This is a genomic window from Parapedobacter brassicae (genome assembly GCF_051400755.1).
GTDB lineage: Bacteria > Bacteroidota > Bacteroidia > Sphingobacteriales > Sphingobacteriaceae > Parapedobacter.
Genome location: NZ_JBLFFL010000002.1, coordinates 539,385 through 654,727 on the forward strand (window position 1 = coordinate 539,385; position 115,343 = coordinate 654,727).

The following is a 115,343-nucleotide window of genomic DNA, read 5'->3' on the forward strand; positions in this document are numbered from 1 at the left end:
ACAACTGGAATCGGTTCGCGTTGCTCCCAATTCCTAGGTTGTCTCTGCAACCGCCTGAATTATCTGTGAGGGTTGGGATGGATTAGGCGATTGCTCCTCAGCTGGATCCGGCTCGCTTCGCTTCCGTCTCCTAGGCTTCGTCTGCAACCGCCTGAATCCGCCCGAATCCCCCATGACGGGTGGCAGGAACCCTCCGTATACCTCAAAATCCCGCCTTAGCCAGCTGCGGCATGCAGTGGGATGCACTACCAACCGTAGCAGCTGGGTACAGCGGGGAGTCTTTGGTTACTTTCTGCGGAAGAAAGTAACATGCCCGGCCGGCATAGAGGCCAACACCCTCGTCGCGGCGAGCGACAAAGAAGCCTCAGCATTTCAACTATTTTAGTTGGACTGATTATAAATAATATGTATCTTAGCCGACGATTCATACGTGGTAAGATAAATGATCTGTCCTTTAGCGAATTTTGAAGAAGTTTATAAAACAGAGCAGGGTGCTGTATATCAATGCAGCAGGCAAAACTGCTATTGGTTGGAATTTGCCGGAGATACCACGGCGTTTAAGCTGCGGGATTTCTTTAGCTTTAAGAAGAAGATTGATACCATAGACGTTTCCGCTATGATCATCGACCCATCGCGGACAGCGGATTTTACCATCGTAATGCCCTTTCGCAGCCCCCGTTGTTTCGTGTTGGATATCAATGCGGTATTGAATCTGCGAGAATTGCTGAACGGCGCCAAGTTTATGATCGAGCTCAACAGCGTGGTCAGGGAATGCCTGAACACCAACCACCGGTCACCGGTCACCAACGATTAATCATTACCCTCCGTCCTTATAATTTAGACTGAATTTGTATTGCTTTTATTTCGAGCGTTTTGCCATTTTCTTTGTGTATTTTTGCATCATGGAACAGGCGAACGATATGCTCCTGTCATTAACATTAAATTGTTGAAATTATGAAAGATTTATTGCGATTGAAAACTTCTTTGAACGAAGAGATCGAGAACATATTGAATGCCCAAATCAAGGTGGAAGCGCATTCTTCATCCATTTACTTGGCCATGTCATCCTGGTGTGATGATCAGGGGTATGACTTCAGCGCCGATTTTTTTGCGAAGCAATCGGAAGAAGAGCGGAAGCATATGATGAAGCTTTTCAACTACGTCAACGATCGGGGCGGCAAGGCCATCTCTCCTGAAATCGTGAATATCCCGGCGGATTTTGAGTCGTTCCGCAGTGTGTTTGAGCAAACGCTTGAGCAGGAGATGTATGTCACGCAGCAGTTCAATAACATGGCTGACAAATGCATCAAGCTGAAAGATTTTGTCACATTCCAATTCATCCAGTGGTTTCTGCAAGAGCAGATCGAGGAGGAGTATGTGGCGCGTCGCATCCTGGAGATGTTTGATGTGATCGGTGAGGAAGGTACAGGGCGTTGGGAAATTGACAAGCATATTTCCAAGGTTAGCTACGACGGATAGGAACTTGGCATCAAGCCATTGGTATCATCGGGTTGTCTTTTTTAAAGGGGCAACCCGATTTTTTTTGCACACATACAGATTAAGTACTATCTTTCGTTATTAATAATAAGGAGCGGATTCAGATACAGATATTAAATTAGAAAACATTCCAAACCGATTCATCATATTCTGACGAAAAGTTGCCATCGATAGCTATACATAGGCTCCTCGTTTTTGTGTTTCTTTTTGTTTCGTTGCAGGCTTTTGCCCAAAACCAACGAAAAGAAGTAAGTGGCGTTGTAATCGATACGGCAGGAACACCGCTGGTAGGGGTGAATGTCCGCCTCACCTCCATACTGGACACGCTGTTATCGGTCACCAATAACAAGGGCGCATACCATTTTTCAAATATTATCGGTCCCGAATTCCGGCTGACATTCAGCATGATCGGGCATAAAATTTTAGAGCGCTCATATCCGGCTACCTTCCCGGGTGTGACGATGCAACTGCTGCCCACGATACTCCCGCCCCAGCAGACGCTGCTCAAAGAGATCCTGATCAACCGCGTGCAACCCATCGTCATGAAGGAAGATACGATACAATATAACATGGATGCTTATCAGGTACGGCCAAACTCGCTATTGGAGGAAGCACTCAAACTGCTTCCAAACGTGCAGGTGCGGCGGGATGGCACGGTGATCGCCCATGGCAAGCAGATCAGTCGGGTACAAGTGGATAGCAAGAATTTTTTTGGTGGCGAAGTACTCACGGCCACCCGCAATCTGCCCGCTGAATTTATCCAGTCCATACAGGTGATCGATTATTATGGCGACATGGCGAATAGCACAGGCATAAAAGATTCGGAACCGGAAAAGATCCTCAATATCGTGCTGAAAGAGGATAAAAAGAAGGTGCTTTTTGGTCAGGTTACCGGCGGTGGGGGTACGGTTGGGCGTTATATCGGAAGCATGGGTATCAATAACTATAACGATGGACAGGAGTTTTCTATGCTGGGGTCTTTCAACAACACGAACACGAGCCTGTTTAGCTATGGGGCGCCGACCGGAGGGGGGATCAGGGAACGCGGCAATGTGGACCTGACCGGTATGACGGATCCGGTGGATGGGGTGAATACCACTAATTCTGCCGGTGTTAGCTATTCGGATGATGTTTCGGAGAAAGTCAGCGTTTACGGAAAGTATACCTTCACCAATCGGAGGAACAGAACGGTGGGGAATTCGGTGCTGGAGAGTGTTTTCGACGGATATAACATTGTTAAACAGGAAGAAAAAGTGGTGGAAACAGATAATATCAACCACTTGATGGCGTGGGACATCGAAGCGCAGCTGAACCCACGGAACTACCTCAAAATAAGTCCGAGTCTTTCATATAGTACAGTCGATGGCGACCACGAGAGCAACGACACGATTAAAAATAGCCGGTATCGGCAAATGATCAGCGAGCGTGTCTACCAAGCTGGCGAGAAGATGTCCTCTCCTAATTTTGATATGGATGTGTTGTATTCAAGGGCGTTCGATAAGCCCGGGCGCAAGTTTGTGGTCAACATGCAGGGCAAGTTCCTGAGCCGGGATAAGCTGGAAGATATCAGCGATTCGTTTGAAAACATAAACGCCAATACGGGACTACCCATACAGGATGGCGCCTATTCCTTTTCGCAATTGGTGGAAAGCGACAACCAAAACCGGGTAGGCCGGGTGAAAGCCGCCTATGTGGAGCCGATCGACAAAAGCAGCATATTGGAAGTCAGCTATGAATATAATTACACCGCCATTGACAGTCGCCGTAGCGTATGGGACAGCAGCCGGGCGCTGCCTGTCGACTCGCTGAGCCTGGATTACACCTATTTTTTTGAAAGCAACCGCATGGGGCTGATCTATCAAATGGAACAAAGTAAGCGATTCCGGTATACGCTGGGGTTTGCCGTGCAACCCTTGTTGCTTCAAGGGCAGACGTTAGGTGTCGATAGCATTACCCAACACCGGAATGTCAACCTGATTCCCAGCGCGGGTTTCCGGTTGCGCATCAATGACGAAAGCGAATTGTCCGTGGAATATTTGGGTACCAACAACCAGCCCAATTTTTCGCAGATACAACCGATACGTGACCTGACCAACTCTCAAAATATCATCATCGGCAACGGGGAGCTGAAAGCGGAGTTCATCAACCGGATCACGACACGCTTCCGCCAGACCAAGATGGGAAGGAACCAGTTTTTCGAAGCGCAACTCGCGCTGAACCAGGTGCAGAATAAAATCGTGACCAACCGGTCGAATCCCACCAGTACGGTACAGGAAACCAGTTTCCGGAACTCGCCTGGCTATTTTGATGCAAGGGGTTATTACATGTTCAGTACGCCGATGTTTCACAATGACCTGCAGCTGAATCTGAACGGTACAACAGACTACGTCAATAATATTTCCTATGTAGACGATAAAAAGAATTTCGGACGGAACTTTATCTATTCGCAGGCGGTTCAGATGCGATACACGCTGGAGGATATGGTTGAAACCGAATTCAACAGTAGCTACACCTTTAACCGTACCCGATATACCCTGAGCGACGACAACGTGATCAATAACGCCAATTCGGTGTTGTTCGGCTTGGCGGGCAAAGGGTATTTTTCGGACAACTGGGCCTTTGGGTTTGATCTGTCACACCGGCTTAATACGGGGTACAGCAGTTTCGTCAACGCAAACCCCACCTTGCTCAATGCCTATGTTGAGTGTACTTTTCTCGCCAATAACATGGCCCTACTCCGGTTGCAGGGGTTTGACTTGTTCAACCAGAATACGGGGGTGACCCGTGAAGTGATGGGCACGGATGTGCTGGACATGCGTAACAACCGGTTGGCCCGGTATTTCATGCTGTCGTTGAATATCCGCTTGCAAAAATACCCGAACAAATGATGATGCAGGCGGTAGTCATCACCGAATATGGCGATGCCGAGGGCCTGAAGCTCCGGCAGCGCCCTCGACCGGAGCCGGGTGTGGATGAGGTGCTCATCAAGGTGCATGCCGCCGGGATAAACCGTCCGGATGTGTTCCAACGCACGGGCAACTATCCGGCCCCTGCGGGCGTGGTGCAGGACATTCCGGGATTGGAGGTGGCTGGGGTAGTGGACGCCTGTGGAGATCAGGTGTCGCGGTGGAAACCGGGAGATAAGGTATGCGCCTTGGTGCCGGGGGGAGGGTATGCCGAATATGCGGCGGTGAACGCGTCGCACTGCCTACCCGTACCCGATGGCCTTGATTTCTTGGAGGCGGCTTGTCTTCCCGAAACGGTGTTTACCGTCTGGCATAATGTGTTCCAGCGGGGGAGGTTGCAGCGGGGGGAAACCTTGCTGGTGCATGGAGGGAGTGGCGGAATCGGGACGACTGCAATCCAGTTAGCCACCGGTTTCGGTGCGCAGGTGTATGCCACGGCGGGATCGCCCGAAAAATGTACCTTCTGCGAGCAATTGGGTGCGGAGACCTGCATCAACTATCAGGAAGATGATTTTGCCGAACGGTTGGCGGGGAAACGCATCGACGTCATTCTGGATAGCATCGGTGCGCCGTATTTTGAAAGGCATCTCTCCTTGTTGGCCGATGAGGGCAGGTTGGTGTTTATCAATGCCGTCGGCGGACGGCTGGCGCAGGTGAACATCACGGCACTGATGCAGCGTCGGATCACGCTGACTGGCAGTACGCTGCGGAGCAGGGATGCCGCTTTTAAGGGCGCCTTGCGGGAGGCCGTGGAAACGCAGGTATGGCCGCTGATCGCGGCCGGGAAATTTAAGCCGGTAGTCCACCGGGTTTTTCCGTTAGCGGAAGCTGCGAAAGCGCATCAATTGATGGAGTCGGGTGATTTTATTGGGAAGCTGGTGCTGGAAGTTTAGTACCTCCGGCTTCATAGCCTTCCCGCATTGGCTCCTGTGGCCTTGGGGTTTAGCCACAGTCACTTCAAATAAGCCTTTCGGTAATTCAGCGGACTTTTTCCGGTTAGCAGCTTGAAGTATTTGTGGAATCCGGCGAAATTATGGAACCCGCTTTCGTAGCAGATCTGTTTGACATTCATGTTGTTTTCGATGAGTAGCTTGCACGCGTGGCCCACCCGCAGCTCAATAAGAAACTGCGAAAAGGTTTTGCCCGTGCGCGACCTGAAATAACGACAAAAGGCATTGCTGCTCATGCCAGCCACTTCGGCTACTTCATCGAGCATGATTTTTCGTTTGAAGTGCCGCAGCGCAAAATCATAGGTGTTATTGATCCGATCCTTTTCATGATGTTGGAAATGCGGAGTGAAATTGACGGAAGACAGTAATTGAATTTCTTTCGTATGGGCGATTGCCGTGAGCGCCTCGATCAGCAGTATAATGCGCTTGGCGCCTTCGGCTTGAAGCAATTCCTCCAGTAGCTTTTGTACGTGCGAGCGAACCGCTCCATATACGGCAATGCCATGTTTAGCGCTGTTGAGCAGTTGTTTGATGCTGGTGTTTTCAGGCAGATCGACGAACGCCGATCCCCAAAAGTCCTCGTTGAAATGGACCACGCGGACGTCCGCCGCTTCCTGCTGGTGCCCGTCTATATAGCTGCTATCAAAGCTCCAATAGTGGGGCAGGTTAGACCCCACGAGCACGACATCGCCCGCATGGAAATTGCGGATGCTGTCGCCAATGAATTGCGTGCCCTGACCCTTTTGAAAATGGATAAGTTCGATTTCCCGGTGGTAATGCCAGCGGTTATTGGCGTATGGCACAGTATCGCGGCGCGCACTGAACGAATGGGCGGGTCCGGTGCTTACTTTCAGTAACTGCGGTCTCATTGGTAATCAATTAAATAAACACAGCATGTTGCAATGATAAGAAAAACATGCTAATATAATTGAATATATCGTTAATCTAGGGGTAGCTTTTGTTTGCTTTCTTTTTTTAATTTGCATAACTTTTTAAATGCCGACCAAGCGGATAGACCATATGGCTAAGCGATACACATTGGCGCTGGACTTAAAGGACGATGAGCAGCTGATTGCCGAATACGAGCGGTTGCATAGGAATGTACCTCCGGAGATCAGGCAATCTATCTTGGATGCCGGTGTCACCCGGATGGATATCTACCGGTTTGCGAACCGGCTGTTGATGGTGATGGAGACGGTTGATGATTTTTCCTTTGAACGGAAGGCTGCTGCCGACGCGGCGGATCCGCGTGTTCAGGAATGGGAAGCATTGGTGGGGACTTACCAGCAACCGATTCCGGGCACTAAAATGGGCGAAAAGTGGGTAGTTATGGGTCAAATTTTCGAACTTTAGCGTTATTGATAGAACAGATGGAAAATAGGCAACTTTTTTTGCAGATACACCCCGACGATAATGTGTTGGTGGCATTGCAGGACCTGCCGCCCGGTATGGAGGTTCGTTTTGGGGGCCGGGAGTTCCGCTTGTTGAGCGGCGTGAAAGCCAAGCATAAGTTTACCATTGATCCGCTGAATGCGGGCGATGATGTACGCATGTACGGGGTGCTGGTCGGGAAAACGAACGTGGCGTTGCCATCCGGGGAAACGATCACTACGCAGAACATCCATCATGCTGCGAGTCCGTTTGAGTTGGGTGAGCGCAGGCTGAATTGGCACCGGCCCGACATCTCGGCGTTTGAAGGACGCACGTTCATGGGCTATCACCGATCCAACGGCACCGTCGGCACGGCCAATTACTGGCTGGTCATTCCCTTGGTCTTTTGCGAAAACCGCAACATACTGGTGATGAAACAAGCGCTGGAAGAACAACTGGGATACGGCAAGCGCACACGCGACTATGAACCTGAGGTAGGTCAATTGATCCAGCTTTATCGGTCGGGCACTGCGGTGGAAGAGATCCTGAATGCCGATATCACGGCCGGTGCGGACCTGGAAAGCACGCAACGCCTCTTTGAGCATGTCGATGGTGTCAAATTTCTCAACCATGAGATGGGGTGCGGGGGCACGCGCATCGATTCGGATGCCTTATGCGGATTGCTGGCCGGATACATCACGCATCCCAACGTCGCCGGGGCCACCGTGTTGAGCTTGGGATGCCAGCATGCACAAGCTTCGATCTTGCGGGAGGAAATCGCGAAGCGCGATCCGCAGTTTGATCGGCCACTGTATATCTTTGAGCAACAATTATTGGGTACGGAGACCAACCTGATCCAGCAGGCACTGAAGCATACGTTTGTCGGCTTGATGCAAGCCAACCAGCAACGGCGTCAGCCCGCGCCGCTAAGCAAGCTTTGTATCGGCTTGGAGTGTGGCGGTTCCGATGGTTTTTCGGGTATCTCGGCCAATCCGGCATTGGGGTACGTGTCTGATATGCTGGTGACCGCGGGCGGGTCGGTGATTTTATCGGAATTTCCGGAGTTATGCGGTGTGGAACAGGAGTTGAGTGACCGATGTGCGGACGAGCCTACCGCCCTGCGATTTATGGAACTGATGAAGACCTATAACGCGAAGGCCGAGGCCGATGGCTCGGGATTTTATGCCAATCCATCGCCCGGAAATATACGGGATGGCCTGATTACCGATGCCATCAAGTCGGCCGGGGCGGCCAAAAAAGGAGGGACATCACCGGTAATGGCGGTGGTGGATTACCCGGGCATAGCCAACAGCCCCGGACTGAACCTGCTGTGTACACCGGGAAACGATGTGGAAAGTACCACGGCTGAGGTAGGGGCTGGGGCCAATGTCGTGCTGTTTACGACCGGACTGGGCACGCCTACCGGCAATCCGATTGCGCCGGTGATCAAGTTGTCTACCAATACGAAACTTTTTGAACGCATGCCGGATATCATCGACATCAATTGCGGCACCATCATCGAAGGAACGGAAACCATCCAGCAAGCCGCACACCGGATATTGGACTATGTGATCAAGGTGGCCAGCGGTGAGGAGCAGCCCAAAGCGGTGCAGTTGGGACAGGATGATTTCATCCCGTGGCGCAGGGGAGTGTCTTTGTGATGCTAGATATTAGATTTTGAATTTTAGATTGATATTGGATTTAGCATATTTTTAAAATGTCGGATAGAAAATTAGCTGGAAAAGTAGCGCTGATCACAGGAGGCGGAAGCGGTATCGGTCGGGCCATCAGTCTGCTTTTCGCGAAAGAGGGTGCGTTTGTACACATCCTCGAATTGAATGCGGCTGCTGCTGCCGCAGTGGTTGACGAGATCCAAGCCGCTGGGGGATCGGTAGATGTACATGCCTGCGATGTAAGCCAGCAAGCGGAGGTACTGGCGGCAATCAGTCATATCGGTGCGATCGATATCCTGGTAAATAATGCGGGTATCGCCCATGTGGGCAATGTGGAAAATACGAATGAAGAAGATTTTGACCGGATCATGCGGGTGAATGTAAAAGGTGCCTACAACGTGTTGCATGGGGTGGTGCCGGTGATGAAGCAACAGGGCGGCGGAATGATTGTCAACATGGCGTCCATCGCGGCGTTGGTCGGGATCACGGACCGGTTTGTGTACTCCGCCAGCAAAGGGGCCATCCATGCGATGACGTTGTCCATCGCGCGCGATTACCTGCACCACGGCATCCGGTGCAACAGCATTTCGCCGGCGCGGGTGCACACCCCCTTTGTGGATGGTTTCATCGCTAAAAATTATCCCGGTAAAGAAGACCAAATGTTTGAAACGCTTTCGAAAAGCCAGCCCATCGGTCGCATGGCCCGACCCGAGGAAATCGCGGCGCTGGCGTTGTACCTCAGTTCGGATGATGCGGGCTTTATCACCGGAAATGACTATCCGATAGATGGGGGATTTGTTAAGTTGAATAATTGATAGACGTTAGACAAGAGACACTAGACACTAGACAAGAGACGTTAGACAAGAGACACTAGATAATAGACACTAGACAAGAGACGTTAGACAAGAGACACTAGATAATAGACATTAGACATGAAACTAATCCGATATGGCAACCCTGGCCGGGAGAAAGTAGGGGTACAAATTGAAGGTGTCAATTATGATGTTTCCGCATTGGGGGGCGATTATAATGAGGAGTTTTTCGCAAATAACGGACTTGTCCGCTTGGACGAGTTTGTGAAGGCGAATGCGGGCAAATTAATTGCCCTACCCGAGGGTACGCGATTGGGAAGCCCGATTGCCCGTCCCTCGAAAATCCTCTGCATCGGCCTCAATTACCGCGACCATGCTGCAGAGACGGGCGCTAAGATACCGGAAGAACCCATCCTGTTCATGAAGTCTACCACGTCATTAAGCGGACCGTATGACGATATTGTCATTCCTAAAAACTCCACGAAAACGGATTGGGAGGTGGAGTTTGGTATTGTCATCGGCAAACGGGCGTCTTATGTGGCGGAATCGGAGGCCTTTGATTATGTGGCGGGGTATGTGCTGCATAACGACGTGTCCGAACGGGCATTCCAGCTGGAACGCGGTGGCACATGGGATAAGGGCAAAGGCTGCGATACGTTTGCGCCGATGGGTCCGTTTGTGGCCACGCGGGATGAAATCGCGGACATCAACAACGTGCGGCTATGGCTCAAGGTGAATGGCAAGATGTATCAGGATGGGAGTACGCGGGACCTGATTTTCGATGTGCCGTTCATCATCAGCTATGTCAGCCAGTTCATGACGCTGCTGCCGGGCGATGTGATCTCCACCGGTACGCCAGCGGGCGTGGGACTGGGCCTCGTGCCGCCGGTATACCTCCAGCCGGGTGATGTGGTGGAGCTGGGTGCCGATGGGTTGGGTACGTCCCGCCAGGTGGTAAAAGCATACGAAGGTTGATGGCATGGAGTTAAACCTCAAAGACAAGGTCATCGTGGTGACCGGCGGGGCCAAGGGAATCGGTCGGGGCATCGTGTTGGCGCTGGCTGCTGAAGGGGCCATACCGGTGATCGTGGGACGCCGGCAGGTCGACAATGAACGGGTGCAGCGGGAGGTGGAGTCGGCGGGCGGGCAGGCGTTTTGTGTTGCCGCCGAGCTGACCCGTCCGGATGACTGTGAGCGGGCTGTCGGGGAAACACTGGCTACATTCGGACGGATTGATGGGTTGGTGAATAATGCCGGTGTAAATGACAGCGTGGGACTGGAGCGCGGCAATTACCAGCAATTTGTTGACAGTCTCCATAAAACACTGATCCACTATTACCTGATGGCGCATCATGCCTTGCCCGCATTGAAAGCCAGTAAGGGATCCATTGTGAATATCGGCTCGAAAACAGCGGAAACCGGACAAGGGGGTACCTCGGGTTATGCGGCATCCAACGGCGGACGCAACGCCTTGACGCGTGAATGGGCGGTGGAACTGCTGAAATATGGTATCCGTGTAAATGCCGTGATTGTAGCGGAATGCTATACACCCCTGTACGAAACGTGGATCAATACATTGCCCAATCCCGAAGACACGTTGCGCAAGATCAATGAGCGGATCCCCTTGGGCAACCGGATGACCACCACGGCTGAAATTGCCGATATGGCGGTGTTTCTGCTATCGGAACGGTCCAGCCACACGACCGGACAGTTGATACACGTAGATGGCGGATACGTGCATTTGGACCGTGCGATTGACTAAAAAGACAGGGGGGCATTATTCGACTACCACGCCCATGCTGCTGAATTTCGCGATGCGATCGGCAATGAGTTGCGCGGTTGACTTGCTTTGCAGCACCGCTAAATCGGCCAGCAGCTGTTGTTTTATCGTTTCGGCAACGAGCTGTGGGTTGTGGTGAGCGCCTCCTAATGGTTCGGGGATGATGCCATCGATAAGGCGGTTTTTCAACATGTCGTCGGCGGTCAATTTTAGTACTTCCGCGGCCCTTTCTTTGTAATCCCAGCTGCGCCATAAAATGGACGAACAGGATTCGGGCGAAATGACCGAATACCAGGTGTGCTCCAGCATGTAAACCTGATCGCCCACGCCGATACCTAAAGCCCCGCCGGAGGCGCCTTCGCCGATAATGATGCAGATGATCGGCACTTTCAATACCGACATTTCCATTAAGTTGCGGGCGATGGCTTCGCCTTGCCCCCGTTCTTCCGCTTCAATTCCGGGGTAGGCCCCCATGGTATCAATCAAGGTAACGACGGGCTTATTGAACTTTTCAGCCAGTTTCATTAAGCGCAGGGCCTTGCGATAACCTTCCGGATTGGCCATGCCGAAGTTGCGAAATTGCCTTTCTTTGGTATTTTTGCCTTTTTGGTGGCCGATGATCATCAGCGATTGGCCGTCGATGTTTGCAAATCCGCCTACGATCGCTTTGTCGTCCTTTACGGTTCTGTCGCCATGCAGCTCGATGAACTGCTCGCAGATGAGGCCAATATAATCAAGCGTTTGCGGCCTATCGGGATGGCGAGACATCTGTACTTTCTGCCATCCGGTCATATTGCCGTATATCTCGTGTTTGGTTTTCTCCAACTTATCCTGCAATTCCGTCAACGTAGCGCTCATGTCCACTTTCGTCTTCTCCGCTACTTGACGCACTTTTTCAACCTGCATTTGCAGGTCGGCAATTGGTTTCTCAAAATCAAATGTTGTCTCCATAAAAGCGATGTTGCGAAATCAGGGTGCTAAGTTAGGGAATTGTATTGACTATTTAAAGGGCAGTGGTTGGTAATGGGCGGCCGGTGGTTGGTGATTGGTGGCGGGTGATTGGTGATTGGTGGGGGATAGATGGCTTGGTTTTTGCGTGAACTTGCCCGGTCAACAATATTAACACCATCGATTAGCTTATGGTTAGAGCAATTACCTTATCTGTTTTGTTGTTTATCTTCGCGATTTCGCAGGCCGCTGCGGAGACCTATCCGGAGGTGTTATTTGAAAACAGCCTGTTGTCGGGCAATTATACCTATAGTCAGGTGCAGTATGAAGGCGCAAGTTGGGTGGAAAACGTGCGGGGCAAGCTGCCGGTATCCGATTCCTTATTCTTCACACCGGGCAATGCCTTGTCGTTGAAATACGCGTCTGAAGGAAACGGAAATTGGTCTGCTCAAATCCACTATCCCGATACCTTGAATCGGTACCATCCCAAGGCTGGCGATGTGCTGACGTTTAAACTATTTGTGGCGTCGAATACCCCCCGGGAGGCGTTGCCCAAACTGGCGGTATCTCAACAGGATACCCTGACCACCCCGATTGATATATCAAAATACATAGCTGATTTTCAGCCGAATATGTGGATTAACGTGCGCATTCCTTTGCAAGATATCCAGCGCCTTAATCTGGAGAAACCCATAAGCGGTGTACAGCTATCCCAAAATGGTGCGGGCGGTGGAATACATCGCCTGTATATTGACCAGATCGAATTTCTACCGGCCAATCCCCCGCGCGCTAAATTGTCGTCGCCTGCGGTATTGTCCGCCGCAAAGGCGTATGACCGCCATGTCGAATTGACCTGGCAATTGCCGCTGACGCCGAGCATTCGGTATATCAAGATCTATCGATCGGAAGACAATGAGCATTTTGAGCCGGTGGCTATCCGGCCTGTTTTTATACAGAAGTGCACGGATGTTGTCCCGTATTCGAACAGGACGTACCAGTATAAAGTGGCGTGGGTAGATTACGATTACCTGGAGTCGCCTTTTTCAGATGTCATTGACGCGAAGACGCAGACGGCCGATGACGACGCCTTCTTGGATTTCATCCAGGCGGCGCATTTTAACTACTTTGTGGAGCGGGCGGAAGTGAACAGCGGCATGCATGCGGTGCGCTTAGGTACAGACAATGCCACGGTTTCGGTAAAGGAAACAGGCTTGAGCATCCTGTCTCATGTGGTGGGCGCCGAGCGCGGTTTCATCTCGCGTTCAGCGGCGATCAGCCGATTGGCACGTATCGTGGATTTTTTGGCAAAAGCTGAGCGTTTTCAGGGCGCATTCCCTGCCCTCCTGGATGGACGCACCGGAAAGGGTGTCTATCTGGTTGATACCGTGCCGGAGGCTGATTTGCGGGCAACGGCATTTTTGATGCAGGGATTGCTTACTGCCCGGCAATATTTTCAGGCAGACAGCAGTGAAGCAAAATCGCTGATCGAAAAAATAGACCTGCTGTGGAACGATGTTGCTTGGAGCCGATTCGTTATTGAGGGCCAGGAGTCTATTTTGCTGGATCGCTGGTCGCCCGCGGCCGGTTTCGGGAACGCCCGTCCTTTGGGTGGTTTTGGGGTGGACTTCATTTGTTATGTGCTTGCGCTGGCTTCGCCTCAACACGCATTGCCGGCCGATGCATACATCGATGGGCTAGGGACACCCCGGGAATTGGTTGATACGACCCATGCCATGGAACTGGCAGATAATGCCGCATTTTCGGTGAAGCTCCAAGAGGGTAAATCCCTCACCCCGCGCTATCGGACGCTTCCCTATACACGGGATACGACGCTGTACGGCCTGCCGGTTGTTGTCGGATCCGTGGACACCTCATTGCTGGAGGCCTACACGCCTTTTCTGGCGTTCGATCCCCGAGGGAAACAAGATACGTTTGCCAATTATTTTGACAACAACATCAACCTCACTAAGGTGTACCAACGACGGGATAACGAAACCCGCTATGGCAGTTTTTCGCGTGATATCTGGGGCATCGAGACGGCGTCGGACTCATCCCGCATGATTAATCCGGCCATTGCTTGTGCAAGCTATGCCTATATACCTGACGATGCGCTCCAGTCCATGCGCGCGTTTTACCATCAATATGGGGAGGCGCTGTTTACGGAATATGGATTCCGCCGCCGGATTGCCATCGATGATAATGCATCGGCAGACGAGTATGATGCATTGAATCAGGCCGCAGTGGTGGTGATGATCGAAAACGGGCGCAGTGGATTGATCTGGGAATTGTTTTCCAACCACCCGGCGATAAAAAAGGTGATCGAAAATCACTTCACCATGGAATAGTTTTTTTATTTTTACGCCATTTGATTTTATCCTTAGCATGTATATGAAACAGCATATTCTCTTTTTGCTTATCGTGGTTTTTTCAGGCGTTCTTTTTTCCTGCAAGAATAAGAAAATGGCCGTCAATCCCGGTGCACAGGTATCCATCGACGGCACGAAGGACGGTCTGCAACATGTGCAACGGGATTTTGAGGATGCCGAGATCACCGACCGCGGCATCACGGTGACGTTTGATTCGGACGTGTTGTTTCCGCTGAATTCCTCGTACTTGACCGACCGGGCTAAAACGGAGATCGACAAGCTGGTCAACCTGCTGGCCGATTACCCCGGTGCGTCCCTCATTGTAGACGGGCATACCGATGCGACGGGTACGGAAGAGTACAATCAGTGGCTGTCCGAAAAAAGGGCTGAAGCGGTAAAAAAATACGCGGTGGAAAAGGGGATCGATGAAAGCCGGATCACGACGCACGGACTCGGGCTGACCAAACCGATCGCGCCCAACAATACCGCGGAGGGCCGCCAGCAGAATCGCCGGGTAGAGGTAACCATTGTAACGGATAAGCCGTAAACTAGCCCGGTATCTTCAACTCGGCTGCTTCAATGGGGCGGCCATAAAAAGTTTTCGCTTTTGTTTCGAAATCCGATGCATCATCGGTGGTGAAAAACCGTTTTTCGCTTCCTTTGGTACATAGCTTCTCCACTTCGGGGTGGCGATGGAGGTAATCGGCGAGGCTGTTGGCCACTAATTCTCCTTGGGCAAGTAGCTGGATGTGCGCGGGTGTGAAACGCCTGATCAACGGCAATAGCAACGGATAATGTGTACAGGCCAATACGATCACATCAATTTTCGGGGATTGCTCCAGCAACCGGTGGATATCCCGCTCTACGAAATACGCCGCTCCGGGAGTGTCCCATTCGCCGCTTTCGACCAGTGGTACCCAAAGGGGACACGCATGTTGGTGCACCTCGATATCGGGAAAAAACTTCTGGATTTCAATCGGATAGGAGGCAGACTTCACCGTGCCCGGCGTGGCTAAGATGCCCACCTGCCTGGAGTGGGTATAATCGCCGATGACTTCGGTGGTTGGGCGTATCACACCCAGCACCTTGTGCAAATCGGGGTAATGGGGCAGGTCGTGCTGCTGAATGGTACGCAGGGCTTTGGCGGACGCCGTATTGCAGGCTAAAATAACCAATCGGCAACCCATGTCAAATAATTGCTCCACGCATTCTTTCGTGTAGGCATACACCGTTTCGAACGATCGCGTACCATAGGGTACACGGGCATTGTCGCCTAAATAAATATAATCGTATTGGGGCAACTTTTTTACGATTTCGCGAAAAACCGTCAATCCCCCATACCCGGAATCGAAAATACCTATTGGACCCATTTTGATTGGATGTCAGACATGAGAGTGAGACGTGAGACAGGAGACTCGAGATATGAGATATGAGACGTGAGATATGAGACAAGTACGTGTCTGATGTCTAATGTCTCTTGTCTAATGTCTCACGTCTCAATTTCATTTTAACAAAGATGGTTTTTCCTGATAAGTTTTCCATAAAAATTCGCCAAATAATGTATTGGCCCAGGCAAACCACTTACGGGTGAATTTCTTGGGGTCGTCTTTGTGAAAAGATTCGTGCATAAAACCGGTATCTCCGTGGGTTTTCCGCAGTAATTCGATGCAGGTGGCGATTTCCTGGTCATCCGTGGAGGTGAGTCCCCGCATGGTGATGGCCATCGGCCAAATCATATCACGCCCGATATGGGGTCCGCCGATGCCCTCGGCTACCGCGCCCTTGAAGAAAAAGGGATTGTTTTCGGAAAGGACGTAAGCGCGTGTGCGCTGATACACGGCGTCGTCGACATCCACCGCATGGAGGTATGGAAGCGATAGCAGGCTGGGAATATTGGCGTCATCCATCATCAGGTAGCTGCCGAATCCGTCCACTTCGTAGGCATACACCCGGCCGTGCAGGGGATGATCTACGATGCCGTGTTCGTTTATCGCTTTTTCCACTTCATCGGCAAGGTTGCGCATTTCCGTGGCCAATGCCTGTTCGTTGGCAACCTTGGCGAGCAGCTCGGCCGACTGGCGTAAACTGACGACGGCAAACAGATTGGATGGGATGAGAAACGAGAATACGCTGGAATCGTCACTTGGCCGGAAGCTCGAGCAGATCAATCCCACCGGTTTGACCGGGTAACCATATCCGTCTACTTGCAGCGTGTCAGAACCCCGGGCGGTGGTGCGCTCAAAGCGGTAGGGACCGAGGTTTTCCTTGCGTTGCTGTTCTTTGAATGTTTTGAGGATGTTGCGCTGTGCGGCCACCCATTCCGCATCGAAAGGTGTCGTATCCCCCGTGGTTTTCCAGTACCCGTGCGCCAGGCGTATGGTATAGCAGAGCGAGTCGATCTCCCATTTGCGCTCATGGATACCGGGTTTCATGTCGGTATGGTCGGTTCCCCATTCGCCCACTTTGGTCGGGTCGTTATAGAACGCGTTGGCATAGGGATCGATGTTGACGCACTGGCTCTGTTTGTTGACCAAACCGGCGATGAGCCGTTGCAGCTTTTTGTCCGCCGCCATGAACGGCAGGTATGGCCATACCTGCGCACAGCTGTCGCGCAACCACATGGCGTCGATATCGCCCGTGATGACGTAGGTATAAGGCTTCCCGTTCTTTTCTTCGGGAAAGACCGTCGTATCCAACGTGTTGGGGAAGCAGTTGCCAAACAGCCAGCCGAGTTCTTGGTTTCCTACCTTGCCTTGAAATTCGCGGATGGCACGTTCAATGGCGCCGCTTGAAAAATGCCGCTGGTTTTCGGCGACCCGTACGGTCGGGAAATCCTGAGCGGCGGCGGCCGTGGGGAATTTGCCTGCCCATATTCCGGCGCTAAGCATTGCGGTGTTCTGGATGAATGTTCGTCGTTTCATTTCCAACTGGTTTGTTATCGATATAGGGTTTCTTTTGGTACTCGCTTTTAGCAGTGCAATATGCGAAAAATTAGCTAATCTCACAGCGCAAATTCGTTTTAGCATTTAAAATCTTGCATTCGTGTGCATTAATGGCTTAATTGTTGGAAGGCAATGTTATCTTTGCTGACTGATTTTTTTCGCTATGATTAAACATTTATGCGATCGTTGCTGCTGGGTGATGCTATTCGCTGTCATGTTGAGCAGTCAAGCTTTTGTGGCCAATGCCCAGTCGACTTACCAACCTTATTCTTATCATTTTTATCAGAAACTCAATAATGTCCTGTACGATGCAGATACGCGCCTGCACACCTCGGTGAAACCCATGATCATCGACGAGGCGCTGCAGCCGCGTTATGATTCGCTGATGGAGCTGGGTGTGGCGGAGCGGCATTCGTGGTGGGGTCGCAAGCTGTACAATGAGCACCTGATCGACATCAAAAAAGACGACCATACATTTTATGCGGATTTCCTACCGGATTTTCAGCTCGGGCGTGATTTCGCCGGGGGCGGCCGGACGACTTGGCTGAATACGAGGGGGGCCCAGGCCGGGGTGACGATCGAAGATAACTTTTCGCTTTATGTGAACTTCTTCGAGAATCAAGGCGTATTTCCGGAATACTTGGATCGGTATATCTTCGAGCATACAGTTACACCCGGACAAGGGTATGGGAAGACCATGACATCCAGCCCCCGAAAAAAGGACTGGATGTATGGGTCGGCTACGATGTCCTATACGGTAAACAAGTACTTGAATGTGACGCTGGCCTACGATAAGCAGTTTATCGGGGATGGGTACCGCTCCATGCTGCTTTCGGACATTTCGTCGAATTACACCGCCTTGAAACTGACCGGCAAATTGGGAAATGTGCAGTATATGAGCATGTGGACCTATATGCTGGACCCGATGCATCCCCGTTCGCTGGATTCGACACGGCGGGCGGGCGATAATTGGAAATGGGGAGCCTTTCAGTACCTGGACTGGAACGTGAATAACCGGTTTTCGGTGGGGCTTTTCCAGTCGGTGGTGTGGGGGGCCAAAAATGCCGCCGGCCGCCGGGGGTTTGATTTCAACTATTTCAATCCGATCATTTTCATGCGACCAGTTGAGCTGACCAATACGTCTTCTCCAGATAAAATGCATTTGGGGTTGAATACGAAGTATAAGGCGCTGAAGAATTTGACCGTTTATGGACAGTTTCTATTGGGGGAATTTGTGGCCAGTGAATTTTTCAGCGGACGAGGACATGTGAATAATAAGTGGGCGGCCCAATTGGGTTTCCGGGGGTTCGATGCGTTTGGTGTCAAGGATTTGAATTTCCTGGCGGAGTACAACACCGCTCGTCCGTATACGTATGCGCATTTCGATCCGGTGAGCAATTACAGCAACTATGGCCAGCCACTGGCCCATCCGTTGGGGAGCAATTTCCGAGAACTGGTCGGCATCCTGAATTATTCATACAAGCGGTTTGACTTTTCTTTGCAGGGCACTTGGGGGCAGTTCGGTTCGGATCCGGACTCCCTGACGAACTATGGGGGGGATATTTTCAAAACATACGCTACCCATATACAGGTTTACGACAACCGTATCGCACAAGGTGTTAAAAACAACCTGTTATACGCCGATGGTCGGATATCCTACTTGTTTAACCCGAAATACAACCTGCGGGTGGAAGTCGGTGCCGTATATCGGCGGCACGGGATACCCGAGCAGGGGAGACACCCGCAGACCGGCATGTTAACACTTGGATTGCGTGGATCGTTCCGTAATTTCTATTATGATTTTTAGCCTGTCGGAATTTTTTGTGATATTGCAACGGTATGAGCAAAATCATCATCATTAATGGTCCGAACCTAAACCTCTTAGGCGTAAGGGAAACGGGCATTTACGGCGACCAAGATTTCCTGAGCTACTTCGAAACGTTGCGGGCATCGTACGGCGAGGTGGAATTGTCTTATTTCCAGAGTAACCACGAAGGTGCCATCATCGATAAGATCCATGAAGTGGGGTTTTCTGTTGACGGTATCGTCCTCAATGCAGGTGCTTATACCCATACTTCATTGGCTATAGCTGATGCCATCGCAGCGGTGACCGCTCCGGTGGTGGAAGTTCACATTTCCAATGTGTATGCGCGGGAATCTTACCGGCATCATTCGTACCTGGCTAAAAACTGCAAAGGGGTGATCTGCGGCTTCGGCCTTGAAGGCTACCGGCTCGCGGTGACGGCGTTGCTGAGATCGTTATAGCGGTAGCGCACGCTGCCCATTGGTTTCGCGCGGCCGGAATACGAGGAGGATGAACAGGCTCAGGCAAGCACAGCCAGCCATCATGCCTGCCATGGGGATGGTCGTCCCGTTATGAAAATAGCTCACCAATCCGGATGAAAGCGCCCCGATGGCCATCTGTAAGCTGCCCAACAATGCCGAAGCACTGCCCGCCAACCGGCTGAACGGTCCGAGGGCCAATGCGGAAGTATTCGGGAAGACAAATCCCTGCGAACCGAGGAACAGAAAGATCAGGGCCACCATCGTATACAGGTTGATGGTATCGGTGACACACAGCGCGGTCAGTATCAACCCGACGGACGACTGTACGATCAATGCTATTTTCGCCACCTTTTCGCTGCTGTAGCGATTGAGCAGAAAACTGTTCAGTTGGCTTGCCGTGATCAGCGCGGAGGCGATCAGCGCAAAGACCAATCCATATTGCTTTTCATTCAACCCGTAAAGCGTGATCATCACAAAGGGCGATCCCGCGAGGTAAGCGTATAATCCCGACGACGCCAGACCGCCGGCAAATGCATAGGTAAAAAACTGCCGATTTTTAAATACTTGCCAATACGACTGCGTGATGGGTCGGGGCATGAGGGACATTTCGGGGTTTGGTCCCTTGCTTTCCGGAAGGAAAAAGACGACTGCCAGCAGGATCAGGGTGGTGATCACCGCCAGGACAAGGAATATGCCATGCCAATTCCAATGCGCGATGACAAAGCTGCCCACCGTGGGGGCCAGTATCGGCGAAATGCCGATAACCAGCATGAGCAGGGAAAAAACCTTTGCGCTTTCCGACGGACCGAAGAAGTCCCTCACCATGGCCCGTGAGGCGACCATACCGCCGCAACTGCCCAACGCTTGGATAAAGCGGTAAATGATCAAATTATCGGCCGAATTGGTCAACGCACAGCCGATGGATGCGGCAATATAGATGATCAATCCGACGATCAGCGGAATTTTGCGCCCATAGCGATCGAGCAGCGGACCGTAAACGATCTGGCCTGACGCAATACCCACGAAAAAGGAAGTGAGCGACAGCTGGATGTGTGCCACCGTGGTGTCCAGACTGGCTGCGATCGAATCGAAGCCCGGCAGGTACATATCGATGGAAAATGGCCCGATAGCCGACAATAAGCCGAGCGTAAGGAAGATGAAAAAGCGGCGTCTCTTTGCAGCTGTCATGAAGCGACAAAGTTACTATTTTGTTTCCGCCTCGGGAGTTTATTTTTTTGCGGGTGCCTTCTTTTTGTAAGGTCTAACCAGCAGGTAAACCCCTATGGCGATAAACGGAAGACTCAGCAGCTGTCCCATGTTATACGTCATTCCCTCCTCAAATGCTTCCTGATTCTCCTTCGCAAATTCCAAGACAAACCGCGCACCGAAGAGCAGGATCAGGAACAGGCCGAAGAGGAATCCCGGTTTCAGGAGCGGTTTTCGGTGATAGATATTCCACAGCAGGATAAAGATGAGCACGTAACAAACGGCCTCATACAGTTGCGCCGGATGCCTGGGTACCGTATCGATCTGCTCAAAGACTACCGCCCATGGCAGATCGGAGGGCAGGCCAATGATCTCGGAGTTGAAAAAATTGCCGATGCGGACGAAAGCGCCTGCCAGGGGAATGACGATCACCAGCCGGTCGGTGATCCATAGAAAATCAGTTTTCGTTTTGCGGCAGAAAAGAAAGATGCCTGCCAAGATACCAATGGCACCACCGTGACTGGCCAGTCCATGGAATCCGGTGAGGGTAAACTTGCCATTGACGTACGTATAAGGCAAAATCATCTCCAGTGGATGGTCCTTATAATAATCAAATTCATAAAATAGGCAATGGCCCAGGCGCGCGCCCAGCAAGGTGCCGATGAAAATGTAGATGCTCAGCTGATCCAGCAATTCCTGCGGCTTGTGCTCACGCTTGAAAATATGCAGCATAAGGACATAGCTGCTGATAAACGCCAGCAGGAAACATAAGGTGTAATACCGCAGCTCAAAACTACCGATACTGAATATTTCGGGTTTAATATTCCACTGGATGGCACTCCATATACTGCTTATCATGGTTATGATCTGTTTAGGCTGGTAAATATAGCGTTATCCGTAGATATTACCGCGCCGATCTTCAAATTTAGAGTTTCGGTCCGGCCTTGACCTTACGCTCTTTTTTGGTCTGCTGTTTCATGATATACCGTTTTTCAAGGAAGGCGATGACTTCGCCGGCGATGTCCTTGTGGGTCGCTTTTTCAATGCCTTCAAGTCCGGGGGATGAATTGACCTCGAGCACCAGCGGTCCCCGATCGGACGGCAACAAGTCAACACCGCATACGGTAAGTCCCAACTCACGTGCTGCCCGGATGGCGGTTTCGCGCTCGGCCTTATTCAGTTTGATCACTTCGGCCGTGCCGCCGCGGTGCAGGTTTGACCGAAATTCGCCCTCTTTAGCCGTGCGCTTCATGGCACCGACCACTTTGCCGTCCACCACGAATGCACGGATATCCGTACCCCGGGATTCTTTGATATATTCCTGGATCAAGATATTATTGCCCAGCCCATAGAATGCCTCGATCACGGATGAGGCGGCTTTTTTTGTTTCGGCCAGCACCACGCCGATCCCCTGGGTGCCTTCCAGCAATTTGATCACCAGCGGCGGTCCCCCCACCATCTTGATCAGGTCGTCCACGTCGCGGGTCCGCCGCGCAAAACCGGTGGTAGGCATGCCGATCCCCGCGCCGGAGAGGATCTGCATACAGCGCAGCTTATCGCGGGAGCGGGTGATGGATTGGCTGGGATTGGCCGATATGACGCCCATCACTTCAAACTGGCGTACGATAGCCGACCCATAGAAGGTGACTGATGCGCCGATGCGGGGGATGATGGCATCGATATCGGAGATATCCTGCCCCTTATAGTGTATACTCGGTTTGCCCTGCCGGATGCCCACATAGCATTGGCTATGGTCAATCACGATGCACTCGTGTCCGCGCAACTTGGCGGCTTCCACCAGTCTGCGTGTCGAGTAAAGGCTTTTGATTGTTGATAATACGGCGATCTTCATGTGTGCTGTGCTGTTTAGGTATTACTTGCGGCCTTTGACTGATTTTTTGGATAGGTTTGTTCGCGAAACATCAACGAGGAATTTTTTGCGAATGAAAGACCGACCCAATAGTATCGGAAACTCCATGCCCGAACGGTCACGCAGCGACAGCTCGATGGGATGCAATTCGCCAAACAAAAGGACGAAGGTATTGATGATGTAGCGGTTTTCTTCTTGTCCGAACGAATTTCTTACTTTTCGTTCGCTGTGGAAGGGAAAGGTATACGTGTTGGCCTGATGTCCCGATCGTTCATCCAATGGACGAAATTCGACATACTGCTTGCGACCTCTTTTGACCAACCGCACGAGACTGCAATGCAGCACGGAAGTGCGCGCGCCGGTATCGATTTTTGCCGGGATGCCCCGGAGGCCTAAATCCGGCAAGTCTACGACATCCTTCCAGCCGATCGTCTTCAACTTTGGAGAAACCTGCATACGTTTTTGCTGAGCGCGGCTGATCGGTCAATCAATAATAGATATACGTCCCACTGGGCGATTCAATCGTCACCTGTTTCACCTCCGCCGTTTCCACATGGCCGATCACCTGTGCGGCGATACCGAACTCTTGCGAGATGCGAATGATATCGGCCGAAATGGACTCGGGCACATATAACTCCATCCGGTGTCCCATATTGAATACTTTGTACATCTCTTGCCAACTGGTGCCGGATTCCGCTTGGATCAGTTGGAATAACGGTGGTATGTCAAAGAGGTTGTTTTTGATAATATGGAGGTCATCGATAAAATGCAACACCTTGGTCTGCGCTCCGCCACTGCAATGGACCATGCCCTTGATCTGTTGGCGGTATTCATCGAGCACCCGCTTGATGACGGGGGCGTAGGTACGGGTAGGGGATAGGACCAGCTTGCCGACGGTAATAGGCCCGTGGCTGGGGATATCGATCGTCTCGGTCAATCCCCTGGTTCCAGCAAAAACCAACTCCTGGGGCACCGCAGGGTCGTAGCTCTCGGGAAAATTGGCAGCGACGGTTTTATCAAACACGTCATGCCGCGCCGAGGTAAGCCCGTTAGACCCCATGCCCCCATTGTACTCCCGCTCATAGCCTGCCTGGCCGTACGATGCCAGCCCCACAATGACATCACCCGCTTGTATGCGATGATTGGACACCACATCATCGCGTTTCATCCGGCAGGTGACGGTGCTATCGACGATGATGGTGCGCACCAGGTCGCCCACATCCGCCGTCTCGCCGCCGGTGGAATAAATGCCGATGCCGAGGTCACGGAGTTCGGCCAGGATCTCCTCCGTACCGTTGATGATCTCCGCGATGACCGATCCGGGAATCAGGTGCTTGTTGCGCCCGATGGTGGATGACAATAAGATATTATCCGTGGCCCCTACGCAGAGCAGGTCATCGAGGTTCATGACCACGGCATCCTGCGCGATGCCCCGCCACACGGAAGCATCGCCGGTCTCTTTCCAGTAGACGTAGGCCAAGGAAGACTTAGTACCGGCCCCATCGGCATGCATAATATTACACCAGGCCGTATCTCCGCCCAATATATCGGGGATGATCTTGCAAAAAGCCTTCGGGAATAACCCCTTATCGAGGTTTTTGATGGCATTGTGCACATCCTCCTTACCTGCAGATACCCCCCGTTGGCTGTACTTCAAGTCGACCATCTCGCTAGTTAGTCTACATGCTTGATTTCTACGCGCCGGTTGGTTGCCCTGCCGGACTCCGAATCGTTGGATGCCACGGGTTTGGTAGCGCCAAAGCCATTGACTGTCAGGTTATCGGCGTTGATGCCCGAATTGACCAGGTACAGCTTAACGGCATTTGCCCGGTCAATGGACAGCTCCATGTTGTACTCCGCCGTACCTTCGATAGAGGCATGGCCGTCGATCAGAAATTTGGCATTCGGATCTTTCTGCATTTCCCGGCCGATGTGATCGAGGATCGCATAGGATTCGGTTTTCAGCACGTGCGAGTCATATTCAAATAGAATGTTTTTGAACGTGTAGTTCGGCGGAGCCACCGGTGCCGGATCTGGCTTAGTCGGCGCCTGTTCAGGCGCCTTCTGGGTCGGCTCTGCAACGACACGTTCCTCGGGCATTTCCCGTTCAACGACTTCGGCAGCCGGCTGGAGCACCACCTGTTTGGGCTTACAAGCTTGGTAAGAAATGGCTGAAGACCCAATGAAGGCCATTAATATACAACGATTTACGGTTTTCATATACGATAACTTTTCTGCTGTAAACATAGGAAATATATGTTAATTATTATTGGACAAGATGGGATATGACTTTCGATTTTTTTGCATATACTTGATTCCAAATCCATTTTTGATATTGAATCAATTGATTGTTTGAAGATGATTACAATGATAATGCCAACTCATCGTGCTGCGAAACTGTTTTTCGCACTCATGCTCTTGTTTGTTAGCGATGCACTCGCCCAAGATCGCTTAAAAGTGGCGATTGCCGGATTGAGCCATGATCATGTCCACCCGTTGCTCAGTGCGTATCAACGCAGGGAAATTGATATCCTGGGGATCGCCGAATCCGACAGTGGCCTAGTACGCCACATGCAGGGCCGGTATAAGCTCCCCGACTCGCTATTCTTCACGACGGTTGATGAGCTATTGCAAGCGGTGCGGCCCGATGTCGTGCTGGCGTATAACGCCATTTCGGAACACGTAACGGTCGCCGAAGCCTGCCTGCCCTTGAAGATACCGCTGATGGTGGAGAAGCCCTTGGCGATCAATAATAAGCAGGCAACGCGCATCGCCGAGCTGGCCGATCGCTACGACACACCGGTATTCACCAACTACGAAACCACCTGGTATGCCAGCAACCAGACCCTGAAGCAACAGATTGACGAGGGCGCGGTCGGCCAGGTGAAAAAAGTAATCGTCAAAGACGGACATCAGGGGCCAAGGGAGATCGGGTGCAGTGAAGCCTTTCTCAGCTGGCTCACCGACCCCAAGAAAAATGGGGGAGGGGCGTTGATCGATTTCGGGTGCTACGGCGCCAACCTGATGACCTGGCTGATGAAAGGAGCGCGGCCCGTAGCGGTGACCGCCGTGACCCGCCAGCTGAAACCGGCGGTATATCCCCACGTGGATGACGATGCGACCATCATACTCGAATACGCGGGCGGCGTAACCGGCGTTATACAGGCCTCGTGGGACTGGCCGTACAGCATTAAAGATATGCAGGTGTACGGCGATCATGCATCCCTGCACGCGGTAGATGGGAATACACTGGTGCGTTATGCGAATCCCAAAAAGCAGGAAGAGGTACCGCTCATGAAAGGATATTTCGATGATCACCTGGCCTATTTGCAGGCGGCATTGAAGGGAACTGTCGATACCACTGCTGATCTATCTTCCTTGGCGAATAACCTCATCGTCGTGGAGATCTTGCAGGCGGCCAGGGAATCAGCCGAACGGGGTAAGCGGGTCGTCCTGTGACGCCCGCCCGTGGCTATTCGATGCGGCTTTGCAATAAGGCATGATACCATTGCTGGGATACCGATGGCGTGAAGTGCTGCGTCGGAATGGCTAATTCAACCGTATGGAATGCGGTAGGACCTTCCGCCACGTAGGTCAGCAATACCGTTGACCCGCATTCGCCGTCGGCTGATCGGGTGGATTTGATGGCATAGAGGATGGCCGTACGGCCGTCTGTGACCTTCCGGTCTATTACCTCCAGCGTGGCCTCCGGGCAGCCTGCCTTTTCATATTCCCACTTTTCCTGGGGCGATCCTTCGGCCTTCATCGGGTAGTAGCGCCGGTCGATGGTGGTGATGGTGACGGTTTGTACCGGGGCATTTTCGGTATTTTTTCCGCTGACCGTGTACAGCGTACTGCGTATGCCTTTCGTATCCTTGGGAATGGCCTTGCTCTTCCAGCGGTATTCCGGCGGGAAAGGCACCTCGATGGTTTCTTTTCCAGGCTTGGGCTGTGCGTTGGCTAAAAACACCAGCAACATGCCAGCAACGAGCAGGCATCCTGATTGATAGCGTAACATCGTAAACTTCATAATCGTTTTATCTCCGCATGTCCGAGTTCGAAGGTAAAAATAATCTAACAAAAACATGGAAGCTGAACTTCACTTTTGTTATGCTTATCTTTGGGTATAATAAACCGAGTTATGGATCATATTTCGCGTAAAGCATTCCTTGAGCATGCGGCTACCCTGGCTGCAACAACCCTGCTTGCCCCATTGGCGGCGTACGCACAGCAACGGGGTGTCCCCGACAAGAAAATCAACGTCGGCGTAATCGGCTGCGGAAGTGTCTCCAACATGTACCTGCCGCACCTGTCGGCTTCTTCCTTTGTCACGCTGGTGGCGGTTTGTGATATCAAACCGGCACGCGCGAAAGCTGCGGCCGAGAAGTACGGCATCCCGTTTCATTATCCGCATATTGACGACATGTTGCGTGGCGAGCCCTTCGATTTATTGGTTAATCTCACCGATATGCAGGAGCACGGTCGCCTGAATAGGCAGGCCCTGTTGGCAGGCAAGCACGTATGGAGTGAAAAACCCATGGCAAATACCTATCGTGAAGGCAAGGCATTGCTTGATCTGGCGCGACAAAAAGGAATGCATATTTGGAGTGCCCCCGCAGTAGTAAACAGCCCGCAGTTTGCCTTTATGGCAAAGGCCATCCGTGAAGGTAAGCTGGGCAAGGTTTCTTCCGCCCATGGGCACTACGGCCACCTTGGTCCCACGTGGTCGGCGTTTTTCTATGAGAAACTCGGCGGCAGCCTGCCCGATCTCGGCGTATATAACATCGCCACACTCACGGGATTGCTCGGTCCGGCAAAGTACGTAACGGCAATGACCAGCATCGTCACACCTGAGCGCACCGTCGATGATAAGGGAACAATACCGGTGCAAGCAGAAGACAATGCAATGGTATTGATGGACCATGGCAACGGTGTGCTCTCACATGTGCAATGCGGGTTCAATTATTTCGATCCGTATGGGCACGAAGGCGTGGGGCAGGAAAAGCATACCATAACGATTTGGGGGACACATGGCAACATGGGGCTGGTTGGCTATGATTGGGCGCCTTTCGGTGTCGATTTGGCCACTTATGACGGGGAAAACCCGCAGCGTTTCGTGCCAGACGCGGGGGATTATGTATGGCAGCAGGGTGCAAGCGTCGTATCGGAATCGCTGGTCACCGGAACGGCGCCGCTAATCGCCGTGGAGCATGCCCTCCATGTACTGGAGATCATTGAGGCAGCAAGAATTTCGGGCAGGAACGGGAAAAGACAGCGCCTTCGGTCGGGTTTCAACTGGCCGTTGATGTGATCCGCTTAAATCAAGGGGTCCAACCGCATCGCGAACTTATCCCGATATGCCTTTGGCGTCATTCCCGTATTGTCCTTGAAAAGTTGCCTGAAATTCTTCATGTCGTTATATCCGGCTGAAAGCATGATCTCAAATAAGCCTTTTTCGGTGTTTTCCAACAGTTTCTTGGCGGCTTCGATCTTTGTTTTTTGCAAGTATCGGATCGGGGTGAGGCCGGTGGCCTGCTTGAACCGGCGGACAAAATTCCGTCTGCTGGCCGGGATGTCGGCAATGGCTTCTTCAATGCTCTTAATCGCCGGAAACTGGTTCTTGATCTTGTGCTGCACACGCATCACCAACTCGTCGTCGTGTGTCTCCACGGGCGAGAAGTGACCGAAATGCGCCTGGTTTTCGCGGTCCATGTCGATGGAAAACGTCTTGGCAATGCGGATAGCCATCTCGCGGCCGCAATATTTCTGTATCAGCGCCAGTTTAAGGTGAAAGCCGTTGGTGGCCCCGCCGCTGGTGTAGATATTGGCATCATGCGTCACCACGGCATCCTGCTGCAGCTTGATTTTAGGGAAGTCGGCAGCCAGTTTATCTGCGGCATCTACATGGGTGGTGGCCCGCCGATTGTTGAGCAATCCCGATGCAGCGAGCAGGAACGCTCCCGTGCAGTTGCTCGCCAACGTCGCCCCCTGGGCATACTGCTCGCGCAGCCAGGGAATGAAACAGCTGTTTTCATGAACGGTCTGCGCCAAGTCAACCGGTCCAAAGGCCGGCACAAAAATGACATCGTATGACCGATCGGCGGAGAGCATCGCATAAGGCAGGTGGCGGATGCTGTCAGGGATCACCGGGTCGGCGCTCGCACCCACCAATGAAATCTGGAACAATTCGGGCCGATGATCCCCCTTGAGGAAACGGTTAGTGGTTTCGAACACATCCACAATGGCGGCAAGGCTCAATAATCGGTATTTACTCGTCAACACGATGGATAGTTGCATGGCAATCGTTCCGTTGTTTACATCAAAGATACAAACCTTTGGCATATTTATCCCGCCAAAAAATTATCTTTGCCGTTTGAAGTCGATTGGTATGAAACAGATCCGCAATTTTTGCATTATTGCACACATAGATCATGGTAAAAGCACGCTGGCGGACAGGCTGTTGGAGTATACCAAGACCATTACCCAGCGGGAAGCGCAGGCCCAGCTCTTGGATAACATGGATCTGGAACGGGAGCGCGGCATCACGATCAAGAGCCATGCCATCCAGATGAATTACCTGAAAGACGGGCAGGAATACATATTGAACCTCATTGACACGCCCGGACACGTGGATTTTTCCTATGAAGTATCGCGCTCTATTGCGGCTTGCGAAGGCGCGCTGCTCATTGTAGACGCTGCGCAGGGCATTCAGGCCCAGACCATTTCCAACCTATACCTTGCATTGGAGCATGATCTGGAAATCATTCCCGTACTGAATAAGATGGATCTGCCCGGTGCGATGCCGGAGGAGGTGAAAGACCAGATCGTCGAGCTCATCGGCGGGAAACGCGAAGACATCATCCCGGCATCCGGCAAGACGGGACTTGGCGTCAGCGACATATTGGAGGCCATCGTAGATCGGATCCCTCATCCGGTGGGCGACGCGGATGCACCGCTTCAAGCCCTGATCTTCGATTCGGTGTATAATTCATTCCGGGGCATCATGGCTTACTTCAAGGTGGAGAACGGTGAGATTCGTAAAGGCGACCGCGTGAAGTTCATTGCTACGGGCAAGGAATACATCGCGGAGGAAATCGGAACGTTGAAGCTTAATCAGCTACCCAAGGACGTCATTCGTACTGGCGACGTGGGGTACATCATATCCGGTATCAAAGAGGCCCGTGAGGTGAAAGTGGGCGATACCATTACGCAGGTGGCCCGTCCGAGCAGGGAGGCGATCCAGGGATTTGAAGAGGTGAAACCCATGGTGTTTGCAGGCATCTATCCCGTGGATACCGAAGATTATGAGGAATTGCGCGAGAGCATGCACCGCCTGCAGCTCAATGATGCCTCGCTGGTGTTCGAGCCCGAGTCTTCCGCCGCGCTGGGATTCGGTTTCCGGTGCGGATTCCTCGGTATGCTCCACATGGAGATCATACAGGAGCGACTGGAACGGGAGTTTGACATGACGGTCATCACGACTGTGCCTAACGTGTCGTACAAAGCGTACCTCACCAAAGGCCGTGAGGAAATCATGGTGCACAACCCGTCTGACCTGCCCGACCCCAGCAAGCTGGAGTACGTGGAAGAACCCTATATCAAAGCCAGCATCATTACCAAGGCTGAATTTGTCGGACCCGTCATGTCGCTTTGTATCCAAAAACGGGGCATTCTCATCAACCAATCGTACCTCACGGCAGATCGGGTGGAACTGGCCTTTGAAATGCCGATGGGGGAGATCGTCTTCGATTTTTATGACAAGCTGAAAACGATATCCAAAGGATACGCCTCATTCGATTACCATCAGATCGGCTACCGGCAGTCGGATCTGGTCAAGCTCGATATCCGGTTGAACGGCGAACCCGTGGATGCGCTTTCGTCGCTCATCCACCGGAGCAATTCCTATGACTTCGGGAAGAAAATTTGCGAAAAGTTGAAGGAGTTATTGCCCCGGCAGCAATTTGAAATCGCCATCCAAGCATCCATCGGCGCCAAGATCATCGCCCGGGAAAACATCCGCGCCCTGCGTAAAGATGTGACCGCCAAGTGTTACGGTGGTGACATCTCCCGGAAACGTAAGCTGTTGGAAAAGCAGAAGAAAGGAAAAAAACGCATGCGCCAGGTAGGCAATGTGGAAATACCACAGTCGGCTTTCATGGCGGTGCTGAAATTGGATTAGATGTTAGATACGAGACATTAGACATTAGACACTAGACATCAGACACGAGACATTAGACATGAGACAACAGACATTAGACATTGGACGAAGGTTATCTGTTGTCTATAATCTCAGAAGAATATGCAATTACTTGACGGAAAACTGGTTTCAGCGAAAATAAAGGAAGACATCAAGCAAGAGGCTGCTGCTTTTTTTGCGGCGACGGGCAGAAAGCCACACTTGGTAGCCATTCTCGTCGGCAACGACGGCGCAAGCGAGACCTATGTAGCCAGTAAGATGCGCAACTGCGAGCTGGTCGGCTTTGAGTCCACCAACATTCACTACGAGGACGATATTTCGGAAGACACGCTGATCAGTAAAATTAAGGAGCTGAATGCAGACCCCTTGGTAGACGGACTTATTGTGCAGCTTCCGTTGCCGAAACACATCGATCCCGAGCGCGTTACCGAAGCCATCGACCACCGGAAGGACGTAGACGGTTTCCATCCTGTCAATCTGGGCCGGATGCAGCGCAACCTGCCCTGTTTCATCCCGGCTACGCCGTATGGTATCCTGCTGATGCTCGAATACTATGAGATCGACACTTCGGGCATGCATGCCGTGGTGGTGGGGCGGAGCAACATCGTCGGGAGCCCGATGAGCATCCTGCTCGCCCGCAATAACCGTCCCGGCAATTGCACCGTAACGCTCACCCACAGCCGCACCAAAAACATCAAGGAAGAAGTACTGCGGGCCGATATCGTCGTCGCTGCCATCGGAAAGAAGCACTTCATCACCGCCGACATGGTCAAGGCAGGCGCCATCGTGATCGATGTCGGCATCAATCGGGAGGTCAGCAGCGAAACCAAGTCGGGGTACAAACTGTATGGAGATGTCGATTTTGAGCAGGTCGCGCCGAAGGCGTCCTGGATCACACCCGTACCCGGGGGCGTCGGGCTGATGACCATCATCGGGCTGCTGAAAAACACGTTAGAAGCAGCGAAGGGGAGCGTGTATCCATAACGATAACCGGAATGAAGCTGCTCATCATCGAAGACGAACAAGGATTGCGGGATAACATCACCCAATTCCTGCAAAAAGAGCAATACATCGTGGAGGCCGCGGTTGATTTTCATTCGGCCATGGAGAAAGTTTCGCTCTACGATTACGATTGCATTATACTGGACGTGGGGCTGCCCGATGGGAATGGACTGGGAGTACTCAAAGCGCTCAAATCAAAACAGAAGCGCGATAACGTCATTATCATTTCGGCAAAAGATTCGCTGGACGACAAACTGGAAGGCCTAGAGCTCGGTGCCGACGACTACCTGACCAAGCCATTCCACCTCGCCGAGTTAAATGCACGTATCAAAGCCGTGTTGCGAAGAAAAGCATTAGGCGGGCGCAATGTAGTGATACTGAATAATATGGAATTGGATTTCGACGGGCGGACGTTGCGCATAGACGATGTGGATATTCACCTCAACCGCAAAGAATTCGATATTTTGGCTTTTTTTGTCGTCAACAAAAACCGGTTGATCTATAAATCGGCCTTGGCTGAACACGTGTGGGGGGATCACATGGACAATGCGGATAATTTTGACTTCATTTATTCCCAAATCAAAAACCTGCGCAAAAAAATGAAAGACCACGGCGCCAGCCTGGAAATCCAAGCCGTATATGGGGTAGGTTATAAATTAACCGTATAGATGAAGCTGCTCAACCACACGCTGCGTTACCTATCGGCCTCGTTGGTCTTCATCTTGGGTATCTGGGCGGTTGTTTTTTACTTCACCATGATGGATGAGGTGTATGATAGCATAGACGATGGGTTGGAAAACTATAAACTGCTGATCATCAAAAAGGCAAATCAAGACACTTCGTTATTGAACAAGCGGCACTTTGGCGAGAGCAACTATGCGATCCGGCCCGTTGAGCAGGAAGTGGCATTGCACGCTACCGAAGTATTCAAAGATACCGCCATGTATATGGAGTATGAAGAAGACTTCGAGATCCTGCGCATGCTCACCACCTATTTTTCTACACAAGATGGCCGGTATTACGAGCTGCGCATTATCGCCTCCATGGTAGAAGAAGACGATTTAGTAGCCGATTTCCTGCATGCATTGCTTTGGCTGTACCTGGTCGTCATCGCCAGCGCGTTTATCATCAATAATTGGGTGCTTAAAAAAATATGGAGCCCCTTCTACCAATTGCAGCATGAATTGGGGCGCTTTAAATTGGGAGAAGATAAAACGTTCAACCCACCGCAAACCAAGGTAAGGGAGTTCCAGGGCATGAACGACACCGTTGAAGCATTGCTCAAAGCCAATATTGCCGTATTCCAAAACCAGAAGCAATTTATCGAAAACGCATCGCACGAATTACAGACACCGTTGGCCATCGCGATCAACAAGCTCGAGCTGTTGCTCGAGCAATCACAGGGAGGCGAAGTGGAGCCTCAGTTGGTGGCCAATGCCATTCAATATTTAGAGCGGATGACCAGGCTCAATAAATCACTGCTCTTGCTATCCAAGATCGAAAATAAGCAATTTTCAAAGGAGGAAGAAGTTGATTTTAATCGGTGCATACGGCAGCATATGGAGGATTTCGAAGAACTGCTGCACTATAAGCACATTAAACTGGAGTTTATCGAGCAGGCACAACTGAAACGGCTTTTCAATGCCGACCTGGCAGATGTGCTGATCGCCAACCTACTGAAAAATGCCATCGTCCATAACCATGAAGAGGGATATATCCGCATAACGGTGAGCGAAAACCGATTCGAAATAGCCAACACCGGTCAAAAACAAGCATTGGATGCCGACCGGATTTTCACCCGTTTTTATCGGTCGGGAGATCATACCTCGTCAACGGGACTTGGATTGGCCATTGTAAAAACGATCGCGCAGCTGCATCAGGCCCAGGTCACCTATCGGTATGCGGCAGATATGCATCATATGGTGTTTGAACTGCCTAACTGAGATAATCCTCGTCCGCTTGGTCTAACGGCCTTTTTACCTCAAATGGAGGATCTGTCGACGGGACATCCTTATCGCGCAGCTTCTTTTTGGGCCGACCGAGTAAGAAACCGACCACCACGCCGATGAAAAACATGGTTCCCAGCACCGCCAACTTGGGGACTGTTCGTGTGCCGAAAATCCAAAAATTGACCTCGTCCATATTTTTCATGAGAATAATGGTAACCAATACGGTGACCACAATAATGAAGATGGTTTTTGCACGCATGTTATACTCAACGTAATTACTAACGAAAGTAATGAATTTACAGCTGATTCACCAGTCGATTGACATTTTTTAATAAAAGCGGCTTATCCATACAATTACATTTAACTTTATTTAACTTTTTTTATTAAATTTTTGTCAATAAAATATTATGTTGTAATTTTGACGCAGCGATAGAACTAGCACATATACAAACGTTAAGCACAAGTTAGCACACTTATTTGGGTATTTTTACATTTCAACAGATTTTTTTGATCGTCTACCTAGTTGAATGGAGCAAATCGGCTCATTGAGTATTGATACATTCCAATGTCAGTGACTAACCTGTGCCTGCATTAGCGTGTAAAGAGATGTTTTGAAGACAGCAAGAAAGGGGTATTGTGGCAATTGTTGAATCATTTTTCCAGCTTGGCCGGTTCCGGCTCGTGATCAAACCACACGAATAGTCGTGGTTTGATCAGTCTAATCCAAGTCGATTACATTCGAACATATAACTAACTCAACTTTTTATTATTTTTTTTAACCAAATTTAAAACACATGAAACAAAAACTACTATGTTTCCTGACGTTGGGGATACTGCTGATCGGATCGGCATATGCACAAGACAGGACGATCAGTGGGAAGGTGACATCTGCTGAAGACGGGAGTCCGATTACGGGCGTATCCGTTTCGGCGGTGGGGACTACCGCTGGCACACAAACCAACGAACAGGGTGAATACGTGCTGACCGTTCCTAGTAGCGCCGCCGCGCTTCAATTTATGTATCTGGGCTACACCACGCAAACCGTCGACATCGGGAGCAGTAATGTGATCAATGCGGTGCTGGAATCCGATGAACAAGCCTTGGATGAAGTGGTGGTAACAGCATTGGGTATTCAGCGGAAGCGGAACGAACTGCCGTATGCTGCCCAGACCATCCGGAGCGAGGAAGTGACGCGTACGCGCGACCCCAACTTTACCAATGCCCTTTCTGGAAAGATTGCTGGATTGGACATTAAGCAACCCAATACGATGGGAGGGTCTACAAACGTCATCATCCGGGGTTATAAATCTATCACCGGCAATAACCAGGCCTTATTCGTAGTGGACGGTACACCGATTAGTAATGTGACCACCAACACAACAGATCAAACGACCGGTCGGGGCGGATTTGATTACGGTAATGCCGCAGCAGACATCAATCCTGACGACATCGCGTCAATTAACGTCTTGAAAGGACCTGCGGCGACTGCCTTGTACGGATCCCGCGCAGCCAATGGCGTGATCATGATCACGACAAAAAAAGGTACAAAGGGTACACTGGACATCACGCTGAACAGTGGGGTCACCTTTGGGCATATCGATAAGAGCACATTTGCCAAATACCAGAAGGAATACGGTGCTGGTTACGTAAATGAGTATACCAAACGCTATTTGGGTGATGATGCAGCGTATGGGTCGCCCGACGGGAATTTCTGGTACGAGGATGTCTTTGGCCAGGGTGAGAGCTTGGTAACACCCTTTACGGAAGACGCCAGCTATGGTGCGGCTTTCGACCCCAACCTGCTCGTGTATCAATGGAATGCTTTTGATACCACCTCATCCGTATACGGACAGCCTACGCCATGGGTGGCAGGAGCGAATGACCCCTCTACATTTTACAAGGGTTCGGTCAACTCCACACACAGTTTGAGCATCACCGGAGGTTCGGAGAAAACGGTGTTCAAGGCTGGTTATACCCGGGTAGACGAAACGGGCGTATTGCCCAATAGCAAGATCACCCGGAATCAGTTTGGCTTCTCTGGTGGTCATGAGATCTCCGATAAACTGAAGGTCAGCGCCGATGCTAACTTCACGAAAATCAATGGTTTGGGTCGGTATGGTACTGGATATGACGGGGCTAACCCGAACCAACAGTTTCGTCAATGGTGGCAGACCAACGTAGACATCAAGGAACAGAAAGCAGCCTTCGAGCGGCAGCAACTGAACCAGACCTGGAACTGGGCCGATATGGACATCGCCGGACCGATCTATTCGAACAACCCTTATTGGAATCGATATAAGAGCTTCAACAATGATTCAAGGGATCGCTATTTTGGCAATGCTACGCTTACCTACTCACCGCTGGATTGGCTGGAAGTTGTGGGCCGCGTAACATTCGATGGCTCCAACGAATTCCAAGAGGAGCGTATCGCCATCGGCGGCGCGGACGTGCCCGCATATTCCCGGTTCGATCGTACATACAGCGAAACCAATGTGGATTTGCTGTTAAATTTTACTCATGATATCACTTCGGATATCAGCTTCCGGGGATTGTTGGGTACTAATATGCGCCGGAACTACCTGTCGTCTATCGATGCGACCACTAATGGTGGTTTGATTGTCGAAGACCTGTTTTCGCTGTCAAATTCCATAAATCCGATCAATGCTCCCATCGAACGCTTTGAACGGGTAGGGGTGGATGGCGTATTCGCAAGCGTTACGTTTGGATATAAGGAATTGTTCTTGTTGGATGGGACCCTCCGGAGAGATCAATCAACTACCTTACCGGCGGGCAATAATATCTACTGGTATCCATCGGTTGCAGGAACCTTTATCTTCTCTAATCTTATGCCGGAGTCGACTTGGCTGTCCTACGGTAAGCTCCGGTTAAACTACGCGCAGGTGGGCGCCGATGCGCCAGCGCTGGCCTTGGCGGATACCTATGTGATGAACCCCTTGTTTGACGGCAGGTTGCTGGGCTCCGTTGCGCTTAGTAGAGCCAATAGTGATATCCGCCCGGAACAGACCAAGAGTGTGGAAGCAGGGTTGGATATGAGTTTTTGGAATGCACGTACGGGTTTTGAGTTGACCTTTTATCGGTCGACCACTTTTGATCAGATCATGCCCATCGATGTGTCTAATACGACAGGTTACGGCAGACGCTGGATAAATGCTGGCGATATCCAAAACCAAGGGATGGAGGTTGCAGCGTTTGTGGTGCCGGTGCGCAGGCCAGACTTCTCCTGGACATTGAACCTCAATTTGGCACGTAACCAAAATAAGGTGGTTGATTTGTATGAGGACAGTGAGAATCTGCAACTGGCTACTTTCCAAGGCGGGATCACGCTCAATGCGACAAAAGGGGAACCTTTCGGAACCCTGCGTGGCGTGGATTATGTGTTCGACAATGGACAGAAGGTGGTCGGTGAAGACGGATATTACCTAACTTCTCCTGCCAACCAGGTAATTGGCGATATCAACCCCGATTGGACCGGCGGGGTCCAGAATCTCTTTAAGTATAAGGATTTTGGTCTGAGCTTCTCGGTTGACGGGAAAATCGGCGGCGATGTATTCTCGCTCGACCAATATTATGGCATGGCCACAGGCCTATATCCTGAAACCGCTGGCCTGAATGATTTGGGCAATCCCAAGCGGGTGCCTATCGAAGATGGTGGTGGAGTGATCCTGCCAGGTGTGAAAGAGGATGGTACCCCGAATGATATCCGCGTTGAGGCCTATGACAACGGTACGACACCCTATGGTTACTCCAACAATCCGCAGGCTGGATTTGTATACGATGCCAGCTTTATCAAGCTACGTGAAGTATCGCTGACCTATTCGCTTCCTGCGGTATGGATGGCGGCCTCTAGGGCATTCAAGGGAATCGATGTATCGCTGATCGGTCGTAACCTGTGGATCATTCACAAGAATGTACCTTACTCGGATCCGGAGGAAGGGTTGAGTGCGGGTAATTTTCAGGGCGTACAGAGTGGAGCGTACCCAGCTGTTAGAAGTTTGGGCTTCAATGTGCGTTTCAGATTTTAATTGAGGGGCAATCAAATAGAGAATAGACATGAAAAAACTACTAGTATATATATTACCCGTGATGCTGTTAGCATCATGCGTAGAGGGGTTAGACGATTATAATATCGATCGGAAAAACCCAAGTGATGTTCCAGCCGGATCGCTTTTTGCCAATGCCACGAAGACTCTGGTCGACAATCAGACGTCTCCTAGCGTGAACTTAAACGTGTTCAGGTTCTTCGTACAGCAATGGACGACGACGACCTACACAGACGAACCCCAGTATGACATTATTACCCGAAACATCCCATTGAATTATTGGGGGCCATTTTACCGGGAGGTGTTAATCGATCTGAAAGAAGCCCGGGAGCTTGTGGAGGCAGACCAAAATTTGGATGGGGACGTTAAGAATAATTCGATTGCGGTTACCGAGATCCTGTCCGTTTATGCTTGGTCGGTATTGGTAAACACATGGGGTGACGTGCCATACAGCGAAGCGTTGACAGATATACCCCAACCTAAATACGATGATGCGGCGACGATCTATGCTGACTTGCTGGTGCGTTTGGACAATGCCATCAGCCTGATTACCCCCAGTGCGGGCAACTTCGGCCAATATGACCTCTTATACAGCGACGATTCAGAAGCTTGGTTGAAATTTGCGCACAGCCTGAAACTACGGTTGGGTATCACGCTCGCCGATGTGGATGAAGCGACCGCACGTGCAGCCATTGAGTCATCTGCGTCCGAGGCCTTTACGAGCAACGATGACAATGCTGCCTTCGCCTATCAAACATCAACACCGAATAATAATCCGGTGTCCGGAAATTTAAACCCGGCATTTACGGCGCGTCAGGATTTTATCGCGGGTAAAACGATGGTTGATGCAATGGTTAACCTTGACGATCCTCGTTTACCATTCTACTTCACGACGGTGAATGGACAATATCGAGGCGGCACACAGGGCACCTCAAATAATTATGCGGCCAATTCGCACGCCAGTGACAAAGTTATCGCTCCGGATTTCGAGGGACTGCTGATTGACTATTCTGAAGTGGAGTTTATCCTTGCAGAAGCCGCTGCACGTTGGGGCATTCTGGGCAGCCCGGCGGAGCATTATAACAATGCGATTACGGCTTCTATTCTGTATTGGGGGGGCACCCAGGGCGATGCCTCCGCTTACCTGCTGAGTCCCGCAGTGAATTACCTGACTGCGGCGGGCAATTACAAGCAAAAAATAGGTACGCAGAAATGGTTGGCTTTCTACAACCGTGGCTACGATGCCTGGATCGAGTGGAAACGATTGGATTATCCAGCGCTTCAGCCAGCTGTAGGTGCGGTTTCAGCCATACCGGTACGGTTTCCTTACGTGACCAACGAGTATACCTTGAACCAAACCAACGTGGAGGCAGCTGCCAGTGCGATTGGCGGGGACGATGTGGAAACCAAAATATTCTGGGACGTGAATTAAAGGGCTGGGACCTTAACTTTCACGATGAAATGGAAAGGTGGCGTTCATGAAGGGGCGCCACCTTTTTTAATGGGCATCACTTTACAAACAAAAAATCCCCGGTGCGTTGCCGCCCGGGGATTGATTCTTTATGCTTTGCGCTACTTACTCCGCTACCACTTCAAAAGGTACTTGTACCTTTACTTCCTTGTGCAGGTTGAGGTTGGCTAAGTATTCGCCCACCACCTTGGGGTCCTGCTCAAAGGTGATGCGGCGGCGATCTACATCAAACCCTGCTTTTTTCAGCGCGTCAGCCAATTGGATGCTGTTGACCGATCCGAAGATTTTTCCGGATTCGCCAGCTTTGGCACCGATGGTCAATTTAACGCCTTCGAGCTTCGCTGCCAATTCGGTAGCATCCTTCTTGATTTTATCTTGCTTGAACTGTGCCTGGCGGATATTCTCGGCCAACACTTTCTTAGCTGATTCGGTCGCCAGCGTGGCAAACCCTTGAGGGATCAGGTAGTTGCGTCCGTAGCCGGGTTTCACGGTTACGATATCGTCCTTCTCACCCAGTTTTTTGATGTCTTGCTTCAAAATTACTTCCATGTCGTTTCCCTCCTTATTTTAATGAATCAGCAACATAAGGCAATAAACCGATGTGGCGAGCACGTTTCACGGCTTGTGCCACTTTGCGTTGGAACTTCAATGAGGTGCCCGTAAGCCGACGAGGCAATACCTTGCCCTGGTCGTTGACGAACTTCAAGAGGAAGTTGGCGTCTTTGTAATCGATGTACTTGATGCCATTCTTCTTGAAACGGCAGTACTTTTTACGATTGTCCTCCACCTTGGGAGCGGTTACGTATTGGATTTGCTCGTTTGCCATTAGTTTGCTACCTCCTCTGTTTTCGGCGCGGTGACCTTTTTGTTGAAAGCACCACTGCGTTTCTTTTCATTGTAGGCAATGGCGTATTTGTCTAATTTGATCGTCAGGAAACGCATTACTCGCTCATCACGTTTGTATTCAATTTCCAGTTTACTGATCAATTCACCCGGAGCCTTGAATTCGATGAGGTGATAAAATCCGGTTGTCTTTTTGGCAATCGGATAAGCAAGTTTTTTCAAACCCCAATTGTCCTCATGGACAATTTCGGCTCCGCCTTCGGTAAGGATGGTTCTAAATTTGGCAATCGCCTCCTTTGAAATCTCCTCAGAAAGCAACGGGGTAAGAACGATAACGGTTTCGTACTGTTGCATACTTTCGTTTAATAATAAATAAAGTTAATTAATCACTCCGTCTTGAAACGGGTTGCAAATTTATGCATAAAGTTTTTGATATCAAAATAAAACCATTACCTTTGCGCTTCGAATTTTAAGGACAAAATTTATTTATTAATTCATTAACAATGTACGCAATAGTAAATATAGCCGGACAGCAATTCAAAGTTGCAAAAGACCAACAGCTCTTTGTACACCGTTTACAAGGGGATGAGGGCGCTAGTATTGAATTTGACAATGTGTTGTTAGCTGAAGATGGTGGCCAATTCACCATCGGTGCCCCTACGGTACAGGGAGCTAAGGTTTCGGCTAAGATCTTGTCACATTTAAAGGGCGATAAGGTCATCGTTTTCAAGAAAAAACGCCGCAAGGGGTATAAAAAGAAAAACGGGCACCGTCAGCAATTCACCAAGATTGAGATTACGGGTATCTCGTTGTAAGATTAGATGGTTTAACTGGGCTTTTTTGCCTTAACTAATACGAATTAAGACATGGCACATAAAAAGGGTGCGGGTAGTTCAAAAAACGGCCGCGAGTCACATAGCAAACGTTTGGGAGTAAAAATATTCGGTGGCCAGCAAGCCATCGCCGGCAATATCATCGTGCGTCAACGGGGCACGAAACATCATCCGGATGTAAACGTAGGTATCGGTAAAGATCATACCTTGTTTGCACTGATCGATGGTAAGGTGGTATTTCGCAAAAAAGCAAATAACCGGTCTTTTGTTTCGGTTATTCCGGTTGAACAGGAAGTAGCGGTAGCCGAGCAACCCAAAGCGGTAGCCGAGAAACCCAAAGCAGCGGCTAAGGTTGAAGCTGCAGCCGAAGTCAAGGCGGAGACTCCTAAGAAAGCAAAAGCTGCCAAGGGGGATGACCTGACGATCATCGAAGGTATCGGCCCTAAAATCGCCGAGGTGCTGGGCGCAGCAGGGGTAAAGGGTTTTGCTGACCTGGCCGCCAAATCAGCTGAGGATATTAAAGCGCTGCTGGTAGAAGGAGGGATAAACACGGGTGTCACCGACACTTGGCCGGAACAGGCTAAGCTTGCTGCCGAAGGGAAGTTTGATGAACTGAAAGCATGGCAAGATAAGCTTGACGGCGGTAAGGAAGTAGAATAAATCTTACGTCATCAAGATAACATAAGAGCCATCAGCCGATTAGCGGTTGATGGCTTTTTTATTGGATAAGTTTAGCAGGGCAGCTATGCTTCCTCCTCTTCGAGCAATTGCTTTTCATGCAATTCAAAATAGCTGCCTTGCTGGGCCAGCAGCTCCTCGTGTGTGCCTTCTTCGATGATACGGCCGTCATCCAATACCAGGATATGGTCGGCATTCTTAATGGTGGATATCCGATGGGCGATAAAAATGGTGCTCTTGCCACGCATGGCGTTGCTGAGGTTGCGGAGAATGGCTTCTTCTGTCCGGGTATCTACCGCTGAAAGGCAATCATCGAAAATCAAGATCTGCGGATTTTTGATCAGTGCCCGGGCAATGGATACCCGTTGTTTCTGGCCACCGGAAAGGGTGATCCCGCGTTCGCCGATGGTGGTTTCAAATCCATGTTCAAACGCGGTGATGTTGTCGTACACCGCAGCTCGCTTAGCCGCTTCTTCGACCTGGTCCATGCGGGTTTCATCTAATCCGAACGCGATATTGTTGGCAATGGTGTCGGAAAAAAGGAATACGTCCTGGGGGACAAAGCCGACCTGCGTGCGGAAGGATTGCAACGGCAATTGCCTGATGTCTTTGCCATCGATGTTGACCGAACCGGTATGAACATCATACATGCGCATCAGAAGGTTGGCCAAGGTCGATTTGCCTGAGCCGGTTTTGCCGACGATGGCGAGCACCTCTCCCGGCATCACTTCGAACGATACGTTTTTGACGGCTTGGATCCCGGTATCGGGATAGGTGAAGCTCACATTTTCAAAGCGGATATGGCCGTTGGCCTCCCACGGCCCCTGAACGGTCGATTGGATCTCGGGCTGGGTGCGCAGAAATTCATTGATGCGTTTTTGGGAGGCCGCTGCCCGCTGGATGAGGGAGGTGACCCACGCCAGGGCCATGGCGGGGAAGGTCAGCTGGTTTACGTAAATGATAAATTCAGCAATGTTGCCCGAAGTGATGGTGCCCTTGGCCACTTCTAAACCACCTACATAAACGGTGATGACGGTGCTTAGTCCGATCAATAAAAGGATCAGTGGAAAAAAGACCGCCTCCGTTTTGACCAATGCCAGCGAGGCTTGGCGGTAGTGGTTGCTCTCGTCGGTGAAGCGGTCTTGCTTATCTGCTTCCCGATTGAATGTTTTGATCACGCGTATCCCGGAGAAGGTTTCCTGCACGAAGGATGAAAGCGTGGAAAGCTGCTCTTGGATGTGTTCGCTGCGACGGTTGATGATCCGATTGACGAATAGCAGGACCACCGATAATACCGGAATAGGCAGCAACGCATAGAAGGCCAATGTGGGATTTACATTGATCATGGCGGCGATGACCATGATGGAGAGCACCACCGTATTGATGGAATACATGACGGCCGGTCCGAGATATGAGCGCACGCGATTGACATCTTCGGTCACGCGGTTCATCAAATCGCCGGTATTATTCCGGCGATAGAAGGCCATGCTCAGCTGTTGGTAGTGATTGTAGATCTCATTTTTGAGGTCATATTCGATATGCCTGGAGGTGAGAATGATCGTTTGGCGCATCAAGAAGAGGAAGATGCCGCGGATAAGGGAGAGCACGAGGACCAGTATGCCGAATAACAACAGGCTGTAGCCGAATACCTCGTAGACCAATTGCTGCCGCTCGAATCCTTCGAACAGCCGGTACATGCTGATGTTTTCCTTGACGAGATCAAAGGCGATGCGGATGACCTGGGCCGGCAATACGCCGAAATAGTTGGAAACGATGACAAAAATAACGCCGGGGATCATTCGCCAGCGGTATTTGTAGAAATATTTATTGAGGTGTGCGAGGTGTTTCATGTTGTCATCAGCGTTGCACACAAAAATAGGAAATGTTTATTACTTTATTTTCGCTGGCAAGGGGCTTCCACAAATTGCAATTATAAAATTGCATTATAACGGCAATTTGTCTAAGTTTGCCCCATATTGCAGATTATCCATTAGCATTATCGTTTTGTATGTCCGTATCTACCAAAGACAATTCATCCTTTAAGTTGATGGCGCAGTTTGGCCATCAAAAGCTTGTTTTCTGTAATGACGGGACGGTCGGGCTGCATGCAGTCATCGCCATCCATGATACGACACTCGGCCCTGCAATAGGGGGGGTGAGGATGCTGCCTTACCAAAGCACCGATGAGGCCATAGATGACGTATTGCGGCTTTCAAGGGGAATGACGTACAAGGCCGCCGTGGCGGGTGTGAACCTGGGTGGCGGCAATGCCGCAATCATCGGTGACCACCGCACGCAGAAGACCGAAGTGCTGCTGCGTAGGTTCGGCCAGTTCGTTGAAGAGTTGAGCGGCACCTTTATTGCCTCTTTGGATATCGGCACCACGCCGAAAGACATGGAATACCTTCGGATGGAGACTCACCATGTGGTGGGGTTACCCAAATCACTCGGGGGTAGCGGGGATTCGTCACCGTTTACCGCAAAAGGGGTGTATTTTGGCATCAAGGCATCGCTGAAAGAGCTCTATGGCAACGATAGCCTGGCCGGCCGTACGGTAGCCGTGCAAGGCGCCGGTAATGTGGGCGAACAGTTGGTTGCCCTGTTGCGTGAAGAGAATGCCAAAGTATACGTGAGTGACATCGATGAGGAACGCATGGCGGAGGTGGCAAATCGGTACAAAGCCGTGGCGGTTTCCAACAACAATGTCTACGAACTGGATGTCGATGTCTATTCGCCCTGTGCGCTGGGCGGAACGGTCAATAAAGAGACCATCTCCAAGATGAGGTGCCGCATCATCGCGGGCTCTGCGAATAACCAGCTGCGCCATGAGGAAGAAGACGGGCAGCTGCTGATGGATAAAAAGATCTTATATGCGCCAGACTACCTGATCAATGCCGGCGGATTGATCAGCGCTTATTCGGAAATCGCCGGATACAGCGCATCGCGCACGTCAGCATTGACGGAGAATATTTATGAGGCGACCCGTTCGGTATTGCGTAAATCAATAGCCGAAAACGTGGCCTCTTACAAGGCGGCTAACCAGATCGCCGAAACCAGGATTGCAGATATGCGTAAAATTAAGCAGTAAGCACATACGATATATTGGCAGGTTCATCCAAATCGTTCTTTACATCATTATGTTGAATAGAAGACACCTACGGGTCAAAGTATTACAGACGCTATACGCGTACCAATTGTCGGAAGACAAACAGGTCGACAAGTTCGAAAAAGCGCTGCTGAAAAGCGTCGACCAAGTGTACGAAATGTACATTTGGGCATTGAACCTGTTGGATGAAGTGTCTGACTATGTACGGATTGATGCAGATGAACGTGCCAATAAGTTTTTGCCATCGGCAGCGGACCTATTGCCAAACATGAAGTTGTACGACAACACCTTTGTGAAGTTGCTGCGGCACAACGAGGCCTATAAAGCCGGCGTAAAGCACTATAAGGTCTCTTGGCATTATGACCCGGAAATCGTCCGGTTAGTGTTCTCTCAATTGAAAGACACCGAGGCGTATGCCACCTACTTGAGCGATGATGATCGGTCGATCATGGCAGAAAAGGACATCGTAAAATTCATTTTCAAAAAGATCATCCTGAAGTCGCCCGCCATTGAGCAGCTGTTTGAAGAACGATTCATCAACTGGGCGGTAGATAAGGAGGTGCTGCAAGCGATGATCGCTAAGACCTTCAAGAACTTTGCTAGTGAAGACCCTGGCCAGAATCAGTTGGCGGAGCTGACACCCAATTGGCAGGAAGATCGGTTATTCGTGACGGAGCTATTGGTCAGTACGATCCGTTATGCGGATGAATATCAACAGCTGATCAGTGCCAAAACCAAAAACTGGGAGTCGGATCGGATTGCACTATTGGATAACCTGCTGATGCGCATGGCGATTTGCGAGCTGCTCAATTTTCCGACGATACCGGTAAAGGTAACGATCAATGAATACATCGAAATATCAAAGGTGTTCAGTACTGCGAAGAGTAATACGTTTATCAATGGGATACTGGATAAGATCTTGGGTGATCTGCAAGCGGCCGGCCGGATACGCAAACAGGGACGGGGGCTGGTGCAATAAGAAACAAGTATGCCGCTCACTTGTTTGATAAGAAATAAATGATTAGTCAACTTTTAAAAATAAGAGCCATGAAATGGATAGCATTATGTTTTATTGGGCTGATGTTCATTACGTCCTGCAATTCTGCGAAAAACCAGGAACAGGAAGCTGAAGCCATACCGCTGGATCAGCAGGGCAAGCAACCGGTAGGGCAAACGATCATTCCGGGGCAGGATTCTGCCGGGGCGGTATTGGAGATCGCGAATGATGCACACGACTTTGGGGTGATTAAAGAAGGAACGAAAATTGAACATGAGTTTACATTTACCAATACGGGCAGCTCGCCGCTGATTATTTCTAATGTGCAGGCATCATGTGGGTGCACCACACCCGAATATTCCAAAAACCCGATCGCTCCTGGCGAGGAAGGCATGGTCAAAGTGGTGTTTAACAGCACAGGGCAGGTGGGCAAACAGCACAAGGTGGTGACGGTCACCTCCAATGCGGCAACCGCGAATACGCTTTTGCACCTGAGGGGAGAGGTGACGAAGTAAACAACTTAATACATCAAACAACTTAACAAGAATGAATACATCAACAATTTTATTGCAAGTAGGTGGAGCAGGAGGGATCATGGGATTCCTACCCATGATTCTGATCATTGTGGTCTTTTATTTTTTCATGATCAGGCCTCAGATGAAGAAGGCCAAAGATCATAAGAAATACATCGAGGAGCTCAAGGTAAACGATCGGGTGGTCACCACCGCAGGTATCCACGGACGTATCGTCGAAATATCCGATACGACATTTCTCATCGATGTCGGAGGGGGCGTAAAAATGCGTTTTGATCGGACGGCAATCGCTTTGGATGCCTCTAAGGCGCAGAACACTGCACCTAAAGCATAGCCCTTGAGGGGCACGCGCGGGCCGCGATTGCATATAAATACAACTTTTGCTAAGTTTGTTTTGATATGCCGGTACTGAATTTAAACAAAACACAGCGGCGCAAACTTAGCATTTTTGCCAAATGCGTGATCTTTTCCTTTTTGGCTTGGGTACTGTTTGCCGTATCCAGCAGTTATGTTTATACGATTAAATCCGGCGTGCAATATGTCAATGCGCCGGATAACCGGGCATTTCATCCGTTGCAGTCCGACACCGTCAACATCCAGCTGAAAACGACGGGTTGGCAGCTGCTGTTTTCGACCCTGCGGTCTGCCAAACAAGTGGTACAGGTCGATCTCAGCGGTCTGCAAGATCGTAACTGGGTCGTCTTTACCAATCAATTGGGCTTTATAAACCGGCAGTTTCCCACTAATCAGCGGGTTCTTTCCGTTTCACCGGATACGTTATACTTTGATTTTTCAAAACAAACGGAGCGCAAAGTACCCGTAAAGGTATTGCACCGCCTCGAGTTTCTGAAGCAATATGATGTCATTGATCAATTGCACATCTCACCCGAATATGTGACCATTACCGGTCCCCTCGAGGATGTCGTGCAGATCGAACAATGGGAAACGGACACCATCCGGTTTTCGAATGTCAGCGGCGATATCCACACGATAACACCCTTAAAACAAAATAGGCAGGCCAACATCAATGTATACCCGACATCGGTAGAAGTCGGTATCCCGGTGGGTGAAGTGACCGAAAAGGTCCTTGAAGTACCGCTAAAAGCCGAGAATGCCGGATCGTTCAGCTCGGTTAAACTGCTTCCCGGTAAGGTGCGGCTTACGGTGATGGTATCGCTCCGCGATTTTAGCAAAGTGACGGGCAATGCGTTTGAAGCGGTGGTCAACATGGATGATTGGGTAGACAACGATGTCAAGAGCCTGCCCGTGATCATCACCCAAATGCCGGGATATTGCAAGCTGGTCAAGATAGAGCCCCAAAATGTCGATTTTTTTGTCAGGAAATAAGTTATGCGACCGTTGAAAGTTGGTATCACAGGAGGTATCGGAAGTGGTAAGTCCGTCGTTTGCCAAATACTCAAAGTGTTGGGTATTCCGGTGTTTGATGCGGATCAGGAAGCCAGGCGCCTGATGATAGCGGATACGTCGCTGGTGCAGGCCGTCCAGGCAGCCTTTGGTGAGGAGGCCTATCAGCAGGATGGTTCGCTGGACCGCGCCTACTTGGCCGCCCGGGTATTCAACGATTCGGACCAGTTGAAACGGCTGAATGCGCTGGTGCATCCCGTGGTGATCCAAGCAGGGGAGGAGTGGGCAGACAAACAGGATGCGCCGTATACCGTCAAAGAAGCGGCATTGCTTTTTGAGAGCGGCTCGTATAAACTGAATGCCTATACCATTTTGGTGACAGCCCCCGAGGCGATACGGGTCAAACGCGTGATGCAACGCGATGGGGTGACCGCCGACCAGGTGAAGGCCCGCATGGAGCGGCAATGGTCCGACGATCAAAAGAAGCACTTGGCGGATTTCATTATTGTCAACGATGATGCACAAGCATTGATCCCCCAGGTGTTAGAACTCGATCGTTTTTTTCGCACACAACCATCATAATGGGGGCTATCGTATCGGATTTTTTGGTCAAGCGCCCCGAGGGATACTACTGCCGGTATGGCGACTTTTTCATCGACCCGCTCCTGCCCGTGGGCCGGGCGCTGGTGACACATGCACATGGCGACCATGCCCGCCCGGGTCACCGGGAAGTCTATTGTACATCACCGACGGCGGCATTTATGCGATACCGATATGGTCAGAAGGCTGCAGCGAGCTTTGTGGAGTTCCCATATCGCGAGCCGTTCGTTGTTGGCGGCATGATGATCCAGTTTATCCCGGCAGGGCATATCTTAGGGTCGGCACAGATCATCATGGAATTTAGGGGAGCCCGGTACCTGTTTACCGGCGATTATAAACGGCAGGCAGATGACACCTGCGAACCCATGGAAACGGTGCAGGCCGATGTGCTGATCACCGAAAGCACCTTTGCAGACCCGGAAGTGGCACATCCAGATCCCCTCGCTGAGATCAGGAAACTCAATGATAAACCGCATCACATTTTACTGGGCGCCTATTCATTAGGCAAGGCCCAGCGGCTTACGTCGCTGATCAATAACCACTGCGTAGATCGGCGGGTATTGGTGCATCACAGCATATTGCCCATCCATCGGCTGTATCAATCGATGGGGATCACGCACTTGCGGTACGAGCCGTACAACCGCCAGGAAATGAAGACCAATACTGCACACCATGTCTACCTCGTGCCGCCGATGACGTTCAATAGCTATTATCGGGCGACCAACGTTATCCGCGTATTCGCGTCAGGCTGGAAACACTTGCAGCGTCATAACGATATGGATCTGTACATCTCGGACCATGTTGATTGGGCGGATATACTGGAATATGTGGCTGAGGTGAATCCTTCGGAAATCTGGACCATCCACGGGGATGGACGGCATTTGGCCCGGTATTACGATGGCCATGTACGGGTGAAGGCTATCGGGTGATGTACATGTAAACGGGCAATCTTTCAGCGAAAGACTGCCCGCTTTAGGTGGACCACCGTTGGGCTATTGTCTATTTTTCCCACCAGACTTTCGTCATCACATCATCCCCGCCGATCCGTTCGGCAGCAATCTGATAATTTTCTGGATTGAAACGCCGTACGTCATTGTGATACATGAAGCGCGTCGGCATCACGCCGTCGTGCAGCATATACTCCGTCTTCGGCAATACAGGGAATCCCGTTCTCCGGTATTCGAACCATTGCTGGTAGTCGTTGAAAAACAAACCGAGGTACTTCTGCGTCATGATCTGCTCCAGTGTCCCATCGAATGCCGCCGCCTCGTTGTCAAAGTAATCCGCCGGCATCTGTCCGCCGTTCCACTGGGTGATTGCCGCCGTTACGGCTTTTTCATAGGCCGCTTTGGACGCTTCCAGGTCGCTGAAATGCAGCGCTACTTCGGCCTTGATGAATTCCACTTCTGCATAGCTCATGATCACCTCTTTGATCGGGGTGCCGATGGCGTCGTAGATCATCAGGTTGCCATTGGGGGTACTGGGATTGTAATTAAACTGGGAAGCATCTCCGGAGTGTGCACTGGGGATACCCTTATAGCCGATCTGTTGGGGTTGGCCGTTCACCATTTCGCTGGCTTGGGTCATGAACAGCGGGCGGCGCGGATCGTTCAGCTCATTGAGCAGGTCGACGAAGAAAGACGACATGGTTTCGAAATTGACATAATCCTGCCGGCGTCCCCATGCATAATTGTAGGGAGGATTACCCGTGATGGTCACCAAGGCGGCGTCCGCATTGCTTTCGAAAATCGGATAGGTCTCCGGGTTATTGATCATGTTTTGGATGCGGTTGTAACTGTCAAACTCCGTTCGCTTAGATAAGCGAAGCAACAAGCGCATCAACAGGGAATTGTTGAATTTCCGCCATTTTGCTTTGTCATTGTTATACAGCAGATCTGCACCGTCCATGATGCCCTCACCGGCGTATATCGTATTCGCTTCCTCCAGGCTGGCGATGAGCGCCGTGTAGATCTCTTCCTGGGTATCAAACTTGGGTTGGTTGACACCGTCTGCCGCCTTCAGTGCTTCGCTGAACGGGACATCCCCGAAGCTGTCGGTGAGGATACCCATAATATAAGCCTGTAGGGTATAGGCAACCGCCTGATACATGGGCTGATTATACGTAATGGCAGCTTCTTGCATTTCTGGGATATTCCGCAGCCAGGTGTAGCAGGTGTTCCAGGTGCCGTTTCCTGCCGTTTCGGAGAGGTCATAGCGGTGCAGGCCCAATGCCACGCTGGGATTGGGCAAGCCCACCTGCATGAGTTGCCAGGTAAAATCATAGCTGCGCACCGTGAAATAGGTGCCCATGCCGTAGATGGTAGGGGTGAGCAAGCTGCCGGGTGTTACTTTATCGATGCGGTTTGGATCGATATTCAGCTCTTCAAAATTTTTGGTACATGAAGGGGCAAATGCCCACAGGGTTACGGCCCCCAGTACGCTATATAGTTTCTTTTTCATTCGTATTCGAATTTTCAGTTGTTCAAACGATCATTAAAGGGTGAGCCGCAGGTTGAATCCCCAGGTCCTCGGCGTGGGCATCTGTCCCATCTCGACGCCCGGCATGATGTTCGCGCCGTTGAGCGCGGCAGTTTCGGGATCGAATAGCGGGAATTCGGAGATCATGGCCAGGTCCCGTCCATACAATGCGACGCTTGCTCCCGGCAATCCTATCTTGGCGGTGAAGCTTCGGGGCAGCGTATATTCCAGCCGTACTTCCCGCAGTTTCAAATACGAAGCATCGAAACTGTTGGTTTCCACATTGGCTCTCCGGTAGTAGTCGGCATACCAGGTTTGGATAGCCACTTCCTTGGTGTTGGGGGAGTAACTGCCATCCGTATTTTGTACCACGCCGTCACCCACGACGGTCATGGTTTCACGGCCATGCAAAGTATGCGCCAGCTTACCCTGCTCGGTCATCTTGTGGTGCGTCTGCGAGTAGACAATGCCGCCGTATTGCCCGTCAACCAATACGCTCATCCGCCAGTTTTTGTACTGGAACTCGTTTTGGAAGCCGCCCCGCCAGTCGGCATACGCATTGCCTATTTTCTGGATATCACTCGGGCGCACGGCCAGTCCGCTGGCCGGGTCAAAGACCACCTGTCCCTGTTCGTTGCGTACCAGACCATACCCATAGAGGTCGCCGGTGGTCCCGCCTTTGCGGGCGACGATGGATACGGCTCCAGCACCGCTCTGTGCAATGACCTGCTCCTCGTTTTCAATGCCTTCGCTCAGCTCCAGGATCTTGTTATCATTTTTAGCCCAGGTTGCCGTGGCTGTCCACGTAAAGTTTTTGGAAGCCACCGGCTTGCCGCTGAGCAACAGTTCAATACCCTTGTTCCTGATCTTTCCGCCATTGATAAACGCATAGCTATACCCGGTAGTGATGTCTACGGGGACACGCAGTACCTGATTGATCGTAATGTTATGATATAAGTTTACGTCGGCATTGATGCGATTGTTGAACAGCGAAAAATCAACACCGCCTTCCCATGAGGTGGAAATTTCGGGTTTCAGCGTTGCGTTATGCAGTGTGGTCGGCGCGTTGGCCGATCCGGGGAAAGCAGATGGCTCGTAGTATTTCTGGAGCCGGTAGGGTTCGGTGTCATTACCCACCATCGCCCAGGAGAGACGTGCTTTGGCGAAGGAGAACGCGCTTGGCAGCTGGAAGATGTCGCTCAGGATATAACTCGAACTCACCGATGGATAAAAATAAGACCAGCTGTCGCTGGGAAGGGTAGACGACCAGTCATTGCGCGAAGTAACGTCCAGGAAAATTTTATCCTGCCATGACAAGTTGACCAGTCCGTAAACACTCTGTACTTGTTTGCCATATAAATCATTGTTCGCCACGGCCACATCCAATGCACTGGTCAATTTATAGACACCCGCTAAGTTCAGTCCGCGGGCAACGGCGTTATTTTCCTTCCCCTCATAACTTCTGATATTCCCGCCAAGGGACGCCGTGATGTTGAATTGCTCGCTGAGTTCGTCTTTATACGTCAGCAAGGCATCGGTGTTGGATTCGAGGAAAGACACATCCTGCTGCTTGTAGTATCCCCGTGGGAAATTAGCCGTGTCAAAGGGGCGGCGGCTTTCCCGTCGGTCTTGACGCAGGTTCAGCCCAGAACGCACCATCAGTTCCCATTTGGGATTGAAGGTATAGATCCCCTGCAGGTTGCCATCGATATTGGTGCTATTCAAACTGTTGGTCATCTCGTACAGGATGATGAACGGATTTTCGATGTAAGAACTATACGGATGGATTTGCGTGATCTGATCCTGTCCCTGCCGCCAACGCGGTTCGTATACGGCTAGATCCACATTGGGGTTCTGGAAGATCATGAAGTAGGAGATGGATTGGTTGTTATACCCCGTGCCCGGCAGGTTATCGCTGCCTTTATTGGTATAGGCAAATTTAGCGTTCACCTTCAACTTATCGGATAGTTGGGCGCTGGTATTCAGCGAAGCCACGAGCCGCTCGTATCCGGTATTGCGCAAGATCCAATCGTTTTTGGTGTGGGTAAACGAAGCCCTTGCGGAGAATCGGTCCGTAGCACCGTCAAAGGCCACGCTGTTGGTCAAGGTCATGCCGGTCTGGTAGAGACCTTTGATGTTATTTTCATAAGGCCGCCAAGGCAGCCGTTCGGTCGATTGTCCCTCGATGGCTGGGTCGTACTGATAGTACAGTTGTCCGTCGAATTTTGGACCGAAAGCGCTGGAGGTTGATCCGGTGTTCGGACCGTCATCGGACAGTTGGTATGAATAATACAAATCGCCCGCTGCATTCCGGTTATTGTTGCCCTGCCCGTATTCGTATTGGATGTCGGGCCAGCGGAGAATGTCATTGACAGCGGTGTTGGAGTTGATGGTGATGCCGATACCGCCATCACGCTTGGTTCCTTTTTTGGTGGTGATGATCAAGGCGCCATTGCCCGCCCGGCTTCCATACAGCGCGGTAGCCGCAGCCCCCTTCAGCACGGTGATCGATGCGATGTCGTCGGGATTAATATCTCCCAAACCATTGCCGAAGTCAATGGGAATATCTTTGTCTCCGACGGTGGTACCGGCTCCATAGGCGTCATTGACGCCCGAGCTGGCCCTGCCGCTACTGTTGATCATCGGGATCCCGTCCACCACGATCAACGCTTCATTGCCTGCAGCATCAAGCGAACGGTCGCCACGAAGGTTTATCCGCGTGGTGTTTAACGGTCCGGAGCCCGGCTGTATCAGATTCAGTCCAGCTACCTTTCCTTTCAGGCCGTCTGACCAGCTGCTGGGCATGGCTTCCGTCAGGTCATCGCCTTTGATGGTGCTCACAGCGTAGCCAAGACCCTTGGCTTCCCGCTCGATGCCGAGGGCTGTGACGACCACTTCATCGATGGCGGTGTTGGCCGATTGCAGGGTGACCACCAAATTGCTTTGTGCGTTCGTCACCGTGATGGTCCGCGCATCATACCCGATCAGGGAAAATGTCAGTTGGCTATTCGGTGCAACGGTGACGCGGAAGCCCCCGGCTGCATCGGTGGCGGCGAGGCTACGGCCACCCACAATAACGGAAACACCGCTAAGGGGTTGATTGTCTTCGGTAGCCTGTACCGTGCCGCTGACGGCCACCTGCGGCTGTGCCAGCGCGCGGTGAGTGCTTGCGGTTGTGATGCCCAGCATTAGCATCACCTGGAAAATAAAAAGGCATGTCATCGAATGCCCAGGTCGTGAAAAAAAGTGGTGTAGATTCTTCATTTCATAGAGGGTTGTTTACTTGTGATGGATATGTTATTTCGAGAGGCAATAATGAGGTTATGTTGTTTAGTTAATGTTAATAATCGGTTACGATAGTTTTAATTTTCTGGTCATTCGACACGGATTATTTACCGATCCAAAGAAACAGCAGGGCGGCCAGTGCGCCCCCCAGCAGCGGTCCGACCACCGGCACCCATGCATAGGAGCCGTTGAATCCGGCTTTGTCCCTGATGGGCAGCAACGCGTGTACGATACGCGGTCCCAGATCACGGGCGGGATTGATGGCATAGCCGGTAGTGCCGCCCAATGCCAGACCGATCACCCATACGAGGAAGGCGACAGGGACAGCGCCCAAGGAACCCAAGCCGATGGGGATTGCCTGTTCATCGCTCAGCTCCGCATCGGTGAAGTAAAAGATCGTAAATAATAGCACAAAGGAGCCGACGACTTCGCTGATCAGATTCACCGGCAAATTGCGGATCGCGGGAGCCGTGCAGAACACGGCCTGCTTGGCTCCCGGGCTTTCGGTGGCCTTGAAATGGTCGTAATAGACCAGCCAAACGACGAACGCGCCGGCCATCGCGCCGATAAATTGACCAAGGACATACCACAGCGCGTCTGCGATGCCGATATTTCCAGCAATCAGCATGGCCAGTGTCACCGCGGGATTAAGGTGTGCGCCACTGTAGGGACCTGCGATGACCACGCCCACAAAAACGGCCAATGCCCACGCCGTAGTAATGACGATCCAGCCACTGTTGTGTCCCTTTGTTCCGTTGAGTACCACATTGGCTACCACGCCTCCTCCCAATAGGATGAGGAATGCCGTGCCGATGATTTCTGCAATAAATGGTGTCATAATTTGGTAATTGGTAATTCGTGAATGGTGACCACTACTTAAAACTTTTTGCTGTTTCGACGGCACGGTGCCAGTTTTTTACGGCCGAATCGGCGTCATATGCTTGATCGGGCACAAACGTTTTGTCGATTTGCCATTGATTTTGGATGTCATCCGTATGTTTCCAAAGTCCCACGGCGAGCCCGGCAAGGTAGGCGGCTCCCATGGCTGTCGTCTCCGTCATCTGTGGTCGTACGACATCCGCTTGGAGGATATCGGCCTGAAATTGCAGCAACAGGTTGTTGGCTGTCGCGCCCCCATCTACCCGCAGCTCCTTGATCTCCGTGCCGGCGTCCGCCTCCATGGCCTGTAGGATATCCACGGTCTGGAACGCGATGCCCTCGAGTGCCGCCCGCGCGATGTGGGCGGCAGTGCTCCCCCGGGTAAGGCCCACGATGGTGCCTCTGGCATACGGATCCCAATGGGGGGCGCCCAGACCGGCAAAGGCGGGGACGAGGTACACGCCATCCGTATCCTTCACCGTTGCCGCCAGCGCTTCCACGTCGGCCGAACGACGGATGATGCCCAGTCCGTCACGCAGCCACTGCACGATTGCACCGCCGATAAAAATACTGCCCTCCAAGGCATAGGTGACCTGGTCACCCAGTTTCCAAGCGATGGTCGTCACCAAATTGTTTTTTGACAGTATAGGCTTGTCGCCAATGTTCATCAGCATGAAACAACCCGTGCCATAGGTGTTTTTGACCATGCCCGTTTGGGTGCACAGCTGACCGAAAAGGGCCGCATGCTGGTCACCCGCAATACCGGCAATCGGTATCCGGGCTGCGAGGATATTTGTCGCGGTCTCGCCATAAATTTCAGATGAACTCCTCACTTGGGGCAACATGCTCTTCGGCACGTCGAACAACGCGAGAAGCTCATCGTCCCATTCCAGTGAATTGATGTTATACAGCATGGTGCGCGAAGCATTGGTCACATCGGTCAGGAATTTTTCACCCCCGGTGAGGTTCCAAACCAACCAAGTGTCGACGGTTCCGAAGGCCAGTTGCCCCTTTTCTGCCTTTTCGCGCGCACCGGCGACGTTATTCAGTATCCAATTGATCTTGCTGGCGGAGAAATAAGCATCGATCAGCAGTCCGGTTTTCTGGCGGATGGTCCCTTCATGGCCACCGCTTTTGAGTTCATCGCAATATTCGGCCGTGCGCCGATCTTGCCAAACAATGGCCGGGTGGATGGGGCGTCCCGTTGCTTTGTCCCATACAATCGTGGTTTCCCGCTGATTCGTGATGCCGATGGCCGCGATGGCCGATGCCTTTATGCCGGCCTTGGCTACCGCTTCCGTCGCAACGGATACCTGACTGGACCATATTTCCTGTGCATCGTGTTCTACCCATCCCGATTGGGGATAATACTGCTTAAACTCTTTCTGTGCCAGCGCAACGATGCCACCCGCTTGGTCGAAGACGATGGCCCGTGAACTGGTAGTCCCTTGGTCTAACGCTAAAATGTATTGGCTCATCCTATTGGTTTTTATTGGTTTATATGCAATCCGGCTTGCCGTCACACCATTTGGCGGTTGGGCAAGGGGGTGTTTACAGTGCTGCAGTCTCCATCGCCGGTAAATAGCCGCTGGCCAATGCACGGTACTGTTCAACCTGCGCGGTGATCCATCCGTTATCCAAGCCCAGCTCTCCGGCGATAATCGCGGCTACTTTAGGGGCCATTTCCATGGATCTTTTCGTATCGAGAAACAACACCCTGAACCGCCTTGCCAGCACATCCTCGACGGTCCGCGCCATTTCATGCCGCACCGCCCACACCACCTCGGCAGCCGTATAGCCGAAGGCTGCATGCAGCTTTTCACCCAGGGTTGCGTCGGCAGCGGCTAATGCCTGGATATGCTCGGCATCGCTTCCATACACGGCCCAATGGCCCGGCAACGGTTCAGTGCGATAGCCGTGTATCTTCGTCGTCGCTGTCTGGCATGGCTGTGGGTCCAACGCGGCGGTTTCGACCGCCTTATTCACCGTATCCTCCGCCATTTTACGGTAGGTGGTCCACTTACCACCCGTGATGGTGATCAGTCCGGACGGATTGACCATCAGTTTATGATCGCGGGAGATCTCTTTCGTCGACCCGTCCATCTTGCCCGGAGCAGCTAACGGCCGCAATCCGGCGAACACGCTCAGCACATCGGCCGTTTTTGGCGGATGTACGAGATAGGATGCGGCCGTGCCCAGGATAAAATCGATTTCAGCGTCCAGTGGACGGGGCTCCAAGCGATGATCTTCGATGGGCGTGTCGGTGGTGCCGAGCAGCAAGTAGCCGTGCCATGGGACGCCGAAGAGCACCCTGCCATCGCTTGTTTTCGGGATCATCAGGGCTTCGCGGCCGCCGAGGAAGGCTTTGTCCACGACGATGTGGGTGCCTTGGCTGGGCCTGACCAATGGGCGATGCGTATGGGTATCCATTTTCAGGATGTCATCCACGAAGACACCTGTTGCGTTGATCACCGCCTTGGCGCTGATTTGAAACGACTTATCCGATTCCACATCGGTGAAAGATAGTCCGGTTACTTTTCCGCCACCGTCCTTATGAAGCGTGGTTACGTTACAGTAATTCAATAAGGTGGCGCCATGTTCAGCGGCCGTTTGAGCCAGATTAATGGCCAGGCGCGCATCATCGAACTGTCCGTCATAATAGCGCACGGCCCCTTTCAGTCCGTTCGTCCTGATCCCGGGAAGCGCCTTGCGGGCTTCCGTTTTTGAAATGAATACCGACTCCCCGATGCTGCGGCGGCCGGCCAGCCAGTCATAGATTTTCAGGCCGACCAGGTATTTCCATTTGCTGAGCGATGAGTAACAGGGGATGAGGAAGGGTTGAGCATGTACCAGGTGAGGTGCATTGTTGAATAGGATACCCCGTTCATGCAGCGCACCATAAACCAGTTTAATGTCGCCCATCGCTAAGTACCGTACACCGCCGTGCACCAATTTCGTGCTCCGGCTTGAGGTGCCCTTCGCAAAGTCATGTTGTTCGAGCAGTAGGGTCTTGTATCCCCTTGTGGCAGCATCGACCGCAATTCCCAGCCCCGTGGCACCGCCTCCGATGATGGCCAGATCCCACATGACCGGCGCAGCGGCATGACGAAGTGCGGTAGGGCGATCAAGCAGTGGTGTTTGCATACGGAATTAAGGGGTATAACGGTAACTAATCGAATACAATGCAAAACTAAATGATTGTAAATATAAAACCAAATGAAATTAAAAAATATAAAATGAAATCAATCAAAAGCTAAGTATGTATGATTGAAGCATTTTAAAAATACCTATATTCGTAGCTCAGTAGCTAACTTTATGAATAGTGTAGAACGCCATCAGTTTATTTTGAATCAGTTACAGCAAAAGGGTTCGGTAAATGTGCTGGACTTATGCAAGCTGCTGGATGTCTCATCCGTCACCATCCGAAAGGATTTGAAATTACTGGAAGACCGCCAGCTGCTTTTCCGCACGCATGGCGGCGCTACGTTGATCAATCCCTATACAAGCGACCGGACAGTTTTCGAAAAAGAGAAGATACAGGCAGCGGAAAAGGCGGCCATCGCTCGGGAAGCGGCTTCGATGATTACGGACAATGATTCCATTATCATTGCTTCCGGCACCACGGTGCAGGCAATGGCCAAGGAAATTCAGCCGGTGGGCAATCTTACGGTGGTCACCTCCGCCCTGAATGTAGCGGTGCAGCTGATTAAGCACCCCAATGTCGAGATACTGCAATTAGGCGGAATCCTACGGAAGAGTTCAACTTCGGTAACGGGATTATATGCGGAGCGTATTCTGGCTGATTTCTTTTGTAGTAAACTTTTCTTAGGGGTAGATGGTGTCGATTTGGAATTTGGGCTCACCACCACCAATGCGCAGGAAGCGCATCTCAATCGTAAGATGATGGAGGTGTCTCAAAAGGTGATCGTGCTGGCGGACTCTACTAAATTCGGTAAGCGAGGTTTTGGCCGCATATGCGGCCTTGAAGAGATAGACCGCATCATTACAGACAGCGGGGTGTCGCCGCATACGGTTACGGCGTTAGAACATTTGGGCGTCAAAGTGACGGTGGTTTAGGGAGATCGTTTACCGTTGTTGACGGCCGTGGGAATACAACCGGCCGAGCTGGTATTGCAACGTAAACTGCTGCTGATTATCGATCGCTCCGGGTGTAAAATGGAAGCTGAGTGTGAATTTGCCTTCCAATCCTTTATATTGCAGCGGTTTCCAACCGAGCTCAAGCCGATCATAAAAGTCGGCCGTATAGAACCGATCACCGTAGGCAATATCCAGCGATTCGCCGGCATACAGTGTATTTGCGACGAAAATCTTTTTGTATTCCGCATAGCCATCCACCATAACCCCCGCAGGGGTGCGCCAATCGTATACACCGCGCAGCCGGTCATAAGCGACGATCCCGCCACCGCTGATATCCAGCGAATCCAGCACCGATCCGGATAAGTCGATTCCGATTTTGACCAGGGCCGCCCCATTATCCCTCACCGGCAGTTCGTTTGGATCGGTATTGTTCATCCGGCCGGCATTGTGCCACAGCATGACGTTGTGCGAAAGATACCACAGGCCCATGTTGACACGGCCGGATAGCCCAACCATAAACTGTTCCCGATGCTCTTCCGTCTGCCTGCTGGTCCAGTCAATCCAGAGCTGTTGATGAAATACGCGGTTTTCATATCTCCACAGCATTCCCTCGATATTTGGCCGATAATAATTCAGGGTGTCGATCAGGATGGCGCGGTGATAGCCTGCCAGGAGGTCGCGGCGTGGAAACATGCCGATATAGAAGTCAAACCCACGCTGTTTGTACTGATAATAGATGGTCGGCGACATGTTTTTCGCGTCGTATGCCGTTGAACCAAATTCGTGCAGAAAATTGACACCACTGTGCAGGTAGTGCACGCTGTCCAGTGACAGCATGATTTCGGGGGCGATGCGCACACCGAGGATCGACTGGGAATACCGATTGGATTTGGCATATTCACGGTTATCGGCAAAGCCATGGAAGTGTACATTCCATCCGATGTCCTGGGCATGGGCGTTGACGACCGACAATAACACTACAAAAAGAAAGGATAATCGCTGCATGGTATACATCATCAATTACTTAAGACCGTTAGGGGTATCTTCCGGCTGTTTCTCGCCCCCGCGAACGGCGCTGTACGAATGGAAAATATCAGGGAGTATTCATCGGGTATCACGGGCATGCGGACCGCAGTGGAAAAGCGCGCGGATGCTCGGGGGGCAATCCGTATGTGTTGATAATCGCCGGGGAGCGCTTCGAAAGCCACCTGCTGGAAGAAATACTTGGTAAAACCGTATTCGATAAAACAGGGCCACTTGGTGCCGGCATTGGAAAACGAAATCGTATCCTGGTAAGGATTGTGGATTTCCAGCGTGACCGGATGCAATGCACCCGCTGTCGCCCGCTCGGCCAATCCGCTGACCGTAATCGTTACTTTTTGATACATTCGCACCGAGTCGATATACCTCAAATATAGCGTACCCCGCTGGGTATCGATGGAATCCTGCTGATCGGTGGTATGCGGTGTGAACGAGGCGAAATAGGCGCCGTGGTTGCGCAAGCTATCTTCGATCGGCCAATAATCATATTGGGTTTTCCGATAGTTGCGTGTGTTGTACGAAAAGCCCTCGACCGTGTTATTGACGAAGTTGTAATTCGAAATGTCCTGAAAACCGTTGTCCATGATCAGCCTTTCATCCCCAACCGCTTCATGGAGCTGCCGGGCAAACGCCGTTTTTCCCCAGAATTGCCGGAGTCCTTTCAATTGGGATAAGCCAGGTAGGGGGAAAATCAAGATGATCCGGATGAAGATAATGAACCCGATATTGACATACAGCAGTTTCGTTAACCAAACCGGCATCTTAGGCCGGTGGGCAAGGTATGCGTACACCAGCAAAAAGAAGGGGATAAACGCGAGTAAGGTCCAGTGCGCTTCGACGCGGCTATTGAATGAACTGAGCAGGAAGAATAGCAGGAATCCGAAGCAATTGAATTTCAGTATCCGGAAGAATGTGTCCGTGGTTGGCTGCTTATAGACATAATAATATAGAAAAATACCCGTCACTGGACCGGCAATGAGGACTTGCCCCAGGATGAAATCAGTGGTAAACGAAAGGCGATATGCCCGTGCAGTGCGATCAAAGAGGTGATACGCGATGGAAGGGTAGTCATTGTTGACTTGCCAAAGGATATGCGGTAAGAACAGGACGGCTGCTAAGCCCGCAGTGAGCCAAAAACTCGGACGTTTGAGCAGCGGCCAATGGGCAAGGACAGTAAACAGGAAAACCAATACCGCGTGGTATTTGCTATATAACATGCAAGCGGCTATCAAGGCCAGTATGACGGCATATTTCAGCCTATCCTCCTTCAGATAACGGTGCAGGACGTAATAAAACAACGCCGTAAAGAAGAATAGCGGGCTGTCAGGCGTGGTAATGAAGCTATAGACGTGCAGGATGAGCATGCTGCTATACAGCAGCACAAACAGCTTGGCATCGTACGCGTAATGCTTAGCGATTTTCCACAGGATCCCGATCGCGGCAACGTTGGTGAAGACGGTGACCAGCCGGGTGCCCAGTTCGGAATGCATCACCGATGAACCTACTTTTATAAACAGCGCCACCATGGGCGGATGATCGTAATACCCCCAATCCAGGAACCGGCTAAACACCCAATAATACGCCTCGTCGTAATGCAGTTCCGAAAAGCCGGCCTGCACCAGGTTGATGAGCAACCAAGCCAGCAAGAAATAGGAAATGGTGTGCGTAGCTTTATCGGGCATAGGGCGTTAGTATAATTGGGTGGAAAAAGTATAGATATAATTGCCAAAAAAGTTCCAGATGGATACGATGGCAATGGCAATGAGTTTAGATAAATAAAAGTTCAGGTTCATTTTTCCATGCAGGAGGAATACAACCAGGTTGTTGATCAGCAGTCCCACCAGCGCGAAGCCCGCAAATTTTGAAAACTCCAGAAACATGCCCTGGCTGCCAAACACTTTAAACGTCCAATATTTATTGAGCAGGTAATTGCTGACGGTCGCCACACAGAAGCCGAGCGAATTGGCCAGGTATTTATGGAAGCGGAGTTTTTCTTTGCAGATCCAGGTAACGCCAAAATCAACGACCACTCCGGATAAACCGACAAGACCAAACCTCAGGAATTTAGTGAAGAATTCGGAATCAAGTACCATATAGGTGAAGTTTCGCCAAACTTAGCTAAACTTGCCTATAAAAGCAAGGTTGTCGATTTATCAATGGAGATACCTGCTCAACCGTCGAAGCGACTCCGGCTGGACTGTTCCCTTGCAATTCATTGCCGCAGGCCCGGCGCCGTTTAAACTTCCAGCAGCAGCCGAGCAGGATCTTCCAATAACTGTTTCAGGCGAACGACGAAACTGACCGACTCGCGTCCGTCGATGATCCGGTGGTCGTATGACATGGCAATGTACATCATCGGCCGGATCACCACCTGGCCGTTTTCGGCAACCGGACGCTCAATGATGTTGTGCATGCCCAGGATGGCCGATTGCGGCGCGTTGATGATGGGCGTAGACATCATGGAGCCGAATACCCCGCCGTTAGTGATGGTAAACGTGCCTCCGGTCATTTCCTCGATGGTCAGCTTATTGTCCCGGGCTTTCGTGGCCAGTTCAACAACCGCCTTTTCAATTTCATGCAAGGACAGCGAATCGGCATTCCGGATGACCGGCACGACCAATCCCTTCGGCGCCGATACCGCAATGGAAACATCAACAAAATCGCTATACACGATCTCATCGCCTTCGATGCGGGCATTTACGGCAGGCCATTCCTTCAGGGCGGTACATACCGCCTTGGTGAAGAATGACATGAATCCCAGTCCTACGCCGTGTTTTTCTTTGAAGATATCCTTGTATTTAGCCCGTAGGTCCATGATCGGCTTCATGTTCACCTCATTGAAGGTGGTGAGCATCGCGGTCTCATTCTTGACCGACACCAAGCGTTTGGCGATGGTCTTGCGAAGCGATGACATTTTTTCGCGGCGTTCTGCTCTCGCGCCGCTGGGTGCTTTGGGCGCTGCGGCTTCCGCCGGTTTACTGGGCTCAGCAGCGGCTTTTGCCTTTGGAGCTTCAGATTTATCGGCGTTTTCAGCATCTTCCTTCGTAATGCGCCCATCTTTACCCGTGCCCTTTAGGGAAGCAGGGTCGATGTCTTTTTCCCGGAGGATCTTGGCGGCGGCGGGTGAGGCCGTTCCGCTGGCATAGCTGCTGCCGTTGCTGCTCGCTTGGGGTGCAGGTGTACGATCCGCCTGTGGTGTGCTTGACGCTTCGGCGGGTTGCTTATCGGCCTTGCCCTCATCGGTCTTGGCGGGTGCTCCGCCTACTTCGATGGTGGCCACCAGTGCTCCGATCTCCAGCGTATCACCCTCTTGGGCGACAATTCTAAGGATACCGGCCTTTTCGGCAGGCAGTTCAAAAGTTGCTTTGTCCGACTCTAATTCTGCAATATTCTCATCCATTTCCACATAATCGCCATCCTGTTTCAACCACTGAGAGAGGGTCACTTCCGAGATGGATTCACCGACGGTCGGTACTTTTATTGCTATGCTCATATATGACTGTTTTTTAACTAGTTGGTCAATCCACGCTGGCGGCTACCTTTACGTTGGCTTTTACTTTTTCCTTGACCTCTGTACCTGCCTTGTCCTCAAATGCCCGGCCTACCACCGCCAACTGTTGCGTGATATGCTGTTTGGCGTACCCGGTGGCGGTGCTGCTGCTTTCCTTGCGTGATACCACTTCCAACGCAATGTTCCGGTTTCTGAATTTACGGCATATGTAAGGCCACGCACCCATATTCTCGGGTTCTTCCTGCACCCAAAGAAATTCCTTGGCGTTTTTGTACTTGTTGCGTACAGCGCGCAGCTTATCCATCGGAGTAGGGTAGAGTTGTTCGACGCGTATGATGGCTACGTCTTTACGTTCATCCGTTTGCTGTTTTTCGAGCAGGTCATAGTAGATCTTGCCCGAACAGAAGAGGACGCGTTTGACGCCGGCTGATTTCACATAATCGTCATCAATGACCTCCTGAAATTGGGATTTTGACGTAAACGCCGAAATGTCGCTCACCACCTTCGGATGGCGCAATAAGCTCTTCGGCGTGAAGACAATAAGCGGTTTCCGGAAATCCCGTTTGATCTGCCGGCGCAACACATGGAAGAAGTTTGCCGGTGTCGTGCAGTTAACGATCTGCATATTGTTTTCCGCACAAAGCTCCAAAAAGCGTTCGATACGCGCCGAGGAGTGTTCAGGACCCTGTCCTTCCAGTCCATGTGGCAGCAGCATGACCAAGCCATTGGAACGCCTCCATTTGGTTTCGGCACTGGAGATATATTGGTCTACAATGATCTGAGCGCCATTATAAAAGTCGCCGAACTGCGCTTCCCACACGGTCAGTGATTGGGGGTTGGCCAGCGCGTAGCCATACTCGAACCCCAGCACACCGTATTCGGACAGGTGCGAATTATAGATGTTGAATCGTTCGCCGCCGTTGATTTGCTGTAACGGTATGTATTCTTCTTCAGAATCCTCCAGGGTAAGCACCGAGTGGCGGTGGGAAAACGTGCCACGCTCCACATCCTGTCCGCTCACGCGTACGCGCGCGCCCTCATCCAGCAATGTGGCATAGGCCATCAATTCGCCCATGGCCCAATCGAAGGTCTTGGTTTCCACCATCTTGAGCCGCTCTTCAAAGAGGCGTGAAATCTTGCGGAAGACCTTCTTATCCGTCGGCAAGGTGCTGATGGCTTTCGCTAAGGACAAGAAATTCTTTTCGGTCACGCCGGTTTTGGCGGGCACAAAAATATCTTCATATTTCGCTTTACGGAGGCCTTTCCAGGCACCTGAATACATCGGATTGTCCTGTGTCAGATTGGGGTCCTCTTTTGAATCGTCCAGCCGTTCCTGCAGCAACTTGCGGAAATCCTTTTCCATCTCCTTGGCGAGGTTGGCATCTACACTGCCTTGTTCCTGTAATTTCTTATTGTATATCTCGCGCGGATTGGGGTGTCTTTCGATCGCCTTATACAGCAAGGGCTGCGTAAATTTGGGCTCATCGGCCTCGTTATGCCCGTATCTCCGGTAACACAGCAGGTCGATGAAAACGTCGGTATGGTATTTTTGACGGTATTCTACCGCCAGATTAATCGCGTACACCAGCGCTTCCACGTCATCCCCGTTCACATGAAATACAGGGGATAAGGTCACCTTTGCAATATCCGTACAATAGGTGGATGACCGCGCGTCCTTGAAGTTGGTCGTAAAGCCCACCTGATTGTTGACGATGATGTGAATGGTGCCGCCGGTGCGGAAACCTTCCAGCTTGGACATTTGGATCACTTCATATACAATGCCCTGGCCAGCAACGGCGGCATCGCCGTGTATCAGTATCGGAGCGATCTTGGTGGCATCGCCATCGTATTTCATATCGATTTTCGAACGCACGATGCCCTCTACCACGGGGTCTACCGTTTCCAGGTGAGACGGGTTGGGTACCAGGCTCAGGTGTACGCTGGCCCCATTGTTCGTGGTGATATCGGTAGAATATCCCAAGTGGTACTTGACATCCCCGCCGAAGTCCTGCTCAGCCTCTTCGGCATAGGTTTTTCCTTCAAATTCCGAGAAGATGGTTTCGTATGACTTGCCCAATATATTGGTCAACACATTGAGCCGGCCCCGGTGGGCCATGCCAAGGACAAACTCCTGAATACCCAGCTCGGTTCCTTTTTCGATGACCGAATCGAGCGCCGGGATCAGGCTTTCGGCACCTTCCAGCGAGAAGCGCTTCTGGCCGAGGAATTTGGTGCCGAGAAAATTTTCGAACACCACCGCTTCATTGAGCTTTTGCAGGATCCGCTTTTTCTTCTCCAGCGGGAAATTGGGCGTATTGCGCTCACCTTCCATGTGGTCCTGCAGCCACTTGATTTTCTCTGGGCTGCGGATGTATTTAAATTCGGCGCCGATGGAGCGGCAATAGGTATCTTCGATCAGCTGCCGGATATCGCGCAATTTGGCAGGTCCCAAGCCTACTTCGACACCGGCATTGAATACCGTATCCATATCGGCTTCGCTCAGGCCGAAGGTTTCCAGTTCCTTGCCCGGAAAATATTTCCTGCGCTGGCGTACCGGATTGGTTTCGGTGAATAAGTGACCACGGTCCCGATAGCCGTTGATCATGTTCAGTACGTTGATTTCCTTCAGCACATGGTCGGGTGTCGCCTGGGTTGCGGTACCGGTTCCATTTTGGCCAAAATCAAATCCCTCGAAAAACTTTTGCCAACCGAAATCAATAGCATTAGGGTCTTCTTTATATGCTTCGTATAACGAGTCGATGTAAGCCGAATCTGCGTTACTAAGATAAGAAAGTTTGTCCATTTAGATGTTTAATGCAATAATGCGTCAAAGTTAAAACTAATAAATCGTTTACCATAGCAATATCCCACAATTTTGTCGCCAAATTTTAACGAAAATCGATTATAGCGTATCGGGAATGGCGTTAATAGGGAGGAGGCTCCTCCTTATCCGAAGGCCAAGGCTTCTTTGGGGTAGCACTGCGCGCTTAACTTTTCCAGATCGACCGGTTTATTATCTTTTGCGCTGCTTCCGACTCCGGCCAGGTGCGCCCAGTTGCCGTAGTTGTTGGCCGGTCCGTAATCCAGGAGCTTTTCTTCAAACCAGGCAGCCCCTTTCAGCCAGTTGACCTTCAACTCGTGGATGAGGTAGGTGGCGACCAGGATACGTTGCTGATGCGACAGGCACCCGGTATCATTCAGTTGATGTATGCTTTTGTCTACTGCCAGGTTGCCGCTATTGCCGGTTTTCCAACGCTCAAAATGATGGTCGTCATCAAGGGTAGTGGGCGGGGTGCCGGTCAGACCACCCAGGTGAAAAAAGCGGTTGCCATGTTTTTTGAACATAAACCGATAATAGTCACGCCACAGTAACTTCAAGATAAGCTGATCGACGCGCTTTTTGTCCAATGTCGTTTTTTCAGCTTCTTTCACCGCATGATAAAACGTATTCGGCGAGAGTGCACCAACGGCGATGTAAGGCGATAAGCAGGAATAATCCGATAATGGAGTATTGTCCCCGTCATGTAAAAACGCTTTCATGCGATCCAGTGCCGTGGCCTCGCCGCCCTGGAAACGGTTGGCGGCCGCCTGTTCGATTTCGGATGTGCCGAACCCCAATGCCGACAGGTCGGGAAGCTGGCCGGTATCCATCCCTTCGGGTACCCGAACGACCGTCGGACTGCTCAATTGAGGCCTGATGGAACTCTCCCGTTCGGTCTTCTTCTTGAAAACAGTAAAGGCATCGGGAATATCTTTGATCGGAAACGGCAGATCTTCTTTATGGTATAGGGTATGGCCGATGAAGTGGCGGAGGTTGATCTGCATCTTCCACAGCGCTTCTTCCACCAACGCGGAGATCTGCGTTTCTTCAAACGCCACCTCGCGGTGGTGATACACTTCATCCACCTCGTGTCTTGCGGCAATCTGCGGAAGGAGTAGTTCGGGATAACCATGGGCAATGATCAGGTCGCCGCCGAGCCGCTGCAGCTCGCGCCGCAGCGCCAATACGTTTTCGCGCAGGAATGCGGCACGCAGTACGCCCGTTTTTTTGGTGCCATATTTGGTGTCGGCAAAATAGCGGGGGTCGAAACAGAAAACAGGCACAATTTGATGGCTGCGCTCAACAGCGCGAAGCAGTATCTCATTGTCGTGGATACGCAAGTCATTCCTGAACCAAACCAAGATTGTCCTTTTGTCCATGTTTACGGATGGATTAAATTCTACAAATGTAGCGTTTATTATCCATTAGAAGTGCAGCTAGTCAGGAACTAACATGAATATTGACAAAAAAAACACAATTCGCTACTTTTTTTCTAGATTTGTCCTGAATTGGATTATCCAAAGAATACGAGCTTTTGAAGGATTCGCTAATACCTAGCGGATTTTCTTACACCAACATTAAGTGGTAGCGTATGAAAGTACTGATTACCGGTCTTAATAATTATTTAGCCAGAAACATATCCGTTTGCCTAGCTGAAGAGGGCCATCAAGTTACCTGCCTGATCAGAAACAGCGACTTTTTCTATCAGCATGTGCCGAAGAAGTATGGCATTGAGGTGATGGAGGGTGATTTATTCAGGGGGAAGCTATCGGCCGAGCTGGATCGGGATACGGAGGTGGCCTTCTACTTTAACCAATCCCCGATCAATGAAATTGACATCCGGCTGGAAATGGAATTGATCGCGCTGCAAAAATACATCCGGGCGCTGAAAGCCACCGCATGCAAACACCTGATCTATGTCACTAAATTGGCGGACGATAACGTCGAAAAGATCAAGTCGTACATTAGCCTAAGCGGCATCAATTATACCGTAGTACGGATCAGCAATATCGTCGGGAAGGGGTCTGCGCTCATGAATATCCTGTCGACGCTGTCCAAACAGAAGCTGGTGATCCTCCCGAGGGACTTTGCCAAAAGCCATTGCCAGCCGATACACTTGTTGGATGTGTGCGCATACTTGAGCAAAATTATTGCCGATGAGCAGACGCATGGGCAGACCTTTGACATCGGCGGACCGGAAGTGATGACCTATAAAGAGGCCTTTGAGCGCTATCTGCGCATTGCGAAACTGAAGAAGAAAGTATTGGCGCTGCCAGGGTTGGGCATGCCGGTGTCGATTTTGTTGGGTCGCTATTTCTACAAGTTTGAGCAAGATGTCACGGCGGCGTTTCTCATCTACATGCGCAAGGATTTGGTAACGGTCAATAGCGGATTGACTACGCTGTATCCGATTCGTCTGGCGTCTTTTAATGTCGCCGTCGAATACGCATTGGGTTGAGGTATGCCTATTGACGAAATGATCGCACATGGAAATGAACAAACGCGTATTGGTAACCGGGGCAAGTGGTTTGATCGGGCGGGCGCTGATGCCGGTGTTGGTCGAGCGCGGTTATTTCGTCAATGCCTTGAGTAGAACCAAGCGGGTAAGCGATCTGTCCGGTGTGCAGTTTTTTGAATGGGATGTTTCAGCGGATCAGGTAGACCCGGCTTGCCTGGATGGGGTAACGGCGATTATCCACCTGGCGGGTGAGAACATCGGCGCCCTGCCCTGGAGCAATAAACGAAAGCAGCTGATCTTAGCAAGCCGAACCGAACCCATCGAATTGCTCTACCGCCTGCTGAAGCAACAAGCTGCACCCCCTGTAAAAGCGGTTATTTCGGCATCTGCAACGGGCTACTACAATGACCGGGGCGACGAATGGATGACGGAGGACAAGCCGCCGGCAAATGATTTTCTGGGTCAGACCTGCGCAGCGTGGGAGCGAGCGGTCAGTCGCGGACGGGATATGGGATTACGGACCGTCTCATTGAGAAGCGGCGTGGTACTGTCAGCCGAAGGGGGTATCTACCGCAAATTTGCCGATCTGATCAAAAGGGGATTGGGTATCGTACCTGGAACGGGCAACCAATGGATGCCCTGGATACACATCGACGATGTTGTTTCCTTATACCTATTCGCGCTGGAGCACAATGGAATACACGGCGTTTACAACATGTCGGCTCCGGAGCAGATTTCATTTTCGACATTTGTCCGCGCCATCGCCAAGCAACAGGGTCGGTCGTGGCTGCCAAAGGTCCCTGCTTTTATGTTGAAAACCATATTGGGTCAAATGAGCGAACTGCTGCTGAGCAGCACCCGCGTATCGACCGAAAAGATCCGAAACACCGGGTTCCAGTTCAGCTATCCGACATTTGAAGGGGCATTAGAAGCGATCGGTCGCAAGACTTGATTCATCCGTCACGGCCTATCGGGCTTTCACGGTGCTTTTCCCATCTTTTCCCGGCGATCCGGAATATACCCTTCCCTGGGACAAGTTGCCTAACGGCCTGCCGGCGCTACCCATATTGATCAAGCCGTAGATGTTTCGGAGATCCGTTTGCGGATTGACACGATAGCCACCCGCGCGGGTATCGAGCTGTAGGTAGTGTGCCGATTTCTTATCTTCACTTTGGGGTACAACCCCCGTACTATCGTACGTGAACGTAACATTACCACCATCCCCATTGGGGTAGGTGCGCGACCCATTATTGTTGGCGTCCTGTCCACCTGCTAACACATACAATGCTCCCAGTTTTTCAAATCGCATGTCGATGTCGAAATCGGTTCCATTGTTCTTTCCGTCGGTGCCGAAAATGTAGGCGCGCTTATCGATTTCGGCATGGCCTACCCGGAGTTCAACATTCTTCTTGCCGAAGAAAACGAGTTGTCCCCGGTCCTTGATGATCAGGGTGTCAATGTGCACCACTAAGTTGGAGTCTTTACCGGCAAATACTTCCTTCTTCTTGCGGTCGATTTCCAATTTTGATAGGTGTACGGTGTCTCGTTCCGCTGTTGTATCCGTTCGTTGCGCGAATGCTACGACCGAACTGATGATGAATATGCTGGCCATGATTGCTTTCATGATTCCTTTCCTCCCTTTCGTTAGACTTTTTCGGGCGGTCAAAGTTTAATTCATGTTACAATGGCACGCATCAGGCATATCGTTGCGGTATTATCATTATTTTCGTCCAAAGTTTGAAGGCGCATGATCCGTTTTACCACGCTCGTTTTACTCATTAGTTCATTACAGTCCATTGCCCAGTCGATCCCGGACACCGCCACGCATTTGGAGGAGGTATCGGTCAATGCGTATTTCGTGGCGCAGCCGCTGTTGCGGGTAACTACGTCAGCCGGAGTGGTCGGTCGCCATACGCTGGCTCATCAAAGTGGTCAGACGCTGCTGCCTGCCCTCAATACCGTGCCGGGTGTGCGGATGGAAGAGCGCTCGCCGGGCAGTTACCGCCTCTCGCTTCGGGGTAGCCTGTTGCGTTCGCCCTTCGGCGTCAGAAACGTAAAAGTGTATCTCGACGAGATTCCGCTGACAGACGCTGGGGGCAATACCTATTTAAACCTCTTAGATGCGGGCAGTATGGATGGGATTGAAGTGCTAAAAGGCCCTGATGGAAGCCTTTTCGGCGCTAATTCGGGCGGCGTGGTGCTCATCCGGCCCCAAGGGATGTCGGGTGATACCGGCAACGCCGCATCCCTGCGCTTAAATGGGGGCTCGTTCGGCCTGTTCCACGAGCAGTTCTCCGCCGTGCTTCACCCGTCACCTGCCTATCGCTTCGGCGTCAGCCAGGCATACCAACGTGCCGACGGCTATCGGCAAAACGCGGCGATGAAGCGCGCGTCTTTTCAAACCGTACAACGGTGGAACTATACGCCTGCTAACGAATTGCGTTTGATTGCGGTATACTCCGATCTCCGATACCGCACTCCAGGGGGACTGACAGCGGCGCAGTATGAAGAAAACCCGAGATCGGCCCGGCCGGCTACCCCGACAATACCCGGGGCGGCCGAGCAGCAAGCCGGTATCACCAACAAAACCCTGGTCGGCGGGTTGGTCCATGATGCTCGGATCAGCAGCAAATTCAGGCACGTGGCCAGTATCTTCGGTACACATACCGACTTCCGAAATCCATTTATCACCAATTATGAAATACGGAATGAGTACAATGTAGGCATCCGTACCTATATCGACTACGCCGACGGAGATCCGGAGACTTTTTCCTGGCGCGTCAATGCCGGACTGGAGTGGCAGCGCGGGGGAACGGATATCGCCAACTATGATAATCATGGGGGAGTCAAGGGCGATCAACAGACGATAGACGTACTGAAAAGCCTCCAACATTTCTATTTTGCGCGGTTCAGCGCTGATGTGTTTCGTCGGCTGACACTGGAGGCTGCGCTGAGTCTCAACTACTATGGATATCAGCACCGATCTATTTTCCCAGTTAAGGAGTTGGCCTTTACAGACCGGCCATTTGATCCCGAATGGATGCCACGGGTGGCATTGTCTTACCTGATGACACCGCAGCTGGCGGGGCGCTTCTCCGTTTCGCGCGGCTACTCGCCACCCACCATTGCCGAGGTCCGGCCATCGGATAACCTCATCAATACGGCATTGGTCGCCGAGACGGGATGGAACTATGAAACGGGTTTCCGGTGGCAGACGCGCAACCGGCGGACGTTTATAGATGGGTCGGTATTTTACTATCGGATGGCTGACGCGATTATCCGCCAGCTGCGTGACACCGGTGCAGAGTTTTTCGATAATGCGGGGAGGGTCGACCAGCGGGGATTGGAGCTCTCGGCCGCTGTGTGGGCGGTTGCACCCCGCCAAAGCGGGGTGTTGCGTGGGCTCCAAGTGGGGAGCAATCTGACGTTGAGTAGGTTCCGTTTTGGCGATTACCGCGTGGGCGATGATGATTTTACCGGCAATAAGCTCACCGGTGTACCGGCCAGCACCGTGGTCAGCAGTGTCTTTGCTCAATTTCCGCTGGGGGTCAGCGGCTATATCCTGCACCATTATACCTCGGCCATTCCATTGGACGATGCCAATTCGGCGTTCGGCGATCCCTATCACCTCTTGCAGGCCAAAATAAGCTGGGAGCGGTCGTTGGGACAAAAATGGAGACTGCAAGTGTTTGCCGGCGGGGATAATTTGTTGAACCAGCAATACAGCCTTGGTAATGATATCAACGCGTTCGGTGGCCGTTTCTTCAATGCCGCAGCATTGCGGAATTTTTATGGCGGAATCGCGTTGGGGTATTGATAATATCCACGAGCGCTGCGTGCGGACGACATCTTCGAACATTCGTTGCTAGTGCTTCGAGACTCGTGCGGCACTGCTCCGGCACTGCTCCGACATACCGGCGGGGTCCGGACGGGATGCGTCCACATTGAAAGCACGTTTTTTGCGGCAAAACGTGGACTCAACGTGGAGTTACCGTGCCTGCACGGTGCGTGCACATCGAAGAAGTCTCGGAGGAGTCTCGGAAAAGTATCGGAGGAGTCTCAATCGGAATTACGTATTTCCGAAAATTATCGCTACTTTCGGAACCTCAAAAATAAGACAATATCATGAGTTTGAAAGATTTTAAAGGAGTGGTCACCGGTGATGCCGTGCAGGAGCTGTTTGAGGTGGCTAAAGCTCATCAGTTTGCATTGCCGGCTGTCAATATCATCGGCACCAATTCCATCAATGCCGTGATGGAGACGGCCAAAGCGGTCAATTCTCCGGTTATCATCCAGCTATCCAATGGCGGAGCCCAATTTTTCGCAGGCAAATCGTTGAACAACGATGGTTTGCAGGCGTGCATTCTGGGTGCGGTATCCGCGGCCCAGCACGTGCACCTACTGGCTGAACATTATGGGGTGGCGGTGGTGTTGCATACCGACCACGCGGCTAAAAAACTGCTGCCCTGGATTGACGGACTGCTAGACCACGGCGAGCGGTTTTTTGCGCAGCATGGCAAGCCGCTGTTTTCTTCTCATATGCTTGATCTATCGGAAGAACCGATCAACGAAAATATCGAGATTTCAAAGAAGTACCTCCAGCGGATGAAGCCACTTGGCATGACCGTAGAGATCGAGCTCGGCGTAACGGGTGGGGAAGAGGACGGGGTGGACAATTCGGACGTGGACAGCGCCAAGCTGTATACCCAGCCGGAAGAAGTCGCCTATGCCTATGAAGAGCTGAACAAGGTAAGTGATAAATTCACGGTGGCGGCCGCTTTTGGCAATGTGCACGGGGTATATAAACCGGGTAATGTAAAACTGCAACCCGTGATCCTGCACAATTCGCAGGAATACATCCGTAAAAAGTTTGGCCTGTCTGCCGAAAAGCCGGTCAATTTTGTGTTCCATGGCGGTTCGGGTTCGGCTCCGGAAGAAATTACGGAAGCACTCTCTTATGGGGCCATCAAGATGAATATCGACACGGATATGCAATGGGCGTTTTGGGACGGTGTGCGCAGCTATTATCAATCCAAGGAAGGCTATCTGCAAAGCCAGATCGGCAGCCCGGAGGGACCGGACTCGCCGAACAAGAAATACTACGACCCGCGCGTATGGCTGCGCAAAGGTGAAGAAACCTTTGTGAAGCGGCTTACCCAGGCGTTTGAAGAACTCAACGCCGTGGATGTGAACAGCAAGCTGTAAATATCCCTGATTGCCGCGGTTCGCATCAGCCCTTGTTTCACCCGGTGAAGCAAGGGTTTTTTATTATTGGCGTAGGTTTCAAAATACCCAGAAGTGAGTATTTCGCAATGTCCGATGGCGTGCTACATTTGCGCAATAACATTCACCATCAGATATTAACTATGAAAAAGCCTATTCTGAATGTCCTCAAAACGTCGTGTATTGTCGGTTTGTTTTTAGTGGCATCATGTGCCAAAACCAATTTGGGTCCGGATGATCCGGACAATCCCGACGCCCCTGGCGGGAGTGGCGGCAATGCCATCCCCAACAGCCTGCACCTCGCCTTTGAAACGCCCGATTGGAAGCGGCAGATCGATTGTACGCATCTGGATCTGAGCCCTGGGGATGCAGCAGATCCGGAGGTGGTGTATGTACGGGCCAGTTCAGCGTCGGCCTTTACCACGTTCACGCTGTCGTATCCGAAATATGCAAGTGAGCTCGAAAAGGCGGAAAATATCGGCATATACCCTGTTGGCCGGTTTAACAGCATTCCCGGCTCGTTTCAGTATACGATGAAACTGCCGTTGGACGATGATAAACTGGATGTGTCATTTGGACGGCTGGAGAGTAAGGCCGGCCAGTCGGATACTGAATTTACCGAAATCACCGAAATCAAGCGTATAGGTACTGATGGTGATTATGGCGTATTCCAAATAAAAGGCCGGTACGGATTTAATTCGACCTTCGTCAACTCGGGATCGGTCAGCGAGTCCGGCAAGTATGTGAAGGGTAGCTTTCACCTGAAAATAAGGGCGCTGTTGCACTAACGGACCGTTTCAATAACGTCAAATATTCCCTATCTTGCGCCCCATAGATAAAATCAACTTATGGAGCAAGTTATCAACGCCGTCAATAATGTCATCTGGAGCAACGCACTGATCGTCTTATGCCTTGGGGTCGGGATCTATTTTTCATTCGCAACCGGTTTTTTACAGGTCCGGTACCTGAAAGATATGGTCAAGCTGCTGATTGGCGGCAGCGGGTCCAAAACAGGCGTTTCTTCTTTCCAGGCGTTTGCCATCGCGCTATCCGGCAGGATCGGTACCGGTAATATTGCCGGTGTCGCTACGGCGATTGCCATGGGTGGACCGGGTGCGGTATTTTGGATGTGGTTGATTGCGTTCTTGGGGAGTGCATCGGCTTTTGTCGAAGCCACATTGGGACAACTCTATAAAGAGGTGAAGGATGGCCAATATCGCGGTGGTCCCGCCTTTTATATTGAAAAGGGACTGGGTGTCAAATGGTATGCCGTGGTATTTGCCGTGGCCACGATTCTCAGTACGGCGGTCTTCCTGCCGGGCGTGCAAAGCAATAGCATTGCGGTAAGCGCACAACACGCCTTCAATATTCCGGTTGAATACACGGGCATTGGGTTGGCGTTGTTACTGGGCCTGATCGTCGTCGGGGGTGTCAAGCGCATCGGCAAAGTGGCCGAGGTGGTCGTACCCTTTATGGCGGGGGCCTATATCCTGATGGCACTGATCATCATCGGGATGAACTATCGTGAAATCCCCGGGGTATTCAGTCTCATTATCCGGTCGGCATTTAACCTGGAACCGGCTTTTGGAGCCGTCATCGGCATGGCCGTGGCCTGGGGAGTGAAGCGGGGGATCTATTCCAATGAAGCGGGACAAGGGACTGCGCCGCATGCGGCGGCTGCGGCTGAGGTGAGTCACCCGGCCAAGCAAGGACTGGTGCAGGCATTTTCGGTATATGTCGATACCCTGTTTGTGTGCACCGCCACGGCGCTGATGATCCTGTTTACCGGCAAATACAATGTGCAGCACCCCGATGGGAGCTATATCGTAGAAAACATTCCCGGTGCCGAGATCGGGTCGGAGTACACCCAGCAAGCCATCGCTCATCATTTCCCGAGCATGGGGGCCGGATTCGTGGCATTTGCCCTGCTCTTCTTTGCCTTTACGACCATCATGGCGTACTATTATATGGCCGAGACCAACCTAAGCTACCTGGACAAGCACGGACGTCATAAGTGGATGATTTGGGGCCTCCGCATCCTGATATTGGGGGCTACTTACTACGGGACGGTCAAAACCGCCGCGGTCGCCTGGACGCTTGGCGATATCGGGGTGGGGTTGATGGCATGGCTCAACCTGATTGCGATTTTGTTGCTCCGCAAGCCGGCGCTGAAGGTGCTGGCTGACTACAAGAAGCAAAAGCGCGCTGGAAAAGACCCGGAATTCCATGCAGAGCAGCTGGATATCAAAAATGCGGAGCACTGGATGGACCGCGACTAAAATGGGATGATGCATACGCATCGCCAAATGTTCGTATATTCGGATGATGAACATACAGACGATCCTCGAGAAATTCAGTCTCAAATCCGAACGGGAGGCTTTTGATGTCATCCACGATGTCGTGGAAAGGGGTATTTATTTCAGGGGCACGAATCTATGGATCCTGATTTTTGCCATTCTCATTGCCTGCGTCGGGTTGAACGTCAATTCCACAGCGGTCATCATCGGTGCGATGTTGATATCCCCCTTGATGGGCCCCATACTGGGTGTGGGATACAGTCTAGCGACGTACGATTTCAAGCTGCTCCGGCGTTCGCTGGCCAATTTCGGATTTGCCGTTGCATCGAGCCTGGGTGCTTCTACCCTTTATTTTCTCATCAGTCCGCTGAGTGAGGCCCATTCTGAGCTGCTGGCCCGTACCCAACCCAACATTTACGATGTGTTCATCGCGTTGGCCGGCGGATTGGCGGGTATCATGGCGTTGTCCAGCAAGCAGAAGGGCAACGTGATTCCGGGTGTTGCCATTGCCACTGCGTTGATGCCGCCGTTGTGTACCGCTGGATACGGCTTGGCAACTGGAACATGGAACTTTTTCTTCGGGGCATTTTACCTCTTTACCATCAACACGGTTTTCATCGCGGCAGCAACGCTGGTGACCGTACGGTTCCTGAAATATCCCATTTGGCATAAAACGGATGAGGGAACCAAGAAAACGGCCAATCGCTGGGTCAGTGCCATCGTCACCGTCACGATCGTTCCCAGCCTGTATTTCGGTATGGTGCTGGTGCGGCAGGAGCGGTTTGTGCAAGAGGCCAATGCCTTTATCCGCAATGAGACGTACATCGAAGGGGATTACTTGCTGAAATCGGAAATCGATCCGGCCAAAAGGACGATCCGGCTGATCTACGGCGGAAGGCTGATCCCTGATTCCGTGAAGGCAGCGGTTGTTGCCAATATCCGGCATTATGCCTTGAAGAACGCTAATGTGACTATACAGCAGGGTTTTTCTGTCGATGAAACCTCGGAAAACTTGCTGGCGATCAACAGCCAGCAGTCGGAGATCAACCGGCTGCGGGCCGAACTGGCCAGAACCTTGCAGGCGCAGGACAGTGCAAGCCGGAAAAGGAACCTGGGTATGCAGTTGCTCAAGGAGTTGAAACCCCTGTTTCCCGAAATACAGACCTGCGGCACGGCTGATCAGCTCATTTATGATGATTCTTTGCATGCCCACGCCTATTTTTCACTTTTCGTAGGTTCGTCCGATCCGGAGAAAACAATTGCCGACCGGGAAAAGCTGGAGGCCTGGTTCCGATCGAGGCTGAGCTCGGACTCGGTCAAGGTGTACATCGAATGATTCCCCTCCATCAAAATACCTAATTTGGTGTATTGCCGCGCGCGAGTCTGATCGTCAATTTTGTGTTTGCATCAAATTGCTGACAAATGATGAAATTACGGACTTCGTTGGCGGGTATACTCGCATTGATGACTATGGTAAGCCCGGCGCACGCGCAGCTCTTGAAGAAGCTGGCCAAAAAAGCCGAACGGGCGGCCGAACGGACCATCGAGCGCCGGGTCGAGCGGGAAACCGAAACCAAGACGGATGAAGCACTGGACAAGGTGTTTGACGGACGGACCGGGAAAAGCGACGAAAAGGATGGCCCGGCGGCCGGAGGGAAAGACGAAGCAGGAGGCCAACCAGCGGAAAGCACGATGGCCGCTACCAAGACCTTTGCATCCTACGGCAAATTCGATTTTGTGCCCGGGGAGCGGGTCATCGCCGTCGAGGATTTCCTGCAAGATGCCGTGGGTGACTTCCCCGCGAAGTGGAATACCGACGCCAGCGGTGAGATCAAGACGATTGAAGGGCTGGAAGGCAGGTGGCTGGCGTTGACGACGAAAGGCAGTGTATTTCCGGAGTTTATCAGGGACCTCCCTGAAAATTTTACCTTGGAATTTGATCTGGCGGTGACACCTGGATATAGTTATTACGACACGGACTTGATGATTTCCCTGGCCCATCTCGCGGCGCCGAAGGATTTTGCCGGATGGGGTCATTATGGGGCCGGAAAGACGTCGGGTGTGGCCATATTTCTGCACCCGCAGGATGCGGGATCGGAGCCGCGCGGTAGGAGCAACTATGCTGTTTGGGTGAATCGTGCCAAAACCATGGATAATGAGATGGGGGCGCTGGAGGCGTTCAATAACCGGGATAAAAACGTCGTGAAAGTATCCATATGGCGGCAGCAACAGCGGCTTCGTTTCTATGTGGATGAGACAAAAATATGGGATCTGCCCCGTGCATTTGATCCGAGCGTAAATTACAACGGGCTGGTATTCAGTAGGCAAAATGCAAAAAACGACAGCGAATACTTGATCAGCAATATTCGCTTGGCCGTGGGTGCGCCAGATACCCGCAGTAAACTCCTGACGGAAGGCAAATTCAGCACCACGGGGATATACTTCAATACCGGTTCGGCCACGATCAAACCCCAATCTTATGGTGTGCTGAAGGAAATTGCTGCCGTGCTGAAGGAAAATCCAACTGTCAATGTGTTCATCATCGGACATACAGACAGCGACGGTGGCGATGACCTGAACCTTACGCTGTCAAAAGACCGCGCCGCTTCGGTCAAGCAGGCATTGATGATGGAGTTTGGTATCGATGGAAGCCGCATGGACACCGATGGCAGGGGAGAAGGCGAACCGATCGGAGACAATGGCACCCCAGAGGGGAAAGCACAAAACCGCAGGGTGGAGTTTGTGAAGAAATAGACCACCATCGTAATTCAAAATTCCTTACCTTTGGCCCATGCCAGAGAAAATCATGATCCTTGATTTTGGCTCCCAATATACCCAATTGATCGCACGACGGGTGAGGGAGCTGAATGTTTATTGTGAAATCCATCCATATAACCATCTTCCCGATATTGACGCTTCCGTCAAGGGCGTGATCCTTTCAGGGAGCCCTTATTCGGTACGCCAGGCCGATGCGCCGCAAGTTGACTTCCGCTCGCTTGAAGCCAGGTTCCCCGTGTTGGGGGTATGCTACGGTGCCCAATACATGGCGCAGCATTCAGGCGGAGCCGTTGTAGCGTCTACCATCCGTGAATATGGCAGGGCCAATCTGCATCATGTCGACCATGCGAATCCGCTGCTGTCCGACATTCCCGTCGATTCCCAGGTCTGGATGTCACACGGTGATACGATTGCGGAGGTGCCAGCGAGTTTTGAGATCATCGCCAGCACGGATAAGGTGCGGGTGGCTGCCTACCACGTCAGCGGCACGCAAACCTATGGCATACAGTTTCATCCGGAGGTGACGCACAGTACCGATGGGACCACCTTGTTGAAGAACTTTGTGATCGACATCTGCGGGTGCACGCCTTCGTGGACGGCCGATGCGTTTGTGGAGACAACGATAGCGGCACTGAAGGCGCGATTGGGCAATGACCACGTGATCATGGCGCTATCCGGTGGGGTAGACTCTACCGTGGCGGCCGTATTGCTGCATCAGGCCATTGGCAAAAACTTGCATTGCATTTTTGTGGATCACGGGCTGTTGCGCAAAAATGAATATGAACAGGTACTGGAGTCATACCGGCACATTGGCCTCAATATCAAAGGTGTAAACGCAAAAGATCGGTTTTATACAAAATTAGCGGGCGTAAGCGAGCCTGAACAGAAACGTAAAATCATCGGGGCGGCTTTCATCGATGAATTTGATGACGCTGCCCATGCCGTACAGGCCGACCTGCCCGAGGGTGTGGAGGTCAAGTGGCTGGGACAGGGCACGATCTACCCTGATGTCATTGAATCGGTATCGGTCAACGGACCGTCGGCGACCATCAAATCCCACCACAATGTGGGGGGGTTGCCCGATTTCATGAAATTGAAGGTCGTGGAACCGCTCAATACGCTGTTCAAGGATGAGGTACGCCGGGTAGGCAAGGCACTTGGGGTCGCGCCTAATATCTTGGGAAGGCATCCTTTTCCCGGCCCGGGATTGGCCATCCGGATATTAGGGGAGATCACACCAGAAAAGGTACGGATTTTGCAAGAAGCTGATGATATTTACATCCGCAACTTGCGCGAATCGGGCTGGTATGACCAAGTGTGGCAAGCGGGCACGATTTTCCTGCCGGTGCAGTCGGTGGGCGTGATGGGGGATGAGCGCACCTACGAACACGTGGTAGCGCTCCGCGCCGTTGGATCGTTGGATGGGATGACAGCGGATTGGGTGCATCTGCCTTACGAACTGCTGGCAAAGATCTCCAACGAGATCATCAATCATGTAAAAGGGATAAATAGGGTTGTATATGACATTAGTTCGAAACCTCCGGCTACGATTGAATGGGAGTAGCTGGTTAATCGGCATCGCCGCGCTGCTGTTGATGACCGGATGCACGCCTAAAATACGGGTACTGCGCGGGTCGGGCAGCAAGACGGAGCCGAAAGAAACCGAAACCAAGCCTGCCGACCAAAGAGCAGCGGAGGTGGAGGAGCCAATTACCGAATCTGAAAAGACCGATGTGCGGAACATCGCACTGTTGCTGCCATTTCAGTTGGATAAAGCCAATCCGCATGCCCCCAGTGCCGCCGACATCAAGCGGTCGGCCTTGGCCCTGGATTTCTACCAGGGGTTCAAGCTGGGGTTGGACGCGCTTGCTGAGGGCGGTACGCATTTCAAGGTGAATGTATTGGATACCCGCGATGACCCGGGCGAAAATGCGCGCATCGCGAAACTGGAGGAGGTCCAAGGCGCCGCATTGGTGGTAGGTCCTGTGTTTCCCAAGGAAATACAGGTGTTTGGTTTTAATGCATCGTTGGATGACGCGCTGCAGATCTCGCCGCTGGCCGCCAGCATGCCTTCGGAATTCAACTTGCCCAATTTGGTGACCTTGACAGCACCCATCACCGCTCATGTAAACGCGTTGGCGGCGCACATCGTCAGGCAATACCGTGCGGGAGACGCGGTCATCTTCTACAATACGGGTGACGAGGCGAGCAGGCAATTCCTGGCGCCCCTGAAGACCGAGATCCGTCGGCTGAATAGCGACATCAGCTTGCTAGATGTGCAAGATGAAGAAAGTCTGGAGAGCAATGTACGCCTGACGGGTAAAAACTTGATCATGCTGGGCACCACCAACGAATACCAACTCTCACCGATATTGACCCACTTGCGGACGTTGCAAGATGAATTATCGTATCAGATACAGGTGTTCGGCCATCCCAACTGGGCCAAGATGGACTTCGACGAAAGCGAGGGCCTGGGCGCATTGCAGGCCCGGGTTACCACCTCCTATTACGTGCGTGCAGATGAGCCCGATGTGCGGCGTTTTGTCCAGCTGTATCGCCAGGAATTCGGCATGGAACCCACGGAATTTGCCTATAAGGGCTATGATGCCGCCTATTATTTCGGAGGCTTGCTGGCCGAATACGGACCAGCATACAAGGACCAGATCGTAAAACAGGAGTACACCGGATTGCATAATACGTTTAAATTTACTTACGACCCCGCTTGGGGCTATGTGAATAATGCCATTTCCATTTTGCAGTATCGCAGCGGACAATTCCAGCCGCTTGATTAACCGCTAACCATCCATGGCGACGGACAACCGGGTAAACCAGCAACTGCGAGTCGTTGAGCGCCTATTGCAGGAATATCAACAGGGAGCGCACATGCCCCTGTCCCGTTTTCTCACCACGTTTTACAAACACCATCGGCAGATGGGTGCGCGGGACAGGCGGATGGCTTCGCGCTTGGCGTATCATTATTTCCGCATCGGCCACGCGGCGAGGCAAGCGGATTTTTCCGTGCGGCTGGGGATCGCGGAATTTTTATGCAGCGAGGAGAGCGCCTTGGTCCAGCAGCAACTGCCGGCGCTTTATCCGGCCATCGGCGCTACGATCACAGAGAAGATCGCCCTGCTGGAAACCCATACGCCTTTTCACCTGAATGATGTGTTTCCTTTTACTGCACGGCTGTCTCAGGGAGTAGATGCGCACGCGTTGGTAACCAGCCTGTTCATGCAACCCAAGTTGTTCATCCGCCTACGCCGTGGCCATGAGGCGGCCGTAATGGACGCCCTCGAACACGCGGGTATCAGCTATGAGCGAGTGGCGGAGCATACCCTGGCCCTTTCTAACGGGACGGCGCTGGAGCAGCTCAACAACATCGCCGGCAACTATGCGGTGCAGGATTATTCATCCCAGCAAACGAGCGGATATTTCCTGGCGGCTGACGGCGAAAGCTGGTGGGACGCCTGTGCAGGGGCAGGGGGGAAGTCGCTTTTGCTGCTGGATAACTACCCCGGCGTGAAGCTGTTGGTGTCTGATGTGCGCGGAAGCATCCTTCGTAATCTTGACGAACGTTTTGAGCAGGCTGGGATTGGCGCCTATCGGCGGAAGATCATCGACCTGACCAAGGATATAACACCTGTCCTCGGAAACGAACAGTTTGATGGTATTATCCTGGATGCGCCCTGTACCGGTTCGGGCACCTGGGGCCGTACACCGGAAATGATCTCCTCGTTTGACGAACGCTCCATCGATCGGTTCGCTGCCGTGCAGAAACAGGTGGCAGAAACCGCGGCAAAGCACCTGAAACCGGGTAAACCCCTGATCTATATCACTTGTTCCGTGTTTGCAGAAGAGAACGAAAAGGTGGTGGGATACCTGCAAGATCAGTGCAATTTGGAGCTGGAGCGCATGCAGCTTTTACCGGGTTATCCGCATCAGGCGGACAGCCTATTTGTGGCGAGGTTGATAAAGCGGTAAAGCGGATTCAGAATAAAAAAATGCGAATCCGATAAGGATTCGCATTTTCTGGTGCCCAGGGAGAGACTCGAACTCTCAAGGGACTGCTCCCAACGGCTTCTGAGACCGCAACGTTTACCAATTTCGCCACCTGGGCAGGCATTTCCCAAACCACCGGGTGATTTGGGACTGCAAATATATACTTTTAACGGATAATCAAAAAACGAAAATACAATTTACCAACCACTATTCCTCATCATCGTCCGTATGCAATATGTCTTGATGTTCCGCCGGTTTGTAAGAAGCTTTCAAGGCGGCCAGCTTCTTCTTGCCATAGGCCATCTTGGTAATCGTGACAAACAGGACCGGCACGATGAAGATGGCGAATAAGGTAGCGATCAGCATGCCTCCGAACACCGTCCAGCCAATGGTTTGACGCGCAATGGCCCCCGCACCGGTGGAATACATCAACGGAACGATACCGAGGATAAACGCAAAGGACGTCATGATGATCGGACGCAGCCGCAATTTGACCGCTTCGATGGTCGCCTTGAGCAAACCCATGCCGATATCGACCCGTTCCTTGGCAAATTCAACGATCAGGATGGCATTTTTGGCGGCCAGGCCGATGATGGCTACCAGCCCGATCTGCGCATAGATGTTGTTATCCAGCCGCGGCAGTAAGATGAGCACCAGGATGGCACCGAATACACCGAGGGGCACAGAGAGCAGGATGGAAAACGGCACCGACCAGCTTTCATACAAGGCTGCCAGCAGCAGGAAGACGAAAACGATACATAAGCCAAAGATCATCACCGTCATGTTGCCCGCTTCCTTCTCCTGCAAGCTTAGTCCCGAAAATTCGTAGGTAAATCCTGCGCCCAGTGTTTGTGCAGCGGTTTCTTCCAACGCCCGTAGGGCATCCCCGCTACTGTAACCGGGGGCGGCGCCCCCCATGATGTCAATGGAGCGGAAAATATTGAAGTGATTGATAATGGATGGGCTTTCGATGATCTCATAGGATACCAGCGTGCTCAGCGGTACGGGGTTTCCCTGCTGGTTTTTCACGTAGAGTTTATTAATGTCTGCAATGTCCATGCGGAACGCTGTGTCCGCCTGGCTCACCACCCGGAAACTCCGACCATAGCGTGTAAAATCATTGACATAGCTGCTGCCGAGGAAAGACGAGATGGTGCTGTATACGTTGGACACCGAGATACCCATGCGTTTCGCCTGTTCCCGATCTACTTTCACCAGGTAATTTGGGGTCTTGGAATTGAACAGCGTATAAGCCATCCCGATTTCCGGCCGTTGGTTGACGGCCATCAGGAACTTGCCCACCTGGGCCTCAAAATCCTTGATGTCGCCGCTGCGCTGATCGATGATCTGCATGCTGAATCCACCACTGGTACCCAGGCCCGGTATGGCGGGCGGCGACACGGGCAATATGGTCGCTTGTTGGAATCCCGCATATTTCTGCTGAACGCCGGCGATGACTTCCTGTGCGGTGCGGCTCCGTTCGCCCCATGGGTGGAGCTGGACGAAGAAGGTACCCCCGTTGGGCTTGAATGAGCGGTTCAGCAGGTTGATCCCCGCGATGCGCATGATGTTTTTGATTTCGGGGTTATCCTTCCGCAAAGAATCCGACAAGGCGTCGAGCAGGTTGCCCGTGCGCTCGGAAGAAGCACCTTCGGGTAGCGTAACCCCCATCATCATTACCCCGGCATCTTCCGTCGGGATAAATCCGGTCGGTTTGGCGGCAAATAACCCAAACGTACCGATATAAATACAAACCAAGAGGATGATGATGAGCGGTGCTCGTTTGATGGCCCCCCTGACGCCGTGCGAATACCGCCTGGTGACCCGCTCAAACCAAGTGTTGAATTTATAGAACAGCCGGTTGATGCCGGTTGACTTTTCATTGAACTGCGAGGGCTTCAGCAACAGCGAGCAGAGGGCAGGGGTGAGGGATAGCGCGATGAATGCCGAAAGCAATACGGATACCGCGATGGTGATCGCAAACTGCTGGTACAGCTGGCCCACCATACCGGGGATGAAGCCCACGGGCACAAACACTGCCGCCAGGATCAGCGCAATAGCGATGACGGGCGCGGTGATCTCTTTCATCGCGCGCCTCGTGGCCTCCGGCGCAGACAGCTTATCATGGTCGATATAGTGCTGCACCGCCTCGACCACGACGATCGCATCGTCAACCACGATCCCGATGGCCAATACGAAGGCCAGCATGGTCAAGTTGTTGATGGAAAAGCCAAACAAGTTGAAGAAGATGAAGGTACCGATGATCGATACCGGAATCGCCAGCACCGGAATCAAGGTGGCTCTCCAGCTTTGGAGGAAGATGAACACGACCAGTGTCACCAGTATCAGCGCCTCCACCAGGGTATGGAGCACGTTATCGATGGACTCTTGGACGACCGTCACGGTTTCGTAGTTGACCACGTAATCCATGTCACTCGGGAAGTCGGCTTTCAGCTGCTCAAGTGCGGCATAGATACCTTCAGCAGTTTCCACCGCGTTCCCGCCGGGCATTTGATTCACCATCATGCCCGATGCCGTCAGTCCGTTGAGCTTATTGGTGATGGAATATGCAAATTCGCCCAGTTCCACCCGCGCCACATCGCGGAGGTATACGATCGATCCATCCGCGTTGGTTTTGACGATGATCTGCTCAAACTGTTCCTCTTGGTTCAGGTCCCCGTCTAAGATCACCGGATATTCAAATACCTGCGTGTTGATCTGCGGGCGGGCACCCACGCTACCGCCGGGCATCCGGATGTTCTGTTCCTGGATGGCGGTGTTGACATCGGCGGGAGTAAGCCCCAGATTGGAGAGCTTGTTCGCATCGAGCCATATGCGCATGCTGAACGGCTGTCCGAAGGCCATGACATCACCCACACCGTTTACCCGCATCAGTGCATCGCGTACATATAAGTTGGCATAGTTCGCCAGGAATTTCTGGTCGCGCGTGCCCTTGGGCGAAATCAGGGAAACCATCATCAATACGTCTGTATTGGCTTTGCGAGTAACGACACCCAACCGCCGTACCCCTTCAGGGAGTGCCGGTTCGGCAATGCCCACGCGGTTTTGCACATCCAGGGTGGCGATGTTAATGTCGGTGCCGACGTCGAACGTGACGGTAATGGCCGATCGGCCATCCGATGTACTGTTGGACTGCATATACGCCATCCCCGGGGTACCGTTGATCTGGCTTTCGATAAGTGTGGTAACGGTCTGTTCCACGGTCTGCGCATCCGCTCCCGTGTAGGTCGCCTGCACCTGCACGGTGGGTGGCGAAATGTTGGGGTACTGGCTGATGGGCAACGTGGTGATCGAAATGACCCCAATCAACGTAATCAGGATGGAGATAACGATGGCGGTGACGGGTCTTCTGATGAATACTTCTGAAATCATGTTGGTTCTGTCCTAAATAACTTGATAGTCGTTGTTGGGCCTTACATTACTTTGTTGCGGCGGGCGGGTTTACCTGCACCTTGGCACCCGGCCGCAGGTTGATGATGCCATCGATCACTACTTGTTCACCTTTCGAGACCCCCTCGTCGATGACCACGCGATCAGCAACCTTCAATCCCAGGCGCACGCCGCGTTGTTCGACCGTATTGCTGTCTGTGAGCACGTAGACCGACGTTTGGCCCAGCTGCTCGATAATGGCCCGGTAGGGGATGACCAATTGCTTCGACTCCGATTGATTGCGGACGTGTACCGTGGCATTCATGCCCGGCAATAACCTGTTGGTTTCATTGGGAAAGCTTGCCCGAACCACAATGGTACCCGTATTGCGGTCTACCGCCCGGTCGATGGCGACAATCCTGCCGGGGTTGGGATAGGCCTGGTTCCCGGGCAGCGTGATGGTGATGATCGAGTCGCTCACCGCTGCGGCCGATTGACGCAAGGTATTGAAGCGTGTGATGTTACGCTCATTGACCGGAAAATCCACGGCAATGGGATTGGTAGAGGAGATGCTGTTGAGCAGGGTGGTTCCGGCCGAGACCAATGCGCCCATACGCACCTGCGAAATCCCCACCGTGCCGCTGAATGGCGCCGTGATGATTGAGCGGTTGAGGTTGGTGCGCGCGGTAGTCAACGCCGCTTTTGCGGAGACCAGTTGCGCTTCTGCATTGCTGAAATCGGTTTCGGCATAGTCCAATGTCTGCTTCGCGATCGCGTCCTGTTCGGCCAGTTTCTGGTAACGCTCCAAGTCGCGCTTCAGCCGGGCAAGGTTGGATTCGGCGATTGCCAGGTTAGACTCCGCCCGCTCCACATCAGCTGCATATCGTGTACGGTCAATCTCGTAAAGCCGCTGGCCTTTGGCAACCGATGCGCCATCTGCTACGAAGATTCCGGTAATGTACCCACTCACTTCAGCCCGGAGCTCGGTCTCGTTTAACGCCACCACGTTGCCGGGGTAGTTATCTACGCCAACCACCGATTCCTCGCTGACCACGGCAGTGGTCACAGGGATCGCTTGTTGGCCAGGGGCCTGCTGCTGTGGGTTATTGCTGCAGGAGGCGACAATACTTGCTCCGATAATAAGTAAGCCGATGGTAAAGTTATTGCTGTTCATGATGATGGATTTCGACAATTTTTAGTTCAAGATTAGTTTGTTTCCGGTCCGATCTGACCCAGGGCCTGCTGCACATCCAGCTTCCCGGCCAGTACGGCATATAATGCGTTGAGGTAATTCAGCTGTGAGGTACGGAGGTCCGTTTCCGCCGTCATCAAATCCAGATAGGTCTTAATCCCCTCATCATATTGCAATTTGATGGTATTGTACACCTCCTCAGAGAGGGTCACATTCTGCCGCGCTACCTGCCAGTCATTCAGGTTGGCTTGATACGTGGCCATGGCCATCTCGTACTGCGTATTGATCTGGTTCTGGAGGTTGACGATGTCCCAGTCGATGCGCGTTTCCTGCAATTGGGATTTGCGGATCTCATGAAGACGCTTACCCCCCTGGAAAATCGGGATGTTCAGCGTGAGTCCGAATACCGAACGGGGGAATGCTTCGTTGAACAACCCGGAGAACTCGGGGTCCCTGAAATCCCACGCGTAGTTATAAAATGCTGACAGACTGGGTAAGAACGTCCATTTGTTATATTGCGTATTCAGCTGCTGTAGCTGCTTGACGGTCTGCAGCTGCCTGAACTCCACCCGTTGCGCATAGTCTACCAACGCCGTGGTATCGAGTATGATCTCGCTCTCCATTGCCGAGGCATCGGCGAGAGACAGGACTAACGACTGGTCAGCGGGGAGTCCGATCAGTTCCTTCAAGAAGGTATACTTGTAGGTGAGCAGTTCGTTTACCCGTTTTTGTTCGGCCAGCGTATTGCTCAATGCGATCTGTGCCCGTTTGAAATCGGTATTGTCTACGATACCCGTTTCATAGCGGGCTCTTGCATCGCTAAGTTGCCGCTCCAGGCGCTGGATGTTTTCAGTGATGATGTTCAGCTGCTCTTCGCTGGTCAGGATATCATAATACCCTTTGCTCACTTCCACCACCGTATTGATGTGGCTGTTTTCGGTATTCAGCGCATTTTGCTGGCGGATGTACTTGGCCGCTTTGGACGCTTGGATCAAGCCCGGGTTGAGGATCTGCTGGTCGGCTTGCAATACCGCGGCGCCGACGTGTTTCTGGCCCAGCTGGATGACGTTGCCACCGATGACATTCGTCGGTATCTTCACGTTGTAGTTGTAGGTGCCCGTGGCGTTGATCTGTGGGAACCAACCCGATAACGCCGAGGCGATTTCCCGTTCGCCGATCGCTTCGTCGATCCCGGCCTGGTGTACGGATGGACGGTTTTCTAACGCGTAGGATACCACGTCGTCTAAAGTCGCCTTTGCCGGCAGCGTCGGCTGGGATTCCTGTCCGGACACCAGGCCGGCGGTCATGGTGAAGGTCAATGAAAAAAGTAAGCTATTTCGCAATTTTCTATACATGTTGTTGTGATCTGAAAACGAATCTATTGTTTTATTCCATTCCAAATGATGGTCACCATTTCGTTCATGGATGTCTCATCAAACGCATAATGCCCGTTGGTGTGCCGCTTGGCGGTAGCGGTCACCGTACCGATAAATGCTGCACTCAGGATATTGATGTCCAACGGCTTGATGTGACCATCGTCGATGCCCTGCCGCAGGAAATCAGCCATCTCATTCTGCATTTGAACACTGCAATTCCGCTCATAAAACACCGCGGCATACGGCGAGGAAAAAAACTGCTCGATGAAACTCAGCACCTCGGGATGGTCGATGTAAAAGCGGACCAGATTGATCCAGATGGCCACAAAACGCTTCCGGTAAGGCAGTTGGGCTTCCTCCCCTTTGAACATCGCACCGCCGATCCGGTGTTTGCAATGCTTATACAATTCGATGATCAATTCATCTTTCGACGAAAAATAATGATAAATTGTGCCCGTTGCTACACCTGCATCCTGTGCGATCTGGCTCATCGGACTCCCATGAAAGCCCTGTTTCATCACCAGCCGAAGCGTACTCTCGAAGATGGCACATTTCTTTTCTGCGGTATGTTCCAATTGAATGTTCATTCGGTCGGCAAAGGAACATATTATTTGGGATAAACAGGCGGTTGCCGTCATTATTAACACAAATTTGACAATGGTGGCCAGTAATTGTGTACTTTTGCATCATTATTAGTGTAGCTTAATTAAAATATACGTTGACATTTAGCGATTTTAACTTTCACGATGGCCTTTCAGAAGGCTTGAACAGCATGGGTTTCAAAACGCCCACCCCGATACAGGCCCAAGCGATTCCGCTCATCCAACACCAACATGATTTGATTGCCTGTGCCCAGACCGGCACAGGCAAGACCGCATCTTACCTGTTACCGGTCATGGATGCGATATGCCGGATGGAACATCGGCCGCCGATCAGTGTGCTGGTATTGGCTCCTACACGTGAGTTAGCCATGCAGATCGACCAGCAGGTCGAGGGGCTGGCCTACTTCGCTGGCATCACCTCCATCGCCATCTACGGTGGGGGAGATGGCATTGGCTATGAGCAGCAGCGCCGGGCACTTCGAGAGGGAGTCGATATTGTCATTGCCACACCCGGACGACTCATTGCCCATATCAGTTCCGGCGCCGTACGCTTAGGTGAAATCAAATTCCTCGTACTTGATGAGGCCGACCGCATGCTGGACATGGGTTTCAAAGACGACATCAACCGCATCGTACGTGAGCTGCCAACGGAGCGGCAAACGCTGCTTTTTTCGGCTACCATGCCCCCGAAGATCAGGACCTTTGCCACGACCCTGTTGAAGAATCCGGAGCAGGTAACCATTTCGCTGTCAAAACCAGCTGAGGGCATCTTGCAGCAGCAGTACCGCCTCGGAGACGAGCAGAAAACCCCCTTGCTGAAAAGCATCCTGCAAAGCGGCGATTATAGCAGTGTCATCGTGTTTGCGTCGACCAAAGAAAAGGTGAAAAACCTCGGCCGGGAGTTGAACAAGCTGGGTTTGCCAGTGCAGCCGTTCCATTCCGATCTCGCCCAGGAAGAACGTGAGGAAATACTCCTCCGATTCAAAAATAGACAGCTGCCCATCCTGATCGGTACCGACGTGCTATCCAGGGGTATTGATGTCGTAGGTATCGATTTGGTCGTTAACTATGACGTACCACCAGATCCAGAAGATTATATCCACCGCATCGGGCGCACCGCACGTGCCGAGCGGACCGGTACCGCCATTACCTTTGTCAATCACCGCGACCATCGCCGCATGATCGCCATCGAGCGGCTGATGGATCGGAAAGTGGAGGAAGTAGCGTTGCCCGAAGGGATGGAGGCCGCGCCTGCGCCGCCGCCCGCTTCCATGCGAAAACCCCATGATAAACGAAATAAGAAGCGCAACTTCAAGCACCGGAGGCCAAATAAGTCGTCTGGTTCCGACAGTAGTATGAGCGCAGGTAACCAGGCGGGTAACCAGGCTTCATAGCATACGGGAGACGTATTCCGCTGGCTTGCCGCTGCGGCGGTTATAGCCCGCGGTACTCCGCCAGAAAAAACCGGATCAACAGGGAACGAGTCATTAAATTTTTAGTAACTTTGTACTAAAGCAATGGAATATGGAAGCGATTATGATTCATCCGGAAAATGTGGAACAACTCAAGACTGTTAAGGCGGTATTGAAGGCGCTGAAGGTACCGTTCGAACCGCAATCCAATACGTTACCGGATCATGTCTTGGCCAGCATCGACAGGGGGATGGAGCAGGCTGCTCAGGGCAAAACCATCGGAGTGGAAGCATTCAAAGAAAAACATTTTTTGAAACGCTAAGGCTAAGCCGACCTGAATCTTCAATAAACCAACCTAATGCAATACACGCTCAGATTTACCCCCGAAGCGGAGGATACGTATGATGCGTTATCCGCTGTTTCTCCGCTGTTACTTCGGTGCTTCTCTGCTGCGCATACCACGCGTTAATTATAATACGATTTTCATTGCGGCAACTGCAGCATCCGGTATTCCGCGATCTGGAACAAGCCGCCCGCCACGACGGAGGTCACCGAAAGTCGATAATACCGATAGGCGGTGCTGTTCTCAAACGTATACGTCTTGGTGAGGAAGCGCGTTTCGAAGACCTGATCGGACCGCTCATCCAGCAGGGTCCAATTCTCTCCGTCCAGAGATCCTTCCAGTTTCCAGTTTTTCGGATCCCGGTCGGGGACATCATTTGCCGAGGTGAGCGTGTATGCACCCAGGATGACCGGCTCATAGAAGTCCAGTTGCCACCAGAGATCACCCACGTATCCGTGTTGCAGGAACTTGGTCTGCGTGTCGTTGTCGGTGAGTTTCAGGGAGCCTTCGCCCGCAAACTGGCCGCCATCGTTATCGCGCGATACGGATAAAATGCCGTTGGCGGTGACATCGCGCACGACACCCAAGTCCGTCAGCAAGCGGGATATTTCGGCAATGGAGCCATTGGGTGTTTTTACCCGGAGCGTATAGTCCGCAAATTGCCCGCGCTCCACCGCTACATTGACCAAGTTATCGTTCGCCAGAAACTCGCCGCCCACGCCCACGCCCTTGTACCAGAAAACGCTGTCAATAGCCATATCTGAACTGACCGACAGGTCGAGGCTGCCGTCAGGCTTCGGTGTGGTAGCCACTTCGATGAGGCTATCGGGATTGATCGAAATCATCGCCTCGCTCTCCGCCCAGAAGCCCTGACCGTTTTCGGTACGGAGGGTCACCCGGAAATCGCCGGTGCGCACGAACGTGTGCGTGGGCGAATCATCCAGCGATACACTGTCGTCTCCGAACTCCCAGCGCACCAGCGTGTAATTCGCTCCCCCGTTGGTGAAGGAGTAGGTAAACGGATCATCTTCAGCCGTTTGCGCTAGGGTAAATAGGGCCGTGGGTTTGGGCTCCTCAGGTTCAGGAGCGGGCAGCGGTTCGTCCTCACAGGCAAGGAACAGCAGGTGAAATGCTGCTATGATCCCCAAGGTTCTTTTCATCATCGTTATCTTGGCTAGTCGATTTGTCATTGCTCAATGCTTTTTAAGTTTCTTTTCATTTCTTCCGGGCGAGGCACCGCATCACGGCACCCGTATTACCCGCCATTCGCCCAGCTGCCAGAGGTTGCTGCCGTTATTGACCCCGAATTGGATGCGGTAATGCGTATACAGCTCCGCGGTGTTAAATTCATAGCGCTTGGTCTGGAAACGTTCGGTGAATACTTCACCTGTGCGGGCATCCAGGGTGACCCAATTTTCGCCATCGTTGGACCCCAGCAACTCCCAGTCTTTCGGATCCCGATCGGGTGCATCATTGGCCGAGGTGAGCGTATACGCCCCGAGTTTGGTCGGCGCATCATATACGAGCTGCACCCAGAGGTCAGCGCGGTAGTCGCCCACTAAGAATTTGGATCCGGTATCGTTGTCGACCAGCTTCAGTGACCCTTCCCCGCCTTCGGGTCCGTCGCCGTTGTCGCGGCTAACGCTATAAGTCGCTTCGCCGGTGACATCCACTTCCAGCACATGCTCTGGATAGATGAGGATGATAGCAGATTTCTTCTGCTCATCCAATACGTGGTTCGAAGGATTGGTAAGCGTCACGGCCACGGCGAGGAGCTTGTCCATATGCTGTTCGATGACCGACCATTGCACAAAGACATCCAAGGGTGCCGAACTGATATTGGAGCCGATTCGTCGTACAGTATCCATGGTCACCTGCGTCATATCGAGCGGGATGGTATTCTCCGGCAGGATGCCGGCTTCGACCAACGATGCGATGGTATCGGGGTTGATCTTGGCTTCCACCGTAAACGCACGGCCGGGTACACCCGCGAGGGAGATGCCCAACGGCACGTTGAGCCCACCGGATTGGACCTGGTAATTTTGCCGGTTGCGTGCTTCCAATACTGTTCCACCGCCATTCGTGAGGGAGAGGTAGCGTATTTCATCGGGTTGTAAAACCGTTTCGGTATTTAAGGTAATCACCGCACCATCACCTTCCAAGGTATTGCCCTTACCCGGATTGACGAGCCGATAAGCAAAGGCTACTTGTTTGCCGTAATTACGTTCCAGGAAACCTAGGTTGATGGCGACTTCAAATACACCGCTATCTGCACCGAAGGGGATCAATACGGTGGTCGGGACAGTCAACTGTTCTACGGGTACAGGCACTACACCTTCCAGCTGCCCGCCCGCCACCAGTTGAGCCACGGTATCCGGGTTGAGCTGTATCTCGACCTGGAAGGCTTTGGCTGCCGCCGCGGACAATCGCACGGTGAGTGGCATGACCAGCCGCTCACCGTCTTTACGAGGCTCGCCAAAACCGGCCGCGGATGATACCGAACCGGGGCTGTTGGACTCCAGATCAAATGTTTCCAATGCCTCATCCTGACATGCTTGGAAGGCCAGTATGGCCGTGAGTACTATACTTAATCTGTATATTATGGATCGCTTCATATTATCTCATGCTTCAATATTACCTCATTAGTCATTATTATTGGTCTAACCATACTCGGCCATCCAACTGCCAGCTTTCCTGACGGGGTATCTTCAGCCAACTGATGATCTGTGCCGGGATATCGACATTACGCGGTACCAGAGCACCGAGATCGGCCGAACTGGGTGCACATACGTAATCGGCCTGGAACTGGCGGTTGATATCGGCGCCTCCCAACGTCATGTGGCTGCCCAGCGGCCCTTCGTCGCTGATGGTGCTGCCCTCCGAACCCACTACGGGCCACAAGCCTGCAAGAAAGTCATAATATGGATGATCTTCGGCGATGCCGATCTCGCAGGAATATTGCCGGATCACATCATCCGGCAGCGCCACCTTCCAAAAGCGGACGTCGGCGATATAACAATCGGCCTGACCGTTGTCCGACTGCCCGCCGATCATGAGGGGAAAATTATTAGTGATGCTGCCGTAATTGGTAATGTTCACTTCGTTGTTGAACTGACCATTGGTATAGGTACGGATAAAGCGTTCATTATCGCGGACTACACCCACCACGGCGATGCTGTTCCACGTAGCATTGGCCAAGGTACCACCTCGTGTTTGCCCGACATTGTTGCCCAGGCCGCGGGCGTTGAACATCCAGAAGTCTCCTTCCAGAAAAATGGTCCAGCCGACGAAATCCCACGTCCACCGTTCCCGTTTATTGATCAGTGCTGGATAATTATATTGGTAGTTGTTATTCGGTCCCGGATTTTTCTTTACTTTCAGTTCAATGGTAAACGCCTCGTTATCCAGGTTATAAATGTCATTGTCGCCCGCGGTGACCTGGCCGCGGAGCTGTTGCTGAAAACGCACGAAGTCCCCTTGGAAGCGAATGCCCAAGAAGGGTTTGCTGATGACCCGCGTACTGTACCGCAGGGAATGGAAGATGGTAAAGGTATTGACCTCCGGGTTGCTGAAAATCGTGTTGTCATTTTCCTCTTCGGGAATGGTGTATTGTCCGCCCTTGCTGGAGGTGATGACCACCAGCCAGTTTTCCTGGGCATAATTCGGACGGTTTTTAATGGCCGCCAGCGCCTCGCCGACGTAATCGTCGAAGCGGAAAATGGCTTCCCGGTATTGCGGTACGGATAGGTCATAACCATATTGACTACCCGCTTTATCGATATCCGTGAAATGGGCGGTGACCACCGTAATGCTGTCGGCGGCTAAGGCCGCTACCGTCGCATCCTTGACCGCCTCGTCGTTGGCCAATAGTTCGCGCGCGTCTGCACCGGTGGTCAGGTGTTCGAAGAAAAGGGGCGTAGCCGTATAGGCTCGCACATCGCTGTTCGGTTGGGCGGCGGCGATGCGCTCAAACAACAACGGAAAATTATCCAATTGGTCGTTGGCGAAATCATCTCCTTGGATACCGTGTTTGTCTTTTTGCACACCGGTAAGCATATCGGCCCAGTTGGTGCCATGCAGTGATGCGGTCTCTTCGTCTGATAGCGACTCCCACGAGTAGATGGCATTCGGCAACAGGGAAGTAATAACCGGTGTCTCCGCGTCATGCACGGACTTGCCCCTGGCGCCGTCGGCGATGATGTAGAGCACGCGGGGAGAGCCAAAGGCGACGTCCACGGAGTCGATGGGTTCGTTTTCCGGGATTACCCGTGAAAACTCCTGGTTGCATGACCCGATGCCGATGATCAACAAGGCCATCAGCAGTAATTGTCTCGGTGTTGTCATGGTATGTGTTGTTGCGATCATGATGAGATGTGGCTTTTGTAGCTGATTAATCAATGAGTACCCGGATGATATGGTTGACAGGCTGGCTGTTGAATTGGAAGAAGTATCCATAAATCAACAGGGCACGCTGGCCGTCAGCTGATGTGGTTTCGATTACGTCTTCTATCCTTCCGCTGAAGATTCCCGTGGCATTATATTGGGGAAGCAGGTTGCCTTGTTCATCCAAAACCATGAATCCGTTGCGGGCCACACCGGCGTACGTCCGGAAATTGCCGGCCACGATGATCTTGCCATCGCTCAATTGTTTGATAAAAGTGGGTTCTCCACCCTCAAAAGCACCTGCAATGAACGATTCATCGACGGAACCGTCTTCATTGAGCATGACCATTTGATTGGCGGGTTGCCCATTGAAATTGCGGAAGCTGCCTGAAACCACGTATTTCTGCGCGGACGGGCTATGGAATAATTTATGGATTTCCTGATCGGCACCTATCCCTTCGGGATTGAATGTCTGATCGATGGTGCCATCCGCGTTGAGGCGTAAGACACGTCCGAATTGCTGTCCGTCAAAGCGGGTAAAACTCCCATACACCATCAACTTGCCTTGGTTCGGACCGCCTGTAATTAGCGTGGTCCGCGCCTCGCCGTTTCCCGCGTCCCAACTACGGTTTGTTCCAGCATCAAAACGGTAGGTTTTGTCTAGGCTTCCATCGGCGTTCAGGCGCGCGAATTGGCGCACCTCTATACTGTCCAAGATGATCGAGTCACGGGTTTCTAGCCTGTTAGGCTGGTCATAACGCCTGCTGATGTAATAGCGGAAACTACCGTTTACAATCACCTTGCCGTCTTGAGCATATAGATTGTCAACCCATGCATCAAACCCACCATTGAACCGGGGATAATACTTGATGGTGTCCGATTGATCAGGTCGGCGGAAAGGGTGGACTCCCATGGTGTCTATGGTTCCGTTCTCATTGATATGCGTGAGATTGCTGATATCCGCGCCACGCTGGGAGAATCCATTGAAGGCGCCACCAATGAGGTAACCATTGTTAAAATAAAGGATATTTCCAAGCACACCGTTTGATGCAACGCCAGATCGTAGGCTGGCGTCATATGTGCCATCGGCAAATGTCCGCGCGATGCGGTTAATGGGACGGACGATGCCTTTATTATCATAATTGGTGAAAGCGCCCACCAGAATCATGCGCCCATCATTGGTCTGGATTATCTGTTCGACCCCATCATTTGTTCCCTGGGTAACATTGAACGAGGGATCTATGTTTATTTTTCCGGTCACCGAAAATTGCGGGCCAAAGACCACAACGTCTCCGACGGAAACAGAAGTAACGCCTGTGCTGGCGAAATCGGGTACGATAATTTTGATGTATTGATCGGTCACTTCCGTTATTTCCGCCAATTCGCCGTTGAACCGGAAGACGAGCTCTTCCCGGTATGGTAGTAGGCCGGATGCATTGATGGTTACCTCCGTGCCGGGCAAGCCAGTTGCGGGAGAAGCGGATTGATTACGGTTGATGACGATACCCAACGACTCCGCGCTTGGGCCATATGGTTCGCCCGGGACTTCTTTTTCAGAGCATGTCCATAGGCAACATCCGAGGATGCTAAGTGAGAGTAGTGATTTTAACGTATATTTCATGTCAATCGTTTCATTTAATGAATTACCGCTTGCTTTGGACGATATCTAATATGACTTCCATCACATTGAGCCCAAATCCGTCTCCGATGTTAAAATCCAGTACGTGAACCACCCCATTTGTAGGCTGTATATCGGATGATGATACACGATAGGTATTCCAGTTATCAGGTTCGGAAACATTGGGAATGTAGGAAAGGTGCAATTGCCGATAACCCATATATTTCAAGCGTGTCTCGGTGGGTAGTCCGGCATTAGTGACCGCATCGTGATATACCACACCGATGTTACTCACGGTGTTATTGTAGGCGTAATAGTTCTGCCCACCAAAGGCACTTAACACATCGAGATCGACCTGCGGATAATCTTTCAGGAGATGTTTTCCCCGAAACATATATCGCTCGAGGTATTTCCGCCAGATGGCGGAATCTACATCGGCTAGCGTTTGAATGGTATCCAGTCCGAAGTCATACAGCAGCTGATTGAGTCCGCCGCTTAACAACGGGTCTTCGCCTTCATAATTGACTTGGCCGATCAATCGTTTGATTTCCTCATCGCGGGGCGCGAAAAACGTAAATTCTTCGATATTAAATGTTTCTTCAAGACCGGCAAGCCGTACAATCTGTGCAATCGAATCCAGTTCGATGGGGCGTGAATCTAGATAAGCCATCATCGTTCCCTCGAAATGCGGGTTGGCTAACCCGCCATCGGTGTAATAGTCGTCCTTTTTACAGGATCCGAAAAAAATGCAACATATTCCAATCACTACGCCAATCGAAGACCAACGTAGCCAAGCTGGGTTATTGTTATTCATAGTCGGTGCTTGTTTCATTGTGTCGTTGTCCATATTATTATCTGCTGAGCCAATATTCATTCAGGACCATCCTTGGATTGTTGGTGCGTGCGGATTGGTCAATCGGCCAGGTCCAAGCGCGGCGGTTGTATTGGTCGGAATTCAGTGGGTTGCGTGCAAAGGTGGGGTTCATGATCCGTTGCGTGCGTACCAGGTCGAAGTACCGGTGCCCTTCGCCAAACAATTCCCGGCAGCGCTCCCAAAAAATAAAATCCTTTAACGCTTGCCCGCCCGTGCCACTATATGGCGTGGCTTCCGCCCGTTCGCGTATCATGTTCAGTGAAGCGATGGCTTCGTTGTCTCGCGATAACTCGGCTAGGGCTTCCGCGTGTAACAGAATGGCGTCCGCATAACGGAAGATCATGAACGTATTATCCGGGTTGCGGTCTTCATTACCGGAAGCGAATACGTTGAACCCGAATTTGACAGCAGTGAATTGTCCACTATTGGATAGTATATCGTCGAACCAAAAATCTCTTCGTTTATCCGCTACACCTGCCGGATAAAGCCGACTCATGTAGGTATCAATGTAATAGCAATGGCTGATCTGGTTATTGTAGCGGGGGAATTTATAGGGCCATCGCAAAAAATGATCTCCAAACGGTGCAAGTGGTGCGTTTTCATCCTGATAGTTGATGCTGCGGTAAAACTCAAACAGGCTTTCATCCGATCGCCCCTTCATGACGGTAGCCCAACCGTCTTCGGTAAGCGGGTACAATCGGTATGGACCATTTTGTAGCAATTCCGTGCCCAATGCGGCTGCCTCTTCATAGTAGCGTTGCCGGTTGTTGCGGTCGAATCCTGCGTTCCACATATTCATGTGCATGAGCAGGGCGATGATGGCACCGCGTGAAGCGCGCGCGCCCTTCATTGCAGGATCAGAATAGGTCCACGGCATATTGTCCTTGTGCGGACGCAGATCGTCCAGGCATTTGTTCAATACATCCACCATGGGTTCACGGGACAGCGCCTCGGCTTGATACGGCTCGGTATAATAGACCACATCCCCATAGAGGCGCACCATCCAGAAATAAGCGAAACAACGCATGAAAGTAGCCTCCGCGAGGTACCGTTGTTTGTCTGACTCGCCCATACCCGGTATACCTTCATTCAATTTATCAATGAGGATGTTGGCCGTTTGAATGACCTGATAATAGCGTACCCAATTAGTTACTGCTTGGTAATTGTACCACCCCCAGGGTTGGGAGCCATCGATGGCGCTCAGGAGGTCGTTTCGACCCAGTACCTCCACCACCCTCCGTGAAGATTCGCTATTACCACCCGGTGAGGCAAATACTTCACCGGAACGGACTTCACCTATGGCGCCGATGACCCAGCTCTCGTTGATTTTCTCAAAAAACATGCTGTACATGTTGGCGATGTTGGTTTCCACATCATTTACAGATCGGTAAAAGTTATTACCGGTAAGCCGGTCGACTGGCTCCACCGTTAAAAACTTCTTGCAGGAAAACGTCGTCAGCGTGAGTGCAAAAGCGCCCGCTAATCCCATGGTTTTCCAGTTCCTTATTAATCTTATTGTCTTCATATCCATAACACACTTAAAGTCCGATATTAATGCCGATATTGTAGGTACGCGGTGTCGGATAACCGGACGAAATATCACGACCCATATTAGTGACATTCTCCGGGTTGGGACCGGAATAACGCGAAAACGTATTTAGATTTTCGCTGGATAGGTATATCCTCAAGTTGTCTAATCCCCAGCTACGAACCATGTCACGATCCAACATATAGGAAAGGATAATGCTGTTGATCTTGAAATAACTGCCATCCTCCGCCCATAAGGTTTGGTCATATCGGAAAGGCTGAATGGAACCATATCGTCGATAATCATAAGCATAAGGATAAGTGGAGATATCGCCAGGACTGCGCCACATATCGATATCATTCAGCGGGACGACAGTCTGATTGCCGAAGGGATAACCCATGATTCCCAAGCGTTCCGCCAAGGCATTGTTAAGAACAGTACGCTTCGCCGTAACGGAGCCGTTCAACGAAAATGAGATATCCTTGTAGCTTAATGTTACCGAAAGCCCGCCGGTAAATAGGGGCTGGGAATTACCCGTGCGCCCATAATCACTGTCATCTAAGATATAGTCGCCATTCAAATCGCGCAAGATGGGATCCCCTCCTTGGAAAAACTCCCCATTAGTTTGATAACGCAATCCCGTCGCTGGATCAACCGGAACATCCTGATCGGTCGCATATACGCCGTCATTGATACGCAGGTAGTTGGCTAGTGTGGCGCCACCTACCCGATAGGCGATGTGTTGGCGCAGTGGGCTCGTATCCCATCGGATGAACTGACCATAATAGTTGTCGGGGAGACTCAATAGGACATCCCGGTTGAAGGCGCCATTGACCGAAAATGACAAATTAAAATCGCTGCTAAGTGAAAGGGGGCGAATCATCAGGAACAGCTCATGCCCATAATTGGCTATGCCGGCCCCATTGCTGGCAAGCTCAGTGAATCCGGTGGTATTTGGAAGCTGCGCAATGAACTCCTGGTTGATGACTTTCTTGTAATAGGTATCATAAATCAATTCGACACGGTTGTTAAATAATGCAAAGTCAAACCCGAAATTATATTGTGTGGTGGTGGTAGGTTTGAGCAGGGGGTTGGGAATGCGTCCGAAATCCAATCCAATGCCTTGCTGTCCATTATAATTACCGGTGATGTTGTACCGACCATAAATGGTTTCCAAGGTAGCTGTGGGAATGATATTGACCCCCCAACTCAGCCGGATGGCCCCATTATCCAACCAGTCCAAATCCTCTAGAAAGCTTTCTTTGTTAAAATTCCATCGAAGCCCAATGGCGGGGTTGTGTGCAAACAGGTTTTCAAAACCATTGACGGACGAACCATCAATCCGATAGGAGAGATCCACCACATACTTCTTCTTGAAATCGTAGGATGTGGCTAACGCGAAGGAGGCAGCCCGTTCATCGGCATAGTCATTCAGCAAACCACCTCCGCGGGAAAAATAGCCGTCAAACCCGATGGGCCCCTGCAATTGGTCGTTTGGACTCCGTTCCTGGCGGGAGATGGAACTTTGGCGTCCAGCAATTCGGAGTTCATTGAAAAAATTGATGAACAGGTTGTGGTTTTCATTGAATGTCGTAGAATAATTCAAACTGTTCCGATTATACAACTGGGTGGTGCGCCCGTTGTACGAGTAGACCCGCGCAAACTGATTGTTAGCGATTGCAGGGGTAAAGGTGTCTTCCGTTTTGGATTCGAATTCATAACTGAGACTTGTACTCGCGCGTAGGCCCTCGATAAACATATAGCTGGCCTCTAGGTTAGATCGGATAAGCCGGGTAGCGTTGTCATTATCAGTACCCAATACGGAAGCATGGCTACCACTGGCTTGATAAAATGATGGGGGCGGCAGCAAGCTGGAAGACAATGCGTTGCTGGCCACACCGGTCTGTAACATGCCGATGCCATTACCGACACTCTGTTGACCCAATTGACCGGTCACAGCCCCGATGACCTGGAAGCGGCGGTCGGCCGGCTGGTACTCCATGCGTAGATTGGTGCTGTAACGGTTGAACCCGGTATTGCGGATAATGCCCTGGTCGGTGAGGTATCCCAAATTGGCCTTATAGTTAAACAATTGGTCGCCACCATCGATAGCCAAGTTGTGCGTCTGGTTGTAAATGGTACGGTAATAATAATCCTGCCAGTTTGTTGAGTTATTCCAATACGCATTGAGGCTATCCGACAGGAACCATGTCTCGGAAATATCATATAAATCCTCATAGCTGGCCGCATTCTCATAAATCTGCTGCAGTTTGAGCTGCCGCTCCAGATTACCGCCCAACGTCTCGCGTAGCTTGGGCGGCGTCTTGATATAGGAATTATGCGTATACCGTACGCGGGGTATTGGTGAATTGCCCCGTTTGGTGGTGATGATGATGACCCCATAAGCGGCCATGGACCCATAGAGGGAGGTGGCTTGTGCGTCCTTGAGAATCTCGATGCTGGCGATGTCTTCTTGCGGGATGAGGGATAGGGGACTGATACCCGGTCCCTGCTGCTGGAAGCCGAATTCCGTAGCCCGGTCGGCATCCATCGGAATCCCATCGATGACGAAAAGTGGAGATGTGGGCTGTAAAAAAGACTGATTGCCCGAACCGCTTACGGCAACGGTGGAAAGGCCACGGATCTGGGTAGAGCCTCGGAAACCGGGCGCACCGGTGCTCATTTGCACATTCATGCCCGGGACACGGCCCTGAAGCAATTGCTCCACATTGGCCACGGGCACGTCTTGCACTTTATCCCCGCTCAGGCTGAACGAAGAGCCCGTGCTCAGCTCTTTTGACCGGGCCTGATAGCCGCGGATAACCACCTCTTCAAGGGCGCTGGCATCCGGCGCCATTTGGATACGCAGGCTCTCTCGTCCCGTACCGACGCTTTGCGACTGCTCCTGATAGCCGATGATCCGGAAGACCAACGTAGAATTGGCCGGTACCGAGAATCGGAAATTGCCATTTTCGTCGGTGGTGCCCAAGGCACGCATCGGTCGACCGACGAAGACGGTAACACCGCCGAGGGGTTGTCGGTTTTCGTCAATCACGTTGCCCGAAACGGTGACATTGGTCTGTGCATGTGCCTGTCCGAAGGCCAGCAAGCCAATCAACATGCCTATCAATCGTATTGTCTTCATCGTGAAGGTATTGATTATCCTGTTATTCATCTTCAAACTTAGGTAGCTGATTTCTAAAATGGAACACAATCTCCCAGTCGCCGGGCCGATAGATGTTGAAATCTAAACCAAAAGAAGCGTAAGTCAGTATCCCGCTAAATCCCCGCCTAGAATATTCGATATCCACGCTGGCACTTCCGCCGTTGCTATTGGTGTATCGCGTGACGATATTGACCAATGGAATGGGGTAGGCGACATCGTACTGCACATATTCTTCGGTCTTGACAATGTTAAACCCATGAACCAATTCGCTCCATTGGGTCTCATTGAATACATCCGGATTCATAAAGGTGCTGTCTGGCGCCATGAACTTAAGGCGGAGGTTGTGGCCATTGCCGCCTTCAAATGGACGAATGTAGACCACCACATCCTTGATGTTGTCATTGCTCTCGAGGTTCCGGTTGGAATTGGCGCCAACGACGTTATTGAGTCGCGGACGGATATAATTCTGCTTATCTGGATTACGTGGATCAGCCGGATCGGGTGCCGGTCCGCCGGTATAAGGATTGGTATCCGTGAACGGAAAGTAGGGTTGCTCACGCCAAGGAATCAGCTGAAAGTCACGAAGGTACATTTCGCCTCCGGTATTGGACACTTTGATATCGAAGAAGCGGACATCCTGTACCAGCGTACTGCTGTCCGTGGGGCGAGGTTCGATGAGCTCGTTGGTAGAAGAGGCCCACAGTATAAGTTGTCCGGATTCGCGTATCTCAAACAACGGGCGCTCCTCGATCTGCCGTTTGGCCTCGATTTCCTCCAACGATTGTTCATCTCCATCGTATGCATCAATCCACACGTAAGTAGGGCGCATCTGGAATAAATCCGTCACCGGGCGGCCATCACCATACCGTGCATTCACAATTTCGAATTTCAGCGGAAGCGACGAATTATCGGAGTTGAAGGTGCCCATGAGATTGGTCCGACCGATGATTGGCTCAAATACCTGTGAACCATAGTTGATATTTTCGCTGAGGTATTCTTTTTCCTCCGGCAAGTCCAACACCTTTTTGCAGCTTCCGGCAAACATTGCGCAGCATACTAGTGCAATGGTCACGCGGGAGGCGCCGGTGCGTCGGATATACGGGGTGATTTTGATGTGATGTCGTCTCATATACGTTCCTGTCTGTTACTTTTTCCGTTGACTTATTCTTGCGTATTGTCAGGTGCATTCATCGTCCAGTCGGCGATCTGGAAAGTGCTCCCACTACGGTTCCTTAGCACATTTAGCCGATAATATTTATAGGCCACTTCGTTATTGATGCGGTATACCTTGAGCTGGAAGCGTTCTTCGAAGATCTCTCCAGACCGGGAATCCAGCGTGACCCAGTTTTCCCCATCGTGCGATCCCTGCACATTCCAATCGATCGGATCCCGCTCGGGCAGGTCATTGGCAGAGGTGATGGTATAAGCCCCGGCCACAGCGGGCTCCACAAATTCGAATTGCAGCCAAGCATTACTGAAATTGTCCAGGTAAAACTTGGTTTCCCGGTTGCCATCAAAGGCAAACTGCGCGGCCTCGATCGCGTTGGGTCCGCCCGGGTTTTCGCGGGAGGTAGACCATTGGCCGCCAACGGTCATAAACAGGTTGGGTGGCGGCGGTATGTAGGTAAGCCTACTGATGAAATCACCGAAACCAAATACGTGGTCGCTGTTGATGACATGAACGAAGGCATTGTCGGTTTCGATATTGATGGAGCCCGTAGTGGTCGTGATCCAATTGCGCCTGAACTGACTTTGCTTCGTATCGCTGTAATCGATGGTCGTGGGTCCCCCGTCACGAAGACCGGAGGAGGTGGTGCGGGCGAGCTTGGCGTGCATAGGATAATTATATCGGACGGCTGTCAAGCTGATGCCGTCTTGCAGCAGCATGGAGTCCGTAGGATATTTGCCCCGGATGATGTACTGCGTGAGCATGGTATCCAGGTGTTCGTAATCGATGGTCGACAGGTACTCCGAAGGCCTATCCGCTAAAAACCGAACATTGTTGAGATTAGCGATGGCCAGCTGAAAGCTTTCGTTGGTGAGCGCAAACAGCGTGATATCGCTATCGCGTAAGGTGGCCTCCAAACCCAGCCGGTCGATGACCTGAATCAGCGAGTCGTATACACCGGTCTTGCTTTTGAGGTATGCGTAGGTATCTCCGTCGAAACGCTTATTGATCACCTCCGGCTGGTAATACCCTCCGTCTTTGGAGCATGCGCCGATCAACAGCCCGAAGAGTAACAAGTAACAATAGTTTATCAGTTTCTTCATGGTATTCGAATCGTTATTGCCAATATTGATTTTGCGTTAGCTCACCGTTTTGATTCAACAATGCTTGCGAAACAGGCCAATAGATGCCGCCATCGGTGATCAGCTGACTGATGATCGGGTGACTGGGCCGGATGCGGTTGTACCGCACGAGATCATACCAGCGGTGGCCTTCGCCCATGAGCTCCCGCTGGCGCTCACGGAAAATCGTGTTGAGCAGATCGCCATTGATCTCCTCATTGTAAGCATCCAGCCCGCGGCGCGTACGAATGGCATTGAGGTTTTCGATTGCTCCGTTGCGTTCGCCCAACACGGCCAGGGCTTCCGCACGGAGCAGGGTGATGTCTTCCAACCGCGTAAATACAATGGCGCTGGTGAAAATCCGGAAGGAGGGATCGGTCACTCCGCCCATGATGCACTTGATCTTGCTGAAAATCGGATACCGGCCATTGTAGTTGGAGAAATAGCGGTCGGACACCGGCGTACCGAGGGTGTCTAAACTAAAGCGCTCATCGCCGCCTTCATTAAAGATGTTGATGATGGAATCTTTCGGTAGGTATATATCGGGAATACGCTTATTGACCACAGGCTCAGCCAGGGTAAGTTCCTCAATATGGCCCGTAAATGAAGCATCCACATGCCCCCAGTCAAAGGCAAAGCCAAATAACTGATTCGTCTTCTTATTGAAGAAAAAGCCGTTGGCATCGGTGAGGTGCGCCGTGGTGATGTAATCGTTGGTCGCGCGTTGATAGTTATCCAATACGAATTTGCTGTAATTGGCCGCATCGGGGTAGTTGCCTTGCCAGGCCGCGAGGTGGGCCAGTACGGCATAGGCGGTCAGTTTCCGGGCCAATGCCCCATCCCAGCGGCCGCTGGTCTCATTGTAGTAATCTCCCTGCTGCTGCTCATCGCCAGCACTGTAACGATAGGGGAGATCGGCTGCGGCGGTCAGCATCTCCTGCTCGGCCCAGGCCAATACCTTGTCCTGGTTTTCACGGGGCCTATTTTCAAAGCTGCCATCGTACGAGGAGATGATCAATGGTACATCCCCCCAGATGCGCACCATATAGAAATAGGCGAATGCGCGCAGGAACCGAATCTGGGCAATATCGACGGTCATGTTGTTTTCGGTATAGCGCAGGTCTTTTTCCCTGACTTCATGCACGCGCTCCAGAAAGATATTGGCCGAATTGATCACGGCATACCAACGCCGCCAATTCGATAGCGCTTCAATGGCTGGGTAGGAGGCCGTGAGGTCGTTGCCGATGATGGCACGCAGATCCTGCCGGGTAGGGCTGGCAAACTCGCCGGCGCGGACATCGCCATATAGCCAATGGGCGTTATGATCGGCCAGGGCGGCGCGCACTAAGCCGTATGTACCCATGATGGCCGCCCGGGTATCTTCCAGCGAATTCCACATGTTCTCTTCACCAACCACGCGGGAAGAATCGACATCCAACATTTTTTGGCAACCACCCATCAGCAACAGGAAGGCGACGAGCAGGCTACAAACAGGTAGCTGCATCGTACAAAAAAATCTATTTGCTTGTTTATTCATGATTTAATCGCTCGTGCTTGAAGTGTGTTTACAAATTCATCCGAATACCCAATGTGTACGTGCGGGGTAGGGGCATGCCATACCCCGTATCGCGCCCCTGGAAATCGACCAACTCAGGATCGCGCCCTGTATATGACGACACGGTGAAAAGGTTATGCCCCGTGCAGTAGATATACATTCGTTCGATAGTAGACGATCGCTTGCGCAGCAGATCGCTCAGGTCGTAACCCAGCGAAAGCGTGCGCAGCTTGAGAAACGAACCGTTTTCAAGAAACAGATCCTGCTCCGCCCGGTAAGGGATGACATTGCTCCAGGGGTTGTACAGCGGGTACTGGCTGTAATCGCCGCGTTTTTCCCAGAACGTAATCTCCTTGACCGAGTTCATGTCTACAGTGCCCTCGCGGTTGATGAAGTCAAAGCGGTTGGCCATGTCGGCATTCAGTACATTCCGACCCACGTTGAAATAGAAATTGGCGTCCAGTGTCCAGTTGGCGTAGCTGAACTGATTCATGAAGCCGCCCGACACCTTCGGAAAAATATTGCCCATGAGGGTTCTGTCGTCGTCGCTGATCAGGTTATCGCCATTGATGTCTGCCCACCGCGGGTCGCCGGCCTGCAAAGGGATGCCGTTGTAACTCAACCGCTGTCCGTCAACCACCTGGATTTCCGCATCGGACAAATAAATGCCTTCGTTTTGCAGCAACCAAAATTGATCGATGCGCTCACCTACACGGAAAAGCCGATTGTCGATAATGATCTCATCGAGGCCTCCGGGCAGGGCCGTCAGTTTATTCTGGTTATAACCGATGTTTAACGAAGGTGTCCAGGCGAATTTGCCCTCGGTGCCACGAACAGCATCGACACTTAACAATAGCTCCGCGCCCGTATTGTTGACGTCCATCCCCGCTTCATAGGACTGGCGGTAGCCAAATTCGGCGTAGGAGGGGATGCCCAGCAATTGGTTCCGGTCATACTTCGTATACCAATCCAAATTGATGCGTATTCGTTCATTGGCTAAGCCCATGTCCAGCCCAATATTCAATTGGTCGGTGTATGCCCATGGTATGCCGTATCCGGACCAGCCGAACTCGTATGGGCGGGTAAGTACGCCGAAGCCGTTATAGCCCGGCGTGATGACATTGCCGGTATACCCCACGTAGGTCGAATAGGAGGGGCCCTGAGAGAAATTATCGAAGGCATTCAAGCGGCCCAATCGGCCCGCACTCGCCCGGAAATTGAGGGTGGAGAATGCCGATTCGTCCGTAAGCAGATCATTTTTGATATTCCACCCGAAGGACAATACGGGGGTAATCAGCCAACGATTTGTCGGTTGCGCGTTGGACGAACCGTCTGACCGCAGGAGCAATGAAGCCGTATACCTGTCGTCAAAATTGTACGAGGCCCGGCCATAAAAGGACACCAGGTTTTGCTTGGTGTAGTCGAGGAACTTGAAGACCAGTTCGCGCGGGAAGGCGAGTGGATTCAGGTAGTTGCCATTATTGGGATCTGACTCCAGCAAATTGATCTTGATGAAATCGTTGATGCCCTTGTAAGCGTAAGCATAGTTGTACTTAAACGCATCCCACTGCAGCACATTACCCGCTTCAAAATAAAGCGCATGCCGGTCACCCACGTTTACGTCATACGTGAGGTGGTTATCAAACACCAATCGTTGGTTATAACCATAATAGTTGGAGGCAAAGCTGTTTTCTTCCAGCAGGGTACGCGGGTAAAAAAGGTCGCGGGACCCCTCGTTGTAATCGACCGCCAAGCGGGAGGATACCGTGAAACGATTGAAGTCGAATACCAGCTTGGCATGACCCTCGACAATGTTGGTGGCATTATGATCAAAACTGTTTTCAAACTGGGCGACGTATTGGCTGTAGCTATCATTATTGGGTGACAGCGGAGAAGACAGGTCGGGAATATACGACATCGTCGCAAACCGATCGCGCAACGACCGGTTGCGATCGCGCTGCACCCGATTACCGTTGATCATGGCCGAAAATAACAGCCACTTAAGGGGTTTCATGTTTATATTGAATAACGCATTGTAGCGTTTCAGCCCCGTTTCATCCGCTACCCCCTGATTTTGCAGATGTCCTACGGCAAAACGAAAGTTAGCCCGGTCACTACCTCCCGAGATGTCAGCGGTGGCCGAGTAAAGCAATCCGGTCTGATAATAACTGTCCGTCCAGTTAGCAGGACCATAGTAAGCGGTATTTAAGGAGTCGCTCAAGTAAAGCGGGTAACTGTCATCGGCCGAATACCTGCCCGTGGCGGTGTATTGATCATAAAATTGTCGGCGGAATGCATTTTCGTAAGCACCATTGATGGTAGTGACCATCGGCCGTTGCGCCAGCCCTACATACGAATTGAAACTGATCTTGCGGGTAGCGGTGGGCTGTTTGGTGGTGATGGCAATGACCCCATTAGCACCGATGGGGCCATAGATCGCCGTGCTGGCTAAATCTTTCAGCACGGTGACCGATTCGATATTATTCATATCAATATTGCTCAACAGGTTTGTGGCTGGCCCAATTCGATTGAACTGGTACTGCTGGATATCGTAAGCGAATGGGTGCTCTCCGATAAGGGGAATCCCATCCAATACGACCAAGGGCTGCGATTGGTAGGTTTCTTTATTGGATAGGATGGGCATGGGAATCCCCCGCACGTACATCGATTGCACACTCCCTGGTTCACCGGAATTTTCTTGGATATACAGACCTGCAGCCTGATCCTTCAGGTATTGGTGGAGCGATACCGCGGGAAAGCGGGCAATGTCATCCGGTCCAACATTCATGGACCGGTTGCTTAAGTCGGTGAAAACCGTATCATTCCGCTCCAAAGGGAAAAATCTGACCGCTGCCGAGTCGTTGTTTAGGCTGTCACGCTGGGGTGCCACTTTTAATGTATCAGCGACCTGATAGCTGTAGCCAAATGAGGACGTGCCAAGTAACCAAAAAATACAACATATCTGTACTTTCATAATACGTATATCTATTAATTTTATAGGAATTGATTGTTCCTACAGTTAAGTTGCGTAACATGGATGGGCCTGCGGGATAACTCGTAGACAACAGGCCAATCGGCGGTAGACCTAAAAGCTAGCTAACGGCAAGCCACAGCGGTCAATAACAACTGACGATACTAAAGAAATGGGAGGCGTGATAACGTTGTTTAGGTTATCTGTCGCAATCGGTTTTCAAACGTAAATAACATGTTCATAATTAGTGGTTAAGTTTTAACAGGTGTTCACTCGTCTTTTCGGCAATAGCCAATTGCTTGCGCAATGGTAAAAATGTTTATTTGGTTTGTTGCGACTAAATTACAAACAAAAATCGTTTTAGCAAGTTTTTTTTGTTTTTTTTTAAAAATTGTTGAAGAATAGCGTTTGAAGAACATACCAGCCATTTTTATTTTGTTAAAATTCTGTAATTAATAATGAAATTTTGGAAATAATCTGATTTCTGTCATTAATTTTGCGGCAACTTAGAGACATGGCTAAAAGAACGAAAAAGACCGCCGAAGAGGTGGATGTGATTCTTATCGGCGCGGGGATCATGAGTGCCACCCTGGGTACACTGATCAATGAGCTGCATCCCCGTGCAAGCATCGAAATTTTTGAACGGCTGGATGAAGCCGCAGCGGAGAGCTCGGACGCATGGAACAATGCGGGTACGGGCCATTCTGCGCTTTGTGAACTGAACTATACGCCGCAGCGCCCCGACGGGTCGGTGGATATCAGCAAAGCGATCAAAATTGCCGAGGCGTTTGAGATTTCCAAAGAGTTTTGGTCGTATTTAGTGGCTACGGGATTGGTCGACCGCCCGGAAAGCTTTATCCGGCGTGTGCCTCACATGAGTTTCGTATTTGGTCAAGATAATGTTTCGTTCTTGCGGGAACGCTATCAGACCATGAAGGAGCATCACCTCTTTCACGGCATGGAGTATACCGAAGATCATGCGTTGCTGAGACAATGGATCCCGTTGGTCATGGACGGCCGTGATGCCAGCGAAGTGCTGGCTGCCACCAAGATCGACATCGGCACAGATGTCAACTTCGGGGCGTTGACCCGTGCATTATTTCTGCACCTTACCCAGAAAGATGGTGTTAAACTGCGGCTGGCACATGAAGTGCGCGATATTGAACGGACCAACGATGGCCGGTGGGAGGTTTCGGTGAAAAACCTCACGACGGATAGGAAACGGAAGGTGTCTGCGAAGTTTGTGTTTATCGGTGCCGGTGGGGGCTCATTATTGCTCCTTGAAAAGTCGGGTATTCCGGAAGCCAAAGGTTTCGGCGGATTTCCGGTAAGCGGACAATGGCTGAAATGCACCAATCCGGAAGTCATCGCCAAGCACCACGCCAAGGTCTATGGCAAGGCGGCCGTGGGGTCGCCCCCGATGTCGGTGCCCCACCTGGATACGCGGGTCATCGACGGAAAAACGGCACTATTATTCGGTCCGTATGCGGGATTTTCCACCAAATTCCTGAAAAACGGCTCTTGGCTCGATCTGCCGGCGTCCATTAAGCTGGATAATATAGGGCCGATGCTGGCCGCCGGTATGGATAATATCCCGCTGACGAAGTATTTGATCAACCAGGTGCGGCAAAGCCCTGAAGACCGGCTGGAGGCGTTGAAAGAATATGTGCCCACGGCCCGGAAGGAGGATTGGGAATTGGAAGTTGCGGGCCAACGGGTGCAGGTCATCAAAAAAGATGAAAAGCAGGGGGGGATATTGGAGTTTGGTACGGAGGTCGTGAGCAGTGCCGATGGCTCCATCGCTGCGCTCTTGGGCGCATCGCCGGGCGCATCCACATCGGTATCCATCATGATCGACCTGCTTGCCCGGTGTTTCCCCGAGCGGGCCAAGACCGCGCAATACCTGAGCAAGCTGCGGGAAATGATCCCTTCTTTTGGACGATCCATCGCGACGGATGTGCAGCTATGCAGGGAAACCCGTGAACGCTCTGCGGAACTATTGAAATTGGATAGAACACTCGAGTCGGTTTGATGGGGGTATTGCAGTGGATCGGTGTGGCGTGTGGGGTGGTGCAGGTGCTGCTGGCCAAAGCCAATAATGTATTACTCTACCCTTTCGGAATTGCTAGTATCGTGATCACGGTCTACGTGCTGTACGCGGCCGGACTTTATGCCGAAATATTGCTGAACCTGTACTACCTCATCATGAGTATCTACGGCTGGGCGTATTGGGTAAGGCGGAAGGACGATGCACCGGTACAGGCGACCTACGCCACGAACCGGGAATGGGGCATCACCATATTGATTGTCGCCCTTGGTTTCCCGGGGTTATACTACTGTCTGGTTCATTTTACGGACTCCACCGTGCCCGCTTGGGACGCATGGGTGAGCGCGACAGCGTGGGCCGGCATGTGGCTGCTCGCCAAACGTAAGATCGAGAATTGGATCTTGCTTAATATCAGTAATGCGTTTGCGATTCCTTTGTTGGCGTATAAGGGACTCCATCTTTATGCGGCATTGACCTTGTTTTTGTTTATCGTCGCGGTTTTCGGGTATTTTGAATGGAGAAAGATCATCAATCGGCAGGCGCATTTATGATCGCGCCCCAGGTGAGGGAACAGCTGCAAACGCGATCAGCCGCTGCGGAAGCGGCTGGGCGCCTCACGCCTGAGCAGTTGGCGATCATTTATGATCAACGTTGGTTTAAGCTGTTTGTGCCCAAGCGTTATGGCGGCCTGGAGCTGACGGTGCCCGAGGGGGTACGACTGGAAGAGGAACTGGCCCGGATCGATGGCAGCTTGGGATGGACGGTTACCCTCTGTGCCGGGGCCAACCTGTTTGTGGGGTATGTCGACCGTTCGGTAGCACCTGTGCTGTTCACCGCGCCGGATGTGTGCTGGGGCGGGAGCGGACAGGCATCGGGCAGGGCCGTGCGGGAAAACGGGGGATATCGGATATCGGGAACGTGGCGTTATGCCACCGGCGCGCCGCATCTTACGCATTTTACGGCCAATTGCGTCGTGGAGCAGCATGGTGAGGTGTTGACCGACGAAGACGGCAATCCGCTGATCAAGTCGTTTTTCTTCGCGAAGCAGGATGTCCGCGTGGTCGACGATTGGGGCGCGTTTGGATTAAAAGCCACGGCCAGCCACTCGTTTGAGGTTGAGCAGGTCTGGGTAGACGAGGCCCACGCATTCCGGATTGCGCCTGAATATGCTACGCTGGACCTTCCGATATACCAGTATCCATTTTTGCCATTTGCCGAGACGACCCTGGCGGTGAATACCTTGGGCATGGCGCGGCATTTTGTGGCATGCGCTGCGGCAGGTGGGGCGAGCGGCATGCGTGAACGGGCGGAAACGGCAGCGGCGGAACTCGTGAAAGTACGGACACCGTTTTACGAAACGCTGGATGCATCGTGGGACGAATTGCAGGGCACTGGAGGCCTATCGCCTGCGATGTTGCGTGCGGTAAGCGACGGCAGCCGTGCCTTGGTCGACGTATGCCGTGCACAAGTAATGGCGCTATACCCGCACGTGGGGCTGGCAGCGGCGGATGCTTCAACGGAAATCAACCGGGTATGGCGCGACCTCTTTACCGCGAGCCAGCACAGCCTCCTGCGTTAGTCTGCCACACAATCGATTGGCTCATATACGACTGAAAAACGACTCGTATCGCGGGTGACCTGTCGGCCGGTAAGCGCATCGACGGTCAGCGGTTTTTGCAGGAGTTTACCATCGCGCAGCGCAAATACCACCCGCAAGGTATCCTGCGTGCCCTCCTGGGTGAAGGTCCACACCAGGTCGAATACCCCATCGTCCGATTTGCCTAATAGGGTGCCCCGCCTGGCATCTTTCTCCTGCGGGATGACGTTGTAAACCCCACTGACCGTCTTGTTCCGCATGACCAACTGGATATAAGATGAATCCTGCTGCTGTGTTCCTTCCGTTCGCAGGAAACAGTGTTTTTGCTCGTGGTCTTCTAAAGGCAATTGGTCCGCCTGGTGCAGGGTGTCGCTGGTTCCTTCCCCGCTTCGGCTACTGGGTTGGCAGGCAAATAAGCAGGTGAGAAAAGCGAAGCTCATATATACGCGTATGTTCATGTAAAGGGAATTATTCAGACAGGTAACAATTTGCCGGCCGAATTGTTTATTATCCATCAACGGGGGGTAATTGCGGCATTTGGATAGCGAAACATTATATTTGTATACATGATTACGTTTGCTAATGCCAAAATCAATATCGGACTGCAGGTGCTCGGCCGCCGGGATGATGGCTACCACGACCTCGAAACGGTGTTTTATCCGTTGAAGATTTATGATGTAGTAGAAGTGGTGGAGGCCGCTGAAACCCGGTTTATTCCTTCGGGATTGTCCATTCCGGATGATGGTCAGGATAATCTTTGCCTGCGGGCTTACCGGTTGCTTTGGGATGCATATGAATTGCCGCCGGTAGCGATTTATCTGCATAAAACCATCCCCATAGGCGCCGGACTCGGAGGCGGCTCGGCAGACGCTGCCTTTCTGCTGAAATTACTCAACACCATGTTCGGTCTCGGCCTTGACGATACACAGTTAATGGCCTATGCCGGCCAATTGGGTGCCGACTGTGCCTTTTTTATCCGCAATACGCCGGTGCTGGCCACCGGTATCGGAGAGGTGTTTCACAAGGTACAGGTCGACCTATCTGGGTATCACCTGGTGCTGGTGAAACCTAATGTGCACATTTCCACGGGTGAAGCGTACCGCTCGGTGCGGCCCGATCCTGCCGGTAGGCAGCTGGCGTCGGCCATTACCCTGCCCGTGACCGAGTGGCGCGGGGCTATCGTCAATGATTTTGAAGCGGGCATTTTCGCCACGCATCCGCAAATCGCGGCACTTAAAGCGCATCTGTATGAAATGGGGGCGGTATATGCGGCAATGAGCGGCAGCGGATCGGCGGTATATGGGTTGTTTGAAGAACCGGTGCAGCTATCGGGATTGGATGCTGCATACCAGGTATTTTATATTGATCAAACGGGAATGAAATGATGGTCGATTTCCAAGCGGAAATACTACGGTCGGAGACACAGGGCACCGCCATGATGGGATGGGCTTATATCGATATACCCCGGACCGTTGCCGACCGCCTAAAGCCGAACTATAGGCAGGTTTATCGGGTGCGTGGTGAAATCGACGGACATCCGTTTTCGGGAATGGCGTTGATGCCCAAGGGGGATGGCGATTACATTTTGGCCATCAACGGAAGCATGCGGAAAATACTGAAAAAGGGAGTAGGAGATAGGTTGTCGCTCCGGTTGGAGGAAGACCGGGATTTTACGATTGAGCTGCCGGAAGACCTGGAGATCTGCCTGCGGGATGATGAAGCTGATTTGATGGAACGGTTCATGGCCCTGCCAAAATCTCACCGCAACTATTTCATCAATCACATCAACGGAGCCAAGACAGTGCCTACGCGTGCCAAACGCATCGCCAT

At 51.8% G+C, this 115,343-nt stretch carries 95 protein-coding genes and 1 tRNA gene (1 of these 96 only partly in view); 49 read left to right on the forward strand and 47 right to left on the reverse strand.

The annotated features are described in order from the left end of the window. Nucleotides 1–442 precede the first annotated feature (442 nt). The 4 genes from ACMGDE_RS07735 (at nucleotide 443) to ACMGDE_RS07750 (ending at nucleotide 5,356) form a co-directional block, all read left to right on the forward strand. Nucleotides 443–814: a hypothetical protein gene (locus ACMGDE_RS07735; RefSeq protein WP_436832201.1), complete on the forward strand. Its 372-nt coding sequence runs from the start codon at nucleotides 443–445 to the stop codon at nucleotides 812–814. Nucleotides 815–954: 140 nt separating this feature from the next. Then, nucleotides 955–1,479, forward strand: coding sequence for a ferritin (locus tag ACMGDE_RS07740; RefSeq protein ID WP_436832202.1), 525 nt, complete (start codon nucleotides 955–957; stop codon nucleotides 1,477–1,479). Nucleotides 1,480–1,694: 215 nt separating this feature from the next. Continuing rightward, the gene (locus ACMGDE_RS07745; RefSeq protein WP_436832203.1) at nucleotides 1,695–4,385 is read left to right on the forward strand and encodes an outer membrane beta-barrel protein; all 2,691 of its coding nucleotides are present in this window, start codon (nucleotides 1,695–1,697) and stop codon (nucleotides 4,383–4,385) included. Beyond that, nucleotides 4,382–5,356 (forward strand): NAD(P)H-quinone oxidoreductase, encoded by a 975-nt coding sequence (locus ACMGDE_RS07750; RefSeq protein ID WP_436832204.1) that lies wholly within the window; start codon nucleotides 4,382–4,384, stop codon nucleotides 5,354–5,356. Before ACMGDE_RS07745 ends, ACMGDE_RS07750 begins: the two co-directional genes overlap by 4 nt. Nucleotides 5,357–5,415: 59 nt before the next feature. Here the strand turns inward: ACMGDE_RS07750 and ACMGDE_RS07755 are convergent, their stop codons facing one another. Next, a complete protein-coding gene (locus ACMGDE_RS07755; protein ID WP_436832205.1) occupies nucleotides 5,416–6,282 on the reverse strand; it encodes an AraC family transcriptional regulator in 867 nt (288 codons plus the stop codon). Nucleotides 6,283–6,433: 151 nt separating this feature from the next. Here ACMGDE_RS07755 and ACMGDE_RS07760 point away from each other — a divergent pair, with 151 nt between their 5' ends. The 5 genes from ACMGDE_RS07760 to ACMGDE_RS07780 all read left to right on the forward strand — a co-directional run bounded on the left by ACMGDE_RS07760 (nucleotide 6,434) and on the right by ACMGDE_RS07780 (nucleotide 11,031). Next, entirely contained in the window at nucleotides 6,434–6,766 is a 333-nt protein-coding gene (locus ACMGDE_RS07760) for an L-rhamnose mutarotase (protein WP_436832206.1), read from the forward strand. Between the two features lie 17 nt (nucleotides 6,767–6,783). After that, nucleotides 6,784–8,445 (forward strand): UxaA family hydrolase, encoded by a 1,662-nt coding sequence (locus tag ACMGDE_RS07765; protein WP_436832207.1) that lies wholly within the window; start codon nucleotides 6,784–6,786, stop codon nucleotides 8,443–8,445. Between the two features lie 56 nt (nucleotides 8,446–8,501). After that, nucleotides 8,502–9,272: an SDR family NAD(P)-dependent oxidoreductase gene (locus ACMGDE_RS07770; protein WP_436832208.1), complete on the forward strand. Its 771-nt coding sequence runs from the start codon at nucleotides 8,502–8,504 to the stop codon at nucleotides 9,270–9,272. 117 nt (nucleotides 9,273–9,389) lie between these two features. Then, nucleotides 9,390–10,244, forward strand: coding sequence for a fumarylacetoacetate hydrolase family protein (locus ACMGDE_RS07775; RefSeq protein ID WP_436832209.1), 855 nt, complete (start codon nucleotides 9,390–9,392; stop codon nucleotides 10,242–10,244). Nucleotides 10,245–10,248: 4 nt separating this feature from the next. Further along, nucleotides 10,249–11,031 carry an L-fucose dehydrogenase gene (locus tag ACMGDE_RS07780; protein WP_436832210.1) on the forward strand — a complete coding sequence of 261 codons (783 nt, stop codon included), beginning with the start codon at nucleotides 10,249–10,251 and terminating at the stop codon, nucleotides 11,029–11,031. A gap of 15 nt (nucleotides 11,032–11,046) precedes the next feature. Here the strand turns inward: ACMGDE_RS07780 and ACMGDE_RS07785 are convergent, their stop codons facing one another. Beyond that, complete coding sequence (locus ACMGDE_RS07785) at nucleotides 11,047–12,000, reverse strand: acetyl-CoA carboxylase carboxyltransferase subunit alpha (RefSeq protein WP_436832211.1); 954 nt, start codon at nucleotides 11,998–12,000, stop codon at nucleotides 11,047–11,049. Between the two features lie 188 nt (nucleotides 12,001–12,188). Between ACMGDE_RS07785 and ACMGDE_RS07790 the strand changes: the two genes are divergently transcribed. Then, a complete protein-coding gene (locus ACMGDE_RS07790; RefSeq protein ID WP_436832212.1) occupies nucleotides 12,189–14,342 on the forward strand; it encodes a glucoamylase family protein in 2,154 nt (717 codons plus the stop codon). Between the two features lie 43 nt (nucleotides 14,343–14,385). Beyond that, complete coding sequence (locus tag ACMGDE_RS07795; protein ID WP_436832213.1) at nucleotides 14,386–14,910, forward strand: OmpA family protein; 525 nt, start codon at nucleotides 14,386–14,388, stop codon at nucleotides 14,908–14,910. Between the two features lies 1 nt (nucleotide 14,911). Here the strand turns inward: ACMGDE_RS07795 and murI are convergent, their stop codons facing one another. Together murI and ACMGDE_RS07805 are read right to left on the reverse strand one after the other, a co-directional pair. Further along, a complete protein-coding gene (gene murI, locus ACMGDE_RS07800) occupies nucleotides 14,912–15,733 on the reverse strand; it encodes a glutamate racemase (RefSeq protein ID WP_436832214.1) in 822 nt (273 codons plus the stop codon). 132 nt (nucleotides 15,734–15,865) lie between these two features. Continuing rightward, nucleotides 15,866–17,284, reverse strand: a complete 1,419-nt coding sequence (locus tag ACMGDE_RS07805) for a glycoside hydrolase family 125 protein (RefSeq protein WP_436832215.1) — start codon at nucleotides 17,282–17,284, stop codon at nucleotides 15,866–15,868. Between the two features lie 184 nt (nucleotides 17,285–17,468). On the opposite strand from ACMGDE_RS07805, the gene ACMGDE_RS07810 reads away from it, so the two are divergent. Beyond that, nucleotides 17,469–19,112, forward strand: coding sequence for a gliding motility protein RemB (locus ACMGDE_RS07810; protein ID WP_436832216.1), 1,644 nt, complete (start codon nucleotides 17,469–17,471; stop codon nucleotides 19,110–19,112). Between the two features lie 32 nt (nucleotides 19,113–19,144). Further along, nucleotides 19,145–19,570 carry a type II 3-dehydroquinate dehydratase gene (gene aroQ / locus ACMGDE_RS07815; protein ID WP_436832217.1) on the forward strand — a complete coding sequence of 142 codons (426 nt, stop codon included), beginning with the start codon at nucleotides 19,145–19,147 and terminating at the stop codon, nucleotides 19,568–19,570. On the opposite strand, the gene ACMGDE_RS07820 is transcribed toward aroQ, so the two are convergent. From ACMGDE_RS07820 to ACMGDE_RS07845, 6 genes are all read right to left on the reverse strand, one after another. Next, nucleotides 19,565–20,779 (reverse strand): multidrug effflux MFS transporter, encoded by a 1,215-nt coding sequence (locus ACMGDE_RS07820; RefSeq protein ID WP_436832218.1) that lies wholly within the window; start codon nucleotides 20,777–20,779, stop codon nucleotides 19,565–19,567. The two genes, aroQ and ACMGDE_RS07820, sit on opposite strands and share 6 nt — an antisense overlap. Before the next feature lie 39 nt (nucleotides 20,780–20,818). Then, a complete protein-coding gene (lgt, locus tag ACMGDE_RS07825; RefSeq protein WP_436832219.1) occupies nucleotides 20,819–21,655 on the reverse strand; it encodes a prolipoprotein diacylglyceryl transferase in 837 nt (278 codons plus the stop codon). A gap of 67 nt (nucleotides 21,656–21,722) precedes the next feature. Next, a complete protein-coding gene (gene rimK / locus ACMGDE_RS07830) occupies nucleotides 21,723–22,649 on the reverse strand; it encodes a 30S ribosomal protein S6--L-glutamate ligase (protein ID WP_436832220.1) in 927 nt (308 codons plus the stop codon). A gap of 21 nt (nucleotides 22,650–22,670) precedes the next feature. Then, complete coding sequence (locus ACMGDE_RS07835; protein WP_436832221.1) at nucleotides 22,671–23,123, reverse strand: ATP-dependent zinc protease family protein; 453 nt, start codon at nucleotides 23,121–23,123, stop codon at nucleotides 22,671–22,673. Between the two features lie 31 nt (nucleotides 23,124–23,154). Next, complete coding sequence (locus tag ACMGDE_RS07840) at nucleotides 23,155–24,333, reverse strand: AIR synthase related protein (RefSeq protein WP_436832222.1); 1,179 nt, start codon at nucleotides 24,331–24,333, stop codon at nucleotides 23,155–23,157. 8 nt (nucleotides 24,334–24,341) lie between these two features. Further along, complete coding sequence (locus ACMGDE_RS07845; RefSeq protein ID WP_436832223.1) at nucleotides 24,342–24,887, reverse strand: OmpA family protein; 546 nt, start codon at nucleotides 24,885–24,887, stop codon at nucleotides 24,342–24,344. A 153-nt stretch (nucleotides 24,888–25,040) separates the two neighbouring features. Between ACMGDE_RS07845 and ACMGDE_RS07850 the strand changes: the two genes are divergently transcribed. Further along, nucleotides 25,041–26,126 (forward strand): Gfo/Idh/MocA family protein, encoded by a 1,086-nt coding sequence (locus tag ACMGDE_RS07850; RefSeq protein WP_436832224.1) that lies wholly within the window; start codon nucleotides 25,041–25,043, stop codon nucleotides 26,124–26,126. 13 nt (nucleotides 26,127–26,139) lie between these two features. Here the strand turns inward: ACMGDE_RS07850 and ACMGDE_RS07855 are convergent, their stop codons facing one another. Continuing rightward, on the reverse strand, nucleotides 26,140–26,697 hold the full coding sequence (locus tag ACMGDE_RS07855) for a hypothetical protein (protein ID WP_436832225.1): 558 nt from the start codon (nucleotides 26,695–26,697) through the stop codon (nucleotides 26,140–26,142). A gap of 111 nt (nucleotides 26,698–26,808) precedes the next feature. On the opposite strand from ACMGDE_RS07855, the gene ACMGDE_RS07860 reads away from it, so the two are divergent. Next, a complete protein-coding gene (locus tag ACMGDE_RS07860; protein ID WP_436832226.1) occupies nucleotides 26,809–27,978 on the forward strand; it encodes a Gfo/Idh/MocA family protein in 1,170 nt (389 codons plus the stop codon). A 5-nt stretch (nucleotides 27,979–27,983) separates the two neighbouring features. Here ACMGDE_RS07860 and ACMGDE_RS07865 read toward each other — a convergent pair whose 3' ends face one another. Further along, the gene (locus ACMGDE_RS07865) at nucleotides 27,984–28,964 is read right to left on the reverse strand and encodes a GlxA family transcriptional regulator (protein ID WP_436832227.1); all 981 of its coding nucleotides are present in this window, start codon (nucleotides 28,962–28,964) and stop codon (nucleotides 27,984–27,986) included. A 91-nt stretch (nucleotides 28,965–29,055) separates the two neighbouring features. Here ACMGDE_RS07865 and lepA point away from each other — a divergent pair, with 91 nt between their 5' ends. The 4 genes from lepA (at nucleotide 29,056) to ACMGDE_RS07885 (ending at nucleotide 33,809) form a co-directional block, all read left to right on the forward strand. Further along, nucleotides 29,056–30,846, forward strand: a complete 1,791-nt coding sequence (gene lepA, locus ACMGDE_RS07870; protein ID WP_436832228.1) for a translation elongation factor 4 — start codon at nucleotides 29,056–29,058, stop codon at nucleotides 30,844–30,846. 120 nt (nucleotides 30,847–30,966) lie between these two features. Continuing rightward, nucleotides 30,967–31,848 carry a bifunctional 5,10-methylenetetrahydrofolate dehydrogenase/5,10-methenyltetrahydrofolate cyclohydrolase gene (locus ACMGDE_RS07875; protein WP_436832229.1) on the forward strand — a complete coding sequence of 294 codons (882 nt, stop codon included), beginning with the start codon at nucleotides 30,967–30,969 and terminating at the stop codon, nucleotides 31,846–31,848. A gap of 11 nt (nucleotides 31,849–31,859) precedes the next feature. Continuing rightward, nucleotides 31,860–32,534 (forward strand): response regulator transcription factor, encoded by a 675-nt coding sequence (locus ACMGDE_RS07880; RefSeq protein ID WP_436832230.1) that lies wholly within the window; start codon nucleotides 31,860–31,862, stop codon nucleotides 32,532–32,534. Next, nucleotides 32,535–33,809 carry a sensor histidine kinase gene (locus ACMGDE_RS07885; RefSeq protein ID WP_436832231.1) on the forward strand — a complete coding sequence of 425 codons (1,275 nt, stop codon included), beginning with the start codon at nucleotides 32,535–32,537 and terminating at the stop codon, nucleotides 33,807–33,809. Here the strand turns inward: ACMGDE_RS07885 and ACMGDE_RS07890 are convergent. Continuing rightward, the gene (locus tag ACMGDE_RS07890; RefSeq protein WP_436832232.1) at nucleotides 33,802–34,074 is read right to left on the reverse strand and encodes a hypothetical protein; all 273 of its coding nucleotides are present in this window, start codon (nucleotides 34,072–34,074) and stop codon (nucleotides 33,802–33,804) included. The genes ACMGDE_RS07885 and ACMGDE_RS07890 overlap by 8 nt on opposite strands. A gap of 535 nt (nucleotides 34,075–34,609) precedes the next feature. Here ACMGDE_RS07890 and ACMGDE_RS07895 point away from each other — a divergent pair. Beyond that, the gene (locus ACMGDE_RS07895; RefSeq protein WP_436832233.1) at nucleotides 34,610–37,858 is read left to right on the forward strand and encodes a SusC/RagA family TonB-linked outer membrane protein; all 3,249 of its coding nucleotides are present in this window, start codon (nucleotides 34,610–34,612) and stop codon (nucleotides 37,856–37,858) included. Nucleotides 37,859–37,886: 28 nt separating this feature from the next. Continuing rightward, nucleotides 37,887–39,308, forward strand: coding sequence for a SusD/RagB family nutrient-binding outer membrane lipoprotein (locus tag ACMGDE_RS07900; RefSeq protein WP_436832234.1), 1,422 nt, complete (start codon nucleotides 37,887–37,889; stop codon nucleotides 39,306–39,308). A 144-nt stretch (nucleotides 39,309–39,452) separates the two neighbouring features. On the opposite strand, the gene rplI is transcribed toward ACMGDE_RS07900, so the two are convergent. Genes rplI through rpsF form a run of 3 tightly spaced genes read right to left on the reverse strand, consistent with a single transcriptional unit; the run spans nucleotide 39,453 to nucleotide 40,544 of the window. Beyond that, nucleotides 39,453–39,896, reverse strand: a complete 444-nt coding sequence (rplI, locus tag ACMGDE_RS07905; RefSeq protein ID WP_436832235.1) for a 50S ribosomal protein L9 — start codon at nucleotides 39,894–39,896, stop codon at nucleotides 39,453–39,455. Between the two features lie 13 nt (nucleotides 39,897–39,909). Continuing rightward, complete coding sequence (rpsR, locus tag ACMGDE_RS07910; RefSeq protein WP_188506631.1) at nucleotides 39,910–40,173, reverse strand: 30S ribosomal protein S18; 264 nt, start codon at nucleotides 40,171–40,173, stop codon at nucleotides 39,910–39,912. Then, a complete protein-coding gene (gene rpsF, locus ACMGDE_RS07915; protein WP_436832236.1) occupies nucleotides 40,173–40,544 on the reverse strand; it encodes a 30S ribosomal protein S6 in 372 nt (123 codons plus the stop codon). Before rpsF ends, rpsR begins: the two co-directional genes overlap by 1 nt. A gap of 149 nt (nucleotides 40,545–40,693) precedes the next feature. Between rpsF and rplU the strand changes: the two genes are divergently transcribed. Together rplU and rpmA are read left to right on the forward strand one after the other, a co-directional pair. Then, on the forward strand, nucleotides 40,694–41,005 hold the full coding sequence (gene rplU, locus ACMGDE_RS07920) for a 50S ribosomal protein L21 (RefSeq protein ID WP_436832237.1): 312 nt from the start codon (nucleotides 40,694–40,696) through the stop codon (nucleotides 41,003–41,005). A gap of 51 nt (nucleotides 41,006–41,056) precedes the next feature. Further along, entirely contained in the window at nucleotides 41,057–41,683 is a 627-nt protein-coding gene (rpmA, locus tag ACMGDE_RS07925) for a 50S ribosomal protein L27 (protein ID WP_436832238.1), read from the forward strand. A gap of 83 nt (nucleotides 41,684–41,766) precedes the next feature. Here rpmA and ACMGDE_RS07930 read toward each other — a convergent pair whose 3' ends face one another. Further along, the gene (locus ACMGDE_RS07930) at nucleotides 41,767–43,551 is read right to left on the reverse strand and encodes an ABC transporter ATP-binding protein (RefSeq protein WP_436832239.1); all 1,785 of its coding nucleotides are present in this window, start codon (nucleotides 43,549–43,551) and stop codon (nucleotides 41,767–41,769) included. A 158-nt stretch (nucleotides 43,552–43,709) separates the two neighbouring features. Between ACMGDE_RS07930 and ACMGDE_RS07935 the strand changes: the two genes are divergently transcribed. The 7 genes from ACMGDE_RS07935 (at nucleotide 43,710) to ACMGDE_RS07965 (ending at nucleotide 49,231) form a co-directional block, all read left to right on the forward strand. Next, a complete protein-coding gene (locus ACMGDE_RS07935) occupies nucleotides 43,710–44,789 on the forward strand; it encodes a Glu/Leu/Phe/Val family dehydrogenase (RefSeq protein ID WP_436832240.1) in 1,080 nt (359 codons plus the stop codon). A 49-nt stretch (nucleotides 44,790–44,838) separates the two neighbouring features. Continuing rightward, entirely contained in the window at nucleotides 44,839–45,786 is a 948-nt protein-coding gene (nusB, locus tag ACMGDE_RS07940) for a transcription antitermination factor NusB (protein WP_436832241.1), read from the forward strand. A gap of 68 nt (nucleotides 45,787–45,854) precedes the next feature. Then, nucleotides 45,855–46,319: a DUF1573 domain-containing protein gene (locus ACMGDE_RS07945; RefSeq protein WP_436832242.1), complete on the forward strand. Its 465-nt coding sequence runs from the start codon at nucleotides 45,855–45,857 to the stop codon at nucleotides 46,317–46,319. A 31-nt stretch (nucleotides 46,320–46,350) separates the two neighbouring features. Beyond that, nucleotides 46,351–46,671, forward strand: coding sequence for a preprotein translocase subunit YajC (gene yajC, locus ACMGDE_RS07950; protein WP_436832243.1), 321 nt, complete (start codon nucleotides 46,351–46,353; stop codon nucleotides 46,669–46,671). Between the two features lie 65 nt (nucleotides 46,672–46,736). Then, entirely contained in the window at nucleotides 46,737–47,684 is a 948-nt protein-coding gene (locus tag ACMGDE_RS07955; protein WP_436832244.1) for a CdaR family protein, read from the forward strand. Nucleotides 47,685–47,687: 3 nt separating this feature from the next. Beyond that, on the forward strand, nucleotides 47,688–48,284 hold the full coding sequence (coaE, locus tag ACMGDE_RS07960; RefSeq protein WP_436832245.1) for a dephospho-CoA kinase: 597 nt from the start codon (nucleotides 47,688–47,690) through the stop codon (nucleotides 48,282–48,284). Then, nucleotides 48,284–49,231 carry an exonuclease gene (locus tag ACMGDE_RS07965; protein WP_436832246.1) on the forward strand — a complete coding sequence of 316 codons (948 nt, stop codon included), beginning with the start codon at nucleotides 48,284–48,286 and terminating at the stop codon, nucleotides 49,229–49,231. Before coaE ends, ACMGDE_RS07965 begins: the two co-directional genes overlap by 1 nt. Before the next feature lie 70 nt (nucleotides 49,232–49,301). Here ACMGDE_RS07965 and ACMGDE_RS07970 read toward each other — a convergent pair whose 3' ends face one another. The 5 genes from ACMGDE_RS07970 to ACMGDE_RS07990 form a co-directional block, all read right to left on the reverse strand. Then, nucleotides 49,302–50,762, reverse strand: coding sequence for a SusD/RagB family nutrient-binding outer membrane lipoprotein (locus ACMGDE_RS07970; protein ID WP_436832247.1), 1,461 nt, complete (start codon nucleotides 50,760–50,762; stop codon nucleotides 49,302–49,304). A 33-nt stretch (nucleotides 50,763–50,795) separates the two neighbouring features. Continuing rightward, nucleotides 50,796–54,044, reverse strand: a complete 3,249-nt coding sequence (locus ACMGDE_RS07975; protein WP_436832248.1) for a SusC/RagA family TonB-linked outer membrane protein — start codon at nucleotides 54,042–54,044, stop codon at nucleotides 50,796–50,798. 124 nt (nucleotides 54,045–54,168) lie between these two features. Further along, nucleotides 54,169–54,903 (reverse strand): MIP/aquaporin family protein, encoded by a 735-nt coding sequence (locus tag ACMGDE_RS07980; protein ID WP_436832249.1) that lies wholly within the window; start codon nucleotides 54,901–54,903, stop codon nucleotides 54,169–54,171. A 34-nt stretch (nucleotides 54,904–54,937) separates the two neighbouring features. Then, nucleotides 54,938–56,422: a glycerol kinase GlpK gene (glpK, locus tag ACMGDE_RS07985; protein ID WP_436832250.1), complete on the reverse strand. Its 1,485-nt coding sequence runs from the start codon at nucleotides 56,420–56,422 to the stop codon at nucleotides 54,938–54,940. 73 nt (nucleotides 56,423–56,495) lie between these two features. Continuing rightward, nucleotides 56,496–58,088, reverse strand: a complete 1,593-nt coding sequence (locus ACMGDE_RS07990) for a glycerol-3-phosphate dehydrogenase/oxidase (RefSeq protein WP_436832251.1) — start codon at nucleotides 58,086–58,088, stop codon at nucleotides 56,496–56,498. 171 nt (nucleotides 58,089–58,259) lie between these two features. Here ACMGDE_RS07990 and ACMGDE_RS07995 point away from each other — a divergent pair, with 171 nt between their 5' ends. Further along, nucleotides 58,260–59,021: a DeoR/GlpR family DNA-binding transcription regulator gene (locus ACMGDE_RS07995; protein ID WP_436832252.1), complete on the forward strand. Its 762-nt coding sequence runs from the start codon at nucleotides 58,260–58,262 to the stop codon at nucleotides 59,019–59,021. Between the two features lie 9 nt (nucleotides 59,022–59,030). Here the strand turns inward: ACMGDE_RS07995 and ACMGDE_RS08000 are convergent, their stop codons facing one another. From ACMGDE_RS08000 to ACMGDE_RS08025, 6 genes are all read right to left on the reverse strand, one after another. Beyond that, the gene (locus ACMGDE_RS08000; protein ID WP_436832253.1) at nucleotides 59,031–60,047 is read right to left on the reverse strand and encodes a lipid A deacylase; all 1,017 of its coding nucleotides are present in this window, start codon (nucleotides 60,045–60,047) and stop codon (nucleotides 59,031–59,033) included. 11 nt (nucleotides 60,048–60,058) lie between these two features. Beyond that, complete coding sequence (locus ACMGDE_RS08005) at nucleotides 60,059–61,765, reverse strand: ArnT family glycosyltransferase (RefSeq protein WP_436832254.1); 1,707 nt, start codon at nucleotides 61,763–61,765, stop codon at nucleotides 60,059–60,061. Between the two features lie 6 nt (nucleotides 61,766–61,771). Next, entirely contained in the window at nucleotides 61,772–62,176 is a 405-nt protein-coding gene (locus tag ACMGDE_RS08010; protein WP_436832255.1) for a GtrA family protein, read from the reverse strand. A gap of 143 nt (nucleotides 62,177–62,319) precedes the next feature. Next, nucleotides 62,320–63,576: a 2-oxoglutarate dehydrogenase complex dihydrolipoyllysine-residue succinyltransferase gene (gene odhB / locus ACMGDE_RS08015; protein ID WP_436832256.1), complete on the reverse strand. Its 1,257-nt coding sequence runs from the start codon at nucleotides 63,574–63,576 to the stop codon at nucleotides 62,320–62,322. A 25-nt stretch (nucleotides 63,577–63,601) separates the two neighbouring features. After that, nucleotides 63,602–66,397: a 2-oxoglutarate dehydrogenase E1 component gene (locus ACMGDE_RS08020; RefSeq protein ID WP_436832257.1), complete on the reverse strand. Its 2,796-nt coding sequence runs from the start codon at nucleotides 66,395–66,397 to the stop codon at nucleotides 63,602–63,604. Between the two features lie 143 nt (nucleotides 66,398–66,540). Beyond that, the gene (locus ACMGDE_RS08025; protein WP_436832258.1) at nucleotides 66,541–67,794 is read right to left on the reverse strand and encodes a DASH family cryptochrome; all 1,254 of its coding nucleotides are present in this window, start codon (nucleotides 67,792–67,794) and stop codon (nucleotides 66,541–66,543) included. A gap of 212 nt (nucleotides 67,795–68,006) precedes the next feature. On the opposite strand from ACMGDE_RS08025, the gene ACMGDE_RS08030 reads away from it, so the two are divergent. Then, nucleotides 68,007–68,873, forward strand: coding sequence for a Rossmann-fold NAD(P)-binding domain-containing protein (locus ACMGDE_RS08030; RefSeq protein WP_436832259.1), 867 nt, complete (start codon nucleotides 68,007–68,009; stop codon nucleotides 68,871–68,873). Between the two features lie 28 nt (nucleotides 68,874–68,901). Then, complete coding sequence (locus ACMGDE_RS08035) at nucleotides 68,902–69,825, forward strand: TIGR01777 family oxidoreductase (protein WP_436832260.1); 924 nt, start codon at nucleotides 68,902–68,904, stop codon at nucleotides 69,823–69,825. A 15-nt stretch (nucleotides 69,826–69,840) separates the two neighbouring features. Here the strand turns inward: ACMGDE_RS08035 and ACMGDE_RS08040 are convergent, their stop codons facing one another. After that, a complete protein-coding gene (locus ACMGDE_RS08040) occupies nucleotides 69,841–70,497 on the reverse strand; it encodes a hypothetical protein (protein ID WP_436832261.1) in 657 nt (218 codons plus the stop codon). Nucleotides 70,498–70,620: 123 nt separating this feature from the next. Here ACMGDE_RS08040 and ACMGDE_RS08045 point away from each other — a divergent pair, with 123 nt between their 5' ends. The 9 genes from ACMGDE_RS08045 to ACMGDE_RS08085 all read left to right on the forward strand — a co-directional run bounded on the left by ACMGDE_RS08045 (nucleotide 70,621) and on the right by ACMGDE_RS08085 (nucleotide 83,152). Next, nucleotides 70,621–72,690 carry a TonB-dependent receptor gene (locus ACMGDE_RS08045; protein WP_436832262.1) on the forward strand — a complete coding sequence of 690 codons (2,070 nt, stop codon included), beginning with the start codon at nucleotides 70,621–70,623 and terminating at the stop codon, nucleotides 72,688–72,690. A 308-nt stretch (nucleotides 72,691–72,998) separates the two neighbouring features. After that, nucleotides 72,999–74,078: a class II fructose-bisphosphate aldolase gene (gene fbaA, locus ACMGDE_RS08050; RefSeq protein WP_436832263.1), complete on the forward strand. Its 1,080-nt coding sequence runs from the start codon at nucleotides 72,999–73,001 to the stop codon at nucleotides 74,076–74,078. A gap of 161 nt (nucleotides 74,079–74,239) precedes the next feature. Next, complete coding sequence (locus ACMGDE_RS08055) at nucleotides 74,240–74,884, forward strand: hypothetical protein (RefSeq protein ID WP_436832264.1); 645 nt, start codon at nucleotides 74,240–74,242, stop codon at nucleotides 74,882–74,884. 60 nt (nucleotides 74,885–74,944) lie between these two features. Next, entirely contained in the window at nucleotides 74,945–76,375 is a 1,431-nt protein-coding gene (locus tag ACMGDE_RS08060) for an alanine/glycine:cation symporter family protein (protein ID WP_436832265.1), read from the forward strand. A gap of 46 nt (nucleotides 76,376–76,421) precedes the next feature. After that, a complete protein-coding gene (locus ACMGDE_RS08065) occupies nucleotides 76,422–77,729 on the forward strand; it encodes a DUF389 domain-containing protein (protein WP_436832266.1) in 1,308 nt (435 codons plus the stop codon). A gap of 86 nt (nucleotides 77,730–77,815) precedes the next feature. Next, the gene (locus ACMGDE_RS08070) at nucleotides 77,816–79,147 is read left to right on the forward strand and encodes an OmpA family protein (RefSeq protein WP_436832267.1); all 1,332 of its coding nucleotides are present in this window, start codon (nucleotides 77,816–77,818) and stop codon (nucleotides 79,145–79,147) included. A 37-nt stretch (nucleotides 79,148–79,184) separates the two neighbouring features. Continuing rightward, nucleotides 79,185–80,735 carry a glutamine-hydrolyzing GMP synthase gene (gene guaA, locus ACMGDE_RS08075; protein WP_436832268.1) on the forward strand — a complete coding sequence of 517 codons (1,551 nt, stop codon included), beginning with the start codon at nucleotides 79,185–79,187 and terminating at the stop codon, nucleotides 80,733–80,735. Continuing rightward, a complete protein-coding gene (locus ACMGDE_RS08080) occupies nucleotides 80,692–81,963 on the forward strand; it encodes a type 1 periplasmic-binding domain-containing protein (protein WP_436832269.1) in 1,272 nt (423 codons plus the stop codon). The genes guaA and ACMGDE_RS08080 overlap by 44 nt, the downstream gene beginning before the upstream one ends. A 13-nt stretch (nucleotides 81,964–81,976) precedes the next feature. After that, nucleotides 81,977–83,152 carry an RsmB/NOP family class I SAM-dependent RNA methyltransferase gene (locus ACMGDE_RS08085; protein ID WP_436832270.1) on the forward strand — a complete coding sequence of 392 codons (1,176 nt, stop codon included), beginning with the start codon at nucleotides 81,977–81,979 and terminating at the stop codon, nucleotides 83,150–83,152. A gap of 49 nt (nucleotides 83,153–83,201) precedes the next feature. Here ACMGDE_RS08085 and ACMGDE_RS08090 read toward each other — a convergent pair. The 5 genes from ACMGDE_RS08090 to ACMGDE_RS08110 form a co-directional block, all read right to left on the reverse strand. After that, nucleotides 83,202–83,288: transfer RNA gene (locus ACMGDE_RS08090), tRNA-Leu, on the reverse strand. Nucleotides 83,289–83,377: 89 nt separating this feature from the next. Then, the gene (locus tag ACMGDE_RS08095; RefSeq protein WP_436832271.1) at nucleotides 83,378–86,563 is read right to left on the reverse strand and encodes an efflux RND transporter permease subunit; all 3,186 of its coding nucleotides are present in this window, start codon (nucleotides 86,561–86,563) and stop codon (nucleotides 83,378–83,380) included. 46 nt (nucleotides 86,564–86,609) lie between these two features. Continuing rightward, nucleotides 86,610–87,734, reverse strand: a complete 1,125-nt coding sequence (locus tag ACMGDE_RS08100) for an efflux RND transporter periplasmic adaptor subunit (protein ID WP_436832272.1) — start codon at nucleotides 87,732–87,734, stop codon at nucleotides 86,610–86,612. A gap of 32 nt (nucleotides 87,735–87,766) precedes the next feature. Further along, complete coding sequence (locus ACMGDE_RS08105) at nucleotides 87,767–89,107, reverse strand: TolC family protein (protein ID WP_436832273.1); 1,341 nt, start codon at nucleotides 89,105–89,107, stop codon at nucleotides 87,767–87,769. Nucleotides 89,108–89,130: 23 nt separating this feature from the next. Further along, nucleotides 89,131–89,715: a TetR/AcrR family transcriptional regulator gene (locus ACMGDE_RS08110; RefSeq protein ID WP_436832274.1), complete on the reverse strand. Its 585-nt coding sequence runs from the start codon at nucleotides 89,713–89,715 to the stop codon at nucleotides 89,131–89,133. 131 nt (nucleotides 89,716–89,846) lie between these two features. On the opposite strand from ACMGDE_RS08110, the gene ACMGDE_RS08115 reads away from it, so the two are divergent. Together ACMGDE_RS08115 and ACMGDE_RS08120 are read left to right on the forward strand one after the other, a co-directional pair. Then, nucleotides 89,847–91,124 (forward strand): DEAD/DEAH box helicase, encoded by a 1,278-nt coding sequence (locus ACMGDE_RS08115; protein WP_436832275.1) that lies wholly within the window; start codon nucleotides 89,847–89,849, stop codon nucleotides 91,122–91,124. A gap of 130 nt (nucleotides 91,125–91,254) precedes the next feature. Continuing rightward, the gene (locus ACMGDE_RS08120; protein WP_436832276.1) at nucleotides 91,255–91,464 is read left to right on the forward strand and encodes a DUF2683 family protein; all 210 of its coding nucleotides are present in this window, start codon (nucleotides 91,255–91,257) and stop codon (nucleotides 91,462–91,464) included. A gap of 161 nt (nucleotides 91,465–91,625) precedes the next feature. Here ACMGDE_RS08120 and ACMGDE_RS08125 read toward each other — a convergent pair whose 3' ends face one another. From ACMGDE_RS08125 to ACMGDE_RS08180, 12 genes are all read right to left on the reverse strand, one after another. After that, entirely contained in the window at nucleotides 91,626–92,645 is a 1,020-nt protein-coding gene (locus ACMGDE_RS08125; protein WP_436832277.1) for a discoidin domain-containing protein, read from the reverse strand. An 81-nt stretch (nucleotides 92,646–92,726) separates the two neighbouring features. Further along, a complete protein-coding gene (locus ACMGDE_RS08130; protein WP_436832278.1) occupies nucleotides 92,727–94,100 on the reverse strand; it encodes a discoidin domain-containing protein in 1,374 nt (457 codons plus the stop codon). Between the two features lie 37 nt (nucleotides 94,101–94,137). Continuing rightward, nucleotides 94,138–95,829 carry an alkaline phosphatase family protein gene (locus ACMGDE_RS08135; protein WP_436832279.1) on the reverse strand — a complete coding sequence of 564 codons (1,692 nt, stop codon included), beginning with the start codon at nucleotides 95,827–95,829 and terminating at the stop codon, nucleotides 94,138–94,140. A 46-nt stretch (nucleotides 95,830–95,875) separates the two neighbouring features. Beyond that, on the reverse strand, nucleotides 95,876–97,489 hold the full coding sequence (locus tag ACMGDE_RS08140; RefSeq protein WP_436832280.1) for an IPT/TIG domain-containing protein: 1,614 nt from the start codon (nucleotides 97,487–97,489) through the stop codon (nucleotides 95,876–95,878). A 22-nt stretch (nucleotides 97,490–97,511) separates the two neighbouring features. Continuing rightward, complete coding sequence (locus ACMGDE_RS08145) at nucleotides 97,512–98,156, reverse strand: fasciclin domain-containing protein (RefSeq protein WP_436832281.1); 645 nt, start codon at nucleotides 98,154–98,156, stop codon at nucleotides 97,512–97,514. A 181-nt stretch (nucleotides 98,157–98,337) separates the two neighbouring features. Beyond that, a complete protein-coding gene (locus tag ACMGDE_RS08150; protein ID WP_436832282.1) occupies nucleotides 98,338–99,885 on the reverse strand; it encodes a RagB/SusD family nutrient uptake outer membrane protein in 1,548 nt (515 codons plus the stop codon). Nucleotides 99,886–99,898: 13 nt separating this feature from the next. After that, nucleotides 99,899–103,033: a SusC/RagA family TonB-linked outer membrane protein gene (locus ACMGDE_RS08155; protein WP_436832283.1), complete on the reverse strand. Its 3,135-nt coding sequence runs from the start codon at nucleotides 103,031–103,033 to the stop codon at nucleotides 99,899–99,901. 22 nt (nucleotides 103,034–103,055) lie between these two features. After that, nucleotides 103,056–104,183 carry a DUF5007 domain-containing protein gene (locus ACMGDE_RS08160; RefSeq protein WP_436832284.1) on the reverse strand — a complete coding sequence of 376 codons (1,128 nt, stop codon included), beginning with the start codon at nucleotides 104,181–104,183 and terminating at the stop codon, nucleotides 103,056–103,058. A 32-nt stretch (nucleotides 104,184–104,215) separates the two neighbouring features. Continuing rightward, nucleotides 104,216–105,325: a discoidin domain-containing protein gene (locus ACMGDE_RS08165; protein WP_436832285.1), complete on the reverse strand. Its 1,110-nt coding sequence runs from the start codon at nucleotides 105,323–105,325 to the stop codon at nucleotides 104,216–104,218. Between the two features lie 13 nt (nucleotides 105,326–105,338). Further along, nucleotides 105,339–106,847 (reverse strand): RagB/SusD family nutrient uptake outer membrane protein, encoded by a 1,509-nt coding sequence (locus ACMGDE_RS08170; protein ID WP_436832286.1) that lies wholly within the window; start codon nucleotides 106,845–106,847, stop codon nucleotides 105,339–105,341. Nucleotides 106,848–106,908: 61 nt separating this feature from the next. Continuing rightward, the gene (locus ACMGDE_RS08175; RefSeq protein ID WP_436832287.1) at nucleotides 106,909–109,872 is read right to left on the reverse strand and encodes a SusC/RagA family TonB-linked outer membrane protein; all 2,964 of its coding nucleotides are present in this window, start codon (nucleotides 109,870–109,872) and stop codon (nucleotides 106,909–106,911) included. A 266-nt stretch (nucleotides 109,873–110,138) separates the two neighbouring features. Beyond that, on the reverse strand, nucleotides 110,139–110,297 hold the full coding sequence (locus ACMGDE_RS08180) for a hypothetical protein (RefSeq protein WP_436832288.1): 159 nt from the start codon (nucleotides 110,295–110,297) through the stop codon (nucleotides 110,139–110,141). Between the two features lie 68 nt (nucleotides 110,298–110,365). On the opposite strand from ACMGDE_RS08180, the gene ACMGDE_RS08185 reads away from it, so the two are divergent. Genes ACMGDE_RS08185 through ACMGDE_RS08195 form a run of 3 tightly spaced genes read left to right on the forward strand, consistent with a single transcriptional unit; the run spans nucleotide 110,366 to nucleotide 113,495 of the window. Beyond that, a complete protein-coding gene (locus ACMGDE_RS08185) occupies nucleotides 110,366–111,901 on the forward strand; it encodes a malate:quinone oxidoreductase (protein WP_436832289.1) in 1,536 nt (511 codons plus the stop codon). Next, the gene (pnuC, locus tag ACMGDE_RS08190) at nucleotides 111,901–112,467 is read left to right on the forward strand and encodes a nicotinamide riboside transporter PnuC (protein WP_436832290.1); all 567 of its coding nucleotides are present in this window, start codon (nucleotides 111,901–111,903) and stop codon (nucleotides 112,465–112,467) included. Before ACMGDE_RS08185 ends, pnuC begins: the two co-directional genes overlap by 1 nt. Next, nucleotides 112,431–113,495: an acyl-CoA dehydrogenase family protein gene (locus tag ACMGDE_RS08195; RefSeq protein WP_436832291.1), complete on the forward strand. Its 1,065-nt coding sequence runs from the start codon at nucleotides 112,431–112,433 to the stop codon at nucleotides 113,493–113,495. Before pnuC ends, ACMGDE_RS08195 begins: the two co-directional genes overlap by 37 nt. Here the strand turns inward: ACMGDE_RS08195 and ACMGDE_RS08200 are convergent. Continuing rightward, nucleotides 113,492–113,971: a hypothetical protein gene (locus ACMGDE_RS08200; RefSeq protein WP_436832292.1), complete on the reverse strand. Its 480-nt coding sequence runs from the start codon at nucleotides 113,969–113,971 to the stop codon at nucleotides 113,492–113,494. The genes ACMGDE_RS08195 and ACMGDE_RS08200 overlap by 4 nt on opposite strands. 108 nt (nucleotides 113,972–114,079) lie before the next feature. On the opposite strand from ACMGDE_RS08200, the gene ispE reads away from it, so the two are divergent. Then, nucleotides 114,080–114,898 carry a 4-(cytidine 5'-diphospho)-2-C-methyl-D-erythritol kinase gene (gene ispE / locus ACMGDE_RS08205; RefSeq protein WP_436832293.1) on the forward strand — a complete coding sequence of 273 codons (819 nt, stop codon included), beginning with the start codon at nucleotides 114,080–114,082 and terminating at the stop codon, nucleotides 114,896–114,898. Next, nucleotides 114,895–115,343, forward strand: the 5' portion of a protein-coding gene (locus ACMGDE_RS08210; RefSeq protein WP_436832294.1) for a YdeI/OmpD-associated family protein. The gene runs 79 nt beyond the window's last position; 449 of the gene's 528 nt are visible here — the first part of the coding sequence; the start codon lies at nucleotides 114,895–114,897; the stop codon falls past the right edge of the window. Before ispE ends, ACMGDE_RS08210 begins: the two co-directional genes overlap by 4 nt.

What these genes read in the sequence shown, in the direction of transcription:
- ACMGDE_RS07735 (WP_436832201.1), top strand. Translation starts at nt 443, where the DNA reads ATGATCTGTCCTTTAGCGAATTTTGAAGAAGTTTATAAAACAGAGCAG.
- ACMGDE_RS07740 (WP_436832202.1), top strand. Translation starts at nt 955, where the DNA reads ATGAAAGATTTATTGCGATTGAAAACTTCTTTGAACGAAGAGATCGAG.
- ACMGDE_RS07750 (WP_436832204.1), top strand. Translation starts at nt 4,382, where the DNA reads ATGATGATGCAGGCGGTAGTCATCACCGAATATGGCGATGCCGAGGGC.
- ACMGDE_RS07755 (WP_436832205.1), bottom strand. Translation starts at nt 6,282, where the DNA reads ATGAGACCGCAGTTACTGAAAGTAAGCACCGGACCCGCCCATTCGTTC.
- ACMGDE_RS07760 (WP_436832206.1), top strand. Translation starts at nt 6,434, where the DNA reads ATGGCTAAGCGATACACATTGGCGCTGGACTTAAAGGACGATGAGCAG.
- ACMGDE_RS07765 (WP_436832207.1), top strand. Translation starts at nt 6,784, where the DNA reads ATGGAAAATAGGCAACTTTTTTTGCAGATACACCCCGACGATAATGTG.
- ACMGDE_RS07770 (WP_436832208.1), top strand. Translation starts at nt 8,502, where the DNA reads ATGTCGGATAGAAAATTAGCTGGAAAAGTAGCGCTGATCACAGGAGGC.
- ACMGDE_RS07775 (WP_436832209.1), top strand. Translation starts at nt 9,390, where the DNA reads ATGAAACTAATCCGATATGGCAACCCTGGCCGGGAGAAAGTAGGGGTA.
- ACMGDE_RS07780 (WP_436832210.1), top strand. Translation starts at nt 10,249, where the DNA reads ATGGAGTTAAACCTCAAAGACAAGGTCATCGTGGTGACCGGCGGGGCC.
- ACMGDE_RS07785 (WP_436832211.1), bottom strand. Translation starts at nt 12,000, where the DNA reads ATGGAGACAACATTTGATTTTGAGAAACCAATTGCCGACCTGCAAATG.
- ACMGDE_RS07790 (WP_436832212.1), top strand. Translation starts at nt 12,189, where the DNA reads ATGGTTAGAGCAATTACCTTATCTGTTTTGTTGTTTATCTTCGCGATT.
- ACMGDE_RS07795 (WP_436832213.1), top strand. Translation starts at nt 14,386, where the DNA reads ATGAAACAGCATATTCTCTTTTTGCTTATCGTGGTTTTTTCAGGCGTT.
- murI (WP_436832214.1), bottom strand. Translation starts at nt 15,733, where the DNA reads ATGGGTCCAATAGGTATTTTCGATTCCGGGTATGGGGGATTGACGGTT.
- ACMGDE_RS07805 (WP_436832215.1), bottom strand. Translation starts at nt 17,284, where the DNA reads ATGAAACGACGAACATTCATCCAGAACACCGCAATGCTTAGCGCCGGA.
- ACMGDE_RS07810 (WP_436832216.1), top strand. Translation starts at nt 17,469, where the DNA reads ATGATTAAACATTTATGCGATCGTTGCTGCTGGGTGATGCTATTCGCT.
- aroQ (WP_436832217.1), top strand. Translation starts at nt 19,145, where the DNA reads ATGAGCAAAATCATCATCATTAATGGTCCGAACCTAAACCTCTTAGGC.
- ACMGDE_RS07820 (WP_436832218.1), bottom strand. Translation starts at nt 20,779, where the DNA reads ATGACAGCTGCAAAGAGACGCCGCTTTTTCATCTTCCTTACGCTCGGC.
- lgt (WP_436832219.1), bottom strand. Translation starts at nt 21,655, where the DNA reads ATGATAAGCAGTATATGGAGTGCCATCCAGTGGAATATTAAACCCGAA.
- rimK (WP_436832220.1), bottom strand. Translation starts at nt 22,649, where the DNA reads ATGAAGATCGCCGTATTATCAACAATCAAAAGCCTTTACTCGACACGC.
- ACMGDE_RS07835 (WP_436832221.1), bottom strand. Translation starts at nt 23,123, where the DNA reads ATGCAGGTTTCTCCAAAGTTGAAGACGATCGGCTGGAAGGATGTCGTA.
- ACMGDE_RS07840 (WP_436832222.1), bottom strand. Translation starts at nt 24,333, where the DNA reads ATGGTCGACTTGAAGTACAGCCAACGGGGGGTATCTGCAGGTAAGGAG.
- ACMGDE_RS07845 (WP_436832223.1), bottom strand. Translation starts at nt 24,887, where the DNA reads ATGAAAACCGTAAATCGTTGTATATTAATGGCCTTCATTGGGTCTTCA.
- ACMGDE_RS07850 (WP_436832224.1), top strand. Translation starts at nt 25,041, where the DNA reads ATGCCAACTCATCGTGCTGCGAAACTGTTTTTCGCACTCATGCTCTTG.
- ACMGDE_RS07855 (WP_436832225.1), bottom strand. Translation starts at nt 26,697, where the DNA reads ATGAAGTTTACGATGTTACGCTATCAATCAGGATGCCTGCTCGTTGCT.
- ACMGDE_RS07860 (WP_436832226.1), top strand. Translation starts at nt 26,809, where the DNA reads ATGGATCATATTTCGCGTAAAGCATTCCTTGAGCATGCGGCTACCCTG.
- ACMGDE_RS07865 (WP_436832227.1), bottom strand. Translation starts at nt 28,964, where the DNA reads ATGCAACTATCCATCGTGTTGACGAGTAAATACCGATTATTGAGCCTT.
- lepA (WP_436832228.1), top strand. Translation starts at nt 29,056, where the DNA reads ATGAAACAGATCCGCAATTTTTGCATTATTGCACACATAGATCATGGT.
- ACMGDE_RS07875 (WP_436832229.1), top strand. Translation starts at nt 30,967, where the DNA reads ATGCAATTACTTGACGGAAAACTGGTTTCAGCGAAAATAAAGGAAGAC.
- ACMGDE_RS07880 (WP_436832230.1), top strand. Translation starts at nt 31,860, where the DNA reads ATGAAGCTGCTCATCATCGAAGACGAACAAGGATTGCGGGATAACATC.
- ACMGDE_RS07885 (WP_436832231.1), top strand. Translation starts at nt 32,535, where the DNA reads ATGAAGCTGCTCAACCACACGCTGCGTTACCTATCGGCCTCGTTGGTC.
- ACMGDE_RS07890 (WP_436832232.1), bottom strand. Translation starts at nt 34,074, where the DNA reads ATGCGTGCAAAAACCATCTTCATTATTGTGGTCACCGTATTGGTTACC.
- ACMGDE_RS07895 (WP_436832233.1), top strand. Translation starts at nt 34,610, where the DNA reads ATGAAACAAAAACTACTATGTTTCCTGACGTTGGGGATACTGCTGATC.
- ACMGDE_RS07900 (WP_436832234.1), top strand. Translation starts at nt 37,887, where the DNA reads ATGAAAAAACTACTAGTATATATATTACCCGTGATGCTGTTAGCATCA.
- rplI (WP_436832235.1), bottom strand. Translation starts at nt 39,896, where the DNA reads ATGGAAGTAATTTTGAAGCAAGACATCAAAAAACTGGGTGAGAAGGAC.
- rpsR (WP_188506631.1), bottom strand. Translation starts at nt 40,173, where the DNA reads ATGGCAAACGAGCAAATCCAATACGTAACCGCTCCCAAGGTGGAGGAC.
- rpsF (WP_436832236.1), bottom strand. Translation starts at nt 40,544, where the DNA reads ATGCAACAGTACGAAACCGTTATCGTTCTTACCCCGTTGCTTTCTGAG.
- rplU (WP_436832237.1), top strand. Translation starts at nt 40,694, where the DNA reads ATGTACGCAATAGTAAATATAGCCGGACAGCAATTCAAAGTTGCAAAA.
- rpmA (WP_436832238.1), top strand. Translation starts at nt 41,057, where the DNA reads ATGGCACATAAAAAGGGTGCGGGTAGTTCAAAAAACGGCCGCGAGTCA.
- ACMGDE_RS07930 (WP_436832239.1), bottom strand. Translation starts at nt 43,551, where the DNA reads ATGAAACACCTCGCACACCTCAATAAATATTTCTACAAATACCGCTGG.
- ACMGDE_RS07935 (WP_436832240.1), top strand. Translation starts at nt 43,710, where the DNA reads ATGTCCGTATCTACCAAAGACAATTCATCCTTTAAGTTGATGGCGCAG.
- nusB (WP_436832241.1), top strand. Translation starts at nt 44,839, where the DNA reads ATGTTGAATAGAAGACACCTACGGGTCAAAGTATTACAGACGCTATAC.
- ACMGDE_RS07945 (WP_436832242.1), top strand. Translation starts at nt 45,855, where the DNA reads ATGAAATGGATAGCATTATGTTTTATTGGGCTGATGTTCATTACGTCC.
- yajC (WP_436832243.1), top strand. Translation starts at nt 46,351, where the DNA reads ATGAATACATCAACAATTTTATTGCAAGTAGGTGGAGCAGGAGGGATC.
- ACMGDE_RS07955 (WP_436832244.1), top strand. Translation starts at nt 46,737, where the DNA reads ATGCCGGTACTGAATTTAAACAAAACACAGCGGCGCAAACTTAGCATT.
- coaE (WP_436832245.1), top strand. Translation starts at nt 47,688, where the DNA reads ATGCGACCGTTGAAAGTTGGTATCACAGGAGGTATCGGAAGTGGTAAG.
- ACMGDE_RS07965 (WP_436832246.1), top strand. Translation starts at nt 48,284, where the DNA reads ATGGGGGCTATCGTATCGGATTTTTTGGTCAAGCGCCCCGAGGGATAC.
- ACMGDE_RS07970 (WP_436832247.1), bottom strand. Translation starts at nt 50,762, where the DNA reads ATGAAAAAGAAACTATATAGCGTACTGGGGGCCGTAACCCTGTGGGCA.
- ACMGDE_RS07975 (WP_436832248.1), bottom strand. Translation starts at nt 54,044, where the DNA reads ATGAAGAATCTACACCACTTTTTTTCACGACCTGGGCATTCGATGACA.
- ACMGDE_RS07980 (WP_436832249.1), bottom strand. Translation starts at nt 54,903, where the DNA reads ATGACACCATTTATTGCAGAAATCATCGGCACGGCATTCCTCATCCTA.
- glpK (WP_436832250.1), bottom strand. Translation starts at nt 56,422, where the DNA reads ATGAGCCAATACATTTTAGCGTTAGACCAAGGGACTACCAGTTCACGG.
- ACMGDE_RS07990 (WP_436832251.1), bottom strand. Translation starts at nt 58,088, where the DNA reads ATGCAAACACCACTGCTTGATCGCCCTACCGCACTTCGTCATGCCGCT.
- ACMGDE_RS07995 (WP_436832252.1), top strand. Translation starts at nt 58,260, where the DNA reads ATGAATAGTGTAGAACGCCATCAGTTTATTTTGAATCAGTTACAGCAA.
- ACMGDE_RS08000 (WP_436832253.1), bottom strand. Translation starts at nt 60,047, where the DNA reads ATGCAGCGATTATCCTTTCTTTTTGTAGTGTTATTGTCGGTCGTCAAC.
- ACMGDE_RS08005 (WP_436832254.1), bottom strand. Translation starts at nt 61,765, where the DNA reads ATGCCCGATAAAGCTACGCACACCATTTCCTATTTCTTGCTGGCTTGG.
- ACMGDE_RS08010 (WP_436832255.1), bottom strand. Translation starts at nt 62,176, where the DNA reads ATGGTACTTGATTCCGAATTCTTCACTAAATTCCTGAGGTTTGGTCTT.
- odhB (WP_436832256.1), bottom strand. Translation starts at nt 63,576, where the DNA reads ATGAGCATAGCAATAAAAGTACCGACCGTCGGTGAATCCATCTCGGAA.
- ACMGDE_RS08020 (WP_436832257.1), bottom strand. Translation starts at nt 66,397, where the DNA reads ATGGACAAACTTTCTTATCTTAGTAACGCAGATTCGGCTTACATCGAC.
- ACMGDE_RS08025 (WP_436832258.1), bottom strand. Translation starts at nt 67,794, where the DNA reads ATGGACAAAAGGACAATCTTGGTTTGGTTCAGGAATGACTTGCGTATC.
- ACMGDE_RS08030 (WP_436832259.1), top strand. Translation starts at nt 68,007, where the DNA reads ATGAAAGTACTGATTACCGGTCTTAATAATTATTTAGCCAGAAACATA.
- ACMGDE_RS08035 (WP_436832260.1), top strand. Translation starts at nt 68,902, where the DNA reads ATGGAAATGAACAAACGCGTATTGGTAACCGGGGCAAGTGGTTTGATC.
- ACMGDE_RS08040 (WP_436832261.1), bottom strand. Translation starts at nt 70,497, where the DNA reads ATGAAAGCAATCATGGCCAGCATATTCATCATCAGTTCGGTCGTAGCA.
- ACMGDE_RS08045 (WP_436832262.1), top strand. Translation starts at nt 70,621, where the DNA reads ATGATCCGTTTTACCACGCTCGTTTTACTCATTAGTTCATTACAGTCC.
- fbaA (WP_436832263.1), top strand. Translation starts at nt 72,999, where the DNA reads ATGAGTTTGAAAGATTTTAAAGGAGTGGTCACCGGTGATGCCGTGCAG.
- ACMGDE_RS08055 (WP_436832264.1), top strand. Translation starts at nt 74,240, where the DNA reads ATGAAAAAGCCTATTCTGAATGTCCTCAAAACGTCGTGTATTGTCGGT.
- ACMGDE_RS08060 (WP_436832265.1), top strand. Translation starts at nt 74,945, where the DNA reads ATGGAGCAAGTTATCAACGCCGTCAATAATGTCATCTGGAGCAACGCA.
- ACMGDE_RS08065 (WP_436832266.1), top strand. Translation starts at nt 76,422, where the DNA reads ATGAACATACAGACGATCCTCGAGAAATTCAGTCTCAAATCCGAACGG.
- ACMGDE_RS08070 (WP_436832267.1), top strand. Translation starts at nt 77,816, where the DNA reads ATGATGAAATTACGGACTTCGTTGGCGGGTATACTCGCATTGATGACT.
- guaA (WP_436832268.1), top strand. Translation starts at nt 79,185, where the DNA reads ATGCCAGAGAAAATCATGATCCTTGATTTTGGCTCCCAATATACCCAA.
- ACMGDE_RS08080 (WP_436832269.1), top strand. Translation starts at nt 80,692, where the DNA reads ATGACATTAGTTCGAAACCTCCGGCTACGATTGAATGGGAGTAGCTGG.
- ACMGDE_RS08085 (WP_436832270.1), top strand. Translation starts at nt 81,977, where the DNA reads ATGGCGACGGACAACCGGGTAAACCAGCAACTGCGAGTCGTTGAGCGC.
- ACMGDE_RS08095 (WP_436832271.1), bottom strand. Translation starts at nt 86,563, where the DNA reads ATGATTTCAGAAGTATTCATCAGAAGACCCGTCACCGCCATCGTTATC.
- ACMGDE_RS08100 (WP_436832272.1), bottom strand. Translation starts at nt 87,734, where the DNA reads ATGAACAGCAATAACTTTACCATCGGCTTACTTATTATCGGAGCAAGT.
- ACMGDE_RS08105 (WP_436832273.1), bottom strand. Translation starts at nt 89,107, where the DNA reads ATGTATAGAAAATTGCGAAATAGCTTACTTTTTTCATTGACCTTCACC.
- ACMGDE_RS08110 (WP_436832274.1), bottom strand. Translation starts at nt 89,715, where the DNA reads ATGAACATTCAATTGGAACATACCGCAGAAAAGAAATGTGCCATCTTC.
- ACMGDE_RS08120 (WP_436832276.1), top strand. Translation starts at nt 91,255, where the DNA reads ATGGAAGCGATTATGATTCATCCGGAAAATGTGGAACAACTCAAGACT.
- ACMGDE_RS08125 (WP_436832277.1), bottom strand. Translation starts at nt 92,645, where the DNA reads ATGAAAAGAACCTTGGGGATCATAGCAGCATTTCACCTGCTGTTCCTT.
- ACMGDE_RS08130 (WP_436832278.1), bottom strand. Translation starts at nt 94,100, where the DNA reads ATGAAGCGATCCATAATATACAGATTAAGTATAGTACTCACGGCCATA.
- ACMGDE_RS08135 (WP_436832279.1), bottom strand. Translation starts at nt 95,829, where the DNA reads ATGACAACACCGAGACAATTACTGCTGATGGCCTTGTTGATCATCGGC.
- ACMGDE_RS08140 (WP_436832280.1), bottom strand. Translation starts at nt 97,489, where the DNA reads ATGAAATATACGTTAAAATCACTACTCTCACTTAGCATCCTCGGATGT.
- ACMGDE_RS08145 (WP_436832281.1), bottom strand. Translation starts at nt 98,156, where the DNA reads ATGGCTTATCTAGATTCACGCCCCATCGAACTGGATTCGATTGCACAG.
- ACMGDE_RS08150 (WP_436832282.1), bottom strand. Translation starts at nt 99,885, where the DNA reads ATGAAGACAATAAGATTAATAAGGAACTGGAAAACCATGGGATTAGCG.
- ACMGDE_RS08155 (WP_436832283.1), bottom strand. Translation starts at nt 103,033, where the DNA reads ATGAAGACAATACGATTGATAGGCATGTTGATTGGCTTGCTGGCCTTC.
- ACMGDE_RS08160 (WP_436832284.1), bottom strand. Translation starts at nt 104,183, where the DNA reads ATGAGACGACATCACATCAAAATCACCCCGTATATCCGACGCACCGGC.
- ACMGDE_RS08165 (WP_436832285.1), bottom strand. Translation starts at nt 105,325, where the DNA reads ATGAAGAAACTGATAAACTATTGTTACTTGTTACTCTTCGGGCTGTTG.
- ACMGDE_RS08170 (WP_436832286.1), bottom strand. Translation starts at nt 106,847, where the DNA reads ATGCAGCTACCTGTTTGTAGCCTGCTCGTCGCCTTCCTGTTGCTGATG.
- ACMGDE_RS08175 (WP_436832287.1), bottom strand. Translation starts at nt 109,872, where the DNA reads ATGAAAGTACAGATATGTTGTATTTTTTGGTTACTTGGCACGTCCTCA.
- ACMGDE_RS08180 (WP_436832288.1), bottom strand. Translation starts at nt 110,297, where the DNA reads ATGGCTGGTATGTTCTTCAAACGCTATTCTTCAACAATTTTTAAAAAA.
- pnuC (WP_436832290.1), top strand. Translation starts at nt 111,901, where the DNA reads ATGGGGGTATTGCAGTGGATCGGTGTGGCGTGTGGGGTGGTGCAGGTG.
- ACMGDE_RS08195 (WP_436832291.1), top strand. Translation starts at nt 112,431, where the DNA reads ATGGAGAAAGATCATCAATCGGCAGGCGCATTTATGATCGCGCCCCAG.
- ACMGDE_RS08200 (WP_436832292.1), bottom strand. Translation starts at nt 113,971, where the DNA reads ATGAACATACGCGTATATATGAGCTTCGCTTTTCTCACCTGCTTATTT.
- ispE (WP_436832293.1), top strand. Translation starts at nt 114,080, where the DNA reads ATGATTACGTTTGCTAATGCCAAAATCAATATCGGACTGCAGGTGCTC.